This window comes from Kribbella sp. NPDC006257 (assembly GCF_040613535.1).
GTDB lineage: Bacteria > Actinomycetota > Actinomycetes > Propionibacteriales > Kribbellaceae > Kribbella.
The window spans coordinates 1-112,769 of sequence record NZ_JBEXSJ010000002.1 but is presented as its reverse complement, the minus strand read 5'-3'; the positions used below and the strand labels follow the sequence as shown (position 1 = coordinate 112,769).

Sequence of the window (112,769 nt, the reverse complement as noted above, 5' to 3'; positions counted from 1 at the left end):
CGCCAGCATCAAGGGCCTCGCGCCTTACGCCCGCGTCTTCACCAACACCCTCGGCACCGGCCCTTGGTTCGACACCTACGTCCAGAACCTCGTCCCCGTCCCCGAGATCCCGCTCCCACGAGTCACGATCCCCGGCCTACCGATCCTGGGAGGTGGCCGATGACAAAAGTGGCTGGTTTCTCCAGGCTGATCGCTATCGGTGTTGTGCTGGTGGTGATCGCGGTGAGTGCGATCGCGCTCTGGCCGCATCCGAAGCGGGTCAGTGCGACGGCGTACTTCCCACGGGCGGTCAGCGTCTACCCCGGGTCGGACGTCCGGATCCTCGGCATCAAGGTCGGTGAGGTCGAGAGCGTGACGCCGGCCGGCCGCTCGGTGCGGGTGAAGTTCTGGTGGGAGGCCAAGCACAAGGTCCCCGCCGACGCCAAGGCCGTGATCGCCTCACCGTCGATCGTTGCCGACCGCTATGTCCAGCTCACCCCGGCGTACTCCAAAGGCGCGGCGATGGCCGATGGCGCCGAGATCCCGCTCGAGCGCACCGCCGTACCGCTGGAACTCGACCAGATCTACCAGTCCCTGAACGACCTGTCCGTCGCGCTAGGCCCCAAGGGCGCCAACGACCAGGGCGCGCTGTCGCGGCTGCTCGACGTCTCCGCGGCGAACCTGAACGGCCAGGGCGCCAAGCTGAACCAGACCATCACCGACGTCTCGACGCTGACCCAGACGCTGGCCGGGAACTCCAAGAGCCTGTTCAGCACGGTCCGCCAACTCCAGACCTTCGTCTCCGCGCTCGCCGCGAACGACACCTTGGTGAAGCAGTTCAACACCAACTTCGCCACCACCTCGACCACGCTGGCCGGCGAACGCAAGGACCTCGGCGCGGCGCTCGCCACCCTGGCGACGGCCCTCGGTGAGGTCGCTTCTTTCGTCAAGGACAACCGCGCGTTGCTGAAGACAACGATCTCCGGCGCCACCGACATCTCCCAGATCCTGGTCAAGGAGAAGGCGGCGCTGGCCGAGATCATCGACACCGCGCCGCTCGGCCTCGGCAACCTGGCCCGGGTCTACAACCCGCAGTTCGGCACCCTGGACCAGCGGATCAACCTGGCCCAGCTCGACGACCCGGCCTCCTTCATCTGCTCGCTCCTACTGCAGGCGAACCAGCCGCTGTCGACCTGCTCGGCGCTGAAGCAGGTCGTGGACCTGCTGCCGAAGCTGCCGCTGCTCGGCTCGATCACCGGCTCCGGCGGCCCGGCCGGTACGCCGTGGGCGCCGCCTCCGCCGAAGAAGCTGCCCAGCCCGGACAACGTCGACGAGACCCTCGGCGGCCTGGTCCCGGGAGGCTCACGGTGATTTCTTCGACGAGAAGCAGAGGGATGTCTTCGACGAGGGGCAGACGCCGTACGGCGATGCTCGCCGGCGTGGTCGCGATGGCCACCCTGCTGTCCGGCTGCGACTTCAGCGTCTACTCGCTGCCGTTGCCGGGTGGCGCGAAGATCAAGGGCCCGTCGTACACGGTGACGGTCGAGTTCGCCGACGTGCTGGACCTGGTGCCCAAGTCGACGGTGAAGGTCGACGACGTCACCGTCGGCACGGTGCAGAAGGTCTGGCTCGAGGGCTACGTCGCCAAGGTCAAGATCAAGCTGCCGAAGAGCCTCGACCTGCCCGACAACACGCACGCGACGATCCGGCAGACCAGCCTGCTCGGCGAGAAGTTCGTATCCCTGTCCCGGCCGACCGGGGACGAGAAGCCCCGCGGCAAGCTGGACAACGGCGAGCTGATCCCGCTCTCGCGGACCACCAGTAACGTCGAGGTCGAGGAAGTCCTGTCCGCGCTGTCCCTGCTGCTGAACGGCGGTGGCGTCGCGCAGCTGCAGATCATCACCCAGGAGCTGAACAAGGCGCTGACCGGGAACGAGCCGGCCATCAAGAGCGTGCTCACCCAGCTGAACACCTTCGTCGGCACGCTCGACCAGAACAAGCAGAAGATCGTCACCGCGATCACCGCCGTCGACGCACTGGCGAAGAAGCTGAACGCGCAGAAGGCGACGCTGGCCACCGCGATCGACTCGCTGCCGAAGTCGATCGCCACTCTGGACAAGCAGCGCGCCGCCCTGGTCAAGACGCTGCAGGCGTTGAGCAAGCTGGGTAGCACGGCAACCCGTGTGATCACTGCCTCGCAGAAGGACCTGGTCGCGAACCTGCAGTCGCTCTACCCGACGCTGACCAAGCTGGCCGAGGCAGGGGAGAACCTGCCGAAGTCGCTCGAGCTCCTGCTCACCTACCCGTTCCCGGACGGTGCAGCGAAGGCGGTCCAGGGTGACTTCACCAACCTGAACATCACCCTCGACGTGAACACCCAGGCGGCGCTGAAGGGCCTGCTCGGTCTCGACCTGCCGACGACGGGTCTCACGCTGCCGACGCTCGGGGTCAGCCTCCCGCTGCACAACTCACCACAGTTCCCCTCCGGTAAAAAGACGTCTGCCGGGTTGCCCCCGCTGCCGTTGCCGACCGGTACTGCGACCAGCTGCATCACCTTGCTCGGCCTACCGGTCTGTACGGCGACGCTGAACCGCTCCGCGTTCGACCCGGAGCTGGCCAAGGTCCTGATGCCGGGGGTGGCCAAGTGATCACCAGAACCGTCCGGATCCAGCTGATGGTGTTCCTGCTGATCACCGTCGTCGGTATCGCCTTCGTCGGTGCCCGGTACGCCCAGGTGGACCGGTTGTTCGTCGACGACAGCTACACGGTCAGCGCCAGCTTCGCCGAGTCCGGCGGCATCTTCACCGGCGCCGAGGTGACGTACCGCGGCAAGCCGGTCGGCCGGGTCGGCAAGCTGACCCTGCTGAACGACGGCGTGAACGTCGACCTGGACATCGACAAGAAGACCAAGATTCCCAGTGACCTGCTCGCGGTGGTCGCGAACCGGTCCGCGATCGGCGAGCAGTACGTCGACCTGCAGCCGCGGCGCGACGGTTCGCCGTACCTGCGCGACCACTCGCAGATCGCCCGGGCCGACACCGCGCTGCCGATCGACACCACCGAGCTGCTGCTGAACCTCGATCAGCTGGTGAACTCGGTCGACAAGAACAGCCTGAAGACCACGGTCAAGGAACTCGGCGACGCGCTCCGCGGCCGGGGCAGCGACCTGCAGAAGATCATCGACAGCTCCGGGCTGCTGATCAACGACGCGGACGCCAACATCCTGCAGACGATCAAGCTGATCAACGACGGCAACACCGCGCTCGCCACCCAGGTGGCCAGCGGGGACGCGATCAAGACCTGGGCGAAGAACCTGGCGCTGCTGTCGGACACCCTGGTCAGCTCGGACGCGAACCTGCGCACGGTGATCGACCAGGGCTCGGGCGCCTCCGAACAGCTCACCGCCCTGATCTCCGAGAACCGCGGTGACATCGCAGTACTGCTCGGCAACCTGCTGACCACTAGCGAGATGACGGCAGTCCGGCTGGACGCCGTCGAACAGTTGCTGGTGGTCTACCCGGCGGTGGCGATGGGCGGTTACGTCGTACCGGGCAAGGATCCTGGGACCGGGCACTACGACGCCCACTTCGGACTGGTGCTCGGCTTCAGCCCACCTGCCTGCCGAGCCGGCTACGGCGGTACGACGTGGCGCGTGCCGCAGGACACCACCAGCAAGGCCGCGAACACCAAGGCCGGCTGTACTGCGTCCGCCGGGTCGGGCATCGACGTCCGTGGCTCCCAGAACAAGCCGTCGCCGTCCTCGCGGAACTTGAACCGCACCGGCTACGGCGTCGGCTACGACCCGGCGACCGGTGTGGCCGGCGGGAGCGGCGGGATGCCGGACCTGATCCTGGGCTCCACCGGCGGTCAGGCGGACCTGCTGGGCGCCGATTCCTGGAAGGCACTTATCCTCGGACCGGTGAGTGGACAGTGACTTCTCGTACTTCCCGGCGTGGTCCGGTTGTTCTGGCCTGGGCGCTGAGCGTCCTGCTGGTGGTCGCGCTCGGCGCGGCCGTCCTGTCGGCGGTGGCGCTGAGCCGTCAGCACAGCCGCGACAGTGAGCGGACCAGTGCGATGCAGGCCGCGCGGCAGCTGACCCTGGACTTCACGACGTACAAGTACAGCTCCTGGGACGCGGACGCCAAGCGGGTGCTGGACGGCTCCACCGGGCAGTTCAAGGAAGAGTTCGCAGCCGGGGCGAGCCAGGTGAAGACCGAGGTGGTGACGAACCAGGCCAGCTCGCAAGGCGAGGTGGTGGAGGCCGCGGTGGTGTCGAACGACAAGGACTCGGCCCAGGTGCTGGTGATCGCGAACGCGGTGGTCACCAACACGGCGGCCAAGGACGGTGTCCAGCGGCGCTACCGGATCAAGCTGGACATGGTCCGGGAGAAGGACCGCTGGCTGACCGCCGACTTCCAGGTGGTGGGCTGAGATGCCGGATCGCCCCAGGAACCGCCCCCGGATCGCCGGCCAACGGCGTACGGGCAGTGTCTCTTCCGACGTGTCAACCGACACGATTGAGACGCCTGAAAAGCGGGTAACCCCCGCTCCTGCGAGCAAAGTCGAAGTTACAGAAAGTAACGAAACTGCTGTTCCGGTTGTCGAAAAGGACAAGAAGCCGCTCGGCGCGGTTTTGTCGGCCCTGCTTGCCGTGGTGATCGTACTGGTGCTCGCGGTGGCCGGGATCCTGGGCGTGAAGGCGCTCAAGGGCAAGGAGGCCGAGGACGCCCGCAGCCAGGCCGCCGCGGCCGGCCGGAAGGCCGCCGAGGTTGCCCTGAGCTACGACTACCGCTCACTCGACAAGAGTTTCGCGGCGGCCCGGGCCACGATGACCCCGGATTTCGCCACCAAGTTCGACGCCACCGCCAAGGTCGCGGGCGAGCTGGCGACCAAGACCAAGGCGACCGTGCGGGCCGAGGTCCGCGAGGTCGGCGTACGCGACGGCGATGCCGACCGGGTGACGCTGGTGATCTTCGTGAACCAGACGACCACCAGCACGATCACGCAGGGTAAGCCCCGGGTGGACCTGAACCGGACCCGCTTCACGATGGTCCGAAACGGGGACCAATGGCTGGTCCAGGAGATCTCCGGACTGTAGTCTCTTGCTGACTCCGGACAGGACGTGCCGGGCGGCTCGCGGGTGGATCTACCCGCTGGAGAACCCGGGTCGATCCTTGACGGAGTGGGTGGTCCGAAGGCATAGTGTCGGACCCCATTGGACAGGCTTGCCCTGATCGGGTAGCCTATTGCTTTGCGCTGCCTTTACCCCACCCTGGTTCGGCTCAAAACTTGACTAGGGCCGTTTGGCGTGCGCTCCCAGCACCGATGTGCCGCACCGAATAGTTACTTTTGCGAGCCCGTGGAAGGACGCCCCTTGGTCGCCTCGCGCAACCCCCAGTCCGACAGTATTACCGACGTTTCCGGCTCCCGCCGCATCTCCTTCGCAAAGATCTCCGAGCCTCTCGAGGTTCCGGATCTGCTTGCGCTGCAGGTGGACAGTTTCGACTGGCTGGTCGGGAACGAAACCTGGCAGGCCCGCGTGGCCGCCGCCGAGGCGGAGGGTCGAACCGACCTCTCCTCCCCGTCCGGCCTGGAGGAGATCTTCGAAGAGATCTCCCCGATCGAGGACTTCAGCGGCACCATGTCGCTGTCGTTCCGCGATCACCGGTTCGAGCCCCCGAAGAACACGGTCGACGAGTGCAAGGAGCGCGACGTCACCTATTCGGCGCCGCTGTTCGTCACCGCCGAGTTCATGAACAACGAGACCGGCGAGATCAAGAGCCAGACCGTCTTCATGGGTGACTTCCCGTTGATGACGCGCAAGGGCACGTTCGTGATCAACGGCACCGAGCGTGTCGTCGTGTCCCAGCTGGTCCGCTCGCCCGGTGTGTACTTCGAGCGCACACCGGACAAGACGTCGGACAAGGACATCTTCACCGCCAAGATCATCCCGTCGCGCGGTGCGTGGCTGGAGTTCGAGGTCGACAAGCGCGACATGGTGGGCGTGCGGCTGGACCGCAAGCGCAAGCAGAACGTCACCGTGCTGCTCAAGGCACTCGGCTGGACCGACGCGCAGATCCTCGAGGAGTTCGGCGAGTACGAGTCGATCCGGCTCACCCTGGAGAAGGACCACACCTCCGGGCAGGACGACGCGCTGCTCGACATCTACCGCAAGCTGCGCCCCGGCGAACCGCCGACGCGCGAGGCTGCCCAGGCGCTGCTGGACAACTACTACTTCAACGGCAAGCGCTACGACCTGGCCAAGGTCGGTCGCTACAAGATCAACAAGAAGCTGGGCCGCGACGAGGCGCACGACACGGCCGTCCTGACGATCAACGACATCGTCGCGACGATCAAGTACCTGGTCGCGCTGCACGAGGGCAAGACCGAGCTGGCCGCGCCGCAGGGCGAGATCGTCGTCGAAGAGGACGACATCGACCACTTCGGCAACCGCCGTCTGCGCACCGTCGGTGAGCTGATCCAGAACCAGCTGCGCACCGGCCTGGCCCGGATGGAGCGCGTGGTCCGGGAGCGGATGACGACCCAGGACGTCGAGGCGATCACGCCGCAGACCCTGATCAACATCCGTCCGGTGGTGGCGGCGCTGAAGGAGTTCTTCGGCACCTCCCAGCTGTCGCAGTTCATGGACCAGACCAACCCGATCGCGGGACTCACCCACAAGCGCCGCCTGTCGGCCCTTGGCCCGGGTGGTCTGAGCCGCGAGCGGGCCGGCTTCGAGGTTCGCGACGTGCACCCGTCCCACTACGGCCGGATGTGCCCGATCGAAACCCCGGAAGGCCCGAACATCGGTCTGATCGGCTCGCTCGCGACGTACGGCCGGGTGAATCCGTTCGGCTTCGTCGAGACGCCGTACCGCAAGGTCGTCGACGGCCGGGTCACCGACCAGGTCGACTACCTGACCGCGGACGAGGAGGACCGGTTCGTCATCGCTCAGGCCAACGCGGCGCTGACTGCTGACGACGTGTTCGCCGAGGACCGGGTGCTGGTCCGCCGGCGCCACGGTGAGGTCGAGCTCGTGCTGGTCGACGACGTGGACTACATGGACGTCAGCCCGCGCCAGATGGTGTCGGTCGCCACGGCGATGATCCCGTTCCTCGAGCACGACGACGCCAACCGCGCCCTGATGGGCTCCAACATGCAGCGCCAGGCCGTTCCGCTGATCACCGCGGACGCCCCCCTGGTCGGTACCGGCATGGAGTTCCGCGGAGCGGTCGACGCCGGTGACGTGCTGGTGTCGGAGAAGGCAGGTGTGATCAAGGAGGTCTCGGCCGACCTGATCGAGGTCGCCGCCGACGACGGCACCTACCAGACCTACCGGCTGGCCAAGTTCCGTCGCTCGAACCAGGGCACCTGCATCAACCAGCGCCCGCTGGTCGACGCCGGTCAGCGGGTCGAGGTCGGTTCGCCGCTGGCGGACGGTCCGTGCACCGACGAGGGCGAGATGGCCCTCGGCCGGAACCTGCTCGTGGCGTTCATGCCGTGGGAGGGTCACAACTACGAAGACGCGATCATCCTGTCGCAGCGCGTTGTGCAGCAGGACCTGCTCACCTCGATCCACATCGAGGAGCACGAGGTCGACGCCCGCGACACCAAGCTCGGTCCGGAAGAGATCACCCGGGACATCCCGAACGTCTCCGACGAGATGCTGGCCGACCTGGACGAGCGCGGCATCATCCGGATCGGCGCGGAGGTCACCACCGGTGACATCTTGGTCGGCAAGGTCACGCCCAAGGGTGAGACCGAGCTGACCCCGGAGGAGCGGCTGCTCCGGGCGATCTTCGGTGAGAAGGCGCGGGAGGTCCGCGACACCTCGCTGAAGGTGCCGCACGGTGAGAACGGAACCGTCATCGGGGTCCGCGTCTTCGACCGCGACAACGGCGACGAGCTGCCGCCGGGCGTGAACCAGCTGGTCCGCGTGTACGTCGCGCAGAAGCGCAAGATCTCCGTCGGCGACAAGCTCGCCGGACGCCACGGCAACAAGGGCGTCATCTCGAAGATCCTGCCGGTCGAGGACATGCCGTTCATGGAAGACGGCACCCAGGTCGACATCATCTTGAACCCGCTGGGCGTGCCCGGCCGGATGAACGTCGGTCAGGTGCTCGAGACCCACCTCGGCTGGGTTGCCAGCCGCGGCTGGAAGGTCGACCCGGACAGCACCGAAGAGTGGGCCCAGCGACTGATCAAGATCGGCGCCGGCGAAGCCGCTCCGTTCACGAACGTCGCCACCCCGGTCTTCGACGGCGCGCGTGAGGAAGAGGTCACCGGCCTGCTCGGCTCGACCCTGCCGAACCGCGACGGCGACCGGATGGTCGACAGCACCGGCAAGGCCAACCTGTTCGACGGCCGCTCGGGGGAGCCTTTCCCGCAGCCGGTCGGCGTCGGTTACATGTACATGCTGAAGCTGCACCACCTGGTGGACGACAAGATCCACGCCCGCTCGACCGGTCCGTACTCGATGATCACGCAGCAGCCGCTGGGTGGTAAGGCGCAGTTCGGTGGTCAGCGGTTCGGCGAGATGGAGGTGTGGGCCCTGGAGGCCTACGGTGCCGCCTTCGCGCTGCAGGAGCTGCTGACGATCAAGTCGGACGATGTGGTCGGTCGCGTCAAGGTCTACGAAGCGATCGTCAAGGGCGAGAACATCCCGGAGCCGGGTATCCCGGAATCCTTCAAGGTTCTGGTCAAGGAAATGCAGTCCCTGTGTCTGAATGTCGAGGTCCTCTCGTCCGACGGAAGCCGGGTCGAGATGCGCGACAGCGAAGAGGACGTCTTCCGCGCTGCGGAGGAACTCGGAATCGACCTGTCCCGGCGTGAGCCGAACAGCGTCGAGGAGGTCTGAGCGGGTTGCCGCTCGAGATCGAACCAACTCACTCAGACCATTTTTTAGCTACGGGAGATAACACATCGTGCTCGACGTGAACTTCTTCGACGAGCTTCGGATCGGCCTGGCGACCGCGGATGAGATCCGCCAGTGGTCGCACGGCGAGGTCAAGAAGCCCGAGACGATCAACTACCGGACGCTCAAGCCCGAGCGTGACGGTCTGTTCTGCGAGAAGATCTTCGGTCCCACCCGGGACTGGGAGTGCTACTGCGGTAAGTACAAGCGTGTTCGCTTCAAGGGCATCATCTGTGAGCGGTGTGGCGTAGAGGTCACCCGTTCCAAGGTGCGCCGCGAGCGGATGGGCCACATCGAGCTGGCCGCGCCGGTCACCCACATCTGGTACTTCAAGGGTGTTCCGTCGCGACTCGGTTACCTGCTCGACCTCGCCCCGAAGGACCTCGAGAAGGTCATCTACTTCGCGGCGTACATGATCACCGACGTCGACGACGAGGCGCGGCACCGCGACCTCTCGTCGTTGGAGGGCCGGACCGATGTCGAGCGCAAGCAGCTCGAGAGCCGGCGCGACAACGACATCGAGACCCGGATGAAGAAGCTCGAGGAGGACCTCGCCCAGCTCGAGGCCGAGGGCGCGAAGGCCGACGTTCGCCGCAAGGTGAAGGAAGGCGCCGAGCGTGAGGTCAAGCAGCTGCGCGACCGTGCGCAGCGCGAGATCGACCGCCTCGACGAGGTCTGGAGCCGGTTCAAGAACCTCAAGGTCCAGGACCTGGAGGGCGACGAGATCCTGTACCGCGCCATGAAGGAGCGGTTCGGCAAGTACTTCGAGGGTGCGATGGGCGCGGCCGCGATCCAGCGGCGCCTGGAGACCTTCGACCTCAAGGCCGAGGCGGACAGCCTGCGGGAGACCATCAAGACCGGCAAGGGCCAGCGCAAGACCCGCGCCCTGAAGCGGCTCAAGGTCGTCACCGCGTTCCTGGCCACCAACAACAGCCCGATGGGCATGGTGCTCGACTGCGTTCCGGTGATCCCGCCGGACCTGCGGCCGATGGTCCAGCTCGACGGTGGCCGGTTCGCCACCTCCGACCTGAACGACCTGTACCGCCGGGTGATCAACCGGAACAACCGGCTCAAGCGGCTGCTCGACCTGGGCGCGCCCGAGATCATCGTCAACAACGAGAAGCGGATGCTCCAGGAGGCCGTCGACGCACTGTTCGACAACGGCCGCCGTGGACGTCCGGTCACCGGCCCGGGCAACCGGCCGCTGAAGTCGCTGTCCGACATGCTCAAGGGCAAGCAGGGTCGCTTCCGTCAGAACCTGCTGGGCAAGCGCGTCGACTACTCCGGCCGTTCGGTCATCGTGGTCGGCCCGCAGCTGAAGCTGCACCAGTGCGGTCTGCCGAAGGCGATGGCGCTGGAGCTGTTCAAGCCGTTCGTGATGAAGCGGCTTGTCGACCTCAACCACGCGCAGAACATCAAGTCCGCCAAGCGGATGGTCGAGCGTCAGCGCGCCCAGGTCTGGGACGTGCTGGAAGAGGTCATCACCGAGCACCCCGTGCTGCTGAACCGCGCGCCTACCCTGCACCGGCTGGGGATCCAGGCGTTCGAGCCGCAGCTGATCGAGGGCAAGGCGATCCAGATCCACCCGCTCGTGTGTTCCGCCTTCAACGCGGACTTCGACGGTGACCAGATGGCGGTGCACCTGCCGCTGTCGGCCGAGGCGCAGGCCGAGGCCCGGATCCTGATGCTGTCGACGAACAACATCCTGAAGCCTGCTGACGGCCGTCCGGTCACGATGCCGACCCAGGACATGATCATCGGCATCTACTTCCTGACGATGCTGAAGGAAGGTGCCCTCGGCGAGGGCCGCGCCTTCAGCTCGCTGGCCGAGGCGCTGATGGCCTTCGACCGCAAGGAACTGTCCCTGCAGGCGAAGATCACGCTGCGGCTGACCGAGGCCGGCGCGCCGGCCGGGTCGACCGAGCGGCCGGACGGCGGGTTCTCGATGGAGACCACGCTGGGCCGCGCCCTCTTCAACGAGGCGCTGCCGAGCGACTACACCTTCGTGGACACCGAGGTCGGCAAGAAGCAGCTGGGCTCGATCGTCAACGACCTGGCCGAGCGCTACTCCAAGGTCCAGGTGGCGAACTGCCTGGACGCGCTGAAGGACCTCGGTTTCCGCTGGGCCACCCGGTCGGGTGTCACGGTGTCGATCGACGACTTCAGCACGCCGCCGAGCAAGCCGGAGATCATGGCTCGCTACGAGGCCCAGGCCGAGAAGGTCCAGAAGCAGTTCGAGCGCGGTCTGATCACCGCGTCCGAGCGGCGCCAGGAACTGATCGAGATCTGGACCGGGGCCAACGCCGAGGTCGGCAAGGCCATGGAGGAGAACTTCGAGAAGGCCAACCCGATCTGGATGATGGTCCACTCGGGTGCCCGAGGCAACATGATGCAGATCCGGCAGATCGCCGGTATGCGTGGTCTGGTGGCCAACCCGAAGGGCGAGATCATCGCCCGGCCGATCAAGGCGAACTTCCGCGAGGGCCTGTCGGTGGTCGAGTACTTCATCGCCACCCACGGTGCCCGCAAGGGTCTCGCCGACACCGCGCTGCGGACCGCCGACTCCGGGTACCTGACGCGTCGTCTGGTGGACGTGTCGCAGGACGTCATCATCCGCGAGGAGGACTGCGGCACCGAGCGTGGTCTGCCCAAGCAGATCGGCCAGACCGGCGCGGACGGCAAGACCGTGCACGCCGAGAACGTCGAGACCAGTGCCTACGCACGCACCCTGGCGACGGACACGTTCGACGCCAAGGGCAACCTGGTGCTGGCCGCGGGCAGCGACCTGGGCGATGTCTCCATCGCCAAGCTGGTCGAGGCCGGGATCGAGTCGGTCAAGGTCCGCTCCGTGCTGACCTGTGACGCCAAGACCGGTACCTGCGCGAAGTGCTACGGCCGTTCGCTGGCGACCGGCAAGCCGGTCGACATCGGTGAGGCCGTCGGCATCATCGCGGCGCAGTCCATCGGTGAGCCGGGTACGCAGCTGACGATGCGGACCTTCCACACCGGTGGTGTCGCGGGTGATGACATCACCCACGGTCTGCCGCGTGTGGTCGAGCTCTTCGAGGCTCGCCAGCCCAAGGGCAAGGCGCCGATCGCCGAGGCCGCGGGCCGGATCTCGATCGAGGACACCGACAAGACCCGGAAGCTGGTGCTCACCCCGGACGACGGTTCCGAGGAGGTCGCCTACCCGGTGTCGAAGCGTGGCCGCCTGCTGATCGAAGAGGGTCAGCACGTCGAGGTCGGTCAGCAGCTGACGCAGGGTACGCCGGACCCGCAGGAAGTTCTGCGGATCCTGGGTGTCCGCAAGGCGCAGGAGCACCTGGTGGACGAGGTCCAGGAGGTGTACCGGTCGCAGGGTGTGGCCATCCACGACAAGCACATCGAGATCATCGTCCGGCAGATGCTGCGCCGGGTCACGGTGATCGAGTCCGGCGAGGCGAACCTGCTGCCGGGTGAGCTGGCGGACCGGCTGATGTTCGAGGCCGAGAACCGTCGCGTCGTGGCCGAGGGCGGTACGCCGGCCTCCGGTCGCCCGGTGCTGATGGGGATCACCAAGGCGTCGCTCGCGACCGAGTCGTGGCTGTCGGCCGCCTCCTTCCAGGAGACGACCCGGGTCCTGACCGAGGCCGCGATCCACGGCAAGTCCGACTCGCTGGTCGGTCTGAAGGAGAACGTCATCATCGGAAAGCTGATCCCGGCGGGTACCGGCATGGACCGTTACCGCAACATCCGGGTGGAGCCCACCGAGGAGGCGAAGGCCGCGATGTACTCGATGGTCGGTTACGAGTCGTACGACTACGACTTCGGCCCGTCCACCGGTCAGTCGGTCCCGCTCGACGACTTCGACCTCGGTTCCTACCAGAACTGAGTCCAGTCAGCAGTACGCCCGAGGGCGGCACCCCCCAGCACGGGGGTGCCGCCCTCGCGGCTTTTCCGGGGTACGGCGGACGGTCTGTTGCTTGAGGCAACGAGGGTGGGGAGGGTGGGATCCAAGGTGCAGAAGGGGTTGCGGGACAGCACCGGCGATTGAACTGCCGAGCGTGCTCGAAGCTGTGCGGAGTGTTGCGAGGGGTCGGCGTGGGACTGTCGGTGGGATGCGCGAGAATAATTTGAAATAAGTACAAAGCGGTCCGAGCTAAGGAGAAAGCAGGACGCACATGCCGGATCTCCCGCCCTACCTGCGACCGTTCGTGCTGCCCGTCGAAGGGGCCGCGGAGCTGCGCGTCGACCGGGTCGGCGAGCTGGACTTCCACCGCCCCGCCAGTACGGCGCGGACGGGCGCGATCCTGCTGATCCACGGCGGTCCCGGACCCGCTGATCTCAGCGTCACACCCCGGGACTGGCCCGTCTATCAAGGCTATGCGGCCGCGATCGCTCAACGCGGCCTGGTGGCCGTCGTGGTCGATCACCGGCTGATCCGGGGGCTCGACCAGCTGAGTGCCGCCGCCGACGACGTGGAGGCCGCTGTCGGGCTGCTGCGGGCCGATCCGCAGGTGGACCCGGAGCGCATCGTGCTCTGGTTCTTCTCCGGGGCCGGCCTGCTGGCGGGGGAGTGGCTGGACAGCCGCCCCGGCTGGCTGCGCGGCATCGCGCTGAGCTATCCCCGCCTCGCCACCCCGCCCGGTGTCGACGAACTGGTTTCCGCCGCCGAGGTGATCGGCAAAGCATCAACTACCGACCTGCCGGTGCTGCTGACGAGGGTCGGCCGCGAGCTCGACGAGCTCGCCGGTCCGGTGGCGGAGTTCGTCTCCGCCGGTGGCACCGCGCTGGACATCATCGACGTACCGAAAGGGCAACACGGCTTCGACATGCTCGACCACACCGACGAATCCCGCGCCGCGGTGACCAAGGCCCTCGACTGGGCCATCGCCCACCTGGGCGAAGACCCGACAGCCACCCAACTCCCCATCCCGACCACGACCATGACGACGGAGAAGGTGAAAACCTCTGTAGTCGTGGAGAAACCGGCCGCAGCAGTAGCAGAGAAGCCGGCCCCAGTAGTACCGCAGAAACCGGCCGCGCCGGTCAGCACGCCGCTGCTGCCCGCCGAGACGCCTGCCTCGCGGGTCGTCGGACGCGAGCACTCGGCGTACGAAGCGCACGACCTGGAAGCGTTCCTGGCGATGTATTCGCCGACCGCCCAGCTGCAAACAGCAGACGGCGCCGTACTGCGCGGTCGCCGGTCGCTCCGGGAGTACTACCAGCCCCGCTTCGAGGCCGGCCAGTGCAAGAGCGAACTGGTGCACCGGATGACCCAGGGCGACTGGGTGGTGGACCAGTCGATCAGCCATGGCGACGACGGCCCGACTCCGACGATCGCGTTCTACCGGGTCCAGGAGGGCCTGATCACCGAGGTCCGGGTTCTTGGCTGACGGATTCGACCCGCTCGCCGAGTTCGAGCGCACCGCGGCGGAGCTGGCAGCGATCCTCGAGATCGTTGCCCCGGCCGCCGCGGTGCCGTCCTGCCCGGGCTGGACCGTGGCCGACCTGGCCGAGCACGTCGGCGCCGGCCAGCGCTGGGCGGCCTCGATCCTGCTCAGCAGCCAACCCCAGAAGGTCCCCGCAGTACTGCGGACCGCCATCTCCTGGTCCGACTGGTACGCCGGCACGACCGCGGCGCTGGTGGCCGCGATCAAGGCGGTCGACCCGGCCGAACACTGCTGGAACTTCTCGCCAGGGCAGCAGTTCGCGGGCTTCTGGACCCGCCGCAGGCTGCATGAGACGGCGGTTCACCTGGTGGATGCCCTCCAGGCAGCAGCCGATCCGGCCGCCGACACCGACTCGATCGAGACCGGCCGGCCGCTGGGTCAGGTGATTCCACCGGCCGTGGCCGCGGACGGGGTCGACGAGGTGTTCGAGGTCTTCCTGCCCCGGATGCTGGCTCGCGGATTTCCGCCGGTGGTGACCCGGCAGGTCGGCGTACGGGCTGTCGATACCGGGCACGAGTGGACGCTGACGCCTGCAGGACAAGGAGAACCGTCCACCGTGGACAGGTCCGGGGCGACCGGTGACGTGATCGTCTCCGGGACGGCGCTGGAGCTGTATCTGGCCATGTGGAGGAGGCTTCCGGCCGGATCTTTGCGGCTGGAGGGCGACACCCTGGCAGCGGCCGGACTCGTCGATGGCAGGGTTACGCCGTAAAGGCTGTAAACTGGTCTAGCGGCTGCGCCTCAGCTCCTCACGGGCTTCTGTTTTGACCGTGCTTGAGGCAGCCGCTAGTCTTAACGATCGTGCCCGGGTCATCCTGGGCCGTCATGCGTGCCCCTCGTAATTTTCGGGTCAGCGCGTGGCACGGGACTTCTGCCGACAGTCAGAAAGTTTATGACTCCGGCGTGTCCGTGCCCTCGCGACACACCCGACCGCGGGGGTCAGGTGCGCAGCAACCGACCGGACGACAGAAAGAGACCTACGCGGTGCCCACCATCCAGCAGTTGGTCCGCAAGGGCCGCCAGGACAAGGTGTCCAAGAACAAGACGCCGGCCCTGAAGGGTTCCCCTCAGCGTCGTGGTGTGTGCACGCGCGTCTACACGACCACCCCGAAGAAGCCGAACTCGGCGCTTCGCAAGGTCGCTCGCGTCCGCCTCACCAGCGGCATCGAGGTCACCGCCTACATCCCGGGCGTCGGCCACAACCTGCAGGAGCACTCGATCGTGCTCGTGCGTGGTGGTCGTGTGAAGGACCTCCCGGGTGTCCGGTACAAGATCATCCGCGGTTCGCTCGACACCCAGGGTGTGAAGAACCGGAAGCAGGCTCGCAGCCGGTACGGCGCGAAGAAGGAGAAGAGCTAATGCCGCGCAAGGGTCCCGCCCCGAAGCGGCCGGTCATCATCGACCCGGTCTACAGTTCGCCGCTCGTCACCCAGTTGATCTCCAAGATCCTGGTCGACGGCAAGAAGCAGATCGCGCAGAGCATCGTCTACACCGCCCTCGAGGGCACCCGGACGAAGACCGGCACCGACCCGGTCATCACGCTCAAGCGCGCCCTGGACAACGTGAAGCCCAGCATCGAGGTGAAGAGCCGCCGTGTCGGTGGCGCCACCTACCAGGTGCCGATCGAGGTCAAGCCCGGTCGCTCGACCACGCTCGCCCTGCGCTGGCTCACGTCGTACTCCCGGGCCCGTCGCGAGAAGACCATGGCCGAGCGCCTGATGAACGAGATCCTGGATGCGTCCAACGGTCTCGGTGCGTCGGTCAAGCGTCGCGAGGACACGCACAAGATGGCCGAAGCCAACAAGGCTTTCGCCCACTACCGCTGGTGATCCGGGGCCCGGTCCCGGGCCCCCGCGTTCACACTTTTTGAGCTAGACAGAAGCGAGAGGTAGACCACCGAGGTGGCCGTACAAATCACCACCGACCTGAGCATGGTGCGCAACATCGGCATCATGGCCCACATCGACGCCGGTAAGACGACGACGACCGAGCGGATCCTCTTCTACACCGGTATCACGTACAAGATCGGTGAGGTCCACGACGGCGCCGCCACGATGGACTGGATGGAGCAGGAGCAGGAGCGCGGCATCACCATCACGTCCGCCGCGACGACCTGCACCTGGAAAGACCACACCATCAACATCATCGACACCCCTGGGCACGTCGACTTCACCGTCGAGGTGGAGCGCTCGCTGCGCGTCCTCGACGGCGCGGTCGCCGTCTTCGACGGTGTCGCGGGTGTCGAGCCGCAGTCCGAGACCGTGTGGCGTCAGGCGGACCGGTACGGCGTACCGCGGATCTGCTTCGTGAACAAGCTGGACCGCACCGGCGCCGAGTTCATGCGCTGCGTCGACATGATCGTCGACCGGCTGGCCGCGGTGCCGCTGGTGCTGCAGCTGCCGATCGGTGCCGAGGCCGACTTCATCGGTGTCGTCGACCTGATCGGGATGCGCGCGCTGACCTGGCGCGGCGAGACCACGATGGGTGAGGACTACACCGTCGAGGAGATCCCGGCCACGCACACCGAGATCGCCGCCGAGTGGCGCGACAAGCTGATCGAGACGCTGGCCGAGGCCGACGACGAGATCATGGAGCTGTACCTGGAGGGCGAGGAGCCGTCCCAGGAGCAGATCATGGCCGGCATCCGGCGCGCGACGATCGCCAGCAAGCTGACCCCGGTCCTGACCGGCACCGCCTTCAAGAACAAGGGCGTCCAGCCGCTGCTCGACGCGATCAACGCCTTCCTGCCCAGCCCGCTGGACGTGCCGGACATCGAGGGCCACGACGTCAAGGACGCCGCGGTCGTCGTCACCCGCAAGCCGGACGACTCCGAGCCGTTCTCGGCGCTGGCCTACAAGATCGCGGCCGACCCGCACCTGGGCAAGCTGACCTTCATCCGGGTGTACTCGGGCAAGCTCGAGACCGGCACCCAGGTCCTGAACCCCACCAAGGGGCGCAAGGAGCGGATCGGCAAGATCTACCGGATGCACGCGAACAAGCGCGAGGAGATCGCGTCGGTCGGCGCCGGCCACATCGTCGCCGTGATGGGTCTGAAGGACACCACCACCGGTGAGACGCTGTGCGACCCGGCCAAGCCGGTCGTGCTGGAGTCGATGACCTTCCCGGCCCCGGTGATCTCGGTCGCCATCGAGCCGAAGTCGAAGGGCGACCAGGAGAAGCTGGGCGTCGCGATCCAGCGGCTCGCCGAGGAGGACCCGACCTTCCAGGTACGGACCGACGAGGACACCGGCCAGACGATCATCGCCGGGATGGGCGAGCTCCACCTGGAGATCCTGGTCGACCGGATGAAGCGCGAGTTCCGCGTCGAGGCCAACGTCGGCAAGCCCCAGGTCGCCTACCGCGAGACCATCAAGAAGAAGGTCGAGAAGGTCGACTACACGCACAAGAAGCAGACCGGTGGTTCGGGTCAGTTCGCGCGTGTGATCATCAACATCGAGCCGACGTCGGCCGAGCTGGGTGGCGAGGGCGGCTACGAGTTCGTCAACGCCGTCACCGGTGGCCGGATCCCGCGGGAGTACATCCCGTCGGTGGACGAGGGCGCCCAGGAAGCGATGGAGTTCGGCGTCCTGGCCGGCTACCCGATGGTGGACGTCAAGGTCACCCTGACCGACGGCGCCTACCACGATGTCGACTCGTCCGAGCTCGCCTTCAAGATCGCCGGTTCGATGGCTTTCAAGGACGCCGCCCGCCGGGCGACGCCGGTCATCCTCGAGCCGATGTTCTCGGTCGAGGTCATCACCCCGGAGGACTACATGGGTGAAGTGATCGGCGACCTCAACTCACGCCGCGGCCAGATCCAGTCCATGGACGAGGGCCCCGGTGGCAGCCGGGCCATCAAGGCTCTGGTGCCGTTGTCCGAGATGTTCGGGTATGTCGGTGACCTTCGGTCGAAGACCCAGGGCCGCGCGTCGTACTCGATGCAGTTCGATTCCTACGCCGAGGTTCCGAAGAACGTGGCGGAAGAGATCATCAAGAAGGCCCGCGGCGAGTAATCTCGCTCCGGACCAACCAACCCACAGCGCGTCGGCGTACGGCGTAAGTCAACACTTTCCAGGAGGGCCCCAGTGGCTAAGGCGAAGTTCGAGCGGACTAAGCCGCACGTCAACATCGGCACCATCGGTCACATCGACCACGGTAAGACCACTCTTACCGCGGCGATCACCAAGGTGCTGCACGACAAGTACCCGACGCTGAACGAGGCGTCGGCCTTCGATCAGATCGACAAGGCGCCGGAAGAGCGTCAGCGCGGTATCACCATCTCCATCGCGCACGTCGAGTACCAGACCGAGGCCCGGCACTACGCCCACGTCGACTGCCCGGGTCACGCGGACTACATCAAGAACATGATCACCGGTGCGGCCCAGATGGACGGTGCGATCCTGGTCGTCGCCGCCACCGACGGCCCGATGCCGCAGACGCGTGAGCACGTGCTGCTCGCCCGTCAGGTCGGTGTGCCGGCGATGGTCGTCGCCCTGAACAAGTGCGACATGGTCGACGACGAGGAGATCCTGGAGCTCGTCGAGCTCGAGGTTCGCGAGCTGCTGAGCGACCAGGAGTTCGACGGCGACAACGCGCCGGTCGTCAAGGTCGCGGCCCACCCGGCACTGCAGGGTGACGCCAAGTGGGGCGAGTCGATCCTCGAGCTGATGGACGCCGTGGACGCCTACATCCCGCAGCCGGAGCGCGAGATCGACAAGCCGTTCCTGATGCCGGTCGAGGATGTCTTCACCATCACCGGTCGCGGTACCGTCATCACGGGCCGGATCGAGCGGGGCATCATCAAGGTCAACGAGACCGTCGACCTGATCGGTATCCGTCCGGAGAAGCAGACCTCGACCGTCACCGGTATCGAGATGTTCCGCAAGCTCCTCGACGAGGGCCAGGCCGGTGAGAACGTCGGTCTGCTGCTTCGTGGTACGAAGCGCGAGGACGTCGAGCGCGGCATGGTCGTCATCAAGCCGGGCACCACCACCCCGCACACCAACTTCGACGCTTCGGTCTACATCCTGTCGAAGGAGGAGGGCGGCCGGCACACGCCGTTCTTCCAGAACTACCGCCCGCAGTTCTACTTCCGCACCACGGACGTCACCGGCGTCGTCACGCTGCCCGAGGGCACCGAGATGGTCATGCCGGGCGACAACACCGACATGTCGGTCGAGCTGATCCAGCCGATCGCCATGGAAGAGGGCCTGAAGTTCGCGATCCGGGAAGGTGGCCGTACCGTCGGCGCCGGCCGGGTCACCAAGATCCTCAAGTGATTTCATGAGGTCCGCGAGGGCTGGCTCACCGAGCCCTCGCGGACCTCTGCTTTACGCCTGATCCGGGGCAAGTCGGGGTCGGTGACCCCGGAACGGTTCCGGATCAAGGCGTACAGCCACCACAGCGCCACCTCGATTGGCATTCCGATGCCAATCTCTGGCACAATATTCAGGTTGCTCAGGCGAGGCCGCCGGGGTGCGCCACAGACACTTGTCTGGAGGGTGCGCCGGACCGGAGACCATGCCGAGGTTCCGGTCCGAGACCGAACCCCGATCACCATCCCAGGGTTGGAAGTGTGTGGTGACGCGCGTGCCGCGTCCACGACACACCCGACCGCGGGGGTCGGAGCAGCAAAGGCAGAAGACGAAGAGAAGGACGTAGCGAAGCGATGGCGGGACAAAAGATCCGCATCCGGCTGAAGGCCTACGACCACGAGGTCATCGACAGTTCGGCGCGCAAGATCGTCGACACGGTGACGCGTACTGGTGCGAAGGTTGCTGGCCCGGTGCCGTTGCCGACGGAAAAGAACGTGTTCTGCGTCATCCGCTCGCCGCACAAGTACAAGGACAGCCGCGAGCACTTCGAGATGCGCACCCACAAGCGGCTCATCGACATCATCGACCCCACGCCGAAGACCGTCGACTCGCTGATGCGTCTCGACCTGCCGGCCGGTGTCGACATCGAGATCAAGCTCTGAGGGACGCGAACAACCAATGAGCACTTCCACTAAGAACACGCGTGGGCTGCTGGGCACCAAGCTCGGCATGACCCAGACCTGGGACGAGAACAACCGAGTCGTCCCCGTCACCGTGATCCAGGCCGGCCCCTGTGTGGTCACCGAGGTGCGTACCTCGGCCAGCCACGGCTACGACGGCGTTCAGATCGCGTTCGGCGACATCGACCCCCGCAAGGTGAACTCGCCGATGCGCGGCCACTTCGAGAAGGCCGGCGTGACTCCTCGTCGTCACCTGCTCGAGCTGCGCACCGCGGACGCCAGCGAGTACACGCTCGGCCAGGAGATCAAGGCCGAGGCGTTCGCCGCGGGCGAGATCGTCGACGTGTCCGCCACCAGCAAGGGCAAGGGCTTCGCCGGTGTCATGAAGCGGCACGGCTTCCACGGTCTTCGCGCCACCCACGGTGTGCACAAGAAGCACCGTTCGCCGGGCTCCATCGGCGGTTGCGCGACCCCGGGCCGGGTCTTCAAGGGCCTCAAGATGGCCGGCCGGATGGGCAACGAGAAGGTCACCACGCAGAACATCACCGTGCACGCGGTGGACGTCGAGCGCGGCCTGGTCCTGCTCAAGGGCGCCGTCCCCGGCCCCAAGGGCGGCCTCGTGCTGATCCGCAACGCCGCGAAGGGAGCTACCAAATGAGCACCGTTGACGTCGTCGTCGTGAAGGGCGACAAGGTCAGCAAGAAGGGCTCCGCGGAGCTCCCCGCCGAGCTGTTCGACGTTCAGGCGAACATCCCGCTGATCCACCAGGTCGTCGTGGCCCAGCTGGCCGCGGCCCGCCAGGGCACGCACAAGGTGAAGTCCCGCGGAGAGGTCTCCGGCGGTGGCGCCAAGCCGTACCGGCAGAAGGGCACCGGTCGCGCCCGTCAGGGCTCGACCCGCGCGCCGCAGTTCACCGGTGGTGGCGTGGTGCACGGCCCGACCCCGCGCGACTACAGCCAGCGGACCCCGAAGAAGATGATCGCCGCCGCGCTCCGCGGTGCGTTGTCGGACCGGGCCCGCGACGGCCGCGTGCACGTGGTCGAGAAGTTCGTGGACGGCGACAAGCCGTCGACCAAGTCGGCGCTGAAGGTGCTGGCCGAGGTCACCGAGTACCTCAAGGTGCTGGTGGTCGTGGCGCGCGCCGACGAGCAGACCTGGCTGAGCCTGCGCAACGTGCCGACCGTGCACCTGCTCGCGGCCGACCAGCTGAACGCGTACGACGTGCTGTGCAGCGACGCGGTGGTCTTCACCAGCGATGCGCTGGAGGCCTTCGTCGCCGGTACGCCGAAGGGCAAGTCCGTCAAGGCCGTCGCGACGTCGACCGAGGCCGAGCAGGAGGTAGAAGCATGAGTCACGGAGTCAACAAGGACCCGCGGGACGTGCTGCTGCGGCCGGTCGTGAGCGAGAAGAGCTACGGCCTGCTGGACGAGCAGAAGTACACGTTCGAGGTCGCCCCGGACGCCAACAAGACCGAGATCAAGCTCGCGGTCCAGAAGGTGTTCAAGGTGCGGGTCACCAGCGTCAACACGATCAACCGCAAGGGCAAGCGCCGCCGGACCCGTACGGGCTGGGGCAAGCGTCCTGACACCAAGCGAGCGATCGTCAGCCTTGCCGGCGACGACCGCATCGACATCTTCGGAGGCCAGTCGTAATGGGTATCCGCAAATACAAGCCGACAACGCCGGGCCGTCGTGGCTCGAGCGTGGCCGACTTCGTCGAGCTCACCCGTTCGACCCCTGAGAAGTCCCTGCTCCGCCCGCTGCCGAAGAAGGGTGGCCGGAACAACTCCGGCAAGATCACCACTCGGCACCACGGTGGCGGCCACAAGCGCGCCTACCGCCTGATCGACTTCAAGCGGTACGACAAGGACGGCGTGCCGGCCAAGGTCGCGGAGATCGAGTACGACCCGAACCGCACCGCCCGGATCGCACTGCTGCACTACGTCGACGGCGAGAAGCGCTACATCCTCGCCCCGGCCAAGCTGGAGCAGGGCACGATCGTCGAGAACGGTCCGGCGGCGGACATCAAGGTCGGCAACAACCTGCCGCTGCGCAACATCCCGGTCGGTTCCACCGTGCATGCGGTCGAGCTTCGTCCGGGTGGTGGCGCCAAGATGGCCCGCTCCGCCGGTGCCAGCGTTCAGCTGGTCGCCAAGGAGGGCCGGATGGCCACCCTGCGGATGCCGTCCGGCGAGGTCCGGATGGTCGACGTCCGCTGCCGCGCCACCCTCGGTGAGGTCGGCAACGGCGAGCAGTCGAACATCAACTGGGGCAAGGCCGGCCGGATGCGCTGGAAGGGCAAGCGCCCGACCGTCCGTGGTGTCGCCATGAACCCGGTCGACCACCCGCACGGTGGTGGTGAGGGCAAGACCTCGGGTGGACGTCACCCGGTGTCCCCGTGGGGCAAGCCTGAAGGCCGCACCCGCGGCAACAAGGAAAGCGACCGCATGATCGTCCGGCGCCGCAAGGCCGGCAAGAAGCGCTGATAGGGAGCCGGACAGATGCCACGCAGCCTCAAGAAAGGCCCGTTCGTCGACCACCACCTGCTCAAGAAGGTGGAGGTGCAGAACGAAAAGGGCACCAAGAACGTGATCAAGACCTGGTCGCGCCGATCCATGATCATCCCGACCATGATCGGTCACACCCTCGCGGTGCACGACGGCCGCAAGCACGTCCCCGTGTTCGTCACGGACGCGATGGTCGGGCACAAGCTCGGCGAGTTCGCTCCGACCCGGACGTTCAAGGGCCACGAAAAAGACGACCGCAAGGCACGGCGTCGCTGACCTCGGTCAGTGACGAAGCGCAAGCAACCTACGGAGAGATTCGAACATCATGAGCGTAATGGAGCGTAGGGCAGTCAGTGCCCGGCGCGAGGGGCTGCTGGGCGACGAGCCCGGAGCCTTCGCGGTCGCGCGCTTCGTCCGCGTGACGCCGATGAAGGCGCGTCGCGTGGTCGACCTGGTGCGCGGCATGGGCGTCGACGACGCACTCGCCACTCTGAAGTTCGCCCCGCAGGCCGCTGCCGAGACCGTGTACAAGGTCGTCGACAGCGCCGTGGCGAACGCCGAGAGCACCGAGCACCTGAACCGCGCCGACCTGGTCGTGGTGAAGGCCTATGTGGACGAGGGCCCGACGCTGAAGCGTCACCGCCCGCGTGCCCAGGGGCGTGCGACCCGGATCGACAAGCGGACCAGCCACATCACCGTCGTGGTCGGCCCGAAGGTCGAGGCCGAGCCGCAGGCGAAGAAGGCTGACGAGAAGAAGGCCGACGCCAAGAAGGCTCCGGCCAAGAAGGCCGCCGACAAGGCGTCCGCCGACAAGCCGGTCAAGAAGGCGACCGCGAAGAAGGCGGCAGCCAAGAAGACCGCCGAGAAGAAGGAGTCCTGACGTGGGCCAGAAGGTTAACCCCCATGGGTTCCGTCTCGGCATCAGCACCGATCACAAGAGCCGTTGGTACGCCGACAAGCTGTACAAGGACTACGTGGGCGAGGACGTCAAGATCCGTCGCCTGCTGAGCAAGGGCATGGAGCGCGCCGGCATCTCCCGTGTGGAGATCGAGCGCACCCGTGACCGCGTCCGCGTCGACATCCACACCGCTCGTCCGGGCATCGTCATCGGTCGCCGTGGCGCCGAGGCGGACCGGATCCGGGGCAGCCTGGAGGAGCTCACCGGCAAGCAGGTGCAGCTGAACATCCTCGAGGTGAAGAACGCCGAGGTCGACGCACAGCTCGTCGCCCAGGGCGTTGCCGAGCAGCTGTCCGGCCGCGTGGCGTTCCGCCGCGCGATGCGCAAGGCGATGCAGACCACCATGCGTGGCGGCGCCCTGGGCATCCGGATCCAGTGCTCCGGCCGTCTCGGTGGCGCTGAGATGTCGCGTTCGGAGTTCTACCGCGAAGGCCGGGTGCCCCTGCACACCCTTCGCGCGGACATCGACTACGGCTTCTACGAGGCCCGCACGACCTTCGGCCGGATCGGCGTGAAGGTCTGGATCTACAAGGGTGACGTCGCCGGCACCCGCGCCGAGCGCGAGGCGCAGGCCGCCGCTCGGGCCGCTACCCAGCAGCGTGGCCGTCCGGCCCGTCGCGACGGTGGTGGCGACCGCGGTGACCGTGGTGGTCGCGGTGGCGACCGTGGCGGTCGCGGTGGGGCTCGCAACGACGGTGGCGCCCGCAACGACGCTCCGAAGGCTGACGCCGCGGCGGCTCCGGTCGCCGAGAAGCCGGCCGAGACGACCGGAACGGAGAGCTGAACCATGCTCATCCCCCGCAAGGTCAAGCACCGCAAGCAGCACCACCCCAAGCGCTCCGGCGCTGCCAAGGGCGGTACCACGCTGGCGTTCGGCGAGTTCGGCATCCAGGCCGTCGAGAGCCACTACGTGACCAACCGGCAGATCGAGTCCGCTCGTATCGCGATGACCCGGCACATCAAGCGTGGCGGAAAGGTCTGGATCAACATCTACCCGGACCGCCCGCTGACCAAGAAGCCTGCCGAGACCCGGATGGGTTCCGGTAAGGGTTCACCCGAGTGGTGGATCGCCAACGTCAAGTCCGGCCGGGTGATGTTCGAACTGTCCGGTGTCGACGAGGACGTCGCTCGCGAGGCGATGCGCCGCGCGATCCACAAGTTGCCGATGAAGTGCCGCTTCATCACCCGAGAGTCAGGTGAGAACTGATGGCTACCCTGACTGCCGCCGAGCTGCGGAACCGCAGCAAGGACGAGCTGCTCCAGGACCTCGCGAACGCCAAGGAGGAGCTGTTCAACCTCCGGTTCCAGGCTGCGACGGGTCAGCTGGAGTCCCACGGCCGGCTGCGTGCCGTCCGGAAGGACATCGCCCGCATCTACACCGTGCTGACCGAGCGTGCGCTCGGGATCACGGAAGAGGTCGATGCACCCGTGGCCGAGGCTGACGCCGAGGCCGAGGTTGCAGAGACAGCGGACGACAGCGAGAAGGCTGGGAGCAAGGCATGACCGAGAATGCAGCGAAGGACGAGACCGTGAGCACGACCCCCGACGTGAAGCGCAACAGCCGCAAGACCCGTGAGGGCCTGGTGCTGAGCGACAAGATGGACAAGACCGTCACCGTCGAGGTCGAGGACCGGGTCAAGCACAAGCTGTACGGCAAGGTCATCCGCCGCACCAGCAAGCTCAAGGCACACGACGAGCAGAACGCCGCCGGCATCGGCGACCGCGTCCTCCTGATGGAGACCCGGCCGCTGTCCGCCACCAAGCGTTGGCGCGTCGTGGAGATCCTCGAGAAGGCGAAGTAATTCCCGCGAGGGCACTGCAACGCCCGGCTGTACCCAATCGAAATCATTCGTTCCGCAAGGCTCACGCGAGTGAGAACCAGCGAGACAACCAGGAGATCAACAGATGATCCAGCAGGAGTCGCGACTGAAGGTCGCCGACAACACGGGTGCCAAGGAAATCTTGTGCATCCGCGTGCTCGGCGGCTCCGGTCGGCGCTATGCCGGTGTCGGTGACACGATCGTCGCCACCGTCAAGGACGCGATCCCGGGCGGCGGCGTCAAGAAGGGCGACGTCGTCAAGGCCGTCATCGTTCGCACCGTGAAGGAGCGCCGGCGTCCGGACGGCTCCTACATCCGGTTCGACGAGAACGCCGCGGTGATCCTCAAGGCCGACGGCGAGCCGCGCGGCACCCGCATCTTCGGGCCGGTCGGCCGGGAGTTGCGCGAGAAGAAGTTCATGAAGATCATCTCGCTCGCTCCGGAGGTGCTCTGAGATGGCAGCCCAGCAGAAGAAGCTGCACGTGAAGAAGGGTGATCTCGTTCGCGTGATCGCCGGCAAGTCCAAGGGCCACGAGGGCAAGATCATCTCGGTGCTGCCCGAGGCCGAGAAGGTCATCGTCGAAGGCGTGAACCGGGTCAAGAAGCACACCAAGGTGCAGCAGGCCCAGCGCGGCGGCACCACCGGTGGCATCGTCACCCAGGAAGCGCCGATCCACGTGTCCAACGTGATGCTGCTTGTCGAGGTTGAGAAGGACGGCAAGAAGCAGAAGGTGACGACCCGCGTCGGCTACAACCGCGTCGAGGTGCAGAAGAAGCGCCCCGACGGCTCGACCTACACCGGTTTCCGCAGCGTACGCATCTCGCGCCGCACCGGCGAGGAGATCTGATGACTGCTACGGCAACCGAGAAGGTCCAGCCGCGGCTGAAGACCAAGTACCGCGAGGAGATCGTCGCCAAGCTGAGCGACGAGTTCAAGTTCGCGAACGTCATGCAGGTACCCGGGCTCACCAAGATCGTGGTGAACATGGGTGTCGGCGAGGCGGCTCGTGACTCGAAGCTGATCGACGGTGCGATCAAGGACCTGGCCGCGATCACCGGCCAGAAGCCGCAGGTGACCAAGGCCCGCAAGTCGATCGCGCAGTTCAAGCTGCGTGAAGGCATGCCGATCGGTGCGCACGTCACGCTGCGCGGCGACCGGATGTGGGAGTTCCTGGACCGGCTGCTCGCCCTGGCGCTGCCCCGGATCCGTGACTTCCGTGGCCTGTCGGCGAAGCAGTTCGACGGCAACGGGAACTACACCTTCGGTCTGACCGAGCAGGTGATGTTCCACGAGATCAACCAGGACCGGATCGACCGGGTCCGCGGCATGGACATCACCGTGGTGACCACCGCCAAGAACGACGACGAGGGCCGGGCCCTGCTGCGGGCACTCGGCTTCCCGTTCAAGGAGAACTGACGTGGCGAAGACAGCACTCAAGGTCAAGCAGGCCCGGAAGCCGAAGTTCGCGGTGCGCGGTTACACCCGTTGCCAGCGCTGCGGCCGGCCCAAGGCCGTCTTCCGCAAGTTCGGCCTGTGCCGGATCTGCCTGCGGGAGATGGCGCACCGGGGCGAGCTGCCCGGCGTCACCAAGTCCAGCTGGTGACCCACCGCTTCTCCAGCACCGTACTTTTCTCCAACCACCATCTAGTCACCGTAGGTCGCCACACGGCGAAACCACGGCGGGAAAGAGGCCCCAGGCCATGACGATGACCGACCCGATCGCAGACATGCTGACACGTCTGCGCAACGCCAACCAGGCGTATCACGAGTCGACCCAGATGCCGTACAGCAAGATCAAGCAGGGCATTGCCGACATCCTCCAGCAGGAGGGCTACATCTCCTCCTACAAGGTCGAGGAGCCCAAGGAAGGCACCGTCGGCAAGACCCTCGTGGTGGACCTGAAGTTCGGTCCGAGCCGCGAGCGCTCGATCGCCGGCGTCCGGCGGATCAGCAAGCCCGGTCTGCGGGTGTACGCGAAGTCGACCAACCTGCCCAAGGTGCTCGGAGGCCTCGGCGTCGCGATCATCTCGACGTCCCAGGGATTGCTCACGGACCGGCAGGCCAAGCACAAGGGCGTTGGCGGGGAAGTCCTCGCCTACGTCTGGTGACGAAGAACCGGAAGGAGGACCACTCTCATGTCTCGCATCGGTAAGCTCCCGATCACGGTCCCGTCCGGCGTCGACGTCACGATCGACGGCCAGACGGTCACCGTGAAGGGCCCCAAGGGCCAGCTCTCGCACGTTGTTGCGGAGCCCATCGCGGTCGCTCGCGACGAGGACGGCACGATCGCCGTCTCGCGTCCGGACGAGCAGCGCAAGAGCAAGGAACTGCACGGTCTGTCCCGCACCCTGATCGCCAACCTGGTGACCGGCGTGACGGACGGCTACGAGAAGAAGCTCGAGATCGTCGGCGTCGGTTACCGCGTCCTGTCCAAGGGCCCGGGCACGCTGGAGTTCTCGCTCGGCTACAGCCACACCATCACGGTGGAGGCGCCGGAAGGCATCACCTTCGTGGTGGAGACGCCGACCAAGTTCTCGGTGCAGGGAATCGACAAGCAGTCGGTCGGCGAGGTAGCCGCCAACATCCGCAAGCTGCGCAAGCCCGAGCCCTACAAGGGCAAGGGTGTGCGGTACGCGGGCGAGCAGGTGCGCCGCAAGGTCGGAAAGGCTGGTAAGTAACCATGGCGATCGGATTGCGCCACAACAAGCACTCCGCCAAGAAGACCTCTTCCCGGCTGCGTCGTCAGATCCGCGTCCGCAAGAAGGTCAACGGCACGGCCGACCGGCCGCGCCTGGTGGTCAGCAAGTCCTCGAAGCACCTGTTCGCTCAGGTCATCGACGACGTCGCCGGCGTCACCTTGGTCTCGGCCTCCACGATGGAGTCGGACCTGCGCGGCGCAGAGGCGAACAAGACGGACAAGGCCAAGACCGTGGGTGGGCTCATCGCCGACCGCGCCAAGGCCGCCGGTATCGACTCGGTCGTCTTCGACCGGGCCGGGAACAAGTACCACGGCCGGATCGCGGCCCTGGCCGACGCCGCCCGTGAGGGCGGGCTCGGCTTCTGACATGGCGACACAAAGGGAAGAAGGTAGTTCGAAATGAGCGGAGGCCAGCAGCGTCGCGGAGGCGGCGCCGGTGGTGAGCGCCGTGGCCGTGACGGTGGTCGCGGTCAGGCAGCTGACAAGACCGCCTACATCGAGCGCGTGGTAGCCATCAACCGTGTTGCCAAGGTCGTGAAGGGTGGTCGTCGCTTCAGCTTCACCGCCCTCGTGGTCGTCGGCGACGGTGAAGGCACCGTCGGTGTGGGTTACGGAAAGGCCAAGGAGGTGCCCGCGGCGATCGCCAAGGGTGTCGAGGAGGCCAAGAAGGCATTCTTCAAGGTGCCGAGGATCCAGGGCACCATCCCGCACCCGGTCCAGGGCGAGAAGGCCGCAGGCGTTGTCATGCTGCGTCCGGCCGCTCCCGGTACCGGTGTGATCGCGGGTGGCTCGGCGCGCGCCGTACTGGAGTGCGCCGGGATCCACGACATCCTCAGCAAGTCGCTGGGTTCCTCCAACGCGATCAACGTGGTTCACGCCACGGTGGCCGCGCTGCAGGCCCTGGAGACCCCGGAGGCCGTGGCCGCACGTCGCGGCATGCCGGTCGAGCACGTCGCTCCGGCGGCACTGCTGAAGGCGCGGGCGGAGGTCGCATCCTGATGGCACGCTTGAAGGTGACCCAGACCCGTTCCGGCATCGGTGGCAAGCAGAACCAGCGCGACACGCTGCGCACCCTGGGCGTCAAGCGGATCGGCGACACCGCCGTCCACGAGGACAAGCCCGAGGTTCGCGGCATGGTGCGTGCGGTTCGCCACCTCATCACCGTCGAAGAGGTTGACTGACATGACGCTCAAGGTTCATCACCTGCGTCCGGCGCCCGGAGCCAAGACCGCCAAGACCCGTGTGGGTCGTGGTGAGGGCAGCAAGGGCAAGACGGCCGGCCGCGGTACCAAGGGCAGCAAGGCCCGTAACAACATCCCCGAAGGTTTCGAGGGTGGTCAGATGCCGCTGCACATGCGGCTGCCGAAGCTGAAGGGCTTCAAGAGCAGGAACCGAGTGGAGTTCCAGGTCGTTAACCTGGACAAGCTCGGACAGCTCTTTCCCGAAGGTGGCGAGATCGGCGTAGCCGACCTGGTCGCCAAGGGTGCGGTCCGCGACAGTCTCCCGGTGAAGGTGCTGGGCGACGGCGAACTGACCGTTGCACTGCAGGTTTCGGTTCACAAGTTCTCGAAGTCCGCCAAGGAGAAGATCGCGGCGGCCGGGGGAACCACCACCGAGGTGTGAGTGCCAGGGCTCGTGCGAGCCAGCGTAAGTTATCCTCACGCTGGAGTTCGGACGAGCCCTGGTTCGTCTCTTGCCCAGCTGCTTTGCTAGGCCCCTGCCCTGACCGGGCACGGGAAACTTGTGGGAGGACAGGGTGTTAGGCGCCTTTGCCAACGCGTTCAAGACTCCGGACCTGCGCCGGAAGATCTTGTTCGTGCTCTTCATTGTCGTGATCTTCCGGATCGGCTCGGTCGTGCCGGCACCTGGCGTCAACGTCAAGTCGCTGAACACGTGCCTGAAAGCCGCGACCTCGGGTCAGAACGCGAACCTGTACAACCTGATCAACCTGTTCTCCGGTGGGGCGCTGCTGCAGCTCGCGATCTTCGCGCTGGGCATCATGCCGTACATCACCGCCAGCATCATCCTGCAGCTGCTCACCGTGGTCATCCCGCGGCTGGAGTCGCTGAAGAAGGAAGGTCAGGCGGGGCAGGCCAAGATCACCCAGTACACCCGGTTCCTCACCGTCGGCCTGGCGATCCTGCAGGCGACCGCGTTCGTGGCCCTGGCCCGGACCCCTGGCCGACTCTTCCCGAGCTGCCAGGAGCCGCTGCTGCACAACGACAAGTGGTTCACCGTCGTGGTGATGGTGCTGACCATGACCGCCGGTACCGGCGTGATCATGTGGCTCGGCGAGCTGATCACCGACCGTGGTGTCGGTAACGGTATGTCGATCCTGATCTTCACCCAGATCGTCGCCACCTTCCCGACGCAGCTGTGGAACATCCGCAAGCAGAAGGGCATCGGCACCTTCATCGTCGTGCTCGCCATCGGCCTGGTGATCATGGCGGCCGTCATCTTCATCGAGCAGGCGCAGCGCCGGATCCCGGTCCAGTACGCCAAGCGGATGGTCGGCCGGAAGATGTTCGGCGGCACCTCCACCTACATCCCGCTGAAGGTGAACCAGGCCGGCGTCATCCCGGTCATCTTCGCCTCGAGCCTGCTCTACCTGCCCGTGCTGGTCAGCCAGTTCAAGTCGCAGGAGAAGTGGGCCCAGTGGATCCAGGGCAACCTGGTCAAGGGCGATCACCCGATCTACATGGTGACGTATGTCGCGCTGATCATCTTCTTCACGTACTTCTACGTCTCGATTACCTTCAACCCGAAGGAAGTTGCAGACAACATGAAGAAGTACGGCGGCTTCATCCCCGGGATCCGGGCGGGCCGGCCGACCGAGGAGTACCTCTCCTACGTCCTGTCCCGCATCACGCTGCCGGGGGCGATCTACCTCGCGGTCATCTCGATGATCCCGCTGGTCGCCCTGGTGCTCTTGAACGCCAGCCAGAACTTCCCGTTCGGTGGTACGTCGATCCTGATCATGGTCGGCGTCGGACTGGACACGGTGAAGCAGATCGAGAGTCAGCTGCAGCAGCGTAACTACGAAGGGTTCCTGCGCTGATGAGAATGTTGCTGATGGGTCCGCCCGGGGCGGGTAAGGGTACGCAGGCAAAGGTGCTTGCGGACCGGCTCGGCATCCTGGCTGTCTCCACCGGCGACATCTTCCGCGCGAACGTCAAGGACGAGACCCCGCTGGGGCTCGAGGCGAAGCGCTACATGGACGCGGGCAACTACGTGCCGGACGAGGTCACCAATGCGATGGTGCGCGACCGGCTCTCCGACGCGGACGCGGGGGAGGGGTTCCTGCTCGACGGGTACCCCCGCACCCTGCCCCAGGTCGGCACCCTGGACGAGATCCTGGCCGACCACGGCCACAAGCTGGACGCCGTGGTCGCCCTGGTCGCCGACATCGACGTACTGGTCGACCGGATGCTGCGCCGGGCCAAGACGGACGGCCGGACCGACGACTCCGAAGAGGTCATCCGGCACCGGCAGGACGTGTACGTCGCCGAGACCAAGCCGCTGCTGCAGGTGTACGCCCAGCGCGGCCTGCTGGTCGAGGTCGACGGTGTGGGCGAGATCGACGAGGTCAGCGAGCGTGTGCTCGCCGCCCTCAAATCATTGACCGAGTGAGTGCAGTGATCTTTAAGGACCGCGGGATCGAGATCAAGACCCGCGAGCAGATCGTCGCGATGCGTGCGGCCGGCCTGGTGGTCGGCCGCACCCTCGAACTGCTCCGCTCCGAGGTGAAGGCCGGCATCACCACCGGCGAGCTGGACGCGATCGCCGAGGACAGCATCCGCTCGGCCGGCGCGACCCCGTCCTTCAAGGGCTACCACGGTTTCACCGGCTCGATCTGTGCCTCGGTGAACGACGAGATCGTGCACGGCATCCCCGGTGACCGGGTGCTGGCCGAGGGCGACCTGATCTCGATCGACTGCGGTGCGATCGTCAACGGCTGGCACGGCGACGCGGCGATCACGGTCGGCGTCGGTGAGACCGCGCCGGAGCTGCTCGAGCTGGCCCGGATCTGCGAAGAGTCGATGTGGCGTGGTTTCGCCGCCGCCCGGCTCGGTGGCCGGTTGACCGACATCTCGGCCGCCGTCGAGCAGCACGTCCGCGCCAACTCGGCGTACGGGATCGTGGAGGACTTCGTCGGGCACGGGATCGGGTCCGCGATGCACCAGCCGCCGAACGTGCCGAACTACGGCAAGGCGGGCCGCGGGCCCAAGCTGGTCGAGGGTCTCGCGCTTGCGGTGGAGCCGATGCTCACCCTCGGCAAGCAGGACAACCACACGCTCGAGGACGACTGGACCGTGGTCACCGACGACGGCACGGTCGCAGCGCACACCGAACACAGCTTCACGCTGACCCCGCAGGGCCCGTGGGTGCTGACCGCCCTCGACGGCGGCGAGGCCAAGCTCAAGGAGCTCGGCGTCACCTTCGGCCCGCTCGCCGACTGACGATTCCACCCCCGTCCGGTGGACCCTGAGGTCCATCCATCGGGGGACGCCGTACGCTCCCGGGCTGAGGCACACTTGAGACATGCCCAGTCAGTACCAGCCTCACCAGCGCTTCACCGAGACCGACCGCGACAAGATCGCCGGCCGGTTGCGCGATGCCTTCGCCGACGGCCGGCTGGACCAGCCCGAGTTCAGCTCGCGGCTCGACCAGCTCTACACGGTCCAGACGTACGGCGAGCTGGAACCGCTGGTGCGCGATCTGCCGCCGGTCCGGACCTACCAGACCCCGTCGAACGTGCAGGACGTCGCACCCGCGCCCGCCCCTGGTCAGTTCCCCGAACGGCAGAAGAACAAGCAGGCGCAGCAGCACGGCCTGCGGAACCTGGGCGGCGGCTTCACCGGCATCGTCTTGATCAACGTGATCATCTGGTTCGTGATCGGGCTGGGCAACGGCGGCCACTGGCCGCATTTCTGGCCCGTCTGGCTGCTGATCCCGTGGGCGTTCATCGCCCTGGGCCAGCTCGGAAAGCGACGTTGACGGCGGCCCCGGTCAGTCGCCACCCCCGTCGGCACCGGCTGCGGCCCGACTGGGTGTGGCAGTTCCGGCAGGGGTCGGCTGTCGTTTTCGTGCTCTGGTTCGTGATCGCGGTCCCGCTGGTGATCGCCGGACTGCTGCTCGAGCCGCGCTGGGTCGGCTGGATGGTGATGGGCTGGTTCCTCGCCCTGGTCGTCTTCACGCTCGGGATGCGCTGGTCCGAGCTGCGGTTGCGCCGGGCCTGGGAGGGCGTCGTCGAGCAGATGGGCTGGCATTTCAGCGCGGTCGAGCAGTCCGTGCTGGACCGCTGGCCGTTCCCGCCGTTCGCCGTGGATCCGCGGGCAGAGGCGGTCGACGTGACGTCCGGGCGGCATCGCGGCCGGGAGTTCTGGACCGGCCGGTTCCGGCACCAGGTACGCCGGCGCAGGCTCGGCTTCGACTTCCTGGATCTGGAGGTGGAGCGCCCGTTGCCGCCGATGCAGGTGCTGCCCGCCGCGCTGGCTCCGGTCGCGGCCGCGAGTCTGTTGCCGATCAAACTGGAGATCGACGGCTCGACGGAGACCTATCTGCTGTTCAACGGTCGCGAGGATCTGGCGCAAGAGGTCCTGCATCCCCGGGCCGTCGAGGCGCTGGCCCAGGTGCCGCCGTTCGGCTTCAGTTGCGAGGGCCGCAGATTTGTCGCGATCCTTCCGGCGTACCGCGATTCCGGTACTGCGCTGGCGCACCTGGACGCCGCCTGCGACCTGCTCGACCTGATGCCCGAGCGGGTCTGGCAGGCGGGGGAGCAGTGGCTCGCGACCTCCGTGGTGCAACGACCTCCCGAGTCCGCTAACCCGCCCGAGTGAGCCGGGGAACGAGCGCGGCCAGATCCTGATCACCCGCGCCGGCGGCCACCGCATCTTCCAGTAGCCGCTGGACCGGGACGAGTAGGTCGGCGCTCACCCCTTGGTCCTCGGCAGCCTGGATGAGGTTCACGAATCCGGCCGCCTGCATGGCGAGGTTGGATCCGGCCGCACCCGGCTCAGCGCCGTACTCGACGTCTGCGGCCATGCGTGGCAGTGAGGTGAGCATCGCGGTGAGCCAGGGCGCCAGTAGGTCTGCGGCGAAGGCCGTCGGCGAGACCTTCTCGCTGCCGATCAGGGCGAAGGCCTGCAGCGCGCCGGCGAACATGCCGTACATGCCGCTCAGCAATGCAATGTCGTGCAGCGGAGCCAGTCCCGGGTCACTCCCCAGATAGGTCGCTCGGCCGAGTGTGGCCAGCGCGGACTCGTGCTGTTCGAAGGCGCTGGTCGAGCCGCTGTAGAGCACGAAAGCGCCCGGCCCGCCGATCATCGAGGGCACCGCCATGATGCCGCCGTCCACGTACTGCGAACCGTGCTGCTGTACCCATTCCGCCGTACTGCGGGCTTGGGTCGGGGTGCCATTGGTCAAGTTGACCAGCGCTCAGCCGTCCAGCGCGGCAGCCGCTGGCCGGAGGGCTTCGGAGAGGCTGGCGTAGTCGAGCAGGCAGGCGATCACCAGCGGGCTGGCGCTGACCGCGTCCGTGATGTCGTCGGTACGCCGGGCGCCGAGATCGTCGAGTTCGGGGGAGCGGTCGGGAGTGCGGTTCCAGATCATGGTCGGATGGCTGGCGGCCAGGAAGGCCCGGGCGAGAGCGGTCCCCATCGCGCCGAGGCCGAGGACGGTGACAGAGGTCTTCATGGGCTCCAGACTTGCCTGGATGCTTTAAAGTCGACAAGTACCTACTAAATAGTCAGGTACTTACCAAGAAGTCAGTATGGAGGTCCGGATGGCCGTCGTGGCGCCGTACACCTGTGGACTGGATGCCGCCGCCGATGTGATCGGGGGAAAGTGGAAGCCACGGATCCTGTGGGCCCTGCACCACGGGCCGCGACGCTTCGGCGAGCTGCGCAAGGACATCTCCGGGGTGACGGAGAAGATGCTGATCCAGCAGCTCCGCGAGCTGGAGAGCCGGCGGATCGTGCACCGGGAGGTCTACCACCAGGTCCCACCGAAGGTCGAGTACTCTCTGACAGCGCTCGGTGAGTCGCTGAACGCCGCCCTGGCGCCGCTGGATGCCTGGGGCGCGGACCACCTGGACGAGCTCACCGCCACCAGGGGCTGTTGACCGCCTGGGCCCGATTGGGATTCCGGCGGGTGGGTGGCGTACACTCTTTCCTTGGCTCTTTGTAGCCTCTGATCGTGCTGCCCGCGGCTGCCCGACGAGTGTGGATCCCACGCGTCGTCGGGAGGGAACTTTCGATCGGAGGGTGGCGTGAGTCACCCGAGCAGTACTTTCCATTCAGTTGTCTACAGAAGTGCGAGGACATGCCCAAAAAAGAGGGAGTAATCGAACTCGAGGGCACCATCGTCGAGGCCCTGCCGAACGCGATGTTCCGTGTTGAGCTGTCCAACGGGCACAAGGTGCTCGCGCACATCAGCGGCAAGATGAGGCAGCACTACATCCGGATCCTTCCTGAGGACCGGGTCGTCGTGGAGCTGTCGCCGTACGACCTCACCCGGGGCCGCATCGTCTACCGGTACAAGTAACCAGCCCACCTGTCGAAGAAAGAAGCTCGATGAAGGTCAATCCGAGCGTCAAGAAGATCTGCGACAAGTGCAAGGTGATCCGCCGTCACGGTCGGGTCATGGTGATCTGCGAGAACCCGCGGCACAAGCAGCGGCAAGGCTGATCCAGCCTTTCTCGAAGCGTCACAGCACTTTCGCACCACAGCGCGCATGCTCGCCCAGAACCAGCACCACTCTGGGCGTTGCCCCCGGAACAGAGGCCGGGGCCTTGCCGGTGAACAACTCACCGAGGCGGGCAAGGACGCAGCGCGCCACCACACCTCTGCCGACGAAAGGAACACCGCCACATGGCACGCCTCGTAGGAGTTGACCTTCCGCGCGACAAGCGCATCGAGGTCGCTCTGACCTACATCTTCGGTGTAGGCCGTACCCGCGCCCTGAAGACGCTCGAAGCCACCGGCATCTCCGGTGACAAGCGCGTCCACGAACTGGGTGACGAAGAACTGGTCAAGCTCCGCGACTGGATCGAAGGCAACTACAAGATCGAAGGTGACCTCCGTCGTGAGGTGACCGCGGACATCCGCCGCAAGATCGAGATCGGGTCGTACCAGGGTCGCCGGCACCGCAGCGGCCTGCCGGTGCGTGGTCAGCGCACGCGCACCAACGCCCGCAGCCGTAAGGGTCGTCGCAAGGCGATCGCCGGCAAGAAGAAGAAGTGACCCGGATGACCCACTGCCTCGACCTTTCCAGGAGTAACTGACTTATGCCTCCCAAGAGCCGCACAGCGGCCGGCGCGAAGAAGGTGCGCCGCAAGGAGAAGAAGAACGTGGCCGCCGGCCACGCGCACATCAAGAGCACGTTCAACAACACGATCGTGACGATCACCGACCCGACCGGCGCGGTCATCTCGTGGGCCTCCGCGGGCACCGTCGGCTTCAAGGGTTCGCGCAAGTCGACCCCGTTCGCCGCGCAGATGGCAGCCGAGGCTGCCGGCCGGCGTGCGATGGAGCACGGCATGCGCAAGATCGACGTCTTCGTGAAGGGTCCCGGCTCCGGCCGCGAGACCGCGATCCGTTCGCTGGGAGCTGTCGGCCTCGAGGTCGGCACCATCCAGGACGTCACCCCGACCGCCCACAACGGCTGCCGCCCTCCCAAGCGGCGCCGGGTCTGACCCAGAGAAAGGTAGGCAGCGAAAATGGCCCGTTACACCGGACCCATGACCAAGAAGTCGCGCCGTCTCGGGGTCGACCTCGTCGGCGGCGACAAGGCGTTCGAGCGTCGTCCGTACCCGCCGGGTATGCACGGCCGCGGCCGTCCCAAGGAGAGCGAGTACCTGCTCCAGCTTCGTGAGAAGCAGAAGGCTCGCTACGCGTACGGCGTACTCGAGAAGCAGTTCTCCCTGTACTACAAGGAGGCCTCGCGGCGTCCTGGTAAGACCGGTGACAACCTGCTGATCATCCTCGAGTCCCGCCTCGACAACGTCGTGTACCGCGCCGGACTGGCCCGGACCCGTCGTCAGGCCCGTCAGCTCGTCGTGCACGGTCACTTCACCGTGAACGGCATCAAGGTGAACATCCCGTCGTACCGCGTCTCGGCCCACGACGTCATCGACGTCAAGCCGAAGTCGGTCGAGACGACGCCGTTCATCATCGCCAGGGAGACCCACTCCGAGCGAGTGGTGCCGGCCTGGCTCGAGGCGCTGCCCGAGCGGCTGCGAATCCTCGTGCACCAGCTGCCCACCCGGGCACAGATCGACACCCAGGTCGCCGAGCACCTGATCGTCGAGCTCTACTCGAAGAACTGACACCCAGCACCACCGTGCTGGGCCTCACCCCCGCCTGACTCATCATCGGTCCCTTGTGTCCCTCCCCGCCGCAAACGTCTGCGGGGCCGCGGACCTGGAGGGACACAAGGGACCGATGATGAGTCGGCGGGTGGTGAGGGGTTCGAGGAAGGTCTGCGACCTCAAATAGTGGTCGTCGCGGAAACAGAAAGAAGTAAGAAGTGCTTATTGCGCAGCGTCCCACCCTCGCCGAAGAAGTTGTCGACGAGCACCGCTCGCGGTTCGTGATCGAGCCGCTGGAGCCGGGCTTCGGCTACACCCTCGGCAATTCGATCCGCCGTACCCTGCTGTCGTCCATCCCGGGCGCGGCCGTCACCAGCATCAAGGTCGACGGTGTCCTGCACGAGTTCTCGACCGTTGCCGGGGTCAAGGAAGACGCGACCCAGCTGATCTTGAACCTCAAGGACCTGGTCGTCTCCTCCGAGCACGACGAGCCGGTCACCATGTACCTGCGCAAGCAGGGCCCCGGTGACGTCACCGCCGCCGACATCGCGCCGCCGGCCGGTGTCGAGGTGCACAACCCGGACCTGAAGATCGCCACCCTGAACGAGAAGGGCCGGCTCGAGATGGAGCTGGTCGTCGAGCGGGGCCGCGGTTACGTCTCCGCGATCCAGAACAAGTCCGCGGACGCCGAGATCGGCCGGATGCCGGTCGACTCGATCTACTCCCCGGTCCTCAAGGTCACCTACAAGGTCGAGGCGACCCGGGTCGAGCAGCGCACCGACTTCGACCGTCTCGTCGTGGACGTCGAGACCAAGCCGTCGATGCTGCCCCGCGACGCCGTGGCGTCCGCCGGTAAGACCCTGGTCGAGCTGTTCGGCCTGGCCCGCGAGCTGAACGTCGAGGCCGAGGGCATCGACATCGGCCCGTCGCCGGTCGACGAGCAGATGGCGGCCGACCTGGCCCTGCCGGTCGAGGACCTGCAGCTGACCGTCCGGTCCTACAACTGCCTCAAGCGCGAGGGCATCCACACCGTGGGTGAACTGATCTCCCGCAGCGAGCAGGACCTGCTGGACATCCGCAACTTCGGCTCCAAGTCGATCGACGAGGTCAAGCTGAAGCTGGCCGAGATGGGCCTGTCGCTGAAGGACTCGCCCCCGGGCTTCGACCTGCGCGCCGCTGCCGAGGCTTACGGCGACGACGCCGAGGACGAGGACGAGAGCTTCGCCGAGACCGAGCAGTACTGACAGCAAGGCCCATCCCAAGGTCCGCACCGGGCCTGAGATTTCCTGGAGTTACAGAAAATGCCTACCCCCACCAAGGGTGCCCGCCTCGGCGGCAGCGCGGCGCACCAGAAGCTGATCCTCAGCAACCTGGCCACCTCGCTGTTCGAGCACGGCGCGATCACCACCACGGCGACCAAGGCCAAGCGCCTGCAGCCGCTGGCGGAGTCGTTGATCACCAAGGCCAAGCGCGGTGACCTCAACTCGCGCCGTCAGGTGATGAAGCGCATCCGCGACAAGTCCGTCGTGCACGTGCTGTTCACCGAGATCGGCGAGCGCTACGCGGACCGTCCGGGCGGCTACACCCGGATCATCAAGCTCGGCCCGCGCAAGGGCGACAACGCCCCGATGGTGAAGATCGAGCTGGTCGAGGCACTGGCCGACTCGCCGAAGGCGAAGGCTGCCGCCAAGAAGGCCGCTCCGGCCAAGAAGGCGACCGCGAAGAAGTCCGAGGTCCAGGACGAGGTTGCCGAGGCTCCGGCCGAGGAGACCAAGGTTCAGGACGTCGTCGCCGGCAAGTTCGGCGCCGACTCGGCCGCCCCGAACGCCGACGGCTCCGCGCCGGAGGGCTTCGACATCAAGGGCAACGAGAACTCGATGAAGTACCACACCACCTCCTCGCCCTGGTATGACCAGACCGAGGCCGAGGTGTGGTTCCGCACCGAGGAGGCCGCCGCGGCGGCCGGCTTCACCAAGGCCGGCGAGACCGAGGACAAGTAACTCCTCAGCAAGTCACGCAACAGCGCCCCCACACTTTCGAGTGTGGGGGCGCTGTTAGCATGTGAGGCTTTTGAAAGGGGTTGAGAGGTGTCCTGTGCGCTTGCGGATTGATCTGAGGTACGACGGCACCGGATTCCACGGCTGGGCCCGTCAGACCGCCCTCAGGAGCGTGCAGGAGACCCTTGAGGACGCGCTCCGGACCGTACTGCGGATCCCGGAGCCCCCGATGGTCACCTGCGCCGGCCGAACCGACACGGGGGTGCATGCCCGCGGTCAGGTCACCCATGTCGACCTGGAGACGGACATGCCGACAAGGGAGCTGTTGAGACGGCTCAACGGCGTACTGCCCGAGGATGTCGCGGTGACTGCGGTCGCTGTGGCTCCAGCGGGCTTCGACGCCAGGTTCTCCGCGATCGCCCGCCGGTACGTCTACCGCGTCTGTGACCAGCCGGCTAGCTGGGATCCCCTGCGCCGCAAGGAAGTACTACGGGTCGGCAGGCCGCTGGACGTGGACCGGATGAACGAGGCCGCCACCAGGCTGCTCGGCGAACACGACTTCGCTGCCTTCTGCAAGAAGCGCCTCGGGGCAAGCACAGTGCGGGCGCTGCAGCACTTCAGCTGGGAACGGGTAGCCCCCGGGCTGCTGGAAGGCACAGTGATCGCCGACGCCTTCTGCCACTCTATGGTGCGAGCCCTGGTCGGTTCGGTGATTCCAGTAGGGGACGGTCGACGTGAGCCGGACTGGCCTGCCACAGTGCTCGCAGGCGGCGTACGGGACTCGGCAGTGACTGTGATGCCGGCCCATGGGCTCACCTTGGAAGAAGTGCGTTACCCAGCAGACGAAGAACTGGCCAAGCGGGCGAGAGAATCGCGTCAGGTCAGAGGAGAGGTACACCAGCGTGGCTGATCATTACTTCTCGGCAGAGCCCACCTCAGCCGACGTACGCCGTACTGTCACGGCTCGTATCTGGGGCAAGGAGTATTCGTTCACCACTGCGACCGGTGTGTTCTCCAGGGACCGTCTGGACCTCGGTACGTCGATCCTGCTGCGCGAGGTGCCACCACCGGCCGGTGAGCGGACCGTCCTCGACCTGGGCAGCGGGTACGGCCCGATCGCGGTGGCGCTCGCAGTGGAGGCGCCTGAAGCGCAGGTGTGGGCCGTAGATGTGAACACCAGAGCAGTTGAACTCACTGCGGAGAACGCCAAGACGGCTGGAGTCGCCGACCGCGTGCACCCGGTGCTGACGGACGGCGTACCGGACGATCTGCGGTTCGACGAGATCTGGTCGAACCCGGCGATCCACATCGGCAAGCCGGAGCTGCACAAGATGTTGCTGCACTGGCTGGCCCGGCTCGCACCGGACGGGGTGGCCTGGCTCGTGGTCGGCAAGAACCTGGGCGCGGACTCGCTGCAGAAGTGGCTGGGTGAGCAGGGCTACCCGTGTGTGCGGATGGCCAGCGCCAAGGGATTCCGGGTTCTGAAAGTCACTGCAACGAACGAAGCCGCAAGCACGTCCTGAGGGTATGGAGGCGGCCTTGGCGGCGGCAGAGACGGAAACCGGGTCAGGCATCCCCGACTTCGAGTTGTTCGTGACGGAGCGGGTCGATGCCCTGCTGCGGTTCGCCTACGTCCTCACCGGAGACGTCTCACTGGCCGAGGATGCCGTCCAGGACGCCCTGACAACCGCCTGTGCACGCTGGGGCAGGGTCGGGCGTGCCGACGACCCAGAGGCGTACGTGAAGCGGATGGTTGTCAACGCGCACATCTCCTGGTGGCGTCGCTTCCGCCGCCGGGAGGCGCCCGCTGCCGAGCCAACGCGGACAGCGCCGCCCACTGTGGACGGGACAGCAGCCAGAGCGAACGCGGAGGCCGTCTGGGCACTCTGCTCGACACTGCCGGACAGACAGCGAGCAGCCGTAGTACTGCGTTTCTACGAAGAGCTGTCGTACGCCGAGATCGCAGAGCTGCTGCACTGCGCCGAGGCGACGGCCAGATCCCATGTGCACAGAGCACTGGCGTCGCTGAAGGACACACTGAGCAAGGAAGGAGCCGAGGATGCCTGAGCACGACGAGGAGCACGAGCTCGGCTCCAAGCTCGCAGACGCGTTCCAGACCAAAGCGCACACCGTCCAGGGCCTCCGCTCGCAAGGGATGGCCGGGATCGCCCGTGCTCGGGTCCGCCGTCGGCGGCACACCATGATCACCGCTGCGGCGGCCGTGGTGGTGGCAGTGTCGATCGGTGGTGTCTGGGGCGCCGTCGGCGGGCCGTCACCGGTCTCGACCAGTGCGGGATCCGCTGACGGCAAGGCAGCCGGTGAGGGGAGCAGTGGGTCGCTGGACAACCCACAGGCTCCGACCGAGGTCACCAGCTGCCCACAACAACACCCGATCGAGACAGCACCTGGGCCTGAAGCTGTGACACCAGGTATCGGCCTAGACCTCGAGCTGCCTGTCTACGGGCTGCAGGCCTGCCGCTACCGCATCCTGCCCGGCGACACGATGCTGCTGGGCTCCGCGAGCTTCAACGCCGGTACTGCGCAGCAGGTGGTCGACGAGATCAAGGTGCTCCCGGAGCGGAACCCGGCGCTGCCCGTGTTCAAGTGCGCGCCGTCGGCGCGGGCCAAGGAGGCGATCGTGCTCCGCTTCGACACCGCGCTCGGCCCGAAGGAGATCTGGGTCGCGTACGACGGGTGCGCGTCGGCCGGCTTCTTCACCGGCTCCCGGACCTACGGGCTGTACGCCGCGCCGCTGAAGCTGTTCATGAGGGGCACCGTCCGCCCCACCGGCGGGATCTACCTGGACCACTTGAAGGGCTGGTAGGGCATAACCGTTCGCCGTACTGCGACGAGCCGGTCAAACTGGTGGGCATGGGTCACGTCGATGTCGCTGGAATCGGGTTCGAGTTGCCGGACGGACGGGTGTTGCTGGACGACATCACGTTCCGGGTCGGGGACGGGGCCATCGTCGCGCTGGTCGGCGCGAACGGTTCCGGCAAGACCACGCTGACCAGGATCATCGCGGGCGACCTGAAACCGCACAGCGGCAGCATCGCGCGCTCCGGCGGGCTCGGGGTGATGCGGCAGTTCGTCGGGTCCGTGCGGGACGAGTCCACCGTGCGCGACCTGCTGCTGGGCGTCGCGCCGGCCGCCGTACAGGCTGCTGCTGCCAAGCTCGACCAGGCCGAGCTGGCGATGATGGAGGCCGACGACGAGAAGACCCAGCTGAAGTATGCGCAGGCGGTCGCGGACTGGGGCGAGGTCGGCGGCTACGACGCCGAGGTGCTCTGGGATGTCTGTACGACGGCCGCGCTGGGCATCCCGTACGACAACTGCCGGTGGCGTGAGGTCAAGACGCTGTCGGGCGGTGAGCAGAAGCGCCTCGTGCTGGAAGCGCTGCTGCGCGGTCCGGACGAGGTGCTGATGCTCGACGAGCCGGACAACTACCTCGACGTACCGGGGAAGCGGTGGCTGGAGGAACAGCTCAACGCGACCCAGAAGACGGTGCTCTACATCAGCCACGACCGGGAGTTGCTGGCCAACACCGCGACCCGGATCGTCACGGTGGAATTAGGGGCCGCAGGCAACACTGCCTGGACGCACGGCGGCGGGTTCAAGACCTACCACGAAGCGCGCAAGCACCGGTTCGAGCGGTTCGAGGAACTCCGCAAGGTGTGGGACGACGAGCACGCGAAGCTGCGCGCGCAGATGCTGATGTACAAGCAGAAGGCGGCGTACAACTCCGACATGGCCTCGCGCTACCGGGCCGCGCAGACCCGGTTGCGCAAGTTCGAGGAGGCCGGCCCGCCGCAGGCGATCCCGCGCGAGCAGAAGGTCAGCATGCGGCTGACCGGCGGCCGCACCGGCAAGCGCGCGGTGGTCGCCACCGGCCTCGAACTGACCGGCCTGATGAAGCCGTTCGACCTGGAGGTCTGGTACGGCGAACGCGTGGCCGTGCTCGGCTCGAACGGCTCCGGCAAGTCGCACTTCCTGCGGCTACTCGCCAATGGTGGAACGGATCCGGACATCGAGCACCAGCCGATCGGCGAGGTGCCGATCGCGCCGGTCGCGCATACCGGCACCGTGAAACTCGGTGCGCGGGTGCGGCCGGGCTGGTTCGCGCAGACGCACGAACACCCGGAGCTGATGGGCAAGACGCTGCTGGAGATCCTGCACCGCGGCGACGAGCACCGCGACGGGATGGGACGCGAGCTGGCGTCGCGCAAACTCGACCGGTACGAGCTGGCGCACGCCGCCGAGCAGACCTTCGACAGCCTGTCGGGTGGTCAGCAGGCGCGCTTCCAGATCCTGCTGCTGGAGCTGTCCGGAGCGACCTTGCTGCTGCTCGACGAGCCGACCGACAACCTGGACGTCGAGTCCGCCGAGGCACTGGAGGAAGGCCTCGACTCCTTCGACGGCACGGTTCTGGCGGTCACCCACGACCGCTGGTTCTCCCGTGGCTTCGACCGCTACCTGGTCTTCGGCAGCGACGGCTCGGTCTACGAGTCGCCGACGCCGGTCTGGGACGAAGGCCGGGTCGAGCGCGCTCGTTAGTCCTTGACGCACCAGCCGTCGCGGTAGGCGGTCCATTGTTCTGGGGTTGCCGTGTAGTCGACGTACAGGGCGAGGCCGAAGTTCTGCCGGGTGGATCTGCCGAGGCCGAGACGGGCGCCGCGGACAGCGGCTTCGACCGTCTCGGCCGATCCGCGGTGGGACACGTTGTCCTCGTAGTACGCGGGTAGTCCCATCAGGAGGTCGGTGCGTGGCGGGGTCATGGCGAGCGCCATCTCGGTCTGCTGGGCGACGAAACCGCCGTACAGGGACTCGAGTGGCATCGCGGTGTCGTAGGACATCACCGCGATCTGCTCGACCCGGTTCGCGACCTGTTCGAAGTACCCCTTGGTCCACCATTTGCTCTGGCCGGTCAGGGCAACCAGGACGCCGTTCATGCCGGGGCGCGGGTTGAGTTGGGCGGCGGCGACAGACAGCGGTACGCCGTGCGCCTTGGTCACCGCGTGCACCTGGTCGAGCAGGGCGAGGAAGCTCTTGTCGCCGGACTGCAGCGGCTCCAGGTCGAAGTGGATGCCGTCGAAACCCTGGCCGAGCACCTGTTCCGACGAAGCGGTCACCCGGTCGCGGACCGCGGCGTCGTCGAGGTTCATGCCGGGGTCCTTCTGCGGCAGCACGACATCGCCGAGCCAGGCCTGGACGCGGACGTTCGGCATCGCCCGGTGCACGGCGTCGACGAACCAGCGGGTCTTCGGCGAAACGGTTGCCAACGGCAAGGATCCGTCGTGTTCCAGCGGGCCGGTGTGGACATAGAGATCGCGGATGCCGGTGCCGTCGAGTTGCCGGGCGAGGGCGGTGATGTCGGCCGGCGTCTTGCGTCCGTCGACCCAGGCGTGACCGAGCCAGAGCGCGTCGTGGCCGCGGCTGCGCGCATCGGCGGACGGCGTACCGGCGTACGAGCTGCGCAATGATGTCGCGTGCATGCCGAGGGACACCGGAAGCACCAGCAGGAAGGCGATTGCGATGATGACGAGCACCCGGCGACGGCGGGACCAGCGCTTCTTCATCTAGGCCGCAGACCGTCGTACAGGAGGTCGAGCATCTTGTCCCGGACGGGTGGCTCGAGGCCGGCGGCGGTCGCGCCCCGGGAGGCGCCGATCAGCAAGGCATACACCTCGGGGAAGTCGGCATCGGCCCGTACTGCGTTGCTCTGCTGGGCGCGGCTGAGCAACTTCCCGAACGCCGCGCGCATTCCGGCTCCCGCGCTCCGGGCTGATTCGCCGGCCGCCGCCCCGGCGGCGACCAGCGCCTCCGAGATCGCCAGCTTGGTCGACGCCTCGGCGACCACCTGACTGAAGAACCCGAAGAAGGCGGTCCCGGCGTCCGGCTCGTCGACGAGTTCGGTGGCGCGGTCCCGCAGCCGCTCCAGCCGGACGGTCAGTACGGCCTCGAGCAGTTCGACCTTGGTCGGGAAGTGCCGGAAGACGGTCCCGATCCCGACCCCGGCGAGCTTCGCCACGTCCTCGGTGGACGCGCCCGGCGCCCGGCCGAAGACTTCCTCGGCCGCCGCCAGGATCTTGTCCCGGTTGTCCCGCGCATCAGCTCGCACCAGCTACCCCTCCTCGGTGTACCGCCCAGCCTAGGAGACGCCGGTGCCCGCTCGCTGGTTGTAAACGGAGTCGGAACTCCATATATTCGGAGTAGCTACTCCGCTTAGAGAGGATCCGCCATGACTCCCACCGAGGTGTTCCTGCAGCTGGTACGCGGCGTCTGCGACCGCCGGTACGACGAACTGCCCGACCTGTACGCCGAACAGACCGACGTGCGGCACCCGCTGTCGCCGTACGGGGACAAGCCGCTGCTCTCCCGGCAGGCGCTTCGCGAGCACTTCGCGGCCGTCGTGCCGCGGGCCGGCGCCGCGATCCGCTTCGAGCCGGCCAACCTGCGGATCCACGAGACCAAGGATCCGGAGGTCATCGTCGCGGAGTTCGACTATGCCGGCACCGTGATCGAGACCGGCGAGCCGTTCACCGTGCCCTGCATCTTCGTCCTGCGGATCCGCGACGGCCTGATCGTCGAGTCCCGCGACTACCTCGACCACATCGCGATGTCCCGCGCTCGCGGTCGACTGGACGAACTCATCGCCGTACTGCGGGAACCGGTCGGCGAACCAGCCGCGTCGTAGTCCCCAGAAGCGCAGAAACGACCCCGGTCCGAGCCTCTGCAGCCGGACCGGGGTCGTTCCCAAAAATGGATCAGCGGTCGCCGATCGGGACGTACTGCACGCCCCGGGCGCCGGTGTAGATCTGCTTCGGGCGCGCGATCTTCTGGTCGGAGTCGCCGAGCGACTCCTTCCACTGCGCCAGCCAGCCCGAGGTGCGCGGGATGGCGAACAGCACGGTGAACATCTCCGGCGGGAACTGCAGGGCCTCGTAGATCAGGCCGGAGTAGAAGTCCACGTTCGGGTAGAGCTTGCGGGAGACGAAGTACTCGTCCTCCAGCGCGATCTTCTCCAGCTCGACGGCGATCTTCAGCAGCGGGTTGATCCCGGTCACCTCGAAGACGTCGTCGGCGGCCTTCTTGATGATCTTGGCGCGCGGGTCGTAGTTCTTGTAGACCCGGTGGCCGAAGCCCATCAGCCGCTCCTCGCCGGCCTTCACACCTTCGATGAACGAACCCACGTTGTCGACCGAGCCGATCCGGCGCAGCATCTTCAGCACCGCCTCGTTGGCGCCACCGTGCAGCGGGCCGTAGAGGGCGGCGATGCCGCCGGTGACCGCGGAGTACGGATCGACCTGGGTGGAGCCGATCGCCCGGACCGCGTTGGTGGAGGCGTTCTGCTCGTGGTCGGCGTGCAGGATGAACAGGATCTCCAGTGCGCGCACCAGCCGGTCGTCGGCGGCGTACTTGGGCTCGCTCATCTTGAACAGCATCGACAGGAAGTTCGCCGCGTAGCTGAGCTCGTTGTCGGGGTAGACGTACGGCTTGCCCTGCGCGTGCCGGAAGGCGAAGGCGCCCAGCGTCGGCATCTTCGCGATCATCCGGCGGATCTGCAGGTTGCGCGACTCCTCGTCGAAGATGTCGCGCGACTCCGGGTAGAAGGTGGACAGCGCACCGACCGAGGCGAGCAGCATGCCCATCGGGTGCGCGTCGTACCGGAAGCCCTGCATGAAGGTCTTCAGGTTCTCGTGCACGAACGTGTGATACGTCACGTCGTGCGCCCAGGCCTCGTACTCCGCCTTGTTCGGCAGCTTGCCGTTGACCAGCAGGTACGCGACTTCCAGATAGTTGGACTGCTCGGCGAGCTGCTCGATCGGGTACCCGCGGTACTCCAGGATGCCCTTGTCGCCGTCGATGAAGGTGACGGAGGAACGGGTGGAGGCGGTGTTGACGAAACCGGGGTCGTAGGTGGCCAGGCCACCGTCTCCTTCGGCCGCGCTGATCTGCTTGAGATCCGCGGCACGGATGGTGCCATCGGTGATGGCAAGGTCGTAGTCCTTGCCGGTCCGGTTGTCCCGGACGGTGAGCGACTGTTCGGTCACAATGCCCTCTTCGCAAGCTGGCGTCATCGCCCGGTGAGTGAGGGTTATCGTCGCCGGCGGGACGCGGATCGGACTGCAATCTTCACCGCTAAACTAGTGCGGTCCTCAGCTCGTTCCAAGCCGGGGTCCTCAGTCGGTGCGGGCTCACTTTGACCCAAAGGCGCCCGCGCCGGTATTCTGGGCTGTCGTTGTGCGTATCTAGGTCTGTTCCCGGTGTCACCGGGTATGGCGGGCCGCTCGCCGACGCCCGTATCAGTTTTGTCAACCTCTGAGAAACGAAGGTCAACGACCGTGCGCACGTACAGCCCGAAACCTGCTGACGTCACCCGTGAGTGGCATGTGATCGACGCCACCGACGTCGTGCTCGGTCGGCTCGCCGTCCAGATCGCCACGTTGCTGCGCGGCAAGCACAAGCCGACGTTCGCCCCGCACGTGGACGGCGGTGACTTCGTCGTCGTCATCAACGCCTCCAAGATCAGCCTGTCCGGTAAGAAGCGGACCGACAAGCTGGCCTACCGCCACTCGGGTCACCCGGGTGGTCTGACCGCCACGCCGGTCGGCGAGATCCTCGACAAGGACCCTCGCAAGGCCGTCGAGAAGGCTGTCTGGGGCATGCTCCCGAAGAACCGTCTCAGCCGGAAGCTGCTCAGCAAGCTGAAGGTGTACGCCGGTCCGGAGCACCCGCACACGGCCCAGCAGCCCAAGACGTTCGAGATCACCCAGATCGCTCAGTAGTAGCGGTCGACGAGCCAGTTAAACGAGGATTCCCAGCGTGAGCGACATCACCACCGAGACCGAAGACCTCGACACCGAGGTGCCCATCGACACCGAGGGTCCGGTCGCCTATACCTCCGAGACGAACCCGAGCCCGGAGCAGCGCGCCGAGTCCGGCCGCGTCGCGGTGATCAACCCGGCCGGCGCGACCGGTCGCCGCAAGGAGGCCGTCGCTCGCGTCCGCCTCATCCCGGGGACGGGCAACATCACCGTCAACGGCAAGCCGATCGACGTCTACTTCCCGAACAAGGTTCACCAGCAGCACGTGAACGAGCCGTTCGTGGTGGCCGGCCTCGAGGGTTCGTACGACGTGATCGCGCGGATCAACGGTGGCGGCATCACCGGCCAGGCCGGTGCCCTGCAGCTCGGGATCGCCCGCTGCCTGAACGCCGCCGACGAGGAGGCGAACCGGCCCGGTCTGAAGAAGGCCGGTCTGCTCAGCCGCGACGCGCGGATCAAGGAGCGTAAGAAGGCCGGTCTCAAGAAGGCCCGTAAGGCTCCGCAGTACAGCAAGCGCTGATCACCTGATGTCGCGTTTGTTCGGCACGGACGGAGTCCGTGGCCTGGCGAACGTGGACCTGACCGCGGAGCTGGCTCTCGACCTGTCGGTCGCAGCTGCGCACGTACTCGGCGAGGCCGGTGCCTTCGAAGGGCACCGGCCACGCGCCGTTGTGGGCCGGGATCCGCGTGCCAGTGGTGAGTTCCTGGAAGCCGCCGTGGTGGCCGGTCTGGCCAGCGCCGGCGTCGACGTCTTCAAGCTGGGCGTGCTGCCGACCCCGGCCGTCGCGTACCTGACCGGTTCGACCGGCGCCGATCTCGGTGTGATGTTGTCGGCCAGCCACAACCCGATGCCGGACAACGGCATCAAGTTCCTGGCCCGCGGCGGGATCAAACTCGACGACGTCATCGAGGACGCGATCGAGGCCCGGGTCGGCGAGGAATGGCAGCGCCCGACCGGCGCCGCCGTCGGTCGCGTGCTGGACGACGGGCAGGGCTTCGAGACGTATGTCTCGCACCTGGTCCGCTCGGCCCCGAACCGCTTCGACGGCCTCAAGGTCGTCATCGACTGCGCCAACGGCGCCGCCTCACTGACCGCCCCGGAGGCACTGCGCCGGCTGGGTGCCGAGGTGATCACGTACGGCGCGTCGCCGGACGGCCTGAACATCAACCTCGAGTGCGGCTCCACCCACATGGAGGGCCTGCGCCGCGAGGTGATCGGTCACCGCGCCGACCTCGGCATCGCCCTCGACGGTGACGCCGACCGGTGCCTGGCGGTCGACGCCTCCGGCGAGCTGGTCGACGGCGACCAGATCCTGGCGGTCCTGGCGCTGGCGATGCGGGACAGCGGCCGGCTGCACAACGACACCGTCGTGGCGACCGTGATGAGCAACCTCGGCTTCGTCCAGGCGATGGTCCGTGAGCAGATCGCGGTCGAGCAGACCAAGGTCGGCGACCGCTACGTGCTGGAGGCGATGAAGGCCGGCGGTCACAAGCTCGGCGGCGAACAGTCCGGCCATGTGATCCTGTCCGACCACGCGACCACCGGCGACGGCACGCTGACCGCGGTCATGCTGCTCGCCCGCGTCGCCCAGACCGGCAAGTCCCTCGCCGACCTGGCCGCCGTGATGACCCGGCTCCCGCAGATCCTGGTCAACGTGCCGAACGTGGACAAGACGCGGGCCGGCACCGACGCTTCGGTCCAAGCCGCCGTGACCGCGGCGACCGCCCGCCTGGGCGACACCGGCCGCGTCCTGCTCCGTCCCTCCGGCACCGAGCCGTTGGTGCGGGTGATGGTCGAGGCCGAGTCCTCGGCGACGGCCGACGAGGTCGCCCACGAGCTCGCCGACGTCGTCGCCCGCTCCCTGAAGCTCTGATCCGAAGCCCTTCGGCCCCGTCGTACAGGGCCAAAGGGCTTCGATGCACCTGTTGCCGGTCTAGTCTCGGGAGCGGCAGTAGCCGCTGCCGGGACCTGCGGTAGGAGTGTGAGATGGCGGACGGACTGAAGTTCGGGTTGTACGGACTGCATCGGGGCAGCAGTGCCGAGCCGGGGAGGATGGCCCGGCGGGCGAAGCTGGCCGAGCAGGTGGGGTTCGAATCGCTCTGGGTCGGTGACCACATTGCGTTGCCGGACAACGACGACAACCCGCGCGAGCAACCACGGATCGAGGCACTGGTCGCGCTCGCCCATCTGGCGGCACTCACCGACCGGATCCGGCTGGGGGCCGGGGTGATCGTGCTGCCGCAGCGGCAGCCGGTGCTGCTGGCCAAGCAGTTGGCGTCGATCGACCACCTGTCGAACGGGCGGCTCACCGTCGGGATCGGCGTCGGTTACCTCGAGCCCGAACTGTCCGCCCTCGGTGTGCCGCTGGCCGAACGGGGCGCCAGGACCGACGAGTATCTGGCCGCGATGCGGGTCTTGTGGGCCGAGCCGGAGCCGCGGTTCGACGGGCGGTTCGTGGCCTTCGCCGACGTCTTCGAACGACCGCGGCCGGTGCAGCGACCGCATCCGCCGATCGTGGTCGGCGGACAGTCGCAGGCGGCCTACCGTCGGACGATCGAGCAGGGGAACGGCTGGTACGGCTGGGAGCTCAGCGTCGAGCAGACCGCGGCTGCACTGGCGGACCTAGCTGAGGCAGCGAAGCGCTGGGAGCGGCCGGCCGAGTTCGGCGAGCTGGAGATCACTGTCACGCCGGACGGTTTTCCCGACCTGGAAACGGCCCGCCGGTACGCCGAGCTCGGGGTGCATCGCCTGCTGCTCCAACCCCCGACCATGGACGGCACCGCCATCGACGAACTGATCGCCCGGGCCGCCGACACCCTGATCGGCCAGCTCTGACCCTCAGGATGCGGCGGCCCACCGTCCTTAGAGGCCGACCACCTTCAGGACCGACGGCCAGCCGTCCAGGGTCGCCCGGAGCCGCGCGTCCTCGACGGTGTCCAAGGCTTCGGCGTAGGCGGATTCGAGGACGTCGGCGATGCGTACCGGCGTACCGGTCGAGGCTGAGCGGACCGCGGCCTCGACCATCGCGACGCTGATCACGTTGGAATGCACCTCGGACTGCGGGACGGTCGAGGTGCGGACCGCGTCGACGAACTCGGCCAGCGAGCCGGCGATCTCCTCGGGGTCGTCGACCTCTACGGCCGGCAGCGGATCGCCCGAGGCCAGCTCGGCGACGGGCGGCTGGTCGCCGTCCCAGATCGCCGTACCGGCGGAGCCGACGGCTCGCCAGCGACCGTTCCAGGAGGTCTCCAGACCCGGCGCGCACCAGCTTCCGGTGAAGGCGAACCGGGTCCCGTCGGCGAACGTGAACAGCGCCGAGGCCGCCGCGTTGCCGTCGAACCAGCTCCATTCCGGGTTGTACGACTCGCAGTACACCGAGACCGGTTCGGCGCCGATCAGCTTGCGAGCCAGATCGAACTGGTGGATCGCCATGTCGATCAGCAGCGGCTCGGCCATCCGCTCCCGGAACCCCTCGAAGTGCGGGGCCTTGTAGAACTCGCACGACAGCGACCCGATCGTGCCGAGGCTCGCCAGTTGCCTGCCGAAGGCAGCGCCGGTCCGGAAGTAGCGGCGGGATTGCGAGACCATCAGCAGCTTCCCGCTCAGCTCCGACGCCGCGATCATCGGCAGGCACTCCCGGACCGTCTCGGCGAGCGGCTTCTCGCAGAGCACCGGAAGCCCGCGCAGCAAGGCATCCACGCTCACCACGGGGTGTGCGAGCGGCACCGTGACGTCGATGACCGCGTCGGCGCCGCCGGCCAGTTCGCCGATCGAGGACGCCACCGGTACGTCGTGGAATCCGTGCTCGTCGGCTGCTGCCCGGGCGACCTCGAGGTCCAGGTCGACCAGGCCGGCCAGGACGACGTCAGGATTGGCGGCGATGGTGCGCAACCAGGCGCGGCCCATGCCACCCGCACCGGCCTGCACGACGCGGAGCGGTTCAGGCATCCGCCTTCTCCTCGATCGGCCCCTGGTAGCCCTGGCCGTTGAAGAAGTCGCCGGTCTCGTACCGGAGCAAGGTCGGAACGGCGCGCTCCGGCCGGTCCGACTTCGCCCAGGCGACGCCGTTCGCGATCACCTTGCGAACGTCCTTGTGGTGGTACACCGGGAAGTCCTGGTCGCCAGGGGAGAAGTAGAAGATCTTCCCGTGCCCCCGGCGGAACGTGCAGCCGGAGCGGAACACCTCGCCGCCGGAGAACGACGAGACGAAGATCAGCTCGTCCGGCACCGGGATGTCGAAGAACTCGCCGTACATCTCCTGCTGCTCGATCTCGATCGGGTGCGGGATCCCCTGCGCGATCGGGTGCGTCGGGTTCACCGTCCAGACCAGCTCGCGATCCCGCTCGCTGCGCCAGCGCAAGGTGCACGAGGTGCCCATCAGCTTGCCGAAGATCTTCGACCAGTGGCCGGAGTGCAGAACGACCAGGCCCATCCCGGACAGCACCTGCTGGTAGACCCGCTCGACCACCTTGTCCTCGACCTCGCCGTGCGCGGCATGCCCCCACCACACCAGTACGTCGGTCCCGGCCAGCACCTCCTCGGTCAGGCCGTGCTCCGGCTCGTCCAGCGTCGTGGTGGACACCGTGGCCTCGAGGTTCTCGCGGATGCCGGCCGCAATGGTCTCGTGCATGCCGTCGGGGTAGATCTCGGCGACGTGCGGCTCGACCTGTTCATGCCGGTTCTCGCCCCAGACGAGTACGCGAATCGTCATCATTCGTGTCCTTTGCAGTGGGTTATTTGACGGCCCCGCCGATGGCACCGGCAGCGATGTACTTCTGCGCGGCGATCAGCAGCACGATGGCCGGGACCGCCGAGAGGACCGCGGTGGCCATCACCGCGTTCCAGTTCTGTACCTGGGTGCCCAGGTACTGGTAGATGCCGAGGGTGACCGGCCGGATGCCGCCCTTGGTGGTCAGCGTCAGAGCGAACAGGAAATCGCTCCAGGAGAAGAGGAACGTGAACAACCCCGCGGTGATCAGGGAGTTCCGGCTGATCGGCAGCACGATCGCGACGAAGGCCCGGACCAGCCCGGCGCCGTCCACCCGCGCGGCCTCCACCAGCGACGGTGGCAGCGAGAGCATGAACGAGCGCAGGATCAGGATCGCGAACGGGATGCCGCTGCTGCAGTTCGCCAGGATCAGGCCCGGGATCGAGTTCAGCAACCCGATCCGTTCGTACGCCGTGTAGAGCGCGTTGGCGATCACGATGCCCGGGATCATCTGGGAGATCAGGATGGCCAGCAACCCGATCGACACCCAGCGGGACCGGAACTGGGACAACGCGTAGGCGCACGGGGCCGCGATGGCCAGGCTGAGGACAACCGTCCCGGCCGCGATGATCATGCTCGTGACGAGGTTGCCGCCCTGCTCGCTGAGCGCCCGCCGGTAGCCGGAGAACGTCGGGTGCAACGGCAGGAATCCGGCCGTCAAGGTGTTCCCGGACGGTTGCAGCGACGCGTTCACCATCCAGTAGACGGGGAACAGCATCACGGCCAGGATCAGTACGCCGATCACGGTGTGAGTCGCGCGACGGACAGTGGAGTCGGACATCGGCGTACCCCTACTCGTCCACGGCACGCCGGGTGCCGCGCAGGTAGAAGATCGCGAACAGGAACGAGATCGCGATCAGGATGTTGCTCAGCGCGGCGCCCTCGCCGAACCTGAAGTCGACGAACGACCGCTCGTACGACTGGGTCGCCAGGGTCTGCGTCGCGTTGGCCGGACCACCGCCGGTCAGGCCGAGGATGATGTCCAGCACCTTGATCGTGTAGACGACACCGAGCATCAGCAGCACGCTTGCGACCGAGCGCAGGTTCGGCCAGGTGATGTAGCGGAACGCCCGCCAGCCCATCGCCCCGTCCAGCTGGCCGGCTTCGTACAGCTCTTCCGGGATCTCCGCCAGGCCGGAGTACAGCAGGGTCACGTTGAACGGGACGCCGATCCAGATGTTCACGCCGATCACCGCGATCAGCGCGACCGACGGCGAGTTCAGCCACGGCACCGGTTCGCTGACCAGGTGCAGCCCGGTCAGCGTGCGGTTGAGGATCCCGCTGTCCTGCTCGAGGATCGAGCGCCAGGTCGCGCTCGACACGATCAGCGGCAGCAGCCAGGGCAGCAGCAGGAGCGCCCGCAGTACGCCGCCCAGCGGGAAGCGCCGGCGGAAGAACAGCGCCAGCGCGAGCCCGATGCCGAACTGGAAGACGATCGAGCCGATGGTGAACAACGCCGTGTTCACCATCGCCTGCGAGAACAGGTTGTCCCGCACCACCGTGCTGTAGTTCCGCAACCCCACCCAGGGTGCCTGTCCGGTGAAGAAGGTCTTCAGGCTGTAGTCCTGCAGACTCATCAGCAGGTTCTTCACCACCGGATAGCCGAACAGCGCGATCATCGCCACGGCGGCCGGCAGGACGAACAGGATCTTGGTCAGCTCCTCGCCCCGGCGGCCCCGGGACCTGCGAGCAGGTCCCGGGCCGGTGGTCCGGGCCTCGTCGCGGGTCAAGGTCGGTGCCTGCGTCATCGCGATCAGCCGCCGGAGGCCTTCTGGAAGGCGTCCTGAGCCGAGGCCTTCCCGGTCAGCGCGAGCTGGATCGCCTGGTAGATCACCTTCGCGGCGTCCGGCCACTTGTCGCCGAGCTTGCCGGTCCGCGCACGGGCCGTCTTGACCTGCTCGGCGAACGCCTTCATCGACGGCACCTCCTTGGCGTACTGGTCGAGCAGCGCGGCCTTGGTCGGGAGGGTGAAGCGGGCCTTCGCCCAGGCCAGCTCGTTCTCGTCGGAGTTCAGGCACTTCACGAAATCGGCGGCCTTCTGCTGCTTGGCCTGGTCCTTGTTCAGCGGGACCGTCCAGGCCTCGCCACCTAGCGGCGCGACCGGTGTCTGATCCGGCTTGTTCAGCGGGAAGGTGACGACATCCCACTTCACCTTCGGGCTCTCCTGCAGTGCCGGGATCTGCCACGGACCGTTCACCATCATCGCGGCCTTGCCGGCCACGAACTGGTCCTTCGCGTCGCCCTGGGTCCAGTTGATCACGCTCTTCGATGCCGAGCCGGACTGGACGAGATCGACCCACAACTGCAGGGCTTCGGCCACCTGCGGGCTCTTCAGGTCGGTCTCGTCGCCACCGTTGGTCCACATCGCCGGCAGGAACTGCCACGAACCCTCGTACGTCGCGTTGGCGTTGAACGCGATGCCGTAGCGACCGGGCTTGGTCAGCTTCTTGGCCGCGGCCTTCAGCTCGTCCCAGGTCTTCGGCGGCTGTACGCCGGCTTCGGCCAGCATGTCCTTGTTGTAGAACAGCGCGATCGTGTTCGTCACCGGCGCCAGCCCGTAGAGCTTGCCCTGGTACGACGTGGCGTCGACCATGCCCTGGATGACGCCGTCCGCGTTCAGACCCAGGTCGTTCAGCGGCGCCAGCGCACCGGTTGCGGCGATCTGCTGGACGTCGGGGTTGTCCAGCATCAGGACGTCCGGAAGCGTCTTCGACGACGCCTGCTGCAGCACCTTCTGGATCAACGTGTCACCAGGCACCGTCTCCCGCTGAATGGTGATGCCGAGCTTGCTCGCGCAGGAGTCAAGGCCCTTCTGGACCAGCGACTTGTCCGGATCGTTGTTGTAGTAGTCCAGGATCGACAGGCTCTTGACGGCCTCGCCGGACGAGGACGGCTTGTCGCCGCCGTTGTTGCCGCAACCGGCCAGCACGAGTGACAGGGTCGTCGCGCCGGCCAGCACAGCGGTGATCCGCTTGCTGATCATGACATCGGGCTCCTTCGATCAAAGCGTTGAACCATGGCCTGTCGACCATCGCCGGCCGCTTGCTCTTCGCGGGGTAAAGCGCTTAACTGAGGTTGAAGGGACTATGTTCCTTGGGTCACACCGCTGTCAAGAGTTCAGAGGGGGCGGTTTCGATGGTGACGATGCGGGACGTCGCGGAGCGCGCTGGCGTGTCGATCGCGACCGTGTCCTTCCTGCTGAACGACACCAAGCCGGTCACCGCGGCGACCAGGGCGCGGATCGAACAGGCGATGACGGAGCTCGGTTACCGCCGCAACGCGGTCGCCCGGGCACTGGCGAGCCGGCGTACGCACATCATCGCGATGGCGTACCCGGCGATGGAGCACCGGTTCGGGATGTCGACCGCGGAGTTCTTCACCGGCGCGGCCGAAGCGGCCCGCAAGGAGGCGTACCACCTGGTGCTTTGGCCGGTCGGCAACGACGGCGTCGAGTTGCGGGAGTTGCTCGGGCAGGGCCTGGTGGACGGGGTCGTCCTGATGGAGGTCCAGTTGGACGATCCCCGCATCGACGTCCTGGAACAGACCGGTACGCCGTTCGCTCTGATCGGCCGGACCACCGACCTCGAGGGGCTGTCCCATGTGGACATCGACTTCGACACCACGGTCCAGGAGGCGGTCGAGTACATCCATCAACTCGGTCACCGAGAACTCGTCCTGGTCTCGGGCGACCTGGCCGATCCCCGCTTCGACGGGTACGGGCCGTGGGTGCGGACCGAGAACGCCTACCGCCGGATCGCCGCCGAGTACGGGCTGCGGGTCGTCGTCATGCCCTGTGGCGACACCACCCATGCCGGCCGGGAAGTCGCGGAACGGCTGGTTGCCGAGCACCCCGAGACGACCGCGATCCTGGTCCTCAACGAGTACGCCGCCCTCGGGATCGTCTCGGGCCTGAGGCATCTCGGTCACGCCGTCCCCGAGGAGTTCTCCGTCCTCGCCCTGCTGATGGTCCCCGAGACCGCCGCCCTCTCCGACCCCGAAATGACCTTCCTCCGCACCCCCGGCCCCGAACTCGGCCACCTCGGCGCCGAAGCCCTCATCCGCCGCCTCGAGAACGCCGACCCCCTGCCACCCCAACTAATCCCCGCCGACCTCCGCCCCGGCGCCTCAGTCACCACCCCCCGCCCGAACCGCAAACCCCGCCGGACGTAGCACCGCAACCTCTGACGACAGGGTTCTGTCCCCTTCGTCATCTACTGTCACGACATGAAGCTGGGGGACAAAGTCGGGGCGTACGTCGAAGGCGCGTCGTGGCGCGACTTGTCGGAGTTCCTGGACGGGCTGGACGAGGTCGGGCTCAAGGAAGCCCGAGCCTGGTACCGGCAGGGGAGGGGACAGGCGCGAAGAGCTGCCGAACAGAGCTTCGGGCCGAGTAACGCTCACGAGAGCGGTGCCGCCTGCGTCCAACTGCTCGCCCTCCGGCTTGCTCCGACAGCACAGAGAGCGGCTCAGTGGTTCGGATGGAACCTCGTGGGCGAGTTCGGTGAAGCGGCTGAACCGCTCGTCCTGCGAGCCCTCGCCGCGGGTGGCCGAGATTGGTGTGCCGAGTTCGTTCAGGCGGCCAGCGAGTTGACCTTCCGTGGTGACAGCGCCCCCGACGCTCAACGCGTGGTCCAGTACGGGATGCCGCTGCTGGCCCATTTCGAGTTGCCATTGCCCAGCGGACCGGCGTACGTGGAGGGCTGGGTGCGGTACTACGACGAGCTGAAGTTCCGGGTTGCCGGCGCCCGCAAGCGGCAGGGCGACGACTACTACGCGCAGACCTGGCTGACATCGAACGGGGACGGCATCAAGGGGACCTATCTCGACACCCCGACTCTCGTCGACGCCTGGCGGCGGGATCCGGTGTTCGCCGACGCCCTCGCAGCATCACTGGCCATGCCGGCGGTGATCGGCCGCTTCGCGTCTCCTGCCGTCGAAGGATGGGAGATCGGACAGGCCGTAGCCACGTTGGCGACCGAAGGGCATCTGGACCGGGGCGCGGTTCTCGGCGATTGCTTCGGGGCGTTGGCTCGGCAGGAGGGGCCGGCGGCGAGCAAGGCGGTTGCGTCGATCATGGCGGGGCTGGAGCTGTCAGCTGCGGATCTGCGGGGCCGGATCCCGCTTCTGCAAGGGCTTATGGCGACCTGCCATCGGGCGGTGACCGTTGTTCTGTTGCCGCCGCTGATCGATGCGCTCTCATCGGCGGCTGAGTTCGAGGAGCTTGCGGCGACGGTCTTCTCGCGGAAGGAGAAGATGCAGCAGAACATCTTGCTGAAGGCAGTGCTGGCCAAGGGGGCCGTTGATCGGATCGGGCGCGAGTCGGTGGTTGCTGTGTTGTCGAAGGTCGCGCTGACCGACGACGAAACCTTGATGAGCAAGGCGAACAAGGCCCTTGCGGGGCTCGGGTCTGCGGTCGCCGAACCGGCGGGTGTGCCGATGGACGGGCTGTGGATCGACGTGCCAACGGCTGCGGTCGAGCGGTTCGGGCGGATCGCGCCGGAGCCGGCCGGGATCGCGGCTGCGCTGACGGCGATGGAGCTCGAGGGGGATGCGGGTTTCCTGGCTCGGTACCTCGACGCCCTGGTCCGGTGGGCCTGGTCGGATGTCGAGGTGGTCAAGCGGTGGTTCCGCGAACACGGGGCTGGGTTCGCGACGGATCCGATCGCGCAGCGGACGATCGAGTGGGCCGGGGGACGAGTCACCGAGAGGTCGTTCGTCGCGTACGCCGAGATCGCCGGTCAGTATCACGGGGGAGGACGGCGGTTCTTCCCCGGCGAGGACTGGGTGCTCGCCGAGTCGCCGGTGACAGCGGTCTTCGCCGACCTGCACCTCCAGGAATGTTTGCTGAACGCGGGTCGCGTTCCCCATCTGTTGAGTACGCCGAGTCGTAGTACCGGCGTACTGGAGTTCGACGACCTGGTGGCGAGGATCGCGGGCTACCGGTCGGTGCAGTGCGGTTCGCTCGATCTGTTCCAGGCATTGCTCAGGCTGGAGCCGGTCTCGCCGGATCGTCTTTCCGAGTTGCCCGACGTCGTGCTGCCTGTCTTTCGTCCCGGCGCAGAAGGACTTCTCAGCCGATGGACCGGCAGGCGGGGAGAGCCGGTCGACGCGATCGCCGTGATCCGGCAGTGGGTCGAAGGTGGTGGACTGCCTCCGACAGTGGCCAGGACGTCCGGCGACGGCATGACCTCGATCGAGCCGGCCGAGATCCCGGTCGGGCTGGAGTTCTTCCCGGAGGTGCCGCCGGACCTGCTGGGCGGCTACCGGGCGATCCATGTCACTCCCAGGATCGGATTCGAACCGGCGCGAACGATCGGGGTGGTGCCGCACTGGCCGGACCTGATCGCGGCACGGCTGCAGGAGGCGTTCTTCGAGGAATCCACTTGGGCGCCACCGTGGCTCGGGCAGCTCGTCGTGCCTGGTGCGGGACGCGCAGTGCATCAACTGCTGGCGATCACGATCGGCTATCCGGAGGAGCGGTCGCGCTTGCTGGGGGTCGATGCCCTGCTGACCCTGATGGGGCGGGAGGACTTCGATCCGGCGTTGTTCACGGAGCTCGTGCTGGCCAGGTTCGCGCAAGGATCGTTGCCGTTAGCAAGGACATCCTGGGCGGTCGAGCAGGCCGTTCTCGCCGGTGGACTGAAACCGCTCTGGCCGACGATGACGGCACTGGTCGACGTGGCTTGCTCGCAGGCCAGGAGCCCGGTGGGTCTGGCCGACCTGCTGGCCGTCGTACGGCGGTATCTGCCGGCGGTGCCCGATCCGGTGTTGCCGCCCGCAGTACGGGAGCTGGCCGCGAAGAAGGGGGCGACCAAGGCCGGTGCCGAGGCTCGGGCGTTGGTCGCTGTCGCCGACGGGCTCGCGGCTGTCAGCGGGACGGGCGCCGGCCGATGAGTGGGTATCTGGCAGCGTCGGCGCTGCGGGACGGGTCGGGCGGTGCTCTGCTGGCGTTGGAGACCGCGCTCGGGGTGACGCCGTCGGGGCTGGTCGAGCATCCGCAGTTCTTCGACGGGTTTCTGGCCCGGCCCGAGGTGGTCGCGGCCGGGTTGCTCGCGGTCGCCGATGTCGCGGGGACGCGCTACGTCGACCTCGCGGCGGTCCGGGCACGGTTCCTGGATCCGGTGGTGACGGCGAGCGGCGATCGGCTGCGATTCGAGTCGTTCTCGGCGTGCAACGGGGTCTACGCGCGGCTGGATCTGCTGGCCGACGGGATCGACAGCGGCGAGATCGGCTTCGGCACCACCAACGTCGACGTGAACCAGCCGCTGAGGTCGGCGCTGGCGGGACTCGGCGCCGGGGCGCTGGTCCATCTCGGGGTCGGCAGCGACAGCCTGCGGGTCTCGACGATCGAGGAGACCCACGAGGAGCGCAAGGTCGACCTGCCGGACCGCTGGGTTCGCGGCTTCGCGGAGACTCCGGTCAGCGCGGCGCGGATGCAGCAACGCGCGGAGCTGACCGGTCCGGCGATCGCGCCGTTCCTGGCCCGCCTTCCCAAGGGCGCGCCCGGTCCGTCGTACTACGTCGTTCAGTCGCCGGCCGGCCTGCGGCAATCGGCGCGAGCGGTGCCGGGCGCAGTACAACTGGCCGGTACTGCGCGGCTCACTGCGGCTGTCCGGGTTGCGCGTTTCGCCCGATGGCTGAAGATCTTCGGCAACGACGACGGCGCGAGTGCATGGGCCTTCGGGCTACCTGGTGCCACGTTGACGCTCCAGCTCTCGCCGGAGCCGTACCGCGGCTTCTCCGGCGAAGGCGGCCTGCTGACCTCCCTCACCACGTCGACCGCGGACCAGGCGGCACGGATCCTCGAGTACCTCGCGTGGGAGCCGATGATCGACCGCGTCGGCCTCGCCGAGCTGACCGGCCTCGCCCCGCCCGCCGTCGACAGCGGACTGGACTTCCTCGCCTCCTCCGGCAAGGTCGGCTTCGACCTCCTCGACAACACCTGGTTCCACCGCGAGCTCCCCTTCGAACCAGGCCGGACCGCACGCGACAACCCGCGCCTGACCGCGGCCCGAGCCTTGGTCGTCGCCGGCCAGGTCACCCGCGACGGCGCCGACTGGATCGTCCGGGTCGACGACCATCAGCACTGGGTCAGCCCGACCGCCACGTCCCACCGCTGCACCTGCCTCTGGTGGGCCAAATACCCCGACACCCGAGGCCCCTGCAAACACATCCTCGCCGTCCTCCTCTCAGCCGCCGAAGGCCACGACGCATAGTTCAAGCGTTTGGGTTGGGCGGTGGGTTGCTGGGGGTGTGCGGGGCGTGTTGGATGGTGGTGGGTTTGCCCTTGACCCGGGTGGCAGGTGTGGGTAACTTTCGCGTGCGGGGGCACGGTTGTAATTCAATTACCTGAGGGGTCGGTTATGTCCGCCTTGCGCCGCTTCGCCATTGCCAGCCTTGCTACTGCGACCGTCGGGGCGTTGGTGCCCGCGGCCGCGAGTAGTGCGCCACCGCCGATCAGCCAGGCGAACCAGATCACCGATGTGCAGAAGGCGCAGCGGGCGATCAAGGGGATGTCGCTCGAGGACAAGATCGGGCAGATGTTCGTGCTGTTCGCCTACGGCCCGGACGCGAACACTCCGGACGCGAGGAACACCGCCCTGTACGGCGTGGCGACGCCGGCCGAGGTGGTCGCGAAGTACCACCCGGGTGGCTGGATCTACTTCAACGCCCGCGACAACGTGCAGAACCCGACGCAGCTCGCGACGTACAGCAACCAGCTCCAGACCGCGGCCGTCAAGGAAGGTCTCCACCTTCCGCTGACGATCGCCACCGACCAGGAGCAGGGCGTCGTGGTGCGGATCGGTCCGCCGGCTACTCAGTTCGGCGGGAACATGGCCCACGGCGCCTCCCGCAGCACCGCGGATGCCAGAACCGCTGCCGGCATCACCGGGCGCGAGCTCAAGGCGATGGGGATCCGCGAGGACTACGCCCCGGTCGCCGACGTGAACGTCAACGCGCTCAACCCGGTGATCGGGGTCCGGTCCTTCTCGTCCGACCCGAAGCTCGTTTCGGACATGGTGGTCGCCCAGGTGCAGGGTTACCAGAACGACGCCGGGATCGCCGCGACCGCGAAGCACTTCCCCGGCCACGGTGACACCGTCGACGACAGCCACACCGCGCTGCCGACGATCAACCACACCCGCGAGCAGTGGGAGACGATCGACGCGCCTTCGTTCCGGGCCGCGATCAAGGCCGGCATCGACTCGATCATGACCGCGCACATCGTGGTCCCGTCGCTCGACCCGTCCGGCGACCCGGCGACGCTGAGCAAGCCGATCCTGACCGGCGTACTGCGCGGCGAGCTCGGCTTCAAGGGCCTGATCGTCACCGACGCCCTCGAGATGGCGGCCGTCCGGGCCAAGTACGGCGACGCCGAGGTGGCGGTCCGGGCCATCGAGGCCGGCGCCGACCAGGTGCTGCTGCCGCCCGCGCCGGACGTGCAGTTCAAGGCCGTCGTCGACGCGGTGAAGTCCGGCCGGATCAGCGAGCGCCAGATCGACGCGAGCCTGCTGCGCATCCTGCTGATGAAGATCAAGAACGGCGTCCTCTTCCAGCCCTTCGTCGACCCGGCCAAGATCGCGACGACAGTCGGTACGCCGGCCAGCCTCGCCACCGCGCAGAGGATCGTCGACAAGTCGGTCACCCTGGTCAAGAACAACACCAGCACCCTGCCGCTCACCAACACCCCGCGCAGCATCCTGGTCACCGGCTGGGGCGTCACCACCACACAGTCGCTGGCGAACAGCCTTGCCAAGCGCGGTGCGACCACCACCGTCGCGCAAACAGGTGCAGCCCCGTCGGACGCAGCCATCGCCGATGCGGTGACAAAAGCGCAGGCCAACGACGTCACCGTGGTGCTCACCCAGAAGGCGTGGGACACGAAGGTGACCGACAAGCTGGCCAAGCAGCAGAAGCTGGTAAAGGACCTGCTCGCCACCGGCAGGACCGTGATCGTCGTCGCCGTCCGCGACCCGTACGACATCGCGTACTTCGACGAAGCGCCGACGTACCTGGCCACCTACGGCTACGCGGCCGTCTCGATGGAGTCGCTGGCCAAGGTCCTGTACGGCGAGATCGCGCCGACCGGCAAGCTTCCCGTCGACATCCCGGTCGCCGGCCAGCCGCAGACGCCCTTGTATCCCTTCGGCCACGGATTGAGCTGGTAATGAAGAGACGTTCCCTCCTCGCAGGAGCCGGCGCCCTCGCGGCGGCACCGCTGATCGACATCCAGGCAGCCCAAGCCGAGGCCCAAGAGGCGAAGAAGACCATCACCACCGGGGCCCAGGCGCTGGCGAAGGACGACTGGAAGGCGCTGCAGGGCCAGAAGGTCGGCGTGATCAGTAACCCGACCGGCATCCTCGACGACCTGAGCCACATCGTCGACACCATGCACGCGTCCGGCAAGGTCAACATCGTCGCGGTCTTCGGGCCCGAGCACGGCTTCCGCGGCAGTGCCCAGGCCGGCGGCTCCGAGGGTGATCACGTCGACCCGCGGACCGGGATCATGGTCTACGACGCGTACGGCGCGGCCGCCGACAAACTCGCCACGCTCTACACGAAGTCCGGCGTCGAGACCGTCGTCTTCGACATCCAGGACGTCGGCGCGCGCTTCTACACCTACATCTGGACCATGTACGAGGCGATGCTCGCCGCGGTCCGCACCGGTGCGCGCTTCGTCGTACTGGATCGCCCCAACCCGACCGGCGGCTATGCCCGGGGCCCCATGCTGAAGCCCGGCTTCACGAGTGGCGTCGGTAAGCGGGAGATCATCCAGCATCACGGGATGACGGTCGGCGAGCTGGCCCGGTTGTTCAACGCGGAGTACCTGCCGCTGGACACGAACGGCGCCCGGCTCAAGGAGTTGCAGATCATCGAGGCGAAGGGCTGGAGGCGCGATCAGCTGTACGCCGACACCGGACTCACCTGGGTGATGCCGAGCCCGAACATGCCGACCCCCGACACCGCTCTGCTCTACCCGGGGCTCTGTCTCTTCGAAGCGACCAACATGTCCGAGGGCCGGGGCACGACCAGGCCGTTCGAGCTGATCGGTGCCCCGTACGTCGACTATCGCTGGGCGCAGGCCTTGCAGGCGAAGAACCTCCCCGGTGTCGCCTTCCGCGAGGCCTACTTCACGCCGACGATCAGCAAGAACGCGAACGTGCTCTGCGGCGGCCTGCAGGTCCAGATCACCGATCCGCACCGGGTCGAGGCGATCACCACCGCGACGCACATGATCGTCGAGGCGAACAAGCTGTACCCCGAGTTCGACTGGCGGACCGGCGACAACCCGCCCGGCCGCTGGATCGATCTGCTGACCGGCTCGGACCGGTTCCGGACCATGTTCGCCGCCGGCGCCACGGCCGAGGAGATCGTCGCGGCCTGGCAGGCCGAAACCGACGCCTGGACGGCCCGGCGGGCGAAGTACCTGCTCTATAAGGGAGATCACCGGTGAAGCTGGTCAAGCTGATCGCGCTAACCTCTACCCTGATGCTCACCATGACCACCCCTGCCATTGCCTCCGGCAACAAATCCGGCCGCTTCGACCATCCGTACGACGGGTATGCGCCGAAGTCCACCCTGCTGCGGGACTCGACCCCGCAGAAGGCGGGTCTCGACCCGGCGCCGATCGACACCGCGCTCGTCCAGGTCGCGGCCTGGACCAAGCCGAACGGCACAGCCCATCCCCTGTACGCCGGTGCCGTCACCCTGCTCGGCCACGACGGCAAGATCGTCACCCGCAATGCCACCGGCATGGCTCTCAAGTACGCCGATGGCAGCGGGACCGAGCTGCCCGCCGACCAGCAGATCCCGATGCGCGACGACACCATCTTCGACATGGCGTCGGTCTCCAAACTCTTCACCTCGATCGTGATCCTGCAGCTGGCCGAGAAAGGCAAGGTCGATCTCGACACCCCGATCGCGACGTACGTGCCGGAGTTCGCCGAGAACGGCAAGGCCGCGATCACCGTCCGGCAGGCCCTCACCCACACCACCGGCCTGCCCGCGTTCCTGCCGTTGTGGAGCGACCAGCCGACGCCCGAGCTCCGCATGCACGAGGCGCTCACAGCGAAGCTGATCAACACGCCCGGCAGCACTTACCTGTACTCCGACCTGAACCTGATCTCGCTCGGCGAACTCGCGCACCGGGTGACTGGCAAGACGCTCGACAAGCTGGTTGCCGACGGCATCACCAAGCCGCTGCAAATGCGGGACACCGGCTACAACCCGGATGCCAAGAAGAAGCCGCGGATCGCCGCCACGGAGTACCAGACGGCTCCGGCGCGCGGGATGGTCTGGGGATCGGTGCATGATGAGAACGCCTGGTCGCTCGGCGGCGTCGCCGGTCACGCGGGCGTGTTCAGTACTGCGGACGACCTGGCCGTGCTCGCCCAGACGTTCCTCAACGGCGGCAGCTACCGCGGTGCACGGATCCTCAAGGAAAGCTCCGTCACCGCGATGATCACGAACTTCAACCAGGGCTTCCCCGGCAACGACCACGGCCTCGGCTTCGAGCTGAACCAGCGCTGGTACATGGGCGGCCTGTCCGGACCTCGTACTGCGGGGCACACCGGCTACACCGGGACGTCGATCGTGATCGACTTCGATTCGCGTTCCTTCGCCATCCTGCTCACCAACAGGGTGCATCCGAGCCGTAGCTGGGGCAGCAACAACCCCGCCCGGAGGGCCGTAGTACAAGGCCTTGCGCTGTCGTTGGGTGTCGGGCCGCAGCACGGTAAGGACGCGTGGTTCTCCGGGACGACAGACGCCAGTACGACGACGCTCGCGGTGCCGGTCGCCGTACCGGACGGGGGAGCGAAGCTCGCGTTCGATCTGTTCGTGGACACCGAGGACTCGGATCTGTTGTATCTGGAGAGTTCGACCGACGGGTCTACTTGGAACAAGGTGCCTTTTACAGTGCTGGATCGTGGCACTGTGATCGACACCGACGGGTCGATCAGCGGCTCCGGTGACCGGCACTGGCATCAGGTGTCCGCGGAGCTCGGAGCGGGTCAGCAGACGCTGCGCTGGCGTTATACGTCGGACCCGCTCTACCAAGGCCGTGGCGTCTATGTGGACGGCGTGAAGATCAGTGCCGGGCACCAGGTCCTTTTCGACGGAGAACGGAACCCGGAATCATTTACCGCTTCCGGTTGGAGACTTTCGCGTCGGTGACCCCACTAGGTGGTTAGTCGCCGTACGGTGAGGTCATGACATCAGTAACCTCTCCTGAACCCACGGGGCCGCTGCTGGTCCGGGTCCGCGCGGTGATGCCCGCGCTGGCGCCGGCCGAGCAGCGGGTGGCGAACGCGGTCCTCGCGGACCCGGGCGGAGTGGCGGCGATGACGATCTCCGAACTGGCCGAGGTGGCATCCACCTCGGAGACCACGGTCATCCGGTTCTGCAAGCAGATCGGCGTCCCCGGCTATCCGCAGCTCCGCCTCCAGCTGGCGGCCCAGTCGGCGACGGAGAACATCCGTCCGGAGGTCGGTGGTGACATCGAACCGGGCGACTCGCTGGCCGACGTGGTCGGCAAGGTCGCCTTCGCCGATGAGCGGGCGGTCCGCGAGACCGCTCAGCAACTCGACGTGGAGTCGCTGGCGAAGGTCGTCGCCGCGGTCGCCAAGGCGCCCCGGGTCGACCTCTACGGGTCGGCCGCGAGTGCCTTCGTCGCGCTCGACCTGCAGCAGAAGCTGCACCGGATCCGCCGGGTCGCGTTCGCCTGGTCGGACGTGCACGTGGCGCTGACCAGTGCGGCCCTGCTCGGCGAGGGCGACGTCGCGATCGGGATCTCACACACCGGTACGACGGTCGAGGTGATCGAAGCGATCGAGGAGGCCGCCAAGCACGGCGCCACCACGGTCGCGGTGACCAACTTCCCCCGTTCGCCGCTCGCGCACACGGCCGACCTGGTGCTGACCACGGCGGCGCGCGAAACGACGTACCGATCGGGCGCGATGTCCAGCCGGATCGCGCAACTGACCGTGATCGACTGCCTCTTCATCGGGGTGGCCCAGCTGGTGCTGCCGGACGCTCAGAAGGCGCTCGAGGCGACCGCCAACGCGGTCCGGGGTCACCGGGTCAAAGGTCCTGTCAATGATCAACAGAATTGAAATTCCTTCAGTAGAAAACTAACATCGTATCTGTGATCACACCCACGGAGCAGCGCAATCCCAGGACGCTCGCGATCGATGCGGTGGGGACCGCCGAGATCCTCCGGATGGTCAACGCGGAGGATGCCCGGGTCGCGGGCGCCGTCCGTGCGGTGATCCCTGAGCTCACCCGGGTCGTGGACGCCGGTGTCGAAGCGGTCCGCAACGGCGGCCGGGTGCATTACTTCGGAGCCGGTACGTCGGGTCGCCTGGCGGTCCTGGACGCCGCCGAACTCCTGCCGACCTTCCATGCGCCGGACGACCTGGTGATCGCCCATCATGCGGGCGGCATGGAAGCCCTGCTGCGCGCGGTCGAGAACGTCGAGGACTCCGAGGAGGGCGGTGCCGCCGACGCCGCCGGAGTGACCAGCAAGGACCTGGTGATCGGCCTGGCAGCCTCCGGTACGACGCCGTATGTCGCCGGAGCGCTCGGTGCCGCCCGGGCCGTCGGTGCCACCACGGCGCTGGTGACGTCGAACCCAGCCGCTCCGCTGGCGGCGTACGCGGACATCCTGGTCGCGGCCGATACCGGTCCCGAGGTGATCGCGGGCTCCACCCGGCTGAAGGCGGGGACCGCGCAGAAGATGATCCTGAACGCGTTCTCGACCACGCTGATGATCAAGCTCGGCCGGACCTGGTCGAACCTGATGGTCGACATGGTTGCCACCAACAACAAACTGCGCGGCCGGATGCTGCGGATCCTGGGTGAGGCCACGGGCGCCGACCCGGACGCCTGCGCCGCCGCCCTGATGGCGGCCGACGGCGAGCTGAAGCCGGCCCTGGTGCACCTGCTCACCGGCAGCCCGGTGCCGGCTGCCCGCGAGGCACTGGAAGCGACCGGCGGCCGGGTTGCGCTCGCCCTCGGTCAGCTGAGCACAGCGCGCTCCGACACCGCGTAAACCGTTGGAGCCGGGTGTGCTGTCGTCTCTACAGTGAGGCGAGTGAGCACCTCTGAGCAGATCGACCCGCACGATCCCCAAGCCTTCGACGCCTGGTACGACGTCTACCGGGAAGCGGAGGTCTACGGCCGGGAGTACGCCGTCCCCTGGACCCGCGAGGAACTCCGGGTCAACGCGCTGACCGAGTCGCCGTACTGGACCCAGGAGATCTGGGCCGTGCGGGACGAGGCCGGGGCGATCGCCGGCACGCTGTACTTCGAGCTGCCGTTGAAGGACAACACCTCGGTGATCAACCCGAGTATCGGGGTCCGTCCAGAGCTGCGGCGCCGTGGCTACGGGACCACGTTGGCGCGGACCGTTGCCGACCGGGCCGCCTTCTACGGCCGAACGACTGTGCATGCCCAGATCGATGTGCCGATCGACGGTACGCCGACCGCGGGGCAGGCCTTCGCGGCGGCCACCGGTTTGACGGTCGCGAACGTCGAGATGCACCGGATCCTGGAGTCGCCGCTGGCCGAGGACTTCCTGTCCGGCCTGGCCGCGAAGGCCGCCGAGCACCATCAGGGCTACCAACTGGTCACCTGGCGGGACCGGTGTCCCGACGAGTACGTGGACGCCTATGCGGCCATGCAGGCGGGCTTCGACCTCGAGGCGCCGATGGGTGACCTGGAGGTGGAGGCGGCGGAACCGGATCCCGCGCGGGTGCGCGAGGGTGAGAAGCAGCGCGCGGAGCAGGGGCGTAGTGGCTGGGTCACGGCCGCGGTGGCTCCGGACGGCACGATGGCCGGTTACACCGAGCTGTATCTCGGCGCGACCGATCCGGTCAACGCCTTCCAGTGGGGCACGCTGGTCGCGAAAGCGCACCGCGGGCATCGGCTCGGGCTCGCGCTGAAGGTCCGCAACCAGCTCGAGATGCAGAAGATCCACCCCGAACGACGGGTCGTGCACACCTGGAACGCCGAGCAGAACACGGCGATGAACGCGGTCAACGCGGCGCTCGGGTTCCGGCCGGTCGAGCTCGCCCACGAGCTGCACCGGAGAATTTGAAAAAAATTCGCTTGGATTGTTCTGGAACAGTCCGGTAAATGCTTGATTGACGCCCCGCAGGGAACCCCCTGCGGGGCTCTTTATGATCCTGATTTCCTAACCGCTGGTAGCGGATTGACTGGTTTGGAAACGAATCGGGTGCTTGAGTTCTGTGGTTTGGGAAATGGAGCAGCATCGCCGATCGCGGGTGCAAAGAAAAGGGCTTCCGACAACTTTGCGAACGGTAGTGGATCCATCACTTTCGGTCCATAGCGGGAGTGTCGGGTCGTGTCGTATGGTCGCGTCATCGCCAGGCCTTGGTGGGGGACTGGTGCTCTGAATCCTTTGTGTTCAAGGCGAACTTCGGAGCTCGGATGACCATGGACGGTACTGTCGTGGTGCCCGGAACCACTATGGGCGCCCAGTGGGTCGACGACGTGCTGCTGGCCGGTGACGCCAGTGACGTCTGCTTTTCGTTACCCGCGCCAATTGATCGCGGAATGCTGCGCCGGCTGGTCCGGGACAGGCAATCCGAGCTGGCCGATTCCGGTTTGCGACCGGGTGGTGCCGCCGCATTGCGTTTACCGCCGTCATTGGCGTTCATTACACATTTGCTGGCGGTGTGGCGCTCGGGTGGCCAGGCCATCCTGCTCGACCACCGGCTGACCGACTACGAGGTCCGCCGGGCGATCGAGCGGCTGGTCCCGCAGGTGGTGGTGTCGCCCGAGCGGTCGGTGCCGTCGGGTCTGAAGACGTTCGTCGAGGTCGAGACCACGGTGGCCAGCTACTCCGGTCATCCGGCGAACACCGCGCACGCCGTCGTCCAGCTCAGCTCCGGGTCGACCGGGCCGTCGAAGGTGATCGGCCGGACGGCGGAGGACCTGGTCGAGGAGGTGCTGCGCTACACCAAGATCGAGGGAGTCCCGCAGCGTGGTGAGCGGATCATTCTGCTCCCCTCGATGGTGCACGTGCTCGGTCTCGTGGGCGGTCTGATGTACGGCCTGCATGCCGGTGTCACCCTGGTCCCGCCGGCGCGGTTGACCGGTGACGCGATCCTGCAGGCGATCGCGAGCAGCAGTACGCCGGCCACCGTGCTCGGCGTGCCGTTCCACATCGGGTTGCTGGCGTCGGTCAACGAGCCGCCCGCACTGCCTCAGTTCAAGCGGATGACGACCGGTGGCGAGTTGGTGCCGGCGTCGGTCGTGAAGGCGTTCGAGGAGAAGTTCCAGGCGTCGCTCGGGAACATGTACGGGATGACCGAGGTCGGGGTGATCGGCACCGACCTGTTCGGCCGGCACCGGCCGGCGATCCAGCCGGCGCCGGGCATCGAAGTACGGGCTGTCGACGGGGAGTTGCAGATCCGGCGGCCGGAGTCGCCGTACCTGGGGCTGTCCGATCCGTCCCGGTGGGCCGACGGCTGGCTGCGGACGAAGGATGCGGGCGTTGTCGATCCGGAGACCGGGCTGGTCTCGATCAAGGGGCGGCTGGACTCGCAGGTGAGCGTCGGCGGGCTGAAGGTGGATCTGACCGAGGTCGAGTACACGGTCGGCACGTTGCGTGGGGTCGAGGCCGCGGTGGTGGTCTACGACGGCGCGATCACGGCGTACCTGCAACTGAGTGAACGGCGCGACGTCGCCCGGATCGAGGCGGAGTTGGCGCAGCGGCTGGCGTCGTACAAGCGGCCGCGCAGTGTGCGGATCCTCGATCAGTTGCCGCGGACAACAACCGGGAAGCTGGTCCGCGACGTCACCGTACTGCGCAAGGCCGCACCGTGATGCTCGGTCAACCGCACCTCGGAAGTACTGCTCGGCACTGCCACCGCCAGCACCGCGTCGGCGCGCAAAGGCACCCGCAGAACAGCAAGCTGCGGCTCGGACGGAACGATCGTTGCCCCGCCGAACGGCATCACCCGCCGCAACCCCGACCCACGCAACCCGCGCCCGAGCGCCTTCCCCACAGCCTCCTTAGCAGTCCACAACCACAAAAACGCATCAACCTGATCGCCCTGCTGATAGAGCCAGGTCAGCTCCACGGGATCAAACCAACGCCGAGCCATCCCGTCGACCTCGAACTCCCGCCGGCTCTCCAAATCCACACCCACAGGTCCGCGCCGACCGGCCGCCACGGCAACCAACCCTCGCGCGTGGCTGAGGCTCACGGCGAGGCCGTCAACCACAGGTCGACCAGATTCTTCATGTCTTACTTCCCCTTCGCCGCCGAGCGATCTGGCGAGGGTGACGAGGAGGGCGTGAGCGGCCGATCGCTGGTCTTCGTTGTCCTCGACCGGCGACACCCAGATGTGTGCGGGGTCCAGATCGGACTGCCCGTGCTTTTTCACAGGAAGAAGGTATCCCGATGAGGGAAGAGGTTCGCGAGTTCGTCATCGCGCAGTTGCAGGACATGAACTACGACGTCGAGGGGATCGACGACGAGACGACGCTGGGTCCGGCAGGGGTGGATCTGGAGTCGCTGGCGCTGGCCGATCTGTCGATCCGGGTGGAGGACAAGTTCGGGGTGCGGTTCTCCGACGAGGAGTCCGAGCAGCTGGCGCTGATGACGGTGGGCGAGTTCACCACCGAGGTTGCCGGCCGGGTCGCCCAGCAGGTCTGATGAGCAATCCTTCCCCGCTCCCCGCCCCGCCGGCCGCCCCCGGACGCGCCGAGATCATCGACTGGCTCGCCGGTCTCGGTGAACGGTCCGGCGAACTCGAACGGATCGACTCGATGGAACTCGCCTGGCTCGTGCACCAGGTCGAGCAGCGCTACGCGATCGAGCTCGCCGACGAGTACCTCGACCGGATCAGGACCATCGACGACGCCGTCGCCGTACTCGCCGAGGTGCTCAGTCATGGCTGAGCAGGTCTCCATCGGCGGGATGTCGGTCTTCAGTGCGCTCGGCCGGGGGACCGAGGCGCAATTGGCGGCCGCGCTCCCCGGGGCCGCCGCGTTCGGCGAGATCCGGCGGTTCGGCACCACGAACCGCCGGGTGACCCGGGCGGCGACGGCGGTCGACGCCCGGTCGCTGGAAGAGGAGCTGCTCGACGCCGTCATCACCGCCTGTGCCGACGGCGGCCTGACGCCGGCCGAGCGAGCGATGACGCCGTTGTTCCTCGCGGTGCACGACCGCGCAGGCGTCCGGGGCCTCGCCACCAGAGCCGCCAAGATCTACACCAGCGCGTGCGTCTCAGCCAGTACGGCGGTCGCCGATGCAGCCACCTTGATCCGCAACGGTTACGCGGAACGGATCGTCGTAGCAGCCGGTTACCTGGTCGAGCCGGACCAGTTCGCCTTGTTCGACGCGGGCCGAGCGCTCACCGACGACAGCACAGCCCGGCCCTTCAGCCTGGACCGCAGAGGCCTCCTGCTCGGCGACGGCGTAGCCGCAGTCGTCTTGCAAAGAGGCCAAGGACAAGCAGAGATCGCCGGCTGGGGGCGTGCCGGCGATGCGTACCACCCTTGTCAGCCGGCGCCCGGCGGCGAAGGCTTGGCGGCAGCGATCGAAGCCGCACTGCGCAAGGCGGACCTCCCGCCGGACGTGGTCGGCTATATCAATGCCAACGCCACCGGTACGGCGTTCAGCGACGCCTCCGAGGCAGCCGCCATCCGCACCGTCTTCCCGACCGACGTACCGGTCAGCTCGACCAAGTCCGTGCACGGCCATGCCTTGGAGGCATCCGGCCTGCTGGAGCTGGTGCTGACCGTGCTGGCGCTCAAAGCCGGGAAGCTACCGGTCAACGCCGGGTTCACCACGGCGGATCCGGCCTGCCCGCTGGATCTGATCCTGGACGCACCACGGCCCGCGACCGCGCAGTACGGACTGTCCTTGAATGCCGCCTTCGGCGGCGCCAACACGGCCTTGCTGGTGCGTGCGGGATGAACCACCAGACCGTCATTCCCGAACTCCGTGTGGTCACGGACAGTCACTGGCCGCAGCCGGGCGACGACGCCTTGGCAGGTCCCCCGTCACTCCCCGGTTTCATCGGGTCAACGTTCAGCCCGCTGGTGGCCGTCGTCGCCGACCGCTGTCTGCAGTCGCTGTACGGCGAAGTGGCCGCACGGCAAGGGCAGAAGATCGGCATCGTGCTGGTCAGCCGGTCCGGTGACCGGGCGTCCGCCGAGCAGGTCCACCAAGCGGTTGCCGATGGCAAGCGAGTCGGTCCGCTCTATTTCTTCCAGTCCGTCCCGAACAGCGTGGCCGGCTACGTCGCGGCCCGTTGGGGGCTGCACGGTCCGGTCGTCTGCCTGAGCCCGGCCGGTGATGCCCGGCAGGCCGGGTTCGACCAGGCCGCGCTGCTGATCGCGGACGGCGACGCCGACCAGGTGCTGGTCGTGCTCGTGGAACAGGCAAGTCAGGGCGACACCGCCGTCGCCCTGCTGGTGAGTGGGGGAGAACCGTCATGAAAACACTGAGTCGCCGCGCTGCCCTGGCCGCCGACCCGGCCATCGGTGCGGGCAATGTGCTCGCCACGGTCATCGCCCACGGCGCAGACCTGGCGGGACCCGGCCTCACGTTCGACACATCCGTCGACCACTTCCCGGCCGAACACCCGTTGACGCTGGGCGAACTCGACGAACGAGTCCAAGCCCGTACGGCGTGGTTGCGGGCGCACGGTATCGGTCGCCGGGACGTGGTCGCGGTCTGGGCGACCGACGCTGCCGATGTCGTCCTGAGCTTCCTGGCCCTCACCCGGGTCGGCGCGATTCCCGCACTGATGAACGGGAAGATGGCGCCGGCCATCGCCGAGGAGTACATCCGCCGGCTCCGCGTCACCGGCGTACTGGCCGATGCCGCGCACAAGGAGTTGTTGCAGGAGGCACCGATCCTGGCGGAGCCGAAGGAACTCGGCAGCGGAGATCCTGCCGACGCACCGGAGCACTACAAGCACCACCAGGACGACCCGGTCGTGATCACCCACACGAGCGGCACCACCGGCGTACCGAAGGCCGTTCTGCATTCGCACAAAACTCTGTACGCCGCGTTGAAGCACCTGCTGACGATGCCTCAGGCGCAGGGCACCGGGAGGATCCTCAACGCGCTGCCGATCCCACACACCGCGACCGTACTGATGGTCAACCAGGTGCTCGGCAACCGCGCCGAGATGCTGCTGCTGTCGACGCAGGACGCGCCGACGGTGCTGCGCAAGATCGAGGAGTGGAAGCCGGAAGGCGTCTACGGGTTCGCGGTCACCTGGGCCGGGCTGGCCCGCGAGGACCTGAGCAAGCACGACCTGGACTCTGTCCGGATGTGGTTCAACACCGGCGACTGCGCGCATGAGCCGCACATCCGCAAGCTGGTCGCGGTCGGCTCGCGCGAGACGGTGACCCGGGAGGGCCGGGTGAAGGTCAAGGGCTCGCACTTCATCGACGGGCTCGGCTCCAGCGAGATGGGGCACAACGGGTTCCACATCACGCACACGATCGACTCCGATCACTACGGCCGGTGCATCGGCAAGCCGTACGAGTTCGCCGAGGCCGCCGTACTGGATGCCGATGGCAACGAACTGCCGGTCGGCAAGGTCGGGCTGATCGGTTTCCGGTCGCCGTCGGTGTCGCCGGGGTACTGGAACGACTCGGTCAACACCTACAAGTTCCGGCTGAACGGCTGGTTCCTGACCGGCGACCTTGCGTACACCGACGAGACCGGGCACTTCTTCCACCTGGACCGGGTGCCGGATGCGGTGGCCGGGTTCGACGGGCCGCAGTTGTTCACGTCGATGTCGGAGGAGCGCATCCTCGCGGCACTACCGGAGGTGCTCGACTGCACGGTCATCATCGTGCAGGAGGACGGCAAGTTCCTCACCGACGTCCTGCTCGAACTCGTCCCCGAAGCCGATCCCGTCGCGGACCGAACCGCTGTGGTGCACAAGGCAGTCGGTGCCGAGGTCGCCGCGACGATCCGGCGGATCACGGTGATCGGCGAGGACGACGTACCGGTGACGGTGACCGGCAAGGTTCGCAAGGTCGCGCTGCGGCAAGAACGCCTGGCCGGGGTGTCCTCATGACCGCCGTCACGATCACCGGGATGGGGCTGCTGACGCCGGTCGGACGCGGGGTTCCGGAGGTCTTCGATTCCTTGCTGCACGGGAAGTCCGGGATCTCGCGGCCGCCGGAAGACCACCCGGTCGCCCGGTCGGTCGAGCTGGCCGGGTTCCTCGGGCCGATCGATGCCGGCACGATCGCGAGTGGTCCGGACGGCAAGGTGATGGACCGGACGGTCATCCTCGCTCAGCTCACCGCCGAGGACGCGCTCGCGGATGCCGGCCTGGTGGTCGGCGAGAACGTCGACCCCGAGCGGATCGGCATCATCGTCGGCGGGGTCGGCGGGATGGCGACGCTCGAGCAGCAGGTCGTCACGCGGGTCGAACGCGGTCGCGCGTCGGTCAGCCCCTACCTGCTCACCGGGATCCTGCCGAACATGCCGGCCGCACGAGTCGCCATCCGCTTCGGCATCCGTGGCTACACCTCATCAGTCGGTACGGCGTGTGCCTCGGGCGCGCAGGCGATCGCCGATGCGGTGCGGCTGATCCGTTGTGGTGAAGCGGATGTGGTGATCTGCGGTGCGAGTGAGGCGCCCCTGTTCCCGACGTTCGCGGAGACCTTCGCCAACGCGCGCGCACTGGCTCGCGGCTGGGACGACCCGACCCAGGCGAGTCGCCCGTTCGACCTGCGCAGGAACGGTTTCGTGCTCTCCGAAGGTGCCGGCTTGCTGGTGCTGGAGAGCGCGGAGCACGCCATTGCCCGGGGCGCCACGGGGTACGCCGATGTCGCCGGGTACGGCGTCAATGCCGACGCGCATCACCCGACGGCGCCCAGGCCGGACGGGACGGGGGCCGCCGCTTGCATGCGACGGGCGTTCGCCAGCGGGCGCGTAGTACCGGAGCAGGTCGGATATGTGAACGCGCACGGCACCAGTACGAAGCTAGGGGACGTCGCCGAGACGGTCGCGATCGGCCTTGCGTTCAACGGATCCGTGCCCGCGGTCAGCTCGACCAAGGCGCTGACCGGTCACATGCTCGGCAGCTCCGGAGTGGTCGAGGCCGCCGCGAGCGCGCTGGCCGTGAACACCGGATTGCTGCCACCGACGTACAACCTCGACGACCCGGATCCGGCCTGCGGGCTGGACCACGTCCGCAAGGAGCCGCGCGAGGTGCACCTGGAATACGCGCTGTCGAACTCGTTCGGGTTCGGCGGCCAGAACGTGAGTCTGCTGTTCGGGCCGGCAAGCACGCCGGTCCGCAGGGAAATCTTGGAGGGGAAGACGGTGAGGTCATCGTGATGGAGATCTACGGGATCGACCACGTGGAGATGTACGTGGGCGACGCCAAGCAGGCGGCGTTCTACCTGGCACACGCCTTCGGGCTGCAGGTGCACGGTCAAGGCGGACCGGAGACGGGACTGGCCGACCAGCGATCGCTGCTGCTGCGGGAGAGCGCCGTACAGATCGTGTTGACCTCGGGGCTGGCCGCCACTCACCCGGCTGCCGAATACGTGCAACGCCACGGTGACGGGGTCGCCGTGGTCGCGATGGAGGTGGACAACGCCGCCGTCGCCTACACCGAACTGCTCGCCCGAGGGGCCGAATCGGTGCGCGAGCCGGTCACCTACACCGACGAGCAGGAGACCACCGTGGTGATCGCCGAGGTGGCCGGCTTCGGCGACGTGATCCACCGGCTGGTCGAGCGGCACGGACCGCGCCGGGAGTTCCTGCCCGGCGCGATCACGATCACCGAGCCGACGACCGGGCCGGACGAGAAGCTGTTCAGCGAGATCGACCACCTGGCCATCTGCGTGCCGTCGGGTCAGCTGAAGCCGACGACCGAGTTCTACCAGAAGGTCTTCGGCTTCCTGCCGATCTTCGAGGAGTACATCGAGGTGGCGGGGCAGGGGATGGAGTCGACGGTCGTGCAGAGCCCGTCGACGCACGTCACCTTCACACTGATCGAGCCGGACGAGACCCGTCGACCGGGGCAGATCAACGACTTCCTCACCTGGCACGCGGGCGCCGGCGTACAGCACATCGCCTTGCGGACCAGCGACATCGTCGAGGCTGTCGGCACGCTGGCCGGCCGCGGCGTCAACTTCCTCGCCTCCCCGGCCACGTACTACGAGGCGCTGCCGGACCGCGTCGGTGAGGTGGAGACGCCGCTGGAAGACCTGCAGGAGCTGGGGATCCTGGTCGACAAGGACCACTGGGGCCAGCTGTTGCAGATCTTCACCGAGTCCATGCACGTACGCCGGACGCTGTTCCTCGAGATCATCGAGCGCCGCGGAGCCATGACGTTCGGCAGCGGCAACATCAAGGCGCTCTACGAAGCCAAGGAGCGCGAGCTCGCGGGGGTGGAGGCATGAGTCTTCGTGAGTTCACCCTCTCAGCAGAAGAGATCGAGCTGCTGCCGTCCGACGAGGACGTCGCCTTCTACGCCGAGCACGGCTGGTACCTGTCCAAGAAGCTGCTCACCGACGACGAGACCGACGAGCTGGTCAACGCCAGCGAGCGGTACTACGCCGGCGAGCGGGACCGGACGCTGCCGGCCGCACCGCCGAAGCTGGCCTACTGGGACCCGTCGAAGGGCGACGTCCAGCGGCACAACGACTACGTCCACTACGAGCACGACGGACTCGCGAAGATCCTGAGCAAGCCGTTGATCGGTGCGGTCGCGGCCCGGCTCGCGCAGGTCGACGAGATCCGGATCTTCCAGTCCACGCTGATCTACAAGCCGCCGGTGGCCGGCGAGCCGTCGAACATCGTGCCCTGGCACTTCGACAAGCACTACTGGTCGTCGTCGTCCTCGGACAGGATGCTGACCGCGTTCATCCCGTTCCACGACTGCCCGCCCGAGATGGGCACCATCACGATGGTCGACGGCAGCCACCGCTGGAAAGAGATCGGCGCGAACGACACCGTGGTCCGGCACTTCGCCGAGCGGGACAAGTCCGAGCTGGACCAGATGCTCGCCGAGAACGCCGCGTTCAACGGCGTCGAGGTGGTGAAGCTGCCGATCACGATCCCGCGCGGCCACATGAACTTCCACCACTGCAAGACGTACCACGGCAGTGGCGCGAACGTCAGCGACCGCCCGCGCCGGGCGATCTCGCTGCACCTGCAGGACGGCGGCAACTCCTACCGGGAGTTCCCGCTCTCCGACGGATCGCTGGCCTCGTACAACCACGACGCCGTGGTCCGCCGGACCTCTGACGGGCGGCCCGACTACGCCGACCCCGACTTCTGCCCGACCCTCTGGGCCGACCGCTAAAGGAGAAGTGCAATGTCACGCTACGACTGGGGTCAGACCCACCCGGGCATCGAGCAGTTGGAGAAGGCCGTCACCGAGGCTCGCGACAAGGTCGTCCAGCACCCCCTGTACGCCAACCTCGACACGCACGAGGCGCTCGTCACGTTCATGGAGCACCACGTCTTCGCCGTGTGGGACTTCATGTCGCTGCTGAAGTCGCTGCAGCGCGAGCTCACCTGCGTCACGGTGCCGTGGGTTCCGACCGAGCACACCAGCAGCCGCCGGCTGATCAACGACATCGTGATGGTCGAGGAGAGCGACGAGCTGGCCAGCGAGGACGGCAAGCCGGCCTTCATCAGCCACTTCGAGCTGTACGTGAACGGCATGCACGAGGCCGGTGCCGACTCGACCGCGATCGAGAAGCTGATCGACCTGCTGCGCAACGGCGGCTCGGTGGTCGAGTCGCTGCACGAGGCCGGCGTACCGCAGGCGTCGATCGACTTCGCCGCCACCACCTGGGACATCATCGAGAACCACCCGGTGCACTGCCAGGCGGCCGCGTTCGCGTTCGGCCGCGAGGACCTGATCCCGGACATGTTCACCCAGGTGGTCGCGGTGAACGAGCGGTCGAAGAAGCTGAACACCTTCGTCGACTACCTGGAACGGCACATCGAGGTGGACGGCGAGTTCCACACCCCGATGGCGATGCAGATGGTCGCCGACCTGTGCGGCGACGACCAGGCCAAATGGGACGCCTGCGCGGACACGATCAACACCGCGCTCGCCGCCCGCGCCCGGCTCTGGGACGCCATCCTCGCCGCGATCAAGGGCTGAGCCGAGATGTCGGCCGTCGATCTCTACCGGACCGTCCGGTTGATCCGCCGCTTCGAGGAACGCGCGATCGAGTTCGTCCGGTCCGGGGAGATCGTCGGCGGCATCCACCCCTACATCGGGGAGGAGGCCGTCGCGGCGGGGGTCTGCGCCGCGCTCCGGCCGGACGACCTGATCACCTCGACCCATCGCGGCCACGGGCACGTGCTGGCCAAGGGGGTGAACCCGGCCCGGATGTTCGCCGAGCTGATGGGCCGCGAGTCCGGCCTGAACAAGGGCCGCGGCGGCTCGATGCATGCCGCCGACTTCGGCCGCGGCATCCTCGGCGCCAACGCGATCGTCGGCGCGGCCGGCTCGATCGCCACCGGCGCCGCCTGGGCGCACCGGCGCAAGGGCCGGGACCTGGTCGCGGTCAGCTTCTTCGGCGACGGCGCGATGAACGAGGGGATGCTGCTGGAGGCCTTCAACCTGGCCGCGCTCTGGCACGTCCCGGTGCTGTTCGTCTGTGAGAACAACGGCTACGCCACCACGATGCCGGTCGCCGGAGCGGTGGCCGGCACCATCACCGGCCGGGCCAAGGCGTTCGGGATCCCGGCCTTCACGATCGACGGCCAGGATCCGGAGAAGGTGCTGGCGGCAACGACCGCCGCCGTCGACCGGGCCCGGGCCGGCAAGGGGCCGACGTTCCTGGAGTGCCTGACGCACCGGCTCGACGCACACCACACGTTCGAGCACCGGGCTCGCCTGGACTACCGCTCGGCCGAAGAACTCTCTGCTGGGTGGTCGCGGGACCCAGTGGAGATCCAGGGCGCACGCCTCGGCGCCGACGACCGGGAAGCTGTCGATGCCGAGGTCGAGGCCCTGCTCGATGCGGCGGCCGGGATCGCGTTGGGCAGTGCCCATCCCGATCCCGCCGCCGCTCTCGAGTACCTCTACGCCAGCCCCGGGGTGATGCGCTGATGCCGAAATTGTCCTATTTGAAGGCACTCAACCGGGCCCTCGGTGACGAGATGGACGCCGATCACGACGTCTTCGTGCTCGGCGAGGACATCCGGGTGGCGGCCTCGAACCTGACCGCCGGGTTGTTCACCCGGTTCGGCCCGGACCGGGTGGTGGACACGCCGCTGTCCGAGCAGGCCTTCACGAACTTCGCGACCGGTGCGGCGCTGGCCGGGCTGCGGCCGGTGATCGAGTTCCAGATCCCGTCGCTGCTCTTCCTGGTCTTCGAGCAGATCGCGAACCAGGCGCACAAGTTCTCGCTGATGACTGGTGGCCAGTGCAAGGTGCCGGTCACGTACATCGTCCCGGGGTCGGGGTCGCGGACCGGCTGGGCCGGTCAGCACTCGGACCACCCGTACAGCCTGTTCGCGCATGTCGGCGTGAAGACGGTGGTGCCGGCGACTCCCGCCGACGCCTACGGGCTGCTGCTGTCGGCGATCCGGGACAACGACCCGGTGGTGGTCTTCGCGCCGTCGGGGGCGCTGGGTGTTCGTGAAGATGTCGACTTCTCGACTCTCGCGCCGGTGCCGCTCGGTGTCGGCCGGATCGCGCGGGAGGGCAGCGACGTGACTGTCGTTGCCCTGGGCCACCTGCTGCAGGATGCGCTGGCCGTGGCCGACGAGCTCGCCGGTGAAGGTGTCTCGGTCGAGGTCTTCGACCCGCGCACGGTCTATCCGTTCGACGTCGAAGGCCTGGCCGCCTCGGTCGCGAAGACCGGCCGGCTGGTGGTGATCGACGACTCGAACCGGACCAGCGGGTTCGGCGCCGAAGTACTGGCACTTGCTGCCGAGCGGTTCGAGCTGGCGACGCCGCCGCGCCGGGTGACCCGGCCGGACGGTGCCGTCCTGCCGTTCGCGCTCGCGCTGGATCGAGCGGTCCAGCCTGGACGGGACCAGCTGCTTGCGGCGGTCCGCGACGTACTGACGAGTGGGGGACATCGATGACGGAACGACCTTCCGTGCGCGAGCTCTGGCCCGAGCTGCCGGAGCCGGTGCGCGAGCGGTTGCTTGCCTATGGCCACAAATACTGGGCGCAGGTCTACGAGGACGTGGCGTTGCAGAACCAGGACTGGATCCCGCTGCGCTCCCCGGTCGCCACGCACGCGGCGTACGCGGAGATGAATCGGGTGACCGACGCGGTCTCCCGGCTGGTGCTCGAGGCGTGCCGGCGCAGAGCCCGTACGGCGGGCGAGTTGCGCCGCGTGCTCGGCGTACCGGAGGGCCGGATCCAGCTGCTGGACGAGAGCGAGCCGTTGACCGGGCGGCTGATCAACGCGATCCGGTCCGACCTGCTGCTCGAACGCGGCGTACCGCGGATGGTCGAGTGCAACGTGGAGAGCGCGCTGGGCGGCGTCCTGGATGCCGATGGCGTGATCAAGCGGTGGATGGAGGTGTACGTCGACGAGCCGATGTTCACCGCGCTGGGTGCGGCCGCGCCACCGTCGGCGATCGACGCACGGTTCGACGCGATCCGGGCCGATGTCGGGCCGGGTAAGACGACGGCGATGCTGTTCACCGCCGGTGGTGGCTATCCCGGCGCGGACCGGCCGAACTACATGATCAACCGGCTGAAGCCGTTCGCGGATCGTGGGCGTGAGCTGGGTGTCGACCTACTCGTCTACCCGGTCGAGTGGGTCAAGCTCGACGACCAGAAGCGGTTGCTGGCCGGGGATCGGGTGCTGGACGCGGTCTGGCGGATGTTCGTGCCGCCGTTCGTCAACGACAGTCCCGGGATGGAGGCGGTCCGGACCGCCAACGCGGCCGGGAGCTTTCAGATGTACCTGCCGACCGCGGTCTGGTTGCTCAGCAACAAGACGATCTTCGCCTGGCTGTGGGAGGACCTGGATCTGCTCACCGAGGAGGACGCCGAGGTGGTCCGGGCGACCATCCCACGCACTTGGGTCTACGGCCCCGAGCTACGGCAGCGAACGATCGACGAGCGGGAGAAGCTGGTCTTCAAGCCGACCGACGACTATGGCGGCCACGGCGTCTTCATCGGCCCGCTCACCTCGCCCGAGGACTGGGCGACGGCGCTCGACACGGCCGACGGACCGCACATCATCCAGGAGCTGATCGAGGCCGATCCGCTGACCATGCAGTTCCTCAAGCCGGAGACCGGCGACGTGGTCGAGGCCGAGGTCTCGTACTGCGTGTCGACGTATCTGTTCGACCGCATCCCGGCCGGCGTCTTCAGCCGGTTCTCGCCGCCCGGCGCGGGCGGCGTGGTGAACCTGACCCAGGGTGCGCTGACCGGCGGCCTGCTGCTCGTGAACGATGTGGAGGGCTGAGGATGACTTTCGACTGGCGGGAAACCCCCTTCGACCACTGGGAGACGTTGCCGCAAGCAACGAAAGACGACGTGATCGCGGCTGGTACGGAGGACTGGAAGAAGGTCTTCCACGGCGTGCTGACCTTCAACCGCTCCTGGCGGCCGTTGCGGCCGGTGATGATCGAGCAGACCAAGTACGACGAGCTGGCCCGGGTGATGGATCGGTTGCTGCAACTGATCCTGGAGACCGGGATGCGGCGCGCGACCACAGCGGGCGAACTCCGCAAACTGCTCGGTACGCCGGACGGCCTGATCGAGTACCTGGACGACGACGAGGTGCTGGGTGAGCACCTGGTCCAGTCCGGTCGCCCCGACGTGCTGATCACCGACGGCGTTCCGAAGTTCGTCGAGTTCAACATCGGCAGCGAGGTCGGCTGCGTCTGGGACACCGAGAAGGTCTCGACCCGGTTCCTGGAGATGTTCACCGACCGCGGCCTGGAGCTGCAGGTGCCGGTGCTGGCGCCGCCGTCGCCGATCGACGGCCGCTACCGCGCGATGATCGACTACCTGGGGCTGGCGCCGGGCGACCGCCTCACGATGGTGATGCGGACCGACGGCGAGTACCCGGGCAACGACGACATCCCGGCGCTGGTCCGGATGCTCGATCCGTTCGTGGAGCGCGGTCAGGCGCTCGGCATCGACATGGACTGCGTGCCGATCCAGTGGCTGTCGCTGGACGAGAACGGGCAGCTGAACCACGAAGGCCGGCCGGTGAAGTCGGTCTTCCGGCTCTATGTCTGCACCGACATGCCGCAGAACTCCGGCCAGGCCGCCTTGAAGGCCGCGGTCAAGGCCGGTACGTCGAAGATGTTCACCCCATCGGCCGGGTGGCTGCTGGCGAACAAGCTGCTGCTGACCTGGCTGTGGAGTGACATCGACCAGCTCGCGCCGGAGGACCAGGAGCTCGTCCGCCGGCACATCCCGTGGAGCCGGTTGCTGACGGAAGAAATGGTCGAGGATGCCCTTGCTCGGCAAGCGCTGTTGGTGCTCAAGCCTGCGGACGAGTACGGCGGCTCGGGGGTCCTGGTGGGCCACGAGACTCCGGTTGACGAGTGGCGGGAAGGTCTGGAGGAGGGCGTTCGGCGCGGGGACTTCCTGTTGCAGGACTACGTTCGGCCGGACCGGATCACGATGGACTTCATCAATCTGGAGACCGGTGAGAAACTGCAGACCGAGGTGCCGTACTCGGTGGGGCCGTACACCTTCGGCCGCGAGTCGTTCGGGTGTTTCCTGCGCGTCGGCTCGCACGAGCACGGCGAAGTACTGAACCTCAAGCGTGCTGTCCATGTCACCGGACCGCTCCTGGTCGCGCCGCGATGACGGCCTACGACTGGGCCGGCCGCCCGGGATTCGATGCCTGGGGCAACTTACCCGCCGACCTGCGGGCGGAGATCCTGGCAGCCGGGACGGGCGGCTGGCAGACGGTCTTCCACGAGATCGCCACTTACAACGAGACCTGGCGGCCGCTCCGGCCGGTGCTGATGGACAAAGCCTGGCTGGAGGAGCTCTACGCATTGAGCGACCGGATGCTCCAGTTGCTCTTCGACTGCTGCGGGCGCCGAGCCAGTACGGCGGGGGAGTTGCGCAAGCTGCTCGGGATCCCGGACGGCCGGGTGGAGTTCCTGGACGACTCCGAGCCACTCGGCGAACACCTGCTGCAGTCCGGACGACCCGACATCCTGCTGACCGACGGCGTACCGAAGTTCGTGGAGTTCAACGTCGGCAGCGATGTCGGCAGCGTCTGGGACTCGGAGAAGGTCTCGGCCCGCTTCCTCGAACTCTTCCGTACTACGGGGTTGGTGGACCAGCTGCCTGTCGAGGCTCCGGTGTCGGCGGTGGACCGCCGGTACGCCGCGATTCGCTCGACGCTCGGGCTGCCGCCCGGCGCTCGGCTGACGATGGTGTTCCGGACCGATGGGGAGTATCCGGAGTCGCACGATCCGGAGAAGCTGGTCGAACTGCTGCAGCCGTTCGTCGCGCGGGGTCTGGAGAACGACTTCGACATGGACGTGCAGCCGGTCGACTGGCTGACGCTCGGACCGGGTGACCAGCTGATCGGACGAGGTGGCCGGGTCGAGGCGATCCTGCGGCTGTTCGTCTGCTCGGAGATGCCTCCGACCGTTGGCCTGCAGGCGATCAAGGATGCCTTGCAGGCTGGAACGGCGTCGCTGTTCACGTCGGCCGCGTCCTGGTTGATCAGCAACAAGCTGGTCTTCGCCTGGTTGTGGGAGGACGCCGACTCCCTACCTCCTGAGGATGCCGCGTTGATCCGTGCGCACCTGCCTCGGACGCGGATGCTGACTGAGGCCATCGCTGCCTCGGTGCTGGCCGAACGGGAGCAGCTGGTGCTCAAGCCGGCCGACGAGTTCGGTGGTTCAGGTGTGGTGGTCGGCCGGGAGGCGTCGCCAGAGGAATGGGCTGCGCTGGTCTCTGCCGGGGTTGCCGAGGGGTTGCATCTGGTGCAGGACTACTCGCGGCCGGACCGGATGACGATGAACTTCGTGCACCTGGAGACCGGCGAGCAGGAGGAGGCGCAGATCCCGTTCTCGATCGGGCCTTACACCTTCGCCCGGCAGGGAGCCGGCTGCTACGTCCGGATCGGCAGCCAGGGCGAAGGTGAGGTCCTCAACCTCAAGCGCAACGTGCACGTCACCGGCTCGCTGCTCCTGGGCGAGGTCTGAGTGTCAGCTGTACTCGAGGACCCGTGGCCCGATCGCCGGCTGGTGGATCGCGGCCCGGGTCAGCCCTGCCGCTTGAGCGAGTACGTCGTATTCGGCGAGCGTTCGCTCCCGTCCGTGGCCGAGGACGAGCATCAGCAGGTCCATCGAGGCGAAGGCCACCGGCGCGGTCTCCGCGGACTCGATCACCAGCACGGCCCCGCCGGCCCTTCGTTTGTCAGCTGCCCGGCGCAGGGCATCGGCGGCAGCGTCGTCCTCGAACGAGTGCAGCAGGTAGCGGAAGACGAAGACGTCAGCACTGGGCAGCTCCAACTCGAACAGATCACCAGCCAGTACTTCGGTGCGCTCGGCCAAACCCCCTGTTTGGAAGCGTTCCGGGGCAGCGGGTGCGCTGATGGGCAGGTCGACGAGGGTGCCGCGCAGGTGCGGATGTGCTTCGAGCAGGCCGACCAGCTGGGCGCCGGTGCCGCCGCCGACGTCGACCACATGCTCGAAGCGGGACCAGTCGAGCGCCTTGGCGAGCAAGGGCGCTTCCTGGACCGCGCGGATCTCCATCAGTTCGTCGTACGACGCGGCGGCCTTGGGCTCGAGGCTGGTTTTGTTGCCAGCAGCAACCGGTCCGCCGGCCTTGACGGTGCCGAGCAGCTCGATGAAGGCACGGTCCATGTGGCCGCCGAAGCCGTCCAGGTCCAGCCAGCGCCGCAGACCACCGGGAGCATCGTCGAGCAGCCAGTGGCCGGACTCGCCGAGGGTGTAGCCGGTCTCCTCTTGAGCGAAGATGCGGCGGGCGACGAGATAGCGCATCAGGCGGCCGAGGGCGTCGCTGTCCGCACCCGCCTTGTCGGCGAGGGTCTCCAGGTCGAGCGGGCCGGCGGTGAGCAGGTCGGCCAGCCGGAGAGTGGCGGCGGCCCGGAGTGCCATCGGTGGGATCAGATCGGACATCGCCGCCAGCTCGGCGGGGCCCAGTGGGTCGGTCATCCTGGCTCTCCTTGGGCTACCGGAATCTTCTTATTCTTCTTCGAGATGTGCTTGGCCAACGGAATGGCAGTGGCGGCGAGCAGTACCAGGGCGGAGACCATGATGGTCGGCCGCAGCCCGATCCCGGCGACCGCGGCACCGGTCAGTGCGCTGCCCAGCGGGATGCCGGCGACCGCGACCGCACCGACCACGCCGAACACCCGGGTCTGCAGCTCGGCCGGGATCCGTTCGTACAGCACCGCACCGACGACGGGATTCACACCGGCCATTCCGAGGCCGGCGAAGAATGTCACGATCAGCACCACGGTGAGGTTGCCGGTCAGGCCGAGGACGAGAATCTTCGGAGCGCCGCCGATCGCGGCTCCGACGAAGAAGCTGAGCATTTGCGGAATCTTTGTCGCAAACACTGTGAAAAACACATTGCCGAGTAATGATCCGGCCGCGAAAACACCCATGATCCAGCCGAGTCCGGTGGCCGATCCGAATTCTTGCCGGACCCAGAGCGGAAGCAGTACGACGCCGTTCGCGTACTGGAAGAAATTCACCATGAACAGCATGCCGAGCATCCCCAGCAGAATGCGATCGGTGCGGAGGAACGAGAACCCGCCGGCCAGTGCCCGCCAGTACGGTTCCTTGGCCGGCGTGGCCACCCCGGGCTCCGGTGCCGGGTTGACCAGCAGGCCGACCAGGAGTGCCGCGACGGCGTACGTGCCGGCATCGAGCCAGATCGTGTGGTGCGGTCCGATGGTCGCGACCAGGACGCCGGCCAGTGGGCCGCCGCTCAGCCCGGAAGTGCGGTTCATCGCCTCATATGCGCTGGTCACACGCAACATCGGGATGCCTGACTCGGCGGTCGTCGGTCGCAGCAGGACGTGTTTGGTGCGGTCGCTGACGCCGCGCAGACCGCCGCTGACCGCGATCAGCAGGCACAGGTGGACGAAGCCGAGCTGCCCGATCGCGGCCACCAGGCCCATCGCCACGGCCGAGCCGAGATCGCAGCAGACCGAGGTCCGGCGCATGCCGAAGCGGTCCGCGATCGGCGCGGCGAGCACGCTGGTGAGCAGGTACGGAATCATTTCCGAAGCGGCCACCAGGCCCATTTTCGCGGCGCTGCCGGTGCTGATCAGGACGAGCCATGGAATGGCGACCAGGGAGAACCTGCTGCCGAACGTCGAGAACACGTCGGCGGTGAGCAATGCATAAAGTCCGAGTCGTTTGTTGCGAACCTGCTGTGCCATGGTCACCCCCTTGCTCGTCGAGACCGCCCCCAGCGCTCACACTACGACACGGAAAAGGTCGGGGTAAGGGGTCTCGGGGTGGGTTCCGGGGAGATTCGGTAATAGCCAGCACTGCGTTTTGGCGTGCCCGGTGAAAGGGCATTTGCGAGGGGGAGATATGTCGGAGATCACTACGGAGGCGGATCGCATCGTGGGTGCCCTGGCGGCCGGTGGCGGCGGGCTCGACCCGTATCCGCTGTACGCCCAGCTGCACGAGCTGGGCGAGGCGAGCCTGCTGACGCCCGGTCTGCTGCCCTACTCCGCGGCCGCCTTCGGCTACCGGGCCGTCGACCAGATCATGCGGGACGCGACCTTCGAGGTGCACGACGCGCTCCGGCTGGAGCCGATGAGCCCGACCTGGCGCGAGCATCCGGTCCTGGTGACGTTGATGAACTCGATGATGTTCAGCAACGGCGTCCGGCACGGGCGGATGCGGGCCCTGTTCCGCAAGGTGTTCACGCCGCGCCGGGTGCAGGAGATGGAGCCCGACGTGATCGCGATCGCCGCCGAGCTGCTGGACCGGATCGAGTTGCTCGGGGCCGGCGGCACCGAGGTCGACTACATGGCCGAGTTCGCCTATCTGCTGCCCGCCCGGGTGGTCGGCCGGTTGCTCGGCCTGCCCGATTCCGACATCAGCTGGTTCCGCGCCCAGGTAGACGTGATCAACGACTGGCTGGACTTCCGCCGCAAGGGTCCGGAGGTGCTGGCGGCCGCGGACAGGGCGGCGACCGACATCACGGCGTACTACCTGGAGCTGATCGCGCAGCGCCGGGCCAAGCCGGAGCATGACCTGATCAGCGACCTGACCAAGGCGGTCGACGGCGGCACCCACGAGGTGACCGATCTGGAGCTGGTCGGGAACCTGCTGGTCCTGTTCAACGCCAGCTTCTCCACGACGATCCACCTGTTCGGCAACGCGCTGCCGCTGCTCCTGTCCGGCTCCGAGGGGCGGTCGCAGCTGATCGCCGAGCCGGCGGCGTACGTGGAAGAGGTGCTGCGGTACGACACTCCGGCGCACGTGTTCATCCGGGTGGCGGGCAAGGACACGGAGTTCCTCGGCCTACCGCTGCAGGAGGGCCAGCTGGTCGCAGTACTGACCGGAGCGGCGAACCGGGATCCGCAGCGGTTCGCCGTACCGGATCTGTTCGACCCTGCGCGGCGGGACAACCAGCCGATCAGCTTCGGGGCGGGGGCGCACTACTGCCTGGGTGCGGCGCTGGCCCGGACCGAGGCGCAGCTGGCACTGCCGATGGTGGTGGACCGGTTCCCCGCGCTGGCGCTGGGCAGCGACCCGGTCCGCACCGACCAGTTCATCCTGCGTGGCTACAAGTCGCTGCCTGTCACGGTGTCCTCGCTCGTCACGGCCGGGGGTACTTCTGATGCATCAGGGTGATGTCCTTCAACTCCGCGTCGTGCGGCGTGTCCAGCACGTTGCGGATGGTCCGGGCCATCGTCTCGGGCTGCACCCACTCGTCCGGGTGGTACTCCTTGCCCTCCTGGGCGTGCACCTTCGCCTGCAGCGGGGTGGCGACCCGGCTGGCGAAGATGCTGGTCGCCCGGACACCCCGGTCGAACTCCTCCAGCCGCAGGGTCTCCGCGAACGCCTTCAGCCCGTACTTGCTCATCGTGTAGCCGATCCAGCCCGGCCATGGGTAGAGCCCGACGAGGGAGTTGACCAGTACGACGGTGCCGCGTCCCTGCCTGAGCGCGGGCAGCGCCTGGCGGGTGAGCTCGGACGGGCCGACCAGGTTCACCTCGAGGTGCTCGCGGACGATCGCCGGGTCGCTGTCCTCGAACGGGCGGCCCTCGCAGATGCCGGCCGCGTGCACCAGCCCGGCCAGCCGCTCGGGGAAGGTGACGTCCTTCAAGGTGTCGGCGTGCCCGATGTCGCCGGTCAGCACCTGGGCGCCGGGCAGCTCCACGGCGAGCTTGTCGAGCGCCTCGCGGTTGCGCCCGAACAGGATCAGGGCCCGTCCGTCGGCGTGCAGGAGCCGGGCCAGCGTGCTGCCGATGCAGCCCGAGGCGCCGGAGATCAGGATCGCGTCGTTGTCAGCCATGGCCGGACTGTAGACGAAGTCACGGCTTTTCGGCAGTGTTCGGAAATCACCATCAGAGGATCCCCATGAGAGCGGAGCAGCCAGTGCCGAGTGCGCCCAACCCAAATGTCATCTACCCATTCTCCGATCGTCGGCGCACTGTATTCCTGAAACCCCTGATTACGGTTCCCTATGTCCAGATCGGGGAATTCACCTATTACGACGACCCGGATGATGCGGCCGGTTTCGAACGCAACAATGTGCTTTATCCGTTCGGTCCGGAGAAGCTGATCATCGGCAAGTACTGCCCGATCGCCGCGAAGGCCACCTTCCTGCTGTCCTCGGCCAACCACCCGCTGGTCGGTGTCTCGGCGTACCCGTTCTTCATCTTCGGCGGCGACTGGGCGGAGCGGACGCTGGAGCCTGCCCTCGGAGCCCCGCGCAAGGGCGACACGGTCGTCGGCAACGACGTCTGGATCGGGTACGGGGTGACCGTCATGCCCGGCGTCACCATCGGCGACGGCGCCATCATCGCCACCGGCACGGTCGTTACCACCGACGTCCCGCCGTACGCCGTGGTCGGCGGCAACCCGGGTCGCGTCATCAAGCGGCGCTACTCCGACGAGGACGTCGACCGCCTGCTCCGCGCCGCCTGGTGGGACTGGCCGGTCGAGTTGGTCACCGAACACGCCCACACCATCTTCACCGGCACCCCGAGGGATGTGGAGGAGATCGCGGTGAAGGCCGGCCTGACCGCAGACGCCTGACGCACCGCCGAGGGGTGGGATGCCGGGGCGGGGCGCGGGGGTGGGGTGGGGTGGGGCTAGCGGGTGAGGTGCTGGGCTAGGCGGCGGATGGTGACGGCGGCGGCGACCGCGTCGCTGCGGGCGTTGCCGTGGCGGCCGTCGGCGCTGTAGAGACCTGGGTCGGTGGAGAGGGGGTGGTCGGTGAGGTGGACGTGGATGGTGCTGAGGCGCTCGGACATCGCCTGGGTGCGCTCGGCGAGGACCTTCATCCGGGTCTGCAGGCCGGGCCGTAGCCAGTCGACGACGGCAGGGGAGTAGCCGACGTTGAACATGCCGAGCGTGATGACGTCGGCGCCGGCGGACTGGAGTGCCTCCACGATCGCGGTCAGCTCGGCATCCACCGACTCAGGGTTGTAGCGAGCGCTGAAGGCGTCGTTCCCGCCGCCGACGACAAGCGCCAGGTCCGGCTGGAACGCCAGTGCAGGCTCCAGCTGACTAGAGCGGATCTCGTGGGCGCGTAGCCCGCTCACACCAAGGTTCAGGTACTCCAGTGAAGGCGCCGACGCACGTAGCTCAGCAGCCAGACGGTCGGCCCACTGCAGCTCGCTGTAGCCGGGCACAGGCTCACAGAGCCCTTCAGCAACGCTGTCACCCAGTACTACGAACCGCCGCCAAGGATGCCCCGCCAGCAGCTTCGCCGACTCACCCTCCGCCAAGCAGTACTGGTCGGTGGCCTCAGTGATCACGCAGCCTCCTCTGGCGCGTAGTGCTCCAGCTCGACGGGACGCTTCCACAGCCGGTAGACGGGCACCAGAGTCACCAGCAGCAGCACTACCCCGGACCCGACTACAGCTGGGCGTAGGCCGAAGGACGCCGCTGACCAGCCGGCTAGTACGCCGCCGATCGGGATGCCGATGAAGGCGATCGCTCCGGTCACCCCAAAGACACGGGTCTGCAGCGCGGCCGGCACTCGCTCGTAGAGAGTCACGCCCATCACCGGGTTCACCGCGGCGTTCGCGACTCCGCAGCAGAAGCTCACCGTGACTACGAGCCACAGGTGATGCGACAGCCCGAGCGTGAACAGCCGGGGCGCTCCACCGACCGCAGCGCCGATCACGAACGATCCGTACTGCGGGAGTCGCGGCCCCAGCACGGTGAAGATGACGTTGCCGAGCAGTGCTCCCGCGGCGAACCCGCCGAACAGCAGTCCGAGCGCAGCAGGCGACTTGAGCACCTGGTCCACCCAGAGCGGCACGAACACCGCCGTACTCGCCTGGTTGAAGACGTTCAGGAAGAAGATCATCACGATCATCCCGAGCAGCAGCTGGTCCTTGCGGATGTACGCGAACCCGCCGCGCAGCGCCCGGAAGTACGGCTCCCGCACCGGCGCCGGCTCGTCCTCCGGGGCTGGTGGGAGCCGGACCAGCGCACCGATCAGCGCGGCGCAGACCAGGAACGAGATCGCGTCCACGGTGATCGCCTTGTTCGGCCCGATCCAGCTGATCAGCAACCCGCCCAGCGGCGCCCCGACGAGGGTGGCGGTCCGGGTGAAGCCCTCGTACGACGAGGTGACCCGGATCATCTTCACGCCGGCCGCCTCGGCCATCGGCTTCAGCATCACGTGCTTGACCCGGTCACCACAGCCGCGCAGCGCACCGGCGACCGCGACCAGCAGGCACAGTCCGGCGAACGACGAGCCCGGTGAGAGCACGATGACGGCCATCGCGATGGCGCTGCCGAGGTCGGTGACGATCGACGTCCGGCGGAGCCCGAACCGGTCGGCCAGAGGCGCGGCGAGCACCCCCGATACGACGTACGGAAGCATCTCCGCGCCCGCGACGAGGCCCATCTTGGCGGGGCTGCCGGTGGTCGTCAGGACCAGCCAGGGGATCGCCACCATCGACACGCGGTCGCCCAGCACGGACAGCACGTCCGCCGTGAACAGGGCGATCAGGCCGGTCTTGCGGCTCATGATGATGAAGCCGCGTAGGAGGCTCGGAGGGCTACCTTGTCGACCTTGTGCGCAGACGTGAGCGGCAGGGCGTCCAGGAACTCGACAGCGCGCGGCGTCCACATCTCGTTGAACTCGTCGCGCACCAGGGCGCGTAGCTGGGACTCGGTGACGACAGCGCCCGGGTAGCGCACGACGTACGCGTGCGGCACCTCGCCGAACGCCTCGTCCGGTACGCCGATCACCGCGGCCGCCTGCACACCAGGCACCGACTGCAGCAGGTCCTCGATAGGCCTGCAGTACACGTTCCAGTTGCTCGACCCCGTGACGATCGTGTCCTGCACCCGGTCCACGACGTACAGGTAGCCGTCGGCGTCCAGGTAGCCCAGGTCACCCGTCCGGACCCACCCGTCGACGATGGCTCGCTGAGTGAGATCCGGCCGCCCCCAGTAACCGACGAAGCGCAGCTTGCTGGTCGCATAGATCTCACCGGTCTCACCAGGCTTCAGCGGGTGTCCCTCGGCATCACGGATCTCCACCCGGACATCCCCGTACGGCGCTCCCGATGACCGCAGTCGCTCGGGATGCTCCGGGTCCTCGGTGAGCCCGGGTTGGGCAGTGACCACGATGACTTCGCTCAAGCCGTAGACGATCCGTAGTACGGGACCGAACCGCTCGATCGCCTGCCGCAGCCGCGAGGGCGCAGCCGGGCCGGCGCCGACGTTGAGCATGAACAGGCTGCTCACGTCGGTTGTGGGCAGGTCCGGGTGGTCCAGGAGTTGGTAGAGCAGCGGCGGTGACACGTACGTCGAGTTGATCCGCTCGCGCTCGATCGTGGCCAGCGCGCGACCCGCGTCCCACTGGTCCTCGAGGAAGAGCACGCCGCCCATGAACAGGTTGAAGAAGCTGGTGATCTGCCCGCTCGCGAATGCCATCGGTGAATGCGACAGGTGCCGCAGCACCGGCAGCCCGGCCGCCAGGTAGTCGGCGGCGAGCGTCAGGATCTGCTCGTAGAACGCCTGCCGGTGGTGCACCAGCTTCGGCTCCCCGGTCGTCCCACTCGTCTGCAGGCAGGTGGCGGGCGCCAGGTCACCAGGATCAGGCTGGAAGGCCTCGGCAGGCCTGGCAGTGAGCAGGTCCGGCCCCAGCCCGCCAGGCCCGAGGCAATGCACCGGTACGCCGAGTTGCACGGCCAGCCGTTCGCCGAGGACGTCCTTGCTGACGGCGTCGTACACGAACACGTCGGCCTCGGAGAGCCGGGCGAACGCCTCGATCTCGCGGCGCCCCGCGATCGGCGCGATCCACATCGTCCGGGCGCCGACCAGATGCAGCGCTAGTTGCAAGGCCGGGAGCTCGATCGTGTTGCCGGCCAGCACCAGCACGCCGGTGCCCGGCCCGATCCCGCGCTCCTGCAGCACCGCCGCCAGATCGAGCACCTGGTCGCGTAACTGACCGAAGCTGATCCGTCGCCCTCCGGAGACGATCGCCTCCGCGTCGCCGTACTCCGCGAACAGCCGCAGCGCGGCCACGACATAAGACCCGGACTTTTCCAGGTTTTCGTCCAGCACGACATCGACCGACATGGCTACCCCACCCTCCTCGATCCGGCCCGAGCGTACTTCGAGAATTCCGCCGCCACCAGTTCGCAGAGAATTCAAGCGAGTAATTCAAAGCTCCCGTTGACGTGTCAGTGATCCGGAACTAGGTTTTCGCCACCGCTATCCGCGCGAGGCATTTCTTGCCTGTCGCGCGCCAACCCATTTGGGGGGTTGTTCCATGCGCATTCCCAGTAGTCTCCGTACGGCCGCGGTGGCCGCGGCCGTATCGCTCGCCGGTTCGGCGCTGGTGTTCACCGGATCCGGGGCGACGCCGTCCCAGGACAAGGGTCACCAGGCCGAGTGGGTCGGCAGTTGGGCGGCCGGTGTCTCGCAGGGCGAGGCCACCGGCTTCACCGCGACCGGCCTCAACAACCAGAGTGCTCGTTACGTGGTCCGGCCGTCCGTGGGGGGCGACAAGGTCCGGATCCGGTTCTCGAACATCTACGGTGACCGGCCGATCCAGATCGGTGCCGCCACCGTGGCCGAGGCGGACACGAGCACGCCGGTCGCGTCCGACATCGACACCGCGACGCTGAAGTCGCTGACCTTCAACGGTTCGCCGACCGCGGTGATGAACAAGGGCGCCGAGCTGCTCAGCGACCCGGTCAGCCTCGAGGTGCCGGACCTGAGCACGCTGGTGATCAGCGTCTTCTACCCGACCGCGACCGGTCCGACCACCTGGCACGCCTCGTCGACGCAGCAGAACTTCTTCGGCCCCGGCGACCTGACCACCGCGGCCGACGGTACGCCGTACATCACCACCAGGGCCTGCTGCTGGACGTTCCTGTCCGGGGTCGACGTGCTCACCGACCACTCCGACGGCTCGATCGTGGTGCTCGGTGACTCGATCGCGGACGGCCTGCTCAGCACGCTGAACGGCAACAACCGCTGGCCGGACCAGCTCGCAGAGCGGCTGGCGGCCGACCATCGGCACAACACCCCCGGCGTCCTGAACGTCGGCATGGCCGGCAACCGGCTGCTGAAGGACAGCCCCGAGGACATCCTCGGTGCGCCGAACGGCATCCAGCAGCTCGGCGTGAACGCGCTGGCGCGGCTGAACGAGGACGTCTTCGCGCAGACCCAGCCGAAGGTCGTGATCACCCACCTGGGTGTGAACGACATCTGGATGGACGACGCCCCGGCCGACAAGATCATCGCGGCGCTCAAGCAGATCAACAGCCAGCTGCACGAGCGCGGTATCCGCAGCCTCGGCGCGACCATCACGCCGTACGGCGGCTTCGCCACTCCCGGCGGCTGGACCCCGGAGCGGGAGCAGACCCGGCAGGCGGTCAACGCCTGGATCCGGAGCACGCACGACACCGACGGGTTCGTCGACTTCGACAAGGCCGTCCGTGACCCTGCCGATCCGACCAAGACGCTGGCCGCGTACGACGGTGGCGACCACATCCACATGAGCGACGCCGGCTACCAAGCAATGGCCAACGCCGTTCCGCTGCAGTTGGTGCGGTGACGGATGACCACCGCCGCACAGGTGCTCAAGGGGCTGTTCAGCACAGCCGGTCTGGACGATCCGTACCAGTTCTACGCCGAACTGCACCAGCTCGGACCGGTCTGCCTGCTGGACGGCGACGGTCCCTATGCGGCGGTGGTCACCGGCTACGAAGCGGCCGACCAGCTGCTTCGTGACCAGCGGTTCCGCGTCACCGACGACGTGTACACCGATGAGCGCAGTGGCCCCGAGTGGCGCGAGCACCCGCTGCTCGCGGTGCTCAACAACTCGATGATGTACAGCAACGACAGCCGTCATACGCAAGCCCGGCGGCTGTTCCACCAGGTGTTCACGCCGCGCCGGGTGGCCGAGCTCGAACCGGCCGTCACCGAGTTGGTCGACGGCCTGATGGACACGATGGCGGCGCGGTTCGCCGCCGACGGGCAGGCGGACTTCATGACGGAGTTCGCCTACCTGTTGCCGAGCAGCGTGGTCGCCGCACTGCTCGGCATCCCGCAGAGCGACCTGTCGTTCTTTCGCCCGCGGGTCGAGCGGATCAACGACTTCCTCGATGTCACCGGCAAGACCGACGAGGTGCTGGCCGCCGCCGACCAGGCGACGGTCGAGCTCTCGGACTACTACCGTTCATTGCTCGCTGAGCGGCGGGCGGTGCCGAAGGACGACTTGATCAGCCAGCTGGCCGCGGCGATCGACGCCGGTGAGCACCAGGTGTCCGACGACGACCTGATCAGCAACCTGCTGGTGTTGTTCAACGCCAGCTTCGTCACCACGATTCACCTGATCGGCAACGGGATGCAACTGCTGCTCGACCGGCCTGAGGTGCGGTCGGCCGAGATCCCTTCGTTCGTGGAAGAGGTACTCCGGTACGAGGCGCCGGTGCAGTTCGTCGCGCGCTTCGCCAACGAGGAGGCCACCGTGGCCGACACCGTCATCCCGGCCAAGCAACTGGTGCTGGTGATGCTGGGCGCCGCGAACCGCGATCCCTCGCGCTACAAGGATCCGGACATCTTCGACCCGGCCCGGATCGACGTGAAGCCGCTCAGCTTCGGGGCCGGACCGCACTACTGTCTGGGTGCCGCGCTGGCCCGGGCTGAGGGGCGGATCGCCTTCCCGCGGTTGCTGGAACGCTTTCCGACCCTGCGAGCGGCGGGCCCTACGGTCCGGAATCCGCAGCAGTTCCTCCGCGGGTACAAGTCGATGCCGGTGGCGCCATGACAGCAGATGAGATCCTCGCCGAGCTGCAGACCGATGCCGGCCGCCGGGCGCCGTATCCCTTGTACGCAAGGCTGCACGCGCTCGGGCCGGTCAACTTGACGCCGGAGAGTCCGGCGTACGCGGCCGTCGCAGGAGGGTATGCGGCCGTCGACCAGATCCTGCGGGATCCCCGCTTCGTCAAGGGTGGTCCGCCGCCCGCGCGGGACGCGGACCCGATCACCAAGGCGCTGAGCAACTCGATGATGTTCCGGACCGAGCCGGACCACGGCCGGATGCGGCGGGCGTTCCATGCCGCGTTCACGCCTCGCCGGGTGGCGGCGCTGGAACCGGAGATCGCCAAGCTCACGGATCAGTTGCTGGATCGCCTTGCAGGCTTGGGAAGTCCGGTCGACTTCATCGCAGAGTTCGGGTATCTGTTGCCCGCTGGGGTGATGAGCGTGCTGCTCGGCATCCCGGCGCCGGATCTGGACTGGTTCCGGACCCGGGTGCAGCGGGTCGAGGACTACTTGGACTTCGGCGGTCGGACGCCGGAGAAGGTTGCCGCGGCCAACAATGCGGCCACCGAGATGTCGGAGTACTACGCGTCGCTGATCGCTGCCCGGCGTACGAAGCCTGGTGATGATCTGATCAGCGGGCTGGTCCAGGTCATCGACGCCGGCGAAGGTGACCTGACCGACGACGAGCTGATCGGCAACCTGCTGGTGCTGTTCAACGCCAGCTTCGTCACCACCATCAACCTGCTCGGCAACGCGATCCCGCCGCTGCTCGAGCGGCCTTCGCTGGTGAAGGCGGTTGCTAGTGACCCGGCGGTCGCGGAGGCCTGCGTCGAAGAGGTGCTCCGATGGGACGGAACCGCACAACTGGTGGTCCGTACTGCGTCGGAGGATCTGTCGGTCGGTGGCGTGACCGTCCCCGAAGGAGGTCTGGTGCTGGTGATCCTCGGTGCCGCGAACCGCGATCCGGCGCGCTTCCCCGACCCTGAGGTCTTCGATGTCGACCGGGCCGACAAGCGTCACATCACCTTCGGTGCAGGCGCCTACTTCTGCATCGGCGCGGTGCTCGCCCGGGCCGAGGGACGGCTCGCGCTGCCGCGGCTGTTCCAGCGATTCCCCGACCTCGCGCTCGCCGGGCCGCCGGTGCAGAGCGCCGGACTCGCCCTCCGCGGCTACGCCACCATGCCTATTGTGCTGGGCAACTAAGTCTCCTGGAGAACATGTCATGCCCTTGGATCCGCAGGTCGAGGCGATGCGTGCACAGCGTGCGGCCGACAACGTTCCGCAGCTCTATACCCAGAGGCTCGCAGAGGCGCGGGCTGCCGATCTGGCTTCGATCCAGGCGGCGGGTGGTTCGCTGGAGCACGTTCATCAGGTCGAGGATGTCGTGATGGAGTCGGGCCTGCCGCTGCGGATCTACCGGCCAGATGCGGAGGGGCCGTTGCCGACGCTGGTGTACTTCTTCGGTGGCGGCTGGACGTTGGGCAGCATCGACACGGCCGACGGCATCTGCCGGCAGTTGGCCAATGCCGTGCCGTGCCAGGTCATCACCGTCGGCTACCGGCTCGCTCCGGAGAACCCGTTCCCCGCGGCAGTCAACGACTGCCACCAGGCGACGCAGTGGATCGCGGATCACGCTTCGGAACTCCGAGTCGGGCGCATTGCTGTCGGCGGGGACAGTGCCGGCGGCAACCTTGCGGCTGCAACCACCTTGCTGGCAAGGGAATCTGGCCCTGCGCTCGCCGCTCAGCTCCTGGTCTATCCGAATACACTCTACGGCTCCGACACTGCCTCGATGCGAGCCGGTGACGACCCGTTCCTCTTCAACAAGACGTCGGTCGGCTGGTACTGGGATCACTACCTCACCGACCCCGCCGACGGCCGCAACCCCTTGGCTTCGCCTCTGCTGGCCGAGTCGCACGCCAACTTGCCGCCCGCGCTGGTGATCACCGCGGAATTCGATCCGCTGCGGGATGAGGGCGAGTTCTATGCCGAGAAGCTGTACGCCGCGGGGGTGCCGACACAGCTGAGTCGGTACGACGGCATGGTGCACGGGTTCTTCGCGATGTCCGGTGTCCTCGACGGCGGCCGGAAGGCGATCGCCGAGGCGGCCGAGTTCCTGCAACGGAGCCTGGTTGATGGCTAGCTCGCTGGCGGAGTTTGAGGAGCTTGCGGCGAGTGCGCTGCCTCTCGGCGTACGGGATTTTGTTGCCGGGGGCAGCGGTTCCGAGACGACGTTGCGGCAGAACCGGGTGGCGCTGGATGCGGTGACTGTGTGCCCGCGGGTGCTGGCTGGGGTGTCGGCGCCGGATCCGTCGACGACGTTGCTCGGGACGCCGGCGGCGATGCCGGTTGCGGTGGCGCCGATGGCTTATCAGCAGTTGGTGCATCCAGCTGGCGAGTTGGCCCTTGCGCGGGCGGCTTCGATGGCTGGGATCCCTTATATTATTAGCACTCTGAGCAGTCAGCCGTTGGAGAAGATCGCGGCTGAGGCGGCGACCTGGTTCCAGCTCTACTGGTTGCGTGATCGCGCGATGGTCGAGTCGTTGATCGATCGGGCTGCGGAGGCGGGGTGCAGTGCGTTGATGGTGACGGTCGACGTACCGGTGATGGGGCGACGACTGCGCGACGTACGGAACTCGTTCCAGCTGCCGTCTGATGTGGTGGCGGCGAACCTGGTCGGAGAGCAGACCGAGGCGCATGTCGGGGTGGCGGGGGCGTCGGCTGTGGCTACTCATACCGCCGCGGCATTTGAGCCTTCGCTGTCCTGGCGCGACCTGGAGTGGATCCGGCGCCGGAGCGATCTTCCCCTGGTGGTGAAGGGCATTCTGGATCCGCGCGATGCCCGCCGGGCGGTCGAAGTCGGGGCCGGGGGCATCGTTGTTTCCAATCATGGCGGGCGGCAGTTGGACGGCGCTCCGGCTTCTGTCGACGCGCTGGAGGCGATCGTCGACGCGGTCGATTGTGAGGTCCTGCTCGACAGCGGGATCCGGAGCGGCATCGACGTACTACGGGCACTCGCGCTCGGAGCGTCCGGCGTACTGATCGGGCGACCGTTGCTCTGGGCAACAGCTGTCGATGCCGCCGGCGAGGCCCTGGAGTTGCTGCGAGCCGAACTGACCCAGGCGATGATGCTCGCGGGCTGCGCTACGGTGGCCGAGGTCGCCGAGTTGACGACGGGGAGGGCCTGATGGCTGATCTAGACGTGGTGGACCTGCATGGGTCGCTCACCGACCGCACGCTGAACTCGATGAACTTCCTCAACGAGGTCTCGCAGCACTACCCGGACGCGATCTCGCTCGCCGCCGGACGCCCGTCGGAGGAGTTCTACGCGTTCGAGGACCTGCATTCGTACCTGGACAGCTTCAGGCGGTACCTGCGCGAGGAGCTCGGGTACGACGAGGCGGCCGTGCGCCGGGCGGTGTTCCAGTACGGGCGGACCAAGGGCATCATTCACCACCTGGTCGCCCGGAACCTCGCGCTGGACGAGGGGATCGAGGTCGACCCCGAGTCGCTGGTGATCACCGTCGGCTGCCAGGAAGCGATGGTCCTCGTACTACGGGCGCTCAGGGCTGACCCTCAGGACGTCCTGCTCGTCGTGTCACCGGCGTACGTCGGCATCACCGGTGCTGCGCGTCTGGTCGACCTTCCGGTGCTGCCCGTTGCTGGAGGCAACGATGGTGTCGATCTGGAGGACCTGGTCGCCGTGGTCAAGGCGGCTCGGGCCGAAGGACTCCGGCCGCGTGCGTGTTACGTGATGCCCGACTTCGCGAACCCTTCCGGACTGAGTCTCGACCTGGAGACCCGGCGGCAGTTGCTGGAGGTCGCGGCGGAGCAGGATCTCCTGCTGCTCGAGGACAACCCGTACGGGCTCTTCCCGGCGGCCGGCGTGGAGCGGGTGCGAACACTGAAGTCCCTCGACACCGAGCGGCGAGTGATCTATCTCGGCTCCTTCGCCAAGACCGCGCTGCCAGGTGCTCGGGTCGGCTATGTGGTCGCCGATCAGACGGTGGCCGCCGTGGACGGTTCGGTCGGCCTGCTCGCCGACGAGCTGTCGAAGATCAAGAGCATGGTCACGGTCAACACCTCTGCGGTCGCGCAGGCGGTGATCGGGGGCAAGTTGCTGCAGAACGACTGCAGTCTGGTCGCCGCGAACCAGCGCGAACGGGCGATCTACGCGGACAACCTGCGAGCTGTCACCGATGGGCTGGCCGCTCGCTTCCCTGGCGGCGAGGTGACCTGGACGGTTCCGTCCGGCGGGTTCTTCATCGTCGTCACCGTTCCGTTCGTGGTGGACGACGCTTTGCTGGAGAAGTCGGCGCACGAGTACGGCGTTCTGTGGACGCCGATGCGGCACTTCTACGACGGCGACGGCCCGATCCACGCGCTCCGGCTCTCCTGCAGCTCGGTCACCCCGGATCAGATCGACGCCGCCCTGAACCGCCTGGCCGCCCTGATCATGGACCAACTTTGAGAATTGGTCCTCTCAGTGGGTGGGGAACTGGATCTGTAGTGGAGACCGGTTCGCTTCTACGGTGAACCCATGACCGAGCTCACCTGCGACGCGCCTCTCGTCCCCGCTCCCGAGCGGCTGGTCAGCCGGCAGTTCGGGTTGTTGCTGGTGATGGTGTTCGGCTCCGGGCTGAGCATGTACCTGCTGACCTCGGTCGTTCCGCTCTACCTCGCGGCCAACGGCTCCGGCGGGATCGGGGCCGGCCTGTCGACCGGCGCGATGATGCTCTCCGCCGTCGCGGTGGAACTGCTGGTACCACGGATGCTCGGCCGCTTCGGCTACCGCGGCACCCTCGGACTGGGCCTCGTTCTGCTCGGCGCACCCTCGCTGGTCTTGCTGCTGACCGCCTCCCTGCCGGTGGTCCTCGCCGTCTGCGTGGTGCGCGGCGGCGGCCTCGCGATCATGGTCGTCGGCGCGGTCGCGCTGGTCGCCGAACTCACTCCGGCCCACCGTCGCGGCGAAGCCCTCGGCCTGTACGGCGTGGTTGTCGGCCTCCCCGCGATCATCGGCCTGCCGCTCGGGGTGTACCTGACCAACGTGATCGGCTTCGGGGCGCTCTTCGTCATCGCGGCGGCCGCCTCGCTTGGTGGACTCGCGTTCGTGGCCGGCCTGCCTGCCCGCCGTACAGGGTCTGAGCCGCAGCATGTGAAGGTGCTCGGCGGGTTGCGGGGGAGCGGGCTGCTGATGCCGACGCTCGTGTTCGCCGCGGTGACCGTTGCGGCGGGGATCAGCGTGACGTTCGTACCGCTGGCCGTCTCGGCTGATCGGCACGCGCTGGTGGCCGTCGCGCTGCTCGTTCAAGCGATCGCGGCTCCGGCGGCTCGCTGGGTCGCGGGCCGGTACGGCGACCGGGTGGGACCCGCCAAGCCGCTGGCCGCCGCTTTGCTACTGGCCGCGTTCGGTGCGGGCGCGCTGGTGTTCATCGGCAGCGGCGTCGCCGTGGTGGTCGGCGCCGCTGCTTTCGGTCTCGGCTTCGGCGCGGCCCAGAACCTGACACTCGCGATGATGTACGACCGCGTCGACCGAACCCGCTTCGGCCAGGTCAGCGCCCTGTGGAACCTCGCATACGACGGCGGCTGGGGCCTCGGCGCCATCATCTTCGGAGCCGTCGTCGCCGGCACCGGCTACTCGTTGGCCTTCGGTCTGACAGCCTTGGTTGTTGCGACGGCGATCATCCCCGGCGCTGCGGGCGGCGCGGGGCTGAGAGGCGGGACGGCGTACTGGTCAGAGCTTGCGGAGGCGGACCCAGCGGACGGCGTGGTCCTGGCCTTTGCGGAGGACGAGGGTGGCGCGGGAGCGGGTCGGCAGGATGTTCTCGCGCAGGTTGGGGCCGTTGATGCCGTCCCAGAGCGACTCGGCCTTGGCGATCGCCTCTTCGCGGCTCAGCTCGCCGTACCGCACGAAGTATGACTCCGGATTGCGGAAGGCCGTTTCCCAGAGCTTGAGGAAGCGGTGCACGTACCAGGAGCGCACATCGTCGGCCGCGGCATCGACGTACACCGAGAAGTCGAAGAAGTCGCTGACGGCCAGGCCGCTCTTGCCGTCCGCGTGCCGGGGCGCCGGCTGCAGGACGTTCAGTCCTTCGAGCAGCAGGATGTCGGGCTGCTCGACCGTCGTACGGACGCCTGGCATCCGGTCGTAGTGCAGGTGTGAGTAGACCGGCGCCTCGACGCTGTCCATGCCGGACTTCACCTCGACGACGAAGCGGAGCAGGGCCTTGCGGTCGTACGACTCCGGGAATCCCTTCCGCAGCATCAGGTTGCGGCGTTCCAGCTCGGCGTTCGGCCAGAGGAAGCCGTCGGTGGTGACGAGCGCGACGCGGGGGTGCTCGGGCCAGCGGGCGAGCAGTTCGCGCAGCAACCGGGCGGTGGTGGATTTGCCGACGGCAACCGAGCCGCCGATCCCGATCACGAACGGCGTCCGCATCGCGGCCGGTTTGCCCAGGAACGCCTCGGTGTCGGAGTGCAGCGCGCGGGCGTGCCGGACGTACAGCGACAGGATCCGGGACAGCGGCAGGTAGACCTCGCGCACCTCGTCGATGTCGATCTCGTCACCGAGACCGCGCAACCGCTCGATCTCCTCGGCCGTCAGTGGTGACTCGGTGGTCTCGGCCAGTTGCGCCCAGGCGGCGCGATCCAGCTCGGTGTACGGGGTCACCTCCCGCGGCGGCTGCAGCATGGGGCCCATTCTTCCCACACCCGGCCGGGCTACGCTGACCGGCATGTGTGGCTACGAGACTGCGGGTGTGGCAGTTGTCACATCAGGTTCCTCATGATCGTCGGCGTGGGCATCGATGTGGTGGACATCGAACGGTTCATGAAAACGCTGGAACGGACCCCCGGTCTGCGGACCAAGGTGTTCACTCCGGCGGAGGCGAGCAAGCCGCCGGCGTCGCTCGCCGCCCGGTTCGCGGCCAAGGAGGCGCTGGCGAAGGCGCTGGGTGCCCCGGCCGGGATGCACTGGCACGACGCCGAGGTCCGGACCGACGACACCGGCCGGCCCTGGCTGGAGATCACCGGCACCGTATCCGAGCGGGCCGCGCAGCTCGGCGTCCAGAGCATGCACCTCTCACTGAGCCACGACGCGGGCATCGCGTCGGCCGTCGTCATCCTGGAGGGTTGAGATGCGGCACGCACACACCGTCGACCAGGTCCGCACCGCCGAGGCCGCCCTGATGTCCCGCCTCCCCGAAGGCACCCTGATGCAACGCGCCGCCACCGGCCTGGCCGTTGCCATCAGCAACTTCCTGGGCTCCACCTACGGCGCGCGCGTCGTCCTCCTCATCGGCTCCGGCGACAACGGCGGAGACGCCCTGTACGCCGGTACGCAACTCGCCCGCCGAGGCGCCCAGGTCACCGCCGTTCTCCTTTCGGACAAGGCCCACCCTGAAGGCGTAGCCGCGCTCGCCGCCGCCGGCGGCTGGATCACCTCGGCTGTCGAAGGCAGCTCGAGCGGCGGCGGCGACCGCTCCCCTTCCCCTTCCCCCGCCGAAGGCGGGTGGGCGGCGGCGATTGCCGCCGCTGACCTCGTTGTCGACGGGATCGTGGGGATTGGAGGGCGACCAGGGTTGCGGGCGGATGCGCTTGCCGTCGTACGGGTTGCTGTGGACAACGGCGTACCGGTTGTTGCTGTGGATGTGCCTTCTGGGGTTGATGTCGACAGTGGGGAGACGCCGGCTGAGCATGTGACGGCCGCGTTCACGGTGACGTTCGGTACTCACAAGATCTGCCACTTCATCGACCCGGCGGCGACGGCATGTGGTCCGGTGCATCTGGTCGACATCGGGTTGGAGCTTCCGCCGCCGGCCGTCTCCGCAGTACAAGACGCGGACGTTCGCGAGCTCTATCCGGTGCCGAGCGGTGAGTCCGACAAGTACTCGCGGGGCGTCCTCGGGCTGATGGCAGGCTCGAAGCAGTATCCGGGTGCCGCCGTCATCGCCACCTCCGGCGCCCTGGCCGGCCCGATCGGCATGCTCCGGTACGTCGGACCCGACGCCGTCGCTACCGCCGTTCGCGCGGCTCACCCCGAGATCGTCGCCGGCGAAGGTCGCGTCCAAGCCTGGGCGATCGGCTCCGGCCTCGGCGACGAACTCGACATCGCCAAGGTCCGCGACCTCCTGAACTCCGAGATCCCCGTCCTCCTCGACGCCGACGGCCTGAAGGCACTGGACGACTCCGGCGACCACATCGACGTACTGGCCACCCCGCACGCCGGCGAACTGGCCCGCCTCCTCGGCGTAGACCGCTCCAAAGTCGAAGCCGAACGCCTGAAACACGCCCGCCTGGCAGCAGAGCGTTACGACGTCACAGTCCTCCTGAAGGGCGCCACCACCGTCATCGCCGCCCCCGACGGCCAGGTCCGAGTCAGCAGCAACGCCACCCCCTGGCTAGCCACCGCCGGCGCCGGCGACGTCCTAGCCGGCCTCTGCGGCTCCCTCCTGGCAGCAGGCCTCAACCCCCTAGATGCGGCAACGGTCGGCGCCTACCTCCACGGCGCCGCAGCCCACCTAGCCTCCTCCAACGGCCCCCTCACAGCCCTCCAGGTAGCCCAAAACCTCCCCGAAGCCACTCGCCTCTTGCTTGGGTAAACGGTTTCTGGGTAGGACGGGGGTGTAGCGCCTCCACCGCCTAGGAGATCGCATGAAGCGTTTGGTTGCTCTGGTTGCTGCCCTGTTGGTTGCCGTTCCGCTTCAGGCGTCGGCGGCGAGGCCGCCTAAGCCGTATGTGGCGGATCAGGACACCAAGATTGATGTGATGGGGGAGTGGGCTCATCCGGATGATGACACGTCGATTATTGGGCCGTGTGGGGTGTGGCATCAGCGGTACGGGGTGAGGTGTGGCGTCATTCAGGTGACGCGGGGGGAGGGTGGTGGGAACGCGGTCGGGACCGAGTTGGGGCCCGCGCTCGGTTTGCGGCGGGAGAACGAGGACCGGGTGGCGCATTACCGGTCCGGGACCGTAGACATCTTCAACCTGGACCGGATCGACTTCTTCTACAACCAGAGCGCGCCGCTGACGCAGTACTTCTGGGATGCGGAGGAGACGCTACGACGCGTGACCAGGGTCATCCGTACGACGCAGCCGGAGATCTACATCGGGTTCACGCCGACCCTCGACGCGGGGCACGGCAACCACCAGGAGGCCGGCCGGCTGATCTGGGAAGGCGTGCAGGCCGCCGCCGACCCGAACCGCTTCCCCGAGCAGCTCCGCGGTCCCGGTGCGCTGAGCACCTGGCAGGTGAAGAAGGTCTTCTCCGGCGGCAGTACTGCAGGCACCGGCGGTACGACGACAGCCGGGAACTGTGCGACCGGATTCACCCCGACCAACCTGGACACTGTCGCCGGAGTCTGGACCGGCTACGACTCGCCGTACAAGTGGCCCGAAGGCAACCTCCAAGGACAACCCGCCGGTACGCCGAAGATCTGGCAGCAGGTCGCCGACGAAGGCCGTGCCGCCTACCCGACCCAGAGCCGGGTGATGTTCAAGGGAACTTCAACGGCAGCCTGTCCCAAGTTCGGCATGACCGAGTCGTTCGTACCGTTCCAGCCGAACACGCTCGCCGACGGTACGCCGAACCCGAAGGCCGGCCAGGACGACGCGATCCTCTTCGGCGCCGCCAAGGCAGATCCCGGCGGCCTCCCGCCCGGCACCCTGGAATACCTGACCTTCTCCCGCTTCCTCAACGTCGCCGGAACCCCCTTCCAGGCAACGGTTCACCTCCAAGGAAAACTTGCCCAAGGCAACGTCACCCTCACCGTCCCGCAAGGCTGGAGCACCGACGGACCCAAGCACCTCAAGGGAAGCGGCAACGTCACCTTCACCGTGACCCCGGCCGCCAACGCGCCGGTCAACCAGAACGCCAAGATCTCAGCGCTCTACATGGATGGCACCAAGACCGGCTACACCGACAACGTCGTACGGATCGTGTCACCGGTCGAGGGCCGCTTCCAGCGCTGGGGAAACTGGCAGGAATACGACCAGTGGCTGGCAACCACCGCACCGCAGGCGACAAGGCTCGGACGATCGGCCGCGATCCAGTCGATGCCCATCGGCAGCACCCTCGCCGTACCGGTGCTCGTGCACAACTGGTCAACGCAGCCGCAAAGCGGTGAGGTCTCACTCACCTTGCCCGCCGGCTTCACAGCGGATGCGGCGTCCAAGCCCTACGCGAATCTCGCCGCCGGAGCCGAAACGACGGTCACCTTCCAACTCACCAACACGGACGCCACTCTGCCCGCGACGCAGAACGTGCCCATCCCGATCACGACGACGTACGCCGGTGGCTCGGGCAGTGAAATGCTCACCCTGACCCTGGTCCCGAAGACAGCGATCGCCAAGGCTCAAACCACACCAACAGTCGACGGCACTGCAGCACCAGGCGAGTACGACGGCCCCACACTCGACCTAGGCCGCATCTGGCAAGGCGCTACCGGCTGCACCGGCACAGACGACTGCGGAAGCGGCGCAGGAGGCAGTACTGCGAAGGTCAGTTGGTCCGACGACGCTCTCTACTTCTTCATCCACGTCCGCGACGACTACCAGTCGTACGCAGTTACGCCGACCGAGTGTGTTGGCCACTGGCAAGCCGACTCGATAGAGATCCTTCTGGACCCACGTGGCAACGCATCTCAAGTACTGAAGGACACTGCGAACACCTTCAAGCTAGGCGTCTTCCCGTTCACCAACGACCCCACAGGCAGCAACGGCAACGGACCGAACAGCCCGTGCTGGGAGAGAGACGCCGACAACCACCAGGGCTACTCCACTGGACCTCTGAGCATCGGCAACGCACCAGGTGTTCAGGTGGCATCTACTGCAACCTGGGTCGGCAGCAACGAGACCACCACCCCGCACAGCTACACAGGCGGCGGCTATGACCTGGAAGTGAAGATCCCCCTCGCAGACCTTCCGGCAGCAGTCGACCCGACGCACCTCGGGCTCAACATCACGCCGTACGACAACGACGACACCTCTGCAGCCGGTACGACAACGCTGCGGCACATCGACATGAGCACGAGGCTCGGCTGGTCCGCGCTCGGCTCAGTGCAGTCCGACCCATACCGCTGGGGCCAGGCAACCGTCACCGGCTACACCCCACCAGCAGACCGCCCGACGACGCCCAGCGCACCCAACGTGTCCAACCCCAACCTGAACGGCGCCCTGTCTCCCCAGACGATCGCCCAGTCGGCACGCAACGGCGTACCGATCTCAGGGCGAGTCCCCAGCTCCGACCTCAAGATCCTGTACGCCGGGTTGGGGCGCGCCTCGGTAGACGTCTACACGCTGTCACGTGGCTCAGGCACAGCCCGCATGTTCCTCACCACCGGCCTACTAGGAGCCATCCCGGTCTACACAACGAGCTGCACCAGCGATCCTGCACCTGACTACGGACTCACACCGTGCGCTGTCACCGACGGCGGCATTCCACCGTGGTCACCGGACATGAGCGGACACCTGGTGGCCCAGACCACCAAGCCGGTCACACCAGGAGTCCAGCACTTCTCCATCCCACTCACAGCTGCCCAGCGAGCGAAGCTGGCAGCTGAGGGACATCTGCTCATGTCGTACGAGACCAGCCAGAACGAGGTCCAGGCCTTCGACCTGCGACTTACTGGGTCCCGATGAAGGTGAGACTCGTCCCCGGCGCGTTGGTCGGCATGAGCTGGAGCCGGTCGGAGGTGATGCTATAGACCACCTCGCCCTTGAGGACGTCGAGGATTGTCTTCTCCAGGTCTGCGGTGTCGCCCAGGCAGGCTCGCTGGGTGCTGACGAGTTCGCCGAAGGTGAGCTTGTTGCCGGTCCGGGCCACCGCGCCCTGGAAGTCGTTGCAGCCGGTCGATCCGGTGACCCGATCCCCGCTGATCGTGAAGTGAGCCTTGCCGGCCACGATCGAATGCGACGCGGTTTCTCCGGTGGTGACCGTGTCGAGCGTCCACTTGGTGCCGTCCAGAGCGAGATCCGGTAGGGCGGTCGCCTTGTCGACCAGGGAGATCACGGTGGTCCCGGTGCTGAGTTCGAGCTTGTCGCCGGTCAGCTTCCAGGTCGGCTCGGACGTCAGCAGCTTGGACAGCCAGTCGTCCTGGGCGTGCCGCGGGGTGTCGCAGCCCATGTCGGTGATGGCGAGATCCTTCACCCCGAGCTTGCCGCCGCCGGTGGAGACCTTGTCGGCGCCCATCGAGTTGCAGCCGGCGTTCGCGCTCAGCCGCCCGTCGGACATGAACTGCAACTGGATCCGCGTGTTGGGCGCGAGCCGCTTCGGTTGCCCGTTCTCGACCACAGCGGTCGACAGATAGGACTTCCCCTGCAGCGACGACCCACCGGAGGCGGGCTCGCTCCCGCACCCGGTCAGCGCGACAGCCAGCCCGGCCACGACGACAAGAGCACTCATCCGCATCTTCATAACCCTAAGGACGCGAACGGTCACCCCGACGTTGCAGTCAGTCGGTCAGATGATGACGCAAAGCCGCCGCGGCCCGCTCGACGTCCCGCGCGGTGGTCGACAGATGGAACCCCATCCGGAGCCGTCCGGCCCGGAACGACGCGACGATCCCCGCCTCTGCCAGCAACCGCGGGACCTCGTGGTCGGCGGCGGCCGCAACGATCGCCGACGCGATCGCGGGTGTCTTCAACCCGGTCTCGACCCGGAACAGCTCAGCCAGCCCGGTGCTGTGCTCGTACAGGGCCCGTACGCCGACCTCGCCGAGGAACTCGAGTGCGGGAGCAGCGGCGAGCCACAGATGCCAGGCGGGCGACAGATCCAGGCGTCGAGCACTCTCGGCCAGCCGCAGCGGGGAGCCGTAGATGCTGTTCCACGGTTCCTCGCCGGCGTACCAGTTGGCGTTGAGCGGCGTCAGTTCGTCGAGTAGGCCGGGCTGCACCGTGAAGTACGCCGTACCGCGTGGTGCGAGGAGCCATTTGTAGCCGCTGGCAGCAGTGAACGCGTACTGCGAGGCGTCGACAGGCAGCCAGCCGATCGCCTGAGTCGTGTCGAGCAGGATCCGTACGCCGGTCTCCCGCAACGCGTCCAGCTCGGCCACCCGGCCGTCCGAGGACTGCACCGCGCTCACCGCGACCAGGCCGGTCTCCGGCCGTACCTCGTCCGCGAGCCGCTCCAGCGGAACCTCCCGGACCCGATGCCCGAGCGCGAGGAACGGGAAGGTGAGGCTGGTGAAATCGCCCTCCGCGACCAGCACCTCGGCCCCGACCGGCAACCAATGCGCGACCAACGCCACGAAGCCGGACACCTGGCTCCCGACCGCCACCAGACCCGGGTCCACACCGACCAACTGCCCGTACGCCGTCCGCGCACGCTGCAGCGGGTCGTCATACGCAACGGCGTTAGCCGTACCACTTCGCCAGTCGGTCAGCCCGCTCTGCAAGGCATCCCAGCTCCGTCGCGGTGGTAGTCCGAAGGTGGGGGTGTTCAGGTAGATCACCGTCGAGTCGAACTCTTGCTGGGCTTGGGCCACTGAGGTCATGACTCCACCCTCGGCCGGCAGCCAGCTCAAGCGCCAGCCCGTCCTGATGAGACAAGCCCAAAGCTAGGCTTTGAGGATGGACCCCAAACGGCTGCTGATCTTCCGCGAGGTCGCGCGACTCGGTTCGCTGTCGAAGGCGGCCGAGGCGCTGGGCTGGACGCAACCGGCGGTCGGCCAGCACATGCAGCGGTTGGAGCGCGAGGCCGGGATCCCGCTGATGCTTCGCTCGGTGCGCGGCATCACGTTGACGGAGGCCGGGAACGCACTGCTCGTGCACGCGGATGCGATGGCTGCGCGGTTGTCGGCCGCGGACGCCGAGCTGCAGGCTCTGGCCACGTTGCAGCAGGGGACGCTCTCGCTGGTCGCGTTCCCGTCGGCCGCGGCCGTGCTGATTCCGCCGGCGTTGGCGGAGCTGGCTGCCCGCGCACCCGACCTCGACGTACGGCTGACTCAGCTCGAACCGCCGGAAGCACGGGCGGAGGTGCTGGCCGGCCCCGCGGATCTGGCGCTGGTGTTCGACCACCTGGACCTGCCGGAACACGGGGATCTGATCACCGAGAAGCTGTTCGAGGACCCACTGCGCGCAGTACTGGCGACCGGGCATCGGCTGGCCCGTCGAGGCAAGCCCATCGCGTTGGCGGAGCTCGCGGAGGAGCGGTGGATCACAGGGTGTCCGCGGTGCGAGGCGCATCTCATGAGCGCGACTGCCGCGGCCGGTTTCGTGCCTGACGTACGGCACCGGACCGACGACTACGTGGTGGTGCAGCGATTGGTGGCCGAAGGACTCGCAGTGACGTTGCTGCCACAGCTCGCGTTGACGGCCGCGCCCGGCCGTGGGGTTGTCGCCCTGCCGGTCCGTACGTCGCCTCGCCGGCTGGTCGCGGTGCTGCTGCGAGCCGAGATGCGGCGCAACGCTGCGGTGATCGCGGCGATCGAGGCGCTGCGTAGGGTTGCGGGGTGACTCGAGCTGCGCTGGTGATTTTCGACAACGACGGGGTGCTGGTGGACTCCGAGCGGCTGGCCAACGGCATTCTTGCCGAGCTGCTGACCGAGGCCGGCCTGCCCTACACGCTCGACGAGGCGGTCCGGGACTACATGGGCGGCAGCATGGTGTCGATGCGGCTGAAGGCCGAGGCGATGCTGGGATCGGCGTTGCCCGCGGATCTGGAGGATCGCTACCACCAGCAGTTGTTCGAGGGATTCGCCCACCTGCAACCGGTCCCCGGCGTACGGGAAGTGCTGGACCGACTCGATGCCGACGGTACGGCGTACTGTCTGGCCTCCTCCGGGACGCATCGACGGATCCGTACCGCGTTGGCCACGGTCGGCTTCTGGGACCGGTTCGAGGGGCGGATCTTCAGTTCGGAGGACGTCGAGCACGGGAAGCCGGCGCCGGATCTCTTCTTGCATGCGGCCAGCACGATGGGCGTGAAACCGGACGACTGCGTGGTCGTCGAGGACAGTCCGCTCGGGGTCGAGGCAGCCAATGCGGCCGGTATGCGCGTGCTCGGTTTCGCCGCGATGACGGACCCGGCGAAACTCAGCACGGCAACGGCAATTTTCACGACGATGGACGAGCTTCCGGAGCTTCTTGACCAGGTCTGAACGTGTCCCGGACCTTGCTTCTGGGTACGATCTCGGGACCGACCGGAGGAGGGGTTTCCGGACCGCCTGGGGGAGTTGGGCCATGGGGCCTGAGAGACTAGGTGGGTTATGTATGACCCTCTCGAGCCACTGACCGTGCGAGCCGAAGCGGTCGTGGACCTCGCCGCGATCCGCCACAACGTGGCCGCGCTGCGCTCCCGGGTGGAGTCCGCGCAGCTGATGACCGTGGTGAAAGCCGATGCGTACGGCCACGGAATGGTCCCGGTCGCCAAGGCCGCCCGGGAGGCCGGTGCGGACTGGATCGGCGCCGCCGTCCTGGACGAGGCGCTCAGCCTCCGCGCCGCCGGCGACACCGGCCCGATCTTCTGCTGGCTGACTACTCCCGGTGAGCCTGTCGCCGAGGCGATTGCCGCCGGCATCGACCTGTCCGCCGCGGCACCGTGGGAGATCGCCGAACTGGCCGATGCCGTGCAGGACCGCCCCGCCCGGGTCCACCTCAAGATCGACACCGGCATGAGCCGGGGCGGCGCCGTACCGGAGGAGTGGCCTGCGCTGCTCCGCGCCGCCCAGCGCGAGGAGAAGGCCGGCCGGATCGAGATCGCCGGCATCTGGTCGCACCTGGCCTCGTCGGACGAGCCGAAGAGCCCGGTGAACGAGCTCCAGCTGGCCAACTTTGTCGACGCGATCGGGGTCGCCGCCTCGCTCGGGGTCGACCCGCCGCTCAAGCACCTGGCCAACTCGGGCGCGACGCTGGAGCTGCCGGACACCCATTTCGACCTGGTGCGGCCCGGCCTCGCGACGTACGGGCTGTCCCCGTTCGGGCACGCGCTGCCGTCGGCCGAGCTCGGGCTGCGGCCCGCGATGACGCTGCGGGCGCGGCTGGCTATGGTCAAGCGCGTTCCGGCCGGCGTCGGCGTGTCGTACGGGCTCACCTGGACCGCGCCGCGGCCGTCGACGCTCGGCCGCGAATTGACGGTGGCGATCGCGCCCTTCATGCACGGACCCGATCTGTTCGAGTGGCCGTACAACTTCCCGAGCGGCACCCATCAGCTGACGGTC

General features: G+C 67.4%; 114 protein-coding genes and 4 pseudogenes (1 of these 118 running past the window's edge). 98 read left to right on the top strand and 20 right to left on the bottom strand.

Annotated elements, in window-relative coordinates:
- The 40 genes and pseudogenes from ABZ004_RS02730 to ABZ004_RS02535 form a co-directional block, all read left to right on the top strand.
- Window positions 1-163 carry the 3' portion of an MCE family protein gene (locus tag ABZ004_RS02730; RefSeq protein WP_355678017.1) on the top strand. 848 nt of this gene lie to the left of the window's left edge, so the window shows 163 of its 1,011 coding nt (coding positions 849-1,011); its start codon lies off the left edge, out of view; the stop codon is at window positions 161-163.
- Window positions 160-1,350: an MCE family protein gene (locus ABZ004_RS02725; RefSeq protein ID WP_355678016.1), complete on the top strand. Its 1,191-nt coding sequence runs from the start codon at window positions 160-162 to the stop codon at window positions 1,348-1,350. Before ABZ004_RS02730 ends, ABZ004_RS02725 begins: the two co-directional genes overlap by 4 nt.
- Window positions 1,351-1,373: 23 nt before the next feature.
- Complete coding sequence (locus tag ABZ004_RS02720; RefSeq protein ID WP_355678015.1) at window positions 1,374-2,627, top strand: MCE family protein; 1,254 nt, start codon at window positions 1,374-1,376, stop codon at window positions 2,625-2,627.
- Window positions 2,624-3,913, top strand: coding sequence for an MlaD family protein (locus ABZ004_RS02715; protein WP_355678014.1), 1,290 nt, complete (start codon window positions 2,624-2,626; stop codon window positions 3,911-3,913). The genes ABZ004_RS02720 and ABZ004_RS02715 overlap by 4 nt, the downstream gene beginning before the upstream one ends.
- Window positions 3,910-4,410 (top strand): hypothetical protein, encoded by a 501-nt coding sequence (locus ABZ004_RS02710; protein ID WP_355678013.1) that lies wholly within the window; start codon window positions 3,910-3,912, stop codon window positions 4,408-4,410. The genes ABZ004_RS02715 and ABZ004_RS02710 overlap by 4 nt, the downstream gene beginning before the upstream one ends.
- Before the next feature lie 220 nt (window positions 4,411-4,630).
- Window positions 4,631-5,077 carry a hypothetical protein gene (locus tag ABZ004_RS02705; protein WP_355678012.1) on the top strand — a complete coding sequence of 149 codons (447 nt, stop codon included), beginning with the start codon at window positions 4,631-4,633 and terminating at the stop codon, window positions 5,075-5,077.
- 276 nt (window positions 5,078-5,353) lie between these two features.
- Entirely contained in the window at window positions 5,354-8,836 is a 3,483-nt protein-coding gene (gene rpoB / locus ABZ004_RS02700; protein WP_355678011.1) for a DNA-directed RNA polymerase subunit beta, read from the top strand.
- Window positions 8,837-8,903: 67 nt separating this feature from the next.
- Window positions 8,904-12,764, top strand: coding sequence for a DNA-directed RNA polymerase subunit beta' (locus ABZ004_RS02695; protein ID WP_355678010.1), 3,861 nt, complete (start codon window positions 8,904-8,906; stop codon window positions 12,762-12,764).
- A 289-nt stretch (window positions 12,765-13,053) separates the two neighbouring features.
- Window positions 13,054-14,268, top strand: a complete 1,215-nt coding sequence (locus tag ABZ004_RS02690) for a nuclear transport factor 2 family protein (RefSeq protein ID WP_355678009.1) — start codon at window positions 13,054-13,056, stop codon at window positions 14,266-14,268.
- Window positions 14,261-15,037, top strand: a complete 777-nt coding sequence (locus ABZ004_RS02685) for a maleylpyruvate isomerase N-terminal domain-containing protein (protein ID WP_355678008.1) — start codon at window positions 14,261-14,263, stop codon at window positions 15,035-15,037. Before ABZ004_RS02690 ends, ABZ004_RS02685 begins: the two co-directional genes overlap by 8 nt.
- 272 nt (window positions 15,038-15,309) lie before the next feature.
- Window positions 15,310-15,684: a 30S ribosomal protein S12 gene (rpsL, locus tag ABZ004_RS02680; protein ID WP_012923692.1), complete on the top strand. Its 375-nt coding sequence runs from the start codon at window positions 15,310-15,312 to the stop codon at window positions 15,682-15,684.
- Window positions 15,684-16,154, top strand: coding sequence for a 30S ribosomal protein S7 (rpsG, locus tag ABZ004_RS02675; RefSeq protein ID WP_012923691.1), 471 nt, complete (start codon window positions 15,684-15,686; stop codon window positions 16,152-16,154). Before rpsL ends, rpsG begins: the two co-directional genes overlap by 1 nt.
- Before the next feature lie 72 nt (window positions 16,155-16,226).
- A complete protein-coding gene (gene fusA / locus ABZ004_RS02670) occupies window positions 16,227-18,338 on the top strand; it encodes an elongation factor G (protein ID WP_355678007.1) in 2,112 nt (703 codons plus the stop codon).
- Window positions 18,339-18,410: 72 nt separating this feature from the next.
- Complete coding sequence (gene tuf / locus ABZ004_RS02665) at window positions 18,411-19,604, top strand: elongation factor Tu (protein ID WP_355678006.1); 1,194 nt, start codon at window positions 18,411-18,413, stop codon at window positions 19,602-19,604.
- Between the two features lie 389 nt (window positions 19,605-19,993).
- A complete protein-coding gene (gene rpsJ, locus ABZ004_RS02660) occupies window positions 19,994-20,302 on the top strand; it encodes a 30S ribosomal protein S10 (RefSeq protein ID WP_012923688.1) in 309 nt (102 codons plus the stop codon).
- A gap of 16 nt (window positions 20,303-20,318) precedes the next feature.
- Entirely contained in the window at window positions 20,319-20,978 is a 660-nt protein-coding gene (gene rplC / locus ABZ004_RS02655) for a 50S ribosomal protein L3 (protein ID WP_355678005.1), read from the top strand.
- The gene (rplD, locus tag ABZ004_RS02650; RefSeq protein ID WP_355678004.1) at window positions 20,975-21,670 is read left to right on the top strand and encodes a 50S ribosomal protein L4; all 696 of its coding nucleotides are present in this window, start codon (window positions 20,975-20,977) and stop codon (window positions 21,668-21,670) included. The genes rplC and rplD overlap by 4 nt, the downstream gene beginning before the upstream one ends.
- A complete protein-coding gene (gene rplW, locus ABZ004_RS02645) occupies window positions 21,667-21,972 on the top strand; it encodes a 50S ribosomal protein L23 (protein ID WP_112243217.1) in 306 nt (101 codons plus the stop codon). The genes rplD and rplW overlap by 4 nt, the downstream gene beginning before the upstream one ends.
- A complete protein-coding gene (gene rplB / locus ABZ004_RS02640; protein WP_355678003.1) occupies window positions 21,972-22,805 on the top strand; it encodes a 50S ribosomal protein L2 in 834 nt (277 codons plus the stop codon). Before rplW ends, rplB begins: the two co-directional genes overlap by 1 nt.
- A gap of 15 nt (window positions 22,806-22,820) precedes the next feature.
- Window positions 22,821-23,102, top strand: a complete 282-nt coding sequence (gene rpsS / locus ABZ004_RS02635; protein WP_112243213.1) for a 30S ribosomal protein S19 — start codon at window positions 22,821-22,823, stop codon at window positions 23,100-23,102.
- Window positions 23,103-23,151: 49 nt separating this feature from the next.
- Window positions 23,152-23,619: pseudogene (gene rplV, locus ABZ004_RS02630) on the top strand (50S ribosomal protein L22); the annotation flags it as partial.
- An 88-nt stretch (window positions 23,620-23,707) separates the two neighbouring features.
- Window positions 23,708-24,568 (top strand): 30S ribosomal protein S3, encoded by an 861-nt coding sequence (gene rpsC / locus ABZ004_RS02625; RefSeq protein ID WP_355678002.1) that lies wholly within the window; start codon window positions 23,708-23,710, stop codon window positions 24,566-24,568.
- Window positions 24,569-24,571: 3 nt separating this feature from the next.
- The gene (gene rplP, locus ABZ004_RS02620) at window positions 24,572-24,991 is read left to right on the top strand and encodes a 50S ribosomal protein L16 (protein ID WP_355678001.1); all 420 of its coding nucleotides are present in this window, start codon (window positions 24,572-24,574) and stop codon (window positions 24,989-24,991) included.
- Window positions 24,991-25,287 (top strand): 50S ribosomal protein L29, encoded by a 297-nt coding sequence (rpmC, locus tag ABZ004_RS02615; RefSeq protein ID WP_355678000.1) that lies wholly within the window; start codon window positions 24,991-24,993, stop codon window positions 25,285-25,287. Before rplP ends, rpmC begins: the two co-directional genes overlap by 1 nt.
- A complete protein-coding gene (gene rpsQ / locus ABZ004_RS02610) occupies window positions 25,284-25,586 on the top strand; it encodes a 30S ribosomal protein S17 (protein ID WP_355677999.1) in 303 nt (100 codons plus the stop codon). The genes rpmC and rpsQ overlap by 4 nt, the downstream gene beginning before the upstream one ends.
- 103 nt (window positions 25,587-25,689) lie before the next feature.
- Window positions 25,690-26,058 (top strand): 50S ribosomal protein L14, encoded by a 369-nt coding sequence (rplN, locus tag ABZ004_RS02605; RefSeq protein WP_020388099.1) that lies wholly within the window; start codon window positions 25,690-25,692, stop codon window positions 26,056-26,058.
- A gap of 22 nt (window positions 26,059-26,080) precedes the next feature.
- Window positions 26,081-26,452: a 50S ribosomal protein L24 gene (rplX, locus tag ABZ004_RS02600; RefSeq protein ID WP_355678302.1), complete on the top strand. Its 372-nt coding sequence runs from the start codon at window positions 26,081-26,083 to the stop codon at window positions 26,450-26,452.
- Entirely contained in the window at window positions 26,452-27,021 is a 570-nt protein-coding gene (rplE, locus tag ABZ004_RS02595) for a 50S ribosomal protein L5 (RefSeq protein ID WP_355677998.1), read from the top strand. The genes rplX and rplE overlap by 1 nt, the downstream gene beginning before the upstream one ends.
- A 1-nt stretch (window position 27,022) precedes the next feature.
- Entirely contained in the window at window positions 27,023-27,208 is a 186-nt protein-coding gene (locus ABZ004_RS02590; RefSeq protein ID WP_012923674.1) for a type Z 30S ribosomal protein S14, read from the top strand.
- Window positions 27,209-27,305: 97 nt separating this feature from the next.
- A complete protein-coding gene (gene rpsH / locus ABZ004_RS02585; protein WP_112243167.1) occupies window positions 27,306-27,713 on the top strand; it encodes a 30S ribosomal protein S8 in 408 nt (135 codons plus the stop codon).
- A gap of 27 nt (window positions 27,714-27,740) precedes the next feature.
- Window positions 27,741-28,283, top strand: a complete 543-nt coding sequence (gene rplF, locus ABZ004_RS02580) for a 50S ribosomal protein L6 (RefSeq protein ID WP_355677997.1) — start codon at window positions 27,741-27,743, stop codon at window positions 28,281-28,283.
- A 2-nt stretch (window positions 28,284-28,285) separates the two neighbouring features.
- Complete coding sequence (gene rplR / locus ABZ004_RS02575) at window positions 28,286-28,669, top strand: 50S ribosomal protein L18 (protein ID WP_112243163.1); 384 nt, start codon at window positions 28,286-28,288, stop codon at window positions 28,667-28,669.
- 33 nt (window positions 28,670-28,702) lie between these two features.
- Entirely contained in the window at window positions 28,703-29,302 is a 600-nt protein-coding gene (gene rpsE / locus ABZ004_RS02570) for a 30S ribosomal protein S5 (protein ID WP_112243161.1), read from the top strand.
- Complete coding sequence (gene rpmD / locus ABZ004_RS02565) at window positions 29,302-29,484, top strand: 50S ribosomal protein L30 (protein ID WP_020388092.1); 183 nt, start codon at window positions 29,302-29,304, stop codon at window positions 29,482-29,484. The genes rpsE and rpmD overlap by 1 nt, the downstream gene beginning before the upstream one ends.
- 1 nt (window position 29,485) lies before the next feature.
- Window positions 29,486-29,926 (top strand): 50S ribosomal protein L15, encoded by a 441-nt coding sequence (rplO, locus tag ABZ004_RS02560; RefSeq protein ID WP_112243159.1) that lies wholly within the window; start codon window positions 29,486-29,488, stop codon window positions 29,924-29,926.
- Between the two features lie 133 nt (window positions 29,927-30,059).
- A complete protein-coding gene (gene secY, locus ABZ004_RS02555) occupies window positions 30,060-31,361 on the top strand; it encodes a preprotein translocase subunit SecY (RefSeq protein WP_355677996.1) in 1,302 nt (433 codons plus the stop codon).
- Window positions 31,361-31,933, top strand: a complete 573-nt coding sequence (locus ABZ004_RS02550) for an adenylate kinase (RefSeq protein ID WP_355677995.1) — start codon at window positions 31,361-31,363, stop codon at window positions 31,931-31,933. The genes secY and ABZ004_RS02550 overlap by 1 nt, the downstream gene beginning before the upstream one ends.
- A 5-nt stretch (window positions 31,934-31,938) precedes the next feature.
- The gene (gene map / locus ABZ004_RS02545) at window positions 31,939-32,763 is read left to right on the top strand and encodes a type I methionyl aminopeptidase (protein WP_355678301.1); all 825 of its coding nucleotides are present in this window, start codon (window positions 31,939-31,941) and stop codon (window positions 32,761-32,763) included.
- Window positions 32,764-32,845: 82 nt separating this feature from the next.
- A complete protein-coding gene (locus ABZ004_RS02540) occupies window positions 32,846-33,301 on the top strand; it encodes a DUF1707 domain-containing protein (RefSeq protein ID WP_355677994.1) in 456 nt (151 codons plus the stop codon).
- Window positions 33,302-33,390: 89 nt separating this feature from the next.
- A complete protein-coding gene (locus ABZ004_RS02535; protein ID WP_355677993.1) occupies window positions 33,391-34,143 on the top strand; it encodes a hypothetical protein in 753 nt (250 codons plus the stop codon).
- Here the strand turns inward: ABZ004_RS02535 and ABZ004_RS02530 are convergent.
- Both ABZ004_RS02530 and ABZ004_RS02525 read right to left on the bottom strand, forming a co-directional pair.
- On the bottom strand, window positions 34,127-34,729 hold the full coding sequence (locus tag ABZ004_RS02530; protein WP_355677992.1) for a hypothetical protein: 603 nt from the start codon (window positions 34,727-34,729) through the stop codon (window positions 34,127-34,129). The two genes, ABZ004_RS02535 and ABZ004_RS02530, sit on opposite strands and share 17 nt — an antisense overlap.
- A 12-nt stretch (window positions 34,730-34,741) precedes the next feature.
- Entirely contained in the window at window positions 34,742-34,999 is a 258-nt protein-coding gene (locus ABZ004_RS02525) for an NAD(P)-binding domain-containing protein (RefSeq protein ID WP_355677991.1), read from the bottom strand.
- A 76-nt stretch (window positions 35,000-35,075) separates the two neighbouring features.
- Here ABZ004_RS02525 and ABZ004_RS02520 point away from each other — a divergent pair, with 76 nt between their 5' ends.
- From ABZ004_RS02520 to ABZ004_RS02455, 14 genes and pseudogenes are all read left to right on the top strand, one after another.
- Window positions 35,076-35,426 carry a helix-turn-helix domain-containing protein gene (locus tag ABZ004_RS02520; protein ID WP_355677990.1) on the top strand — a complete coding sequence of 117 codons (351 nt, stop codon included), beginning with the start codon at window positions 35,076-35,078 and terminating at the stop codon, window positions 35,424-35,426.
- Window positions 35,427-35,626: 200 nt separating this feature from the next.
- Window positions 35,627-35,848, top strand: a complete 222-nt coding sequence (gene infA / locus ABZ004_RS02515; RefSeq protein WP_012923661.1) for a translation initiation factor IF-1 — start codon at window positions 35,627-35,629, stop codon at window positions 35,846-35,848.
- Between the two features lie 29 nt (window positions 35,849-35,877).
- The gene (rpmJ, locus tag ABZ004_RS02510; protein WP_008361054.1) at window positions 35,878-35,991 is read left to right on the top strand and encodes a 50S ribosomal protein L36; all 114 of its coding nucleotides are present in this window, start codon (window positions 35,878-35,880) and stop codon (window positions 35,989-35,991) included.
- A 183-nt stretch (window positions 35,992-36,174) separates the two neighbouring features.
- The gene (gene rpsM / locus ABZ004_RS02505; protein WP_012923660.1) at window positions 36,175-36,546 is read left to right on the top strand and encodes a 30S ribosomal protein S13; all 372 of its coding nucleotides are present in this window, start codon (window positions 36,175-36,177) and stop codon (window positions 36,544-36,546) included.
- Window positions 36,547-36,590: 44 nt separating this feature from the next.
- On the top strand, window positions 36,591-36,998 hold the full coding sequence (rpsK, locus tag ABZ004_RS02500; RefSeq protein WP_012923659.1) for a 30S ribosomal protein S11: 408 nt from the start codon (window positions 36,591-36,593) through the stop codon (window positions 36,996-36,998).
- A gap of 24 nt (window positions 36,999-37,022) precedes the next feature.
- A complete protein-coding gene (rpsD, locus tag ABZ004_RS02495) occupies window positions 37,023-37,631 on the top strand; it encodes a 30S ribosomal protein S4 (RefSeq protein WP_355677989.1) in 609 nt (202 codons plus the stop codon).
- A gap of 200 nt (window positions 37,632-37,831) precedes the next feature.
- On the top strand, window positions 37,832-38,857 hold the full coding sequence (locus ABZ004_RS02490; protein WP_112243143.1) for a DNA-directed RNA polymerase subunit alpha: 1,026 nt from the start codon (window positions 37,832-37,834) through the stop codon (window positions 38,855-38,857).
- A gap of 57 nt (window positions 38,858-38,914) precedes the next feature.
- Window positions 38,915-39,253, top strand: a pseudogene (rplQ, locus tag ABZ004_RS02485) (50S ribosomal protein L17); the annotation flags it as partial.
- A 195-nt stretch (window positions 39,254-39,448) separates the two neighbouring features.
- A pseudogene (locus ABZ004_RS02480) lies at window positions 39,449-39,613 on the top strand (50S ribosomal protein L17); the annotation flags it as partial.
- Between the two features lie 94 nt (window positions 39,614-39,707).
- Window positions 39,708-40,520 (top strand): tRNA pseudouridine(38-40) synthase TruA, encoded by an 813-nt coding sequence (gene truA / locus ABZ004_RS02475; protein WP_355677988.1) that lies wholly within the window; start codon window positions 39,708-39,710, stop codon window positions 40,518-40,520.
- A complete protein-coding gene (locus tag ABZ004_RS02470) occupies window positions 40,513-41,133 on the top strand; it encodes a methyltransferase (RefSeq protein WP_355677987.1) in 621 nt (206 codons plus the stop codon). Before truA ends, ABZ004_RS02470 begins: the two co-directional genes overlap by 8 nt.
- Window positions 41,134-41,149: 16 nt before the next feature.
- A complete protein-coding gene (locus ABZ004_RS02465; protein ID WP_355677986.1) occupies window positions 41,150-41,677 on the top strand; it encodes a SigE family RNA polymerase sigma factor in 528 nt (175 codons plus the stop codon).
- Window positions 41,670-42,434, top strand: coding sequence for a hypothetical protein (locus ABZ004_RS02460; RefSeq protein WP_355677985.1), 765 nt, complete (start codon window positions 41,670-41,672; stop codon window positions 42,432-42,434). The genes ABZ004_RS02465 and ABZ004_RS02460 overlap by 8 nt, the downstream gene beginning before the upstream one ends.
- A 47-nt stretch (window positions 42,435-42,481) precedes the next feature.
- Window positions 42,482-44,164 carry an ATP-binding cassette domain-containing protein gene (locus tag ABZ004_RS02455; RefSeq protein WP_355677984.1) on the top strand — a complete coding sequence of 561 codons (1,683 nt, stop codon included), beginning with the start codon at window positions 42,482-42,484 and terminating at the stop codon, window positions 44,162-44,164.
- On the opposite strand, the gene ABZ004_RS02450 is transcribed toward ABZ004_RS02455, so the two are convergent.
- Together ABZ004_RS02450 and ABZ004_RS02445 are read right to left on the bottom strand one after the other, a co-directional pair.
- Window positions 44,161-45,186 carry a hypothetical protein gene (locus ABZ004_RS02450; RefSeq protein ID WP_355677983.1) on the bottom strand — a complete coding sequence of 342 codons (1,026 nt, stop codon included), beginning with the start codon at window positions 45,184-45,186 and terminating at the stop codon, window positions 44,161-44,163. The two genes, ABZ004_RS02455 and ABZ004_RS02450, sit on opposite strands and share 4 nt — an antisense overlap.
- The gene (locus ABZ004_RS02445; protein ID WP_355677982.1) at window positions 45,183-45,728 is read right to left on the bottom strand and encodes a helix-turn-helix domain-containing protein; all 546 of its coding nucleotides are present in this window, start codon (window positions 45,726-45,728) and stop codon (window positions 45,183-45,185) included. The genes ABZ004_RS02450 and ABZ004_RS02445 overlap by 4 nt, the downstream gene beginning before the upstream one ends.
- A 120-nt stretch (window positions 45,729-45,848) precedes the next feature.
- On the opposite strand from ABZ004_RS02445, the gene ABZ004_RS02440 reads away from it, so the two are divergent.
- Window positions 45,849-46,304, top strand: a complete 456-nt coding sequence (locus ABZ004_RS02440) for a nuclear transport factor 2 family protein (protein WP_355677981.1) — start codon at window positions 45,849-45,851, stop codon at window positions 46,302-46,304.
- Between the two features lie 70 nt (window positions 46,305-46,374).
- Here ABZ004_RS02440 and ABZ004_RS02435 read toward each other — a convergent pair whose 3' ends face one another.
- Window positions 46,375-47,661 (bottom strand): citrate synthase, encoded by a 1,287-nt coding sequence (locus ABZ004_RS02435; protein WP_355677980.1) that lies wholly within the window; start codon window positions 47,659-47,661, stop codon window positions 46,375-46,377.
- Between the two features lie 291 nt (window positions 47,662-47,952).
- Between ABZ004_RS02435 and rplM the strand changes: the two genes are divergently transcribed.
- The 4 genes from rplM (at window position 47,953) to ABZ004_RS02415 (ending at window position 51,271) form a co-directional block, all read left to right on the top strand.
- Complete coding sequence (rplM, locus tag ABZ004_RS02430) at window positions 47,953-48,396, top strand: 50S ribosomal protein L13 (protein ID WP_355677979.1); 444 nt, start codon at window positions 47,953-47,955, stop codon at window positions 48,394-48,396.
- Between the two features lie 37 nt (window positions 48,397-48,433).
- On the top strand, window positions 48,434-48,955 hold the full coding sequence (gene rpsI / locus ABZ004_RS02425; protein ID WP_355677978.1) for a 30S ribosomal protein S9: 522 nt from the start codon (window positions 48,434-48,436) through the stop codon (window positions 48,953-48,955).
- A gap of 7 nt (window positions 48,956-48,962) precedes the next feature.
- Window positions 48,963-50,309 (top strand): phosphoglucosamine mutase, encoded by a 1,347-nt coding sequence (gene glmM, locus ABZ004_RS02420; RefSeq protein WP_355677977.1) that lies wholly within the window; start codon window positions 48,963-48,965, stop codon window positions 50,307-50,309.
- A gap of 113 nt (window positions 50,310-50,422) precedes the next feature.
- Window positions 50,423-51,271, top strand: a complete 849-nt coding sequence (locus ABZ004_RS02415; RefSeq protein WP_355677976.1) for a TIGR03619 family F420-dependent LLM class oxidoreductase — start codon at window positions 50,423-50,425, stop codon at window positions 51,269-51,271.
- 27 nt (window positions 51,272-51,298) lie between these two features.
- On the opposite strand, the gene ABZ004_RS02410 is transcribed toward ABZ004_RS02415, so the two are convergent.
- Genes ABZ004_RS02410 through ABZ004_RS02390 form a run of 5 tightly spaced genes read right to left on the bottom strand, consistent with a single transcriptional unit; the run spans window position 51,299 to window position 56,187 of the window.
- Window positions 51,299-52,384, bottom strand: a complete 1,086-nt coding sequence (locus ABZ004_RS02410) for a Gfo/Idh/MocA family oxidoreductase (RefSeq protein ID WP_355677975.1) — start codon at window positions 52,382-52,384, stop codon at window positions 51,299-51,301.
- Window positions 52,377-53,147 carry a ThuA domain-containing protein gene (locus ABZ004_RS02405; protein WP_355677974.1) on the bottom strand — a complete coding sequence of 257 codons (771 nt, stop codon included), beginning with the start codon at window positions 53,145-53,147 and terminating at the stop codon, window positions 52,377-52,379. The genes ABZ004_RS02410 and ABZ004_RS02405 overlap by 8 nt, the downstream gene beginning before the upstream one ends.
- A 22-nt stretch (window positions 53,148-53,169) precedes the next feature.
- Complete coding sequence (locus tag ABZ004_RS02400; protein WP_355677973.1) at window positions 53,170-53,985, bottom strand: carbohydrate ABC transporter permease; 816 nt, start codon at window positions 53,983-53,985, stop codon at window positions 53,170-53,172.
- 10 nt (window positions 53,986-53,995) lie between these two features.
- A complete protein-coding gene (locus ABZ004_RS02395) occupies window positions 53,996-54,952 on the bottom strand; it encodes a sugar ABC transporter permease (RefSeq protein ID WP_355677972.1) in 957 nt (318 codons plus the stop codon).
- Window positions 54,953-54,957: 5 nt separating this feature from the next.
- Window positions 54,958-56,187: an ABC transporter substrate-binding protein gene (locus tag ABZ004_RS02390; protein WP_355677971.1), complete on the bottom strand. Its 1,230-nt coding sequence runs from the start codon at window positions 56,185-56,187 to the stop codon at window positions 54,958-54,960.
- Window positions 56,188-56,348: 161 nt separating this feature from the next.
- On the opposite strand from ABZ004_RS02390, the gene ABZ004_RS02385 reads away from it, so the two are divergent.
- The 10 genes from ABZ004_RS02385 to ABZ004_RS02340 all read left to right on the top strand — a co-directional run bounded on the left by ABZ004_RS02385 (window position 56,349) and on the right by ABZ004_RS02340 (window position 71,057).
- A complete protein-coding gene (locus ABZ004_RS02385; protein ID WP_355677970.1) occupies window positions 56,349-57,374 on the top strand; it encodes a LacI family DNA-binding transcriptional regulator in 1,026 nt (341 codons plus the stop codon).
- Window positions 57,375-57,428: 54 nt separating this feature from the next.
- The gene (locus ABZ004_RS02380; protein ID WP_355677969.1) at window positions 57,429-60,098 is read left to right on the top strand and encodes a hypothetical protein; all 2,670 of its coding nucleotides are present in this window, start codon (window positions 57,429-57,431) and stop codon (window positions 60,096-60,098) included.
- Window positions 60,095-61,420 carry an SWIM zinc finger family protein gene (locus tag ABZ004_RS02375; RefSeq protein ID WP_355677968.1) on the top strand — a complete coding sequence of 442 codons (1,326 nt, stop codon included), beginning with the start codon at window positions 60,095-60,097 and terminating at the stop codon, window positions 61,418-61,420. Before ABZ004_RS02380 ends, ABZ004_RS02375 begins: the two co-directional genes overlap by 4 nt.
- A 147-nt stretch (window positions 61,421-61,567) precedes the next feature.
- Window positions 61,568-63,373, top strand: a complete 1,806-nt coding sequence (locus ABZ004_RS02370) for a glycoside hydrolase family 3 protein (RefSeq protein ID WP_355677967.1) — start codon at window positions 61,568-61,570, stop codon at window positions 63,371-63,373.
- Window positions 63,373-64,659, top strand: coding sequence for a DUF1343 domain-containing protein (locus ABZ004_RS02365; RefSeq protein ID WP_355677966.1), 1,287 nt, complete (start codon window positions 63,373-63,375; stop codon window positions 64,657-64,659). The genes ABZ004_RS02370 and ABZ004_RS02365 overlap by 1 nt, the downstream gene beginning before the upstream one ends.
- On the top strand, window positions 64,656-66,380 hold the full coding sequence (locus ABZ004_RS02360; protein WP_355677965.1) for a serine hydrolase domain-containing protein: 1,725 nt from the start codon (window positions 64,656-64,658) through the stop codon (window positions 66,378-66,380). The genes ABZ004_RS02365 and ABZ004_RS02360 overlap by 4 nt, the downstream gene beginning before the upstream one ends.
- A gap of 35 nt (window positions 66,381-66,415) precedes the next feature.
- Window positions 66,416-67,318 carry a MurR/RpiR family transcriptional regulator gene (locus tag ABZ004_RS02355; RefSeq protein ID WP_355677964.1) on the top strand — a complete coding sequence of 301 codons (903 nt, stop codon included), beginning with the start codon at window positions 66,416-66,418 and terminating at the stop codon, window positions 67,316-67,318.
- Between the two features lie 32 nt (window positions 67,319-67,350).
- Entirely contained in the window at window positions 67,351-68,256 is a 906-nt protein-coding gene (locus ABZ004_RS02350) for an N-acetylmuramic acid 6-phosphate etherase (RefSeq protein WP_355677963.1), read from the top strand.
- Window positions 68,257-68,298: 42 nt separating this feature from the next.
- The gene (locus ABZ004_RS02345; RefSeq protein ID WP_355677962.1) at window positions 68,299-69,303 is read left to right on the top strand and encodes a GNAT family N-acetyltransferase; all 1,005 of its coding nucleotides are present in this window, start codon (window positions 68,299-68,301) and stop codon (window positions 69,301-69,303) included.
- Between the two features lie 353 nt (window positions 69,304-69,656).
- Complete coding sequence (locus tag ABZ004_RS02340) at window positions 69,657-71,057, top strand: class I adenylate-forming enzyme family protein (RefSeq protein WP_355677961.1); 1,401 nt, start codon at window positions 69,657-69,659, stop codon at window positions 71,055-71,057.
- Here ABZ004_RS02340 and ABZ004_RS02335 read toward each other — a convergent pair.
- Entirely contained in the window at window positions 70,988-71,620 is a 633-nt protein-coding gene (locus ABZ004_RS02335; RefSeq protein WP_355677960.1) for a 4'-phosphopantetheinyl transferase superfamily protein, read from the bottom strand. The two genes, ABZ004_RS02340 and ABZ004_RS02335, sit on opposite strands and share 70 nt — an antisense overlap.
- A gap of 17 nt (window positions 71,621-71,637) precedes the next feature.
- Between ABZ004_RS02335 and ABZ004_RS02330 the strand changes: the two genes are divergently transcribed.
- From ABZ004_RS02330 to ABZ004_RS02265, 14 genes are read left to right on the top strand one after another with little or no spacing between them, the layout of a single operon-like run.
- Window positions 71,638-71,892 carry an acyl carrier protein gene (locus ABZ004_RS02330; protein ID WP_355677959.1) on the top strand — a complete coding sequence of 85 codons (255 nt, stop codon included), beginning with the start codon at window positions 71,638-71,640 and terminating at the stop codon, window positions 71,890-71,892.
- A complete protein-coding gene (locus tag ABZ004_RS02325) occupies window positions 71,892-72,137 on the top strand; it encodes an acyl carrier protein (RefSeq protein WP_355677958.1) in 246 nt (81 codons plus the stop codon). Before ABZ004_RS02330 ends, ABZ004_RS02325 begins: the two co-directional genes overlap by 1 nt.
- A complete protein-coding gene (locus ABZ004_RS02320; RefSeq protein WP_355677957.1) occupies window positions 72,130-73,158 on the top strand; it encodes a beta-ketoacyl synthase N-terminal-like domain-containing protein in 1,029 nt (342 codons plus the stop codon). Before ABZ004_RS02325 ends, ABZ004_RS02320 begins: the two co-directional genes overlap by 8 nt.
- Window positions 73,155-73,682, top strand: coding sequence for a beta-ketoacyl synthase chain length factor (locus ABZ004_RS02315; RefSeq protein ID WP_355677956.1), 528 nt, complete (start codon window positions 73,155-73,157; stop codon window positions 73,680-73,682). Before ABZ004_RS02320 ends, ABZ004_RS02315 begins: the two co-directional genes overlap by 4 nt.
- Window positions 73,679-75,283, top strand: coding sequence for a class I adenylate-forming enzyme family protein (locus ABZ004_RS02310; protein ID WP_355677955.1), 1,605 nt, complete (start codon window positions 73,679-73,681; stop codon window positions 75,281-75,283). The genes ABZ004_RS02315 and ABZ004_RS02310 overlap by 4 nt, the downstream gene beginning before the upstream one ends.
- Window positions 75,280-76,557 (top strand): beta-ketoacyl-[acyl-carrier-protein] synthase family protein, encoded by a 1,278-nt coding sequence (locus ABZ004_RS02305; protein WP_355677954.1) that lies wholly within the window; start codon window positions 75,280-75,282, stop codon window positions 76,555-76,557. The genes ABZ004_RS02310 and ABZ004_RS02305 overlap by 4 nt, the downstream gene beginning before the upstream one ends.
- Window positions 76,557-77,630: a 4-hydroxyphenylpyruvate dioxygenase gene (hppD, locus tag ABZ004_RS02300; protein WP_355677953.1), complete on the top strand. Its 1,074-nt coding sequence runs from the start codon at window positions 76,557-76,559 to the stop codon at window positions 77,628-77,630. The genes ABZ004_RS02305 and hppD overlap by 1 nt, the downstream gene beginning before the upstream one ends.
- On the top strand, window positions 77,627-78,535 hold the full coding sequence (locus ABZ004_RS02295) for a phytanoyl-CoA dioxygenase family protein (RefSeq protein WP_355677952.1): 909 nt from the start codon (window positions 77,627-77,629) through the stop codon (window positions 78,533-78,535). The genes hppD and ABZ004_RS02295 overlap by 4 nt, the downstream gene beginning before the upstream one ends.
- A gap of 12 nt (window positions 78,536-78,547) precedes the next feature.
- The gene (locus ABZ004_RS02290) at window positions 78,548-79,348 is read left to right on the top strand and encodes a DUF3050 domain-containing protein (RefSeq protein WP_355677951.1); all 801 of its coding nucleotides are present in this window, start codon (window positions 78,548-78,550) and stop codon (window positions 79,346-79,348) included.
- Between the two features lie 6 nt (window positions 79,349-79,354).
- Window positions 79,355-80,305, top strand: a complete 951-nt coding sequence (locus tag ABZ004_RS02285; RefSeq protein WP_355677950.1) for a thiamine pyrophosphate-dependent dehydrogenase E1 component subunit alpha — start codon at window positions 79,355-79,357, stop codon at window positions 80,303-80,305.
- On the top strand, window positions 80,305-81,288 hold the full coding sequence (locus tag ABZ004_RS02280; protein ID WP_355677949.1) for a transketolase C-terminal domain-containing protein: 984 nt from the start codon (window positions 80,305-80,307) through the stop codon (window positions 81,286-81,288). Before ABZ004_RS02285 ends, ABZ004_RS02280 begins: the two co-directional genes overlap by 1 nt.
- Window positions 81,285-82,631, top strand: a complete 1,347-nt coding sequence (locus tag ABZ004_RS02275; RefSeq protein WP_355677948.1) for a hypothetical protein — start codon at window positions 81,285-81,287, stop codon at window positions 82,629-82,631. The genes ABZ004_RS02280 and ABZ004_RS02275 overlap by 4 nt, the downstream gene beginning before the upstream one ends.
- A gap of 2 nt (window positions 82,632-82,633) precedes the next feature.
- Window positions 82,634-83,992 carry a hypothetical protein gene (locus tag ABZ004_RS02270; RefSeq protein WP_355677947.1) on the top strand — a complete coding sequence of 453 codons (1,359 nt, stop codon included), beginning with the start codon at window positions 82,634-82,636 and terminating at the stop codon, window positions 83,990-83,992.
- Complete coding sequence (locus tag ABZ004_RS02265) at window positions 83,989-85,353, top strand: hypothetical protein (protein WP_355677946.1); 1,365 nt, start codon at window positions 83,989-83,991, stop codon at window positions 85,351-85,353. The genes ABZ004_RS02270 and ABZ004_RS02265 overlap by 4 nt, the downstream gene beginning before the upstream one ends.
- Before the next feature lie 3 nt (window positions 85,354-85,356).
- Here the strand turns inward: ABZ004_RS02265 and ABZ004_RS02260 are convergent, their stop codons facing one another.
- Both ABZ004_RS02260 and ABZ004_RS02255 read right to left on the bottom strand, forming a co-directional pair.
- The gene (locus ABZ004_RS02260) at window positions 85,357-86,328 is read right to left on the bottom strand and encodes a methyltransferase (protein WP_355677945.1); all 972 of its coding nucleotides are present in this window, start codon (window positions 86,326-86,328) and stop codon (window positions 85,357-85,359) included.
- Window positions 86,325-87,566, bottom strand: a complete 1,242-nt coding sequence (locus ABZ004_RS02255; RefSeq protein WP_355677944.1) for an MFS transporter — start codon at window positions 87,564-87,566, stop codon at window positions 86,325-86,327. Before ABZ004_RS02255 ends, ABZ004_RS02260 begins: the two co-directional genes overlap by 4 nt.
- 157 nt (window positions 87,567-87,723) lie before the next feature.
- Here ABZ004_RS02255 and ABZ004_RS02250 point away from each other — a divergent pair, with 157 nt between their 5' ends.
- The gene (locus ABZ004_RS02250) at window positions 87,724-88,998 is read left to right on the top strand and encodes a cytochrome P450 (protein WP_355677943.1); all 1,275 of its coding nucleotides are present in this window, start codon (window positions 87,724-87,726) and stop codon (window positions 88,996-88,998) included.
- Here the strand turns inward: ABZ004_RS02250 and ABZ004_RS02245 are convergent.
- Complete coding sequence (locus ABZ004_RS02245) at window positions 88,964-89,662, bottom strand: SDR family NAD(P)-dependent oxidoreductase (RefSeq protein ID WP_355677942.1); 699 nt, start codon at window positions 89,660-89,662, stop codon at window positions 88,964-88,966. The two genes, ABZ004_RS02250 and ABZ004_RS02245, sit on opposite strands and share 35 nt — an antisense overlap.
- 65 nt (window positions 89,663-89,727) lie before the next feature.
- On the opposite strand from ABZ004_RS02245, the gene ABZ004_RS02240 reads away from it, so the two are divergent.
- The gene (locus tag ABZ004_RS02240; protein WP_355677941.1) at window positions 89,728-90,408 is read left to right on the top strand and encodes a CatB-related O-acetyltransferase; all 681 of its coding nucleotides are present in this window, start codon (window positions 89,728-89,730) and stop codon (window positions 90,406-90,408) included.
- 56 nt (window positions 90,409-90,464) lie between these two features.
- On the opposite strand, the gene ABZ004_RS02235 is transcribed toward ABZ004_RS02240, so the two are convergent.
- From ABZ004_RS02235 to ABZ004_RS02225, 3 genes are read right to left on the bottom strand one after another with little or no spacing between them, the layout of a single operon-like run.
- Window positions 90,465-91,133 (bottom strand): SGNH/GDSL hydrolase family protein, encoded by a 669-nt coding sequence (locus tag ABZ004_RS02235; RefSeq protein ID WP_355677940.1) that lies wholly within the window; start codon window positions 91,131-91,133, stop codon window positions 90,465-90,467.
- Window positions 91,130-92,359, bottom strand: a complete 1,230-nt coding sequence (locus ABZ004_RS02230) for an MFS transporter (protein ID WP_355677939.1) — start codon at window positions 92,357-92,359, stop codon at window positions 91,130-91,132. Before ABZ004_RS02230 ends, ABZ004_RS02235 begins: the two co-directional genes overlap by 4 nt.
- Window positions 92,356-93,996, bottom strand: a complete 1,641-nt coding sequence (locus ABZ004_RS02225; RefSeq protein ID WP_355677938.1) for an AMP-binding protein — start codon at window positions 93,994-93,996, stop codon at window positions 92,356-92,358. Before ABZ004_RS02225 ends, ABZ004_RS02230 begins: the two co-directional genes overlap by 4 nt.
- Window positions 93,997-94,114: 118 nt before the next feature.
- Here ABZ004_RS02225 and ABZ004_RS02220 point away from each other — a divergent pair, with 118 nt between their 5' ends.
- From ABZ004_RS02220 to ABZ004_RS02190, 7 genes and pseudogenes are all read left to right on the top strand, one after another.
- Entirely contained in the window at window positions 94,115-95,407 is a 1,293-nt protein-coding gene (locus tag ABZ004_RS02220; protein WP_355677937.1) for an SGNH/GDSL hydrolase family protein, read from the top strand.
- 3 nt (window positions 95,408-95,410) lie between these two features.
- Complete coding sequence (locus ABZ004_RS02215) at window positions 95,411-96,622, top strand: cytochrome P450 (protein ID WP_355677936.1); 1,212 nt, start codon at window positions 95,411-95,413, stop codon at window positions 96,620-96,622.
- Window positions 96,619-97,821: a cytochrome P450 gene (locus ABZ004_RS02210; RefSeq protein WP_355677935.1), complete on the top strand. Its 1,203-nt coding sequence runs from the start codon at window positions 96,619-96,621 to the stop codon at window positions 97,819-97,821. The genes ABZ004_RS02215 and ABZ004_RS02210 overlap by 4 nt, the downstream gene beginning before the upstream one ends.
- Before the next feature lie 19 nt (window positions 97,822-97,840).
- Window positions 97,841-98,761 carry an alpha/beta hydrolase gene (locus ABZ004_RS02205; protein ID WP_355677934.1) on the top strand — a complete coding sequence of 307 codons (921 nt, stop codon included), beginning with the start codon at window positions 97,841-97,843 and terminating at the stop codon, window positions 98,759-98,761.
- Complete coding sequence (locus tag ABZ004_RS02200; protein WP_355677933.1) at window positions 98,754-99,806, top strand: alpha-hydroxy acid oxidase; 1,053 nt, start codon at window positions 98,754-98,756, stop codon at window positions 99,804-99,806. Before ABZ004_RS02205 ends, ABZ004_RS02200 begins: the two co-directional genes overlap by 8 nt.
- Entirely contained in the window at window positions 99,806-101,089 is a 1,284-nt protein-coding gene (locus ABZ004_RS02195; protein ID WP_355677932.1) for a PLP-dependent aminotransferase family protein, read from the top strand. Before ABZ004_RS02200 ends, ABZ004_RS02195 begins: the two co-directional genes overlap by 1 nt.
- A 69-nt stretch (window positions 101,090-101,158) precedes the next feature.
- Window positions 101,159-102,208, top strand: a pseudogene (locus tag ABZ004_RS02190) (MFS transporter); the annotation flags it as partial.
- A gap of 144 nt (window positions 102,209-102,352) precedes the next feature.
- Here the strand turns inward: ABZ004_RS02190 and coaA are convergent.
- Entirely contained in the window at window positions 102,353-103,306 is a 954-nt protein-coding gene (gene coaA, locus ABZ004_RS02185; protein ID WP_355677931.1) for a type I pantothenate kinase, read from the bottom strand.
- Between the two features lie 93 nt (window positions 103,307-103,399).
- Here coaA and ABZ004_RS02180 point away from each other — a divergent pair, with 93 nt between their 5' ends.
- From ABZ004_RS02180 to ABZ004_RS02170, 3 genes are read left to right on the top strand one after another with little or no spacing between them, the layout of a single operon-like run.
- Window positions 103,400-103,750, top strand: coding sequence for a holo-ACP synthase (locus ABZ004_RS02180; RefSeq protein WP_355677930.1), 351 nt, complete (start codon window positions 103,400-103,402; stop codon window positions 103,748-103,750).
- A 1-nt stretch (window position 103,751) separates the two neighbouring features.
- Complete coding sequence (locus tag ABZ004_RS02175) at window positions 103,752-105,215, top strand: NAD(P)H-hydrate dehydratase (protein ID WP_355677929.1); 1,464 nt, start codon at window positions 103,752-103,754, stop codon at window positions 105,213-105,215.
- A gap of 52 nt (window positions 105,216-105,267) precedes the next feature.
- Window positions 105,268-108,252 (top strand): PIG-L family deacetylase, encoded by a 2,985-nt coding sequence (locus ABZ004_RS02170; RefSeq protein WP_355677928.1) that lies wholly within the window; start codon window positions 105,268-105,270, stop codon window positions 108,250-108,252.
- Here the strand turns inward: ABZ004_RS02170 and ABZ004_RS02165 are convergent.
- Both ABZ004_RS02165 and ABZ004_RS02160 read right to left on the bottom strand, forming a co-directional pair.
- The gene (locus tag ABZ004_RS02165; protein WP_355677927.1) at window positions 108,236-109,015 is read right to left on the bottom strand and encodes an META domain-containing protein; all 780 of its coding nucleotides are present in this window, start codon (window positions 109,013-109,015) and stop codon (window positions 108,236-108,238) included. The two genes, ABZ004_RS02170 and ABZ004_RS02165, sit on opposite strands and share 17 nt — an antisense overlap.
- A 49-nt stretch (window positions 109,016-109,064) precedes the next feature.
- A complete protein-coding gene (locus tag ABZ004_RS02160; RefSeq protein ID WP_355677926.1) occupies window positions 109,065-110,105 on the bottom strand; it encodes an aminotransferase class V-fold PLP-dependent enzyme in 1,041 nt (346 codons plus the stop codon).
- 76 nt (window positions 110,106-110,181) lie between these two features.
- Between ABZ004_RS02160 and ABZ004_RS02155 the strand changes: the two genes are divergently transcribed.
- The 3 genes from ABZ004_RS02155 to alr form a co-directional block, all read left to right on the top strand.
- Complete coding sequence (locus ABZ004_RS02155; RefSeq protein ID WP_355677925.1) at window positions 110,182-111,066, top strand: LysR family transcriptional regulator; 885 nt, start codon at window positions 110,182-110,184, stop codon at window positions 111,064-111,066.
- Entirely contained in the window at window positions 111,063-111,710 is a 648-nt protein-coding gene (locus tag ABZ004_RS02150) for an HAD family phosphatase (protein ID WP_355677924.1), read from the top strand. The genes ABZ004_RS02155 and ABZ004_RS02150 overlap by 4 nt, the downstream gene beginning before the upstream one ends.
- A gap of 108 nt (window positions 111,711-111,818) precedes the next feature.
- Window positions 111,819-112,769: alanine racemase (gene alr, locus ABZ004_RS02145; RefSeq protein WP_355677923.1), on the top strand; the 951-nt coding region annotated here is incomplete at its 3' end.

Excerpts from the sequence above, each read along its gene's own strand:
- hppD (WP_355677953.1), top strand. The coding sequence starts at position 76,557 with ATGGAGATCTACGGGATCGACCACGTGGAGATGTACGTGGGCGACGCC.
- ABZ004_RS02180 (WP_355677930.1), top strand. The coding sequence starts at position 103,400 with ATGATCGTCGGCGTGGGCATCGATGTGGTGGACATCGAACGGTTCATG.
- ABZ004_RS02265 (WP_355677946.1), top strand. The coding sequence starts at position 83,989 with ATGACGGCCTACGACTGGGCCGGCCGCCCGGGATTCGATGCCTGGGGC.
- ABZ004_RS02520 (WP_355677990.1), top strand. The coding sequence starts at position 35,076 with ATGGAGGTCCGGATGGCCGTCGTGGCGCCGTACACCTGTGGACTGGAT.
- ABZ004_RS02175 (WP_355677929.1), top strand. The coding sequence starts at position 103,752 with ATGCGGCACGCACACACCGTCGACCAGGTCCGCACCGCCGAGGCCGCC.
- ABZ004_RS02215 (WP_355677936.1), top strand. The coding sequence starts at position 95,411 with ATGACCACCGCCGCACAGGTGCTCAAGGGGCTGTTCAGCACAGCCGGT.
- rplE (WP_355677998.1), top strand. The coding sequence starts at position 26,452 with ATGACTGCTACGGCAACCGAGAAGGTCCAGCCGCGGCTGAAGACCAAG.
- rpsM (WP_012923660.1), top strand. The coding sequence starts at position 36,175 with ATGGCACGCCTCGTAGGAGTTGACCTTCCGCGCGACAAGCGCATCGAG.
- ABZ004_RS02415 (WP_355677976.1), top strand. The coding sequence starts at position 50,423 with ATGGCGGACGGACTGAAGTTCGGGTTGTACGGACTGCATCGGGGCAGC.
- rplD (WP_355678004.1), top strand. The coding sequence starts at position 20,975 with ATGAGCACCGTTGACGTCGTCGTCGTGAAGGGCGACAAGGTCAGCAAG.
- ABZ004_RS02410 (WP_355677975.1), bottom strand. The coding sequence starts at position 52,384 with ATGCCTGAACCGCTCCGCGTCGTGCAGGCCGGTGCGGGTGGCATGGGC.
- infA (WP_012923661.1), top strand. The coding sequence starts at position 35,627 with ATGCCCAAAAAAGAGGGAGTAATCGAACTCGAGGGCACCATCGTCGAG.
- ABZ004_RS02450 (WP_355677983.1), bottom strand. The coding sequence starts at position 45,186 with ATGAAGAAGCGCTGGTCCCGCCGTCGCCGGGTGCTCGTCATCATCGCA.
- rpsS (WP_112243213.1), top strand. The coding sequence starts at position 22,821 with ATGCCACGCAGCCTCAAGAAAGGCCCGTTCGTCGACCACCACCTGCTC.
- rplF (WP_355677997.1), top strand. The coding sequence starts at position 27,741 with ATGTCTCGCATCGGTAAGCTCCCGATCACGGTCCCGTCCGGCGTCGAC.
- rpsE (WP_112243161.1), top strand. The coding sequence starts at position 28,703 with ATGAGCGGAGGCCAGCAGCGTCGCGGAGGCGGCGCCGGTGGTGAGCGC.
- ABZ004_RS02720 (WP_355678015.1), top strand. The coding sequence starts at position 1,374 with ATGTCTTCGACGAGGGGCAGACGCCGTACGGCGATGCTCGCCGGCGTG.
- ABZ004_RS02305 (WP_355677954.1), top strand. The coding sequence starts at position 75,280 with ATGACCGCCGTCACGATCACCGGGATGGGGCTGCTGACGCCGGTCGGA.
- ABZ004_RS02395 (WP_355677972.1), bottom strand. The coding sequence starts at position 54,952 with ATGACGCAGGCACCGACCTTGACCCGCGACGAGGCCCGGACCACCGGC.
- ABZ004_RS02280 (WP_355677949.1), top strand. The coding sequence starts at position 80,305 with ATGCCGAAATTGTCCTATTTGAAGGCACTCAACCGGGCCCTCGGTGAC.
- ABZ004_RS02205 (WP_355677934.1), top strand. The coding sequence starts at position 97,841 with ATGCCCTTGGATCCGCAGGTCGAGGCGATGCGTGCACAGCGTGCGGCC.
- ABZ004_RS02310 (WP_355677955.1), top strand. The coding sequence starts at position 73,679 with ATGAAAACACTGAGTCGCCGCGCTGCCCTGGCCGCCGACCCGGCCATC.
- ABZ004_RS02230 (WP_355677939.1), bottom strand. The coding sequence starts at position 92,359 with ATGAGCCGCAAGACCGGCCTGATCGCCCTGTTCACGGCGGACGTGCTG.
- ABZ004_RS02405 (WP_355677974.1), bottom strand. The coding sequence starts at position 53,147 with ATGACGATTCGCGTACTCGTCTGGGGCGAGAACCGGCATGAACAGGTC.
- ABZ004_RS02365 (WP_355677966.1), top strand. The coding sequence starts at position 63,373 with ATGAAGAGACGTTCCCTCCTCGCAGGAGCCGGCGCCCTCGCGGCGGCA.
- ABZ004_RS02455 (WP_355677984.1), top strand. The coding sequence starts at position 42,482 with ATGGGTCACGTCGATGTCGCTGGAATCGGGTTCGAGTTGCCGGACGGA.
- ABZ004_RS02220 (WP_355677937.1), top strand. The coding sequence starts at position 94,115 with ATGCGCATTCCCAGTAGTCTCCGTACGGCCGCGGTGGCCGCGGCCGTA.
- ABZ004_RS02315 (WP_355677956.1), top strand. The coding sequence starts at position 73,155 with ATGAACCACCAGACCGTCATTCCCGAACTCCGTGTGGTCACGGACAGT.
- ABZ004_RS02400 (WP_355677973.1), bottom strand. The coding sequence starts at position 53,985 with ATGTCCGACTCCACTGTCCGTCGCGCGACTCACACCGTGATCGGCGTA.
- rplW (WP_112243217.1), top strand. The coding sequence starts at position 21,667 with ATGAGTCACGGAGTCAACAAGGACCCGCGGGACGTGCTGCTGCGGCCG.
- ABZ004_RS02525 (WP_355677991.1), bottom strand. The coding sequence starts at position 34,999 with ATGAAGACCTCTGTCACCGTCCTCGGCCTCGGCGCGATGGGGACCGCT.
- rpmD (WP_020388092.1), top strand. The coding sequence starts at position 29,302 with ATGGCACGCTTGAAGGTGACCCAGACCCGTTCCGGCATCGGTGGCAAG.
- rpsQ (WP_355677999.1), top strand. The coding sequence starts at position 25,284 with ATGACCGAGAATGCAGCGAAGGACGAGACCGTGAGCACGACCCCCGAC.
- ABZ004_RS02160 (WP_355677926.1), bottom strand. The coding sequence starts at position 110,105 with ATGACCTCAGTGGCCCAAGCCCAGCAAGAGTTCGACTCGACGGTGATC.
- glmM (WP_355677977.1), top strand. The coding sequence starts at position 48,963 with ATGTCGCGTTTGTTCGGCACGGACGGAGTCCGTGGCCTGGCGAACGTG.
- rpmC (WP_355678000.1), top strand. The coding sequence starts at position 24,991 with ATGGCTACCCTGACTGCCGCCGAGCTGCGGAACCGCAGCAAGGACGAG.
- ABZ004_RS02195 (WP_355677932.1), top strand. The coding sequence starts at position 99,806 with ATGGCTGATCTAGACGTGGTGGACCTGCATGGGTCGCTCACCGACCGC.
- rplN (WP_020388099.1), top strand. The coding sequence starts at position 25,690 with ATGATCCAGCAGGAGTCGCGACTGAAGGTCGCCGACAACACGGGTGCC.
- ABZ004_RS02245 (WP_355677942.1), bottom strand. The coding sequence starts at position 89,662 with ATGGCTGACAACGACGCGATCCTGATCTCCGGCGCCTCGGGCTGCATC.
- ABZ004_RS02295 (WP_355677952.1), top strand. The coding sequence starts at position 77,627 with ATGAGTCTTCGTGAGTTCACCCTCTCAGCAGAAGAGATCGAGCTGCTG.
- ABZ004_RS02385 (WP_355677970.1), top strand. The coding sequence starts at position 56,349 with ATGCGGGACGTCGCGGAGCGCGCTGGCGTGTCGATCGCGACCGTGTCC.
- rpsH (WP_112243167.1), top strand. The coding sequence starts at position 27,306 with ATGACGATGACCGACCCGATCGCAGACATGCTGACACGTCTGCGCAAC.
- rpsD (WP_355677989.1), top strand. The coding sequence starts at position 37,023 with ATGGCCCGTTACACCGGACCCATGACCAAGAAGTCGCGCCGTCTCGGG.
- ABZ004_RS02330 (WP_355677959.1), top strand. The coding sequence starts at position 71,638 with ATGAGGGAAGAGGTTCGCGAGTTCGTCATCGCGCAGTTGCAGGACATG.
- ABZ004_RS02550 (WP_355677995.1), top strand. The coding sequence starts at position 31,361 with ATGAGAATGTTGCTGATGGGTCCGCCCGGGGCGGGTAAGGGTACGCAG.
- ABZ004_RS02375 (WP_355677968.1), top strand. The coding sequence starts at position 60,095 with ATGAGTGGGTATCTGGCAGCGTCGGCGCTGCGGGACGGGTCGGGCGGT.
- rpmJ (WP_008361054.1), top strand. The coding sequence starts at position 35,878 with ATGAAGGTCAATCCGAGCGTCAAGAAGATCTGCGACAAGTGCAAGGTG.
- ABZ004_RS02200 (WP_355677933.1), top strand. The coding sequence starts at position 98,754 with ATGGCTAGCTCGCTGGCGGAGTTTGAGGAGCTTGCGGCGAGTGCGCTG.
- ABZ004_RS02260 (WP_355677945.1), bottom strand. The coding sequence starts at position 86,328 with ATGACCGACCCACTGGGCCCCGCCGAGCTGGCGGCGATGTCCGATCTG.
- ABZ004_RS02355 (WP_355677964.1), top strand. The coding sequence starts at position 66,416 with ATGACATCAGTAACCTCTCCTGAACCCACGGGGCCGCTGCTGGTCCGG.
- ABZ004_RS02380 (WP_355677969.1), top strand. The coding sequence starts at position 57,429 with ATGAAGCTGGGGGACAAAGTCGGGGCGTACGTCGAAGGCGCGTCGTGG.
- rplO (WP_112243159.1), top strand. The coding sequence starts at position 29,486 with ATGACGCTCAAGGTTCATCACCTGCGTCCGGCGCCCGGAGCCAAGACC.
- ABZ004_RS02390 (WP_355677971.1), bottom strand. The coding sequence starts at position 56,187 with ATGATCAGCAAGCGGATCACCGCTGTGCTGGCCGGCGCGACGACCCTG.
- rplC (WP_355678005.1), top strand. The coding sequence starts at position 20,319 with ATGAGCACTTCCACTAAGAACACGCGTGGGCTGCTGGGCACCAAGCTC.
- ABZ004_RS02690 (WP_355678009.1), top strand. The coding sequence starts at position 13,054 with ATGCCGGATCTCCCGCCCTACCTGCGACCGTTCGTGCTGCCCGTCGAA.
- ABZ004_RS02270 (WP_355677947.1), top strand. The coding sequence starts at position 82,634 with ATGACTTTCGACTGGCGGGAAACCCCCTTCGACCACTGGGAGACGTTG.
- ABZ004_RS02325 (WP_355677958.1), top strand. The coding sequence starts at position 71,892 with ATGAGCAATCCTTCCCCGCTCCCCGCCCCGCCGGCCGCCCCCGGACGC.
- ABZ004_RS02170 (WP_355677928.1), top strand. The coding sequence starts at position 105,268 with ATGAAGCGTTTGGTTGCTCTGGTTGCTGCCCTGTTGGTTGCCGTTCCG.
- rplR (WP_112243163.1), top strand. The coding sequence starts at position 28,286 with ATGGCGATCGGATTGCGCCACAACAAGCACTCCGCCAAGAAGACCTCT.
- coaA (WP_355677931.1), bottom strand. The coding sequence starts at position 103,306 with ATGCTGCAGCCGCCGCGGGAGGTGACCCCGTACACCGAGCTGGATCGC.
- rpsK (WP_012923659.1), top strand. The coding sequence starts at position 36,591 with ATGCCTCCCAAGAGCCGCACAGCGGCCGGCGCGAAGAAGGTGCGCCGC.
- ABZ004_RS02540 (WP_355677994.1), top strand. The coding sequence starts at position 32,846 with ATGCCCAGTCAGTACCAGCCTCACCAGCGCTTCACCGAGACCGACCGC.
- ABZ004_RS02285 (WP_355677950.1), top strand. The coding sequence starts at position 79,355 with ATGTCGGCCGTCGATCTCTACCGGACCGTCCGGTTGATCCGCCGCTTC.
- ABZ004_RS02320 (WP_355677957.1), top strand. The coding sequence starts at position 72,130 with ATGGCTGAGCAGGTCTCCATCGGCGGGATGTCGGTCTTCAGTGCGCTC.
- ABZ004_RS02155 (WP_355677925.1), top strand. The coding sequence starts at position 110,182 with ATGGACCCCAAACGGCTGCTGATCTTCCGCGAGGTCGCGCGACTCGGT.
- ABZ004_RS02165 (WP_355677927.1), bottom strand. The coding sequence starts at position 109,015 with ATGAGTGCTCTTGTCGTCGTGGCCGGGCTGGCTGTCGCGCTGACCGGG.
- ABZ004_RS02460 (WP_355677985.1), top strand. The coding sequence starts at position 41,670 with ATGCCTGAGCACGACGAGGAGCACGAGCTCGGCTCCAAGCTCGCAGAC.
- ABZ004_RS02290 (WP_355677951.1), top strand. The coding sequence starts at position 78,548 with ATGTCACGCTACGACTGGGGTCAGACCCACCCGGGCATCGAGCAGTTG.
- rplP (WP_355678001.1), top strand. The coding sequence starts at position 24,572 with ATGCTCATCCCCCGCAAGGTCAAGCACCGCAAGCAGCACCACCCCAAG.
- rpsG (WP_012923691.1), top strand. The coding sequence starts at position 15,684 with ATGCCGCGCAAGGGTCCCGCCCCGAAGCGGCCGGTCATCATCGACCCG.
- ABZ004_RS02440 (WP_355677981.1), top strand. The coding sequence starts at position 45,849 with ATGACTCCCACCGAGGTGTTCCTGCAGCTGGTACGCGGCGTCTGCGAC.
- ABZ004_RS02725 (WP_355678016.1), top strand. The coding sequence starts at position 160 with ATGACAAAAGTGGCTGGTTTCTCCAGGCTGATCGCTATCGGTGTTGTG.
- ABZ004_RS02370 (WP_355677967.1), top strand. The coding sequence starts at position 61,568 with ATGTCCGCCTTGCGCCGCTTCGCCATTGCCAGCCTTGCTACTGCGACC.
- ABZ004_RS02255 (WP_355677944.1), bottom strand. The coding sequence starts at position 87,566 with ATGGCACAGCAGGTTCGCAACAAACGACTCGGACTTTATGCATTGCTC.
- ABZ004_RS02240 (WP_355677941.1), top strand. The coding sequence starts at position 89,728 with ATGAGAGCGGAGCAGCCAGTGCCGAGTGCGCCCAACCCAAATGTCATC.
- ABZ004_RS02210 (WP_355677935.1), top strand. The coding sequence starts at position 96,619 with ATGACAGCAGATGAGATCCTCGCCGAGCTGCAGACCGATGCCGGCCGC.
- rplB (WP_355678003.1), top strand. The coding sequence starts at position 21,972 with ATGGGTATCCGCAAATACAAGCCGACAACGCCGGGCCGTCGTGGCTCG.
- ABZ004_RS02250 (WP_355677943.1), top strand. The coding sequence starts at position 87,724 with ATGTCGGAGATCACTACGGAGGCGGATCGCATCGTGGGTGCCCTGGCG.
- rpsJ (WP_012923688.1), top strand. The coding sequence starts at position 19,994 with ATGGCGGGACAAAAGATCCGCATCCGGCTGAAGGCCTACGACCACGAG.
- ABZ004_RS02275 (WP_355677948.1), top strand. The coding sequence starts at position 81,285 with ATGACGGAACGACCTTCCGTGCGCGAGCTCTGGCCCGAGCTGCCGGAG.
- ABZ004_RS02340 (WP_355677961.1), top strand. The coding sequence starts at position 69,657 with ATGACCATGGACGGTACTGTCGTGGTGCCCGGAACCACTATGGGCGCC.